Origin of the sequence: Polaribacter sp. WD7, assembly GCF_003335085.1 — a bacterium.
Classification (GTDB): domain Bacteria; phylum Bacteroidota; class Bacteroidia; order Flavobacteriales; family Flavobacteriaceae; genus Polaribacter.
The window spans coordinates 230686-346028 of record NZ_QPEJ01000017.1 but is presented as its reverse complement, the minus strand read 5'-3'; the positions used below and the strand labels follow the sequence as shown (position 1 = coordinate 346028).

Genomic DNA, 115343 nt, shown 5'->3' with positions numbered 1-115343 from the left:
GAAGCTGATGCCATTTGTGATGCAGACGGAAATGTATACATTATTGGAATCATGGAGCATATAGAACCTTGTGGAATTCACTCAGGAGATTCTAATGCAACCTTACCTGCTTTTAATTTAGGTGATTTGGTAATGCAACAAATTATAGACCATACCAATACCATCGCTAGAGAGTTAAAGACAGTAGGCTTAATTAACATTCAATTTGCTATTAAAGATGATGTTGTTTACATCATTGAGGCAAATCCTAGAGCCTCTAGAACAGTTCCTTTTATTGCAAAAGCTTACAAAGAACCGTACGTAAATTATGCAACTAAAGTGATGTTAGGTGCTAAAAAAGTTACAGATTTTGATTTTAAACCACATTTAGATGGGTACGCAATTAAACAACCTGTATTCTCATTTAATAAATTTCCAAATGTAGATAAGAAGTTAGGACCAGAAATGAAATCTACAGGAGAAAGTATCTTATTTATTGATAGTTTAAAAGATGATGAATTTTATGATTTATATGCTCGTAGAAAAATGTATTTAAGTAAATAATCCACATACATTTAAATAAATAAAAAAAGCAGCCTATTCGGTTGCTTTTTTTATTTATAATATATTAAGTAGAATTATTTTTTAAACGTAATTTTAGAATTGCTACCTTCTAATAAAGGTAAATATTCATCTAAATTAAACGTACTACTTCTAAAACGAGAAGTTCTATTTTTGCCTTCTTTCTGCCTTACAATACTTCTTGCAAAACGCCTTACTTCTTCTTCATTTGTTAAAATAATTCCTGGTACAGGAACACTTTTTCCATTTTCGTCTTTAGCTACCATGGTAAAATAAGAAGAATTACAATGTTTGGTTTCACCTGTTCTAATATTTTCTGATATTACGCGTAAACCAACCACCATAGATGTTCTTCCTGTATAGTTTACAGAGGCTTTCATGGTTACCAATTCGCCTACCTCAATAGGATTTAAAAAATCGACTTTATTTACAGATGCGGTTACACAATAATTTCCAGAATGCTTAGACGCACAAGCAAAGGCAATTTGATCCATCAAATTTAATATATGTCCGCCATGTATTTTTCCACTAAAATTAGAATGAGAGGGTAGCATTAACTCAGTTATAGTTAACTGAGAATCTTTAATATGTTTAACATTTTTACTCATAATTTATGCATCATTTTCAACTTAAATTTTTCCTTTTTAAGTATGATTTTTCCTTTTTAGAAAGTTTTAATTTACAAATTGTGAATTTATAACTTTATTTATATCGTGTTACACAAATTGATAAATTAAATTGTTGTTATTTTAACAATAATATATAAAATATAATAACAATTTTGATGTAATTTTAAAAAATTAATTACGACTGTTCTATTTTTATTCAACTATTTTAAATCTATTCTTATGAAAAAACATTACATTTTTAAATTTGCTTTGCTATTAATCCCAGCATCAGCATTTACTTTACTTTCTTTTTCTAGCGGTATTGGTGGCTCAAGATCTGGTTCTCCTGGAGACGGAGGAGCTTCTTGTGTATCTTGTCATCAACCAGGAGCAACTTTTAATACATCAGCTATAATTACAACAAATATTCCTGAAGATGGTTATGATACCAATACAGATTATCAAATAACAATAAATACAACCTCCACAGCACCAGGTTATGGGTTTCAAGTAACTTCTGAGAGATTAGACAATAACGGAAAAGTGGGTACATTTATTGCAACTAGCGGAACAGCTGTTCAAAATGGAGGTAGTGCTTTGTCACATTCTCAAAGGTCTTCTACAGGAGATTGGACTTTTACGTGGAGATCTCCTGCTACAGATGTAGGTGATGTAAAGTTTTATGCCGCAATTAATGCTGTAAACAATGCTAACGGTAATAGAGGAGACGAAGTAATCACCATTTCTTCAGAATCTGTTAATGTTTTAGGAATCTCTGAAGCACAAAGATTAGATTTTGATTTGTTTCCAAATCCTGCTTCAGACCAATTAACAATTCAATTGCCTTCTGGATTAGAACAAGCTACGGTTCAATTTTTTGATTACGTAGGTAGGTTAGCTCTTACAAAAGAAATCTCTTTTGGAAATGAAGAAATTAACGTATCTAATTTAAACTCTGGTGTATATCTTTTAAGAGTTTTATCTGATGATAAAATTGGAAGTCAAAAATTTGTAAAGAATTAACGCCTTATATCTAAATAAATTAAAACCGATTGTAAACTTTGCAATCGGTTTTTTTTATGCTCTTTTTAAGTTAAATTTGCGTAACCTGAAATAAGACCTAAAATGAACTATATTTTATTTGATGGTGCTGTTAGAAACGCATTGTTACCATTTACGTATACAAAACCAGTTGCTGATATTAGAATAGGAATTTTGACCATTAGAGAAAAGTGGGAAAAGTACTTAAGTTTAACAACGACAACAATTACTGAAGAATATTTAGAAGAAAAATATCCGATGGTTGAAATGGCAGAAAACATTATGATTAATGCTTCTTTTTGCCCAACTCAAAAGCTAGTTGAGAAAGTAAAAGAATTATCTGAAAATGAAGCTATCTTTAAAGGAGATAATGTTATTGCTTTCTTTTCTAAAGATACTCAAGAGGAAATAGACTTTAATGAATACAAACATATTGAGTTTGATGATGAATTGATTCAGGTAAAAAATACATGGGATATTTTTTCATTAAATGCTAAAGCGATACAGCAAGATTTTGATTTATTAACAAAAGACAGAAAATCTCAACCTATACCAGAAGGAGTGCAATGTATAAACAAAGAAAATATTTTTATTGAAGAGGGTGCATCATTAACGTTTGCGACTCTTAATGCATCTTCAGGACCAATATATATTGGTAAAGATACAGAAATTATGGAGGGTTGTGTTGTTAGAGGTCCCTTAGCTATGTGCGAGCATTCTGTATTAAAATTGGGTACAAAAATCTACGGTGCCACAACGCTTGGGCCCTATTGTAAAGTAGGAGGAGAGGTTAATAATTCTGTTTTAATGGGGTATTCTAATAAAGGACATGATGGTTTTTTAGGGAATTCAGTATTGGGTGAGTGGTGTAATTTAGGTGCAGATACTAACAATTCTAACCTCAAAAATAATTATGCAGAAGTAAGACTTTGGGATTATGAATCTAAGCGTTTTGCAAAAACAGGACTGCAATTTTGTGGTTTAATGATGGGAGATCATTCTAAATGTGGAATTAATACTATGTTTAATACAGGAACAGTAGTTGGTGTTAGCGCCAATATTTTTGGAAGCGGCTTTCCAAGAAATTTTGTACCCTCATTTAGTTGGGGAGGTGCATCTGGTTTTTCTGAATACAAATTAAATAAAGTATTTGAGGTTGCAGAGGTAGTCATGCAACGTAGAAATATGGTATTTGATGCGCAAGAACAACGGATTTTAGAACATGTTTTTGAAGAAAGTAAATCATTTAGAAATTACTAATAAGCATCAACATCTATAATAAACCGAATAGGTCTAAAATCTTTAACAGCTTCAAAGGTGTTTTTAATTTTTTGTAGCTGTTTTTTTATGTTTGCTAAAGATTGCTTTGGTGGAATTTTTATAACCACATTTTTTATATATTGATTTCGTATTCTAGAAACAGCCGGTGCTGTTGGTCCTAAAACATTTTCTCCAAAAGAATTGTAAAGCGCTTTAAATAACCAATTAATTCCAACATCTACCTTGTTGTAATCTCTGTGTTTTAAGGTTATTTTAATAAGTCTATAATAAGGCGGGTATTTGTATTGCCATCTTTCTTGCAATTGTTCTTTATACATTTCTGTATAATTACTTGTAGAAACTTGTTGTAAAATTTGATGATAAGGATTGTATGTTTGTATGGCTACATTTCCTTGTTTTTTGCTTCTTCCTGCCCTTCCAGATACTTGTACCATCATTTGATAAGCTCTCTCATGAGCTCTAAAATCTGGGTAGTTAAGCATAGTGTCTGCATTTAAAATACCAACTAAAGAGACATTATCAAAATCTAACCCTTTAGAAAGCATTTGAGTACCAACCAAAATATCAATCTCTCTAGCTTCAAAAGCTCCTATGATTTTTTGGTATCCAAATTTTCCTCGAGTCGTATCCAAATCCATCCGTCCAATCTTATGGTTTGGATATAGTTCTTTCAATTCCAATTCTATTTGTTCTGTACCAAAACCTTTAGTATCTAAGGTATTGTTACCGCAAGCGGAACAAGAGTTTGGCATTGCTCTTTGGTAACTACAATAATGACAACGTAATTCTTGTTTGTATTTATGATAAGTTAAACTTACATCACAATTAGGACATTGAGGAGAAACACCACAAGTTTTACATTCTATTACTGGAGAATAACCCCTTCTGTTTTGAAATAAAATAATTTGTTCTTTTTCTTCTAATGCATCAGTTATTAGGCATAACATCGTATCAGAAAAACGACCAGTCATTTCTCTTTTTCTGTGTTTTTCTTTAATATCAATCAATTCAATTTTAGGTAGTTGCACATTACCATAACGTCTGTTTAAGGCAACAAAACCGTATTTTTTTTGTTGTGTATTGAAATAACTTTCTAAAGACGGAGTAGCAGAACCTAGTACAATTTTAGCATGATGCATTTTAGCCAGAACAATTGCAGCATCGCGAGCATTATATCTTGGAGAAGGCTCAAACTGTTTGTACGACGTTTCATGTTCTTCATCAACAACAATTAAACCCAAATTAGAGAAGGGAAGAAAAATAGAAGAACGTGCCCCTAAAATAATTTGTGCTTTTAATTTATTTTCTAAAACATTATTCCAAACCTCTACACGCTCATTCATAGAATATTTAGAGTGAAAAACAGAAATTTGATTCCCGAAATAGGATTCTAAACGAGTAATAATTTGAGTGGTTAACGCAATTTCAGGTAATAAAAACAATACTTGTTTACCATTATCTAAAACTTGTTGAATCAATTTGGTATAAACTTCTGTTTTTCCAGAACTTGTAATTCCATGTAACAATACAATGTCTTTTTCTTCAAAACTTTTATTAATTTCTGATAAAGCTTGCTCTTGAAACTCATTTAATTTTTTTAGTGTATTGGTTTCTCCTGAATATTGAATTCTATCTGTTTGGATATAATAAAATTCAAAAATATTTTTATCTACCAAAGATTTTAAAATAGCATAAGAAACATTGGCTTTTTCTTCTAAATCCTTTGCTTTTATAGGTTTTTTAGAAGTTGATAGTTGAAAGAATACCAATACAGCCTCTCTTTGTTTTTTAGCTCTAGAGAGTTGTTTTAAAAGAGTATTTAATCCTTTGTCTGAGGTGTAATTGGTATGCAAACGAACATATTTTACCAATTTGGGTTTGTACTGTTCGTAGATTTCTTCTTTAATGTAAATAGCAGATTTTTGAATCAGTTTATTTACAATAGGCATTACTTTTTTCTTCCCTAAAATATCAGCAATTTGATGAATGGTTAATTGAGATTGGTGTTGTAATGCTTCAAAAATTAAAAACTCATCATTGTCTAAAAGAGTTTCATCTGTAAAGGTTTCATTCTTATAAATAACAGTTTCACTTTCTAGCAAAAAAGCAGAAGGTAAAGAAGCTCTATATACATCGCCTAGAGCACAGATATAGTAGTTAGCTATCCATTGCCAGTGTTGCAATTGCAATTTATTTACCAAAGGTTGTTCATCTAGAATTTGAAAAATATCTTTGGCTTCATATAGCGTAGGAGCGGTATTATGAATATCTAAAACCAATCCAGTATAGATTTTACTTTTTCCAAAAGGAACAGCAACTCGCATCCCTTTTTGTAGGAAATTTGCTTCTTCTTCAGTAACATTATAAGTAAATGTTTTTTGAATTGGAATGGGTAGTATGACGTCTATAAAATGAATGGTTATTTTATTTTTAAATACTATCAAAACTACATAAAATTAATTATAGTTTTTTTAGAAATGTATAATTTTAAAAGAAGAAAACTTAATAAAAAAAGCCTCCAAATTTGGAGGCTTTTATATTTAGTCTAATTTCTTAGCATGCTTTACTTTCTGTTTGGTGAGTGCTATATCTATAACTTCTTTCATGTCTGTTACATAATGAAAAGTAAGTCCTTTGAGATAACTTTCTTTTATTTCTACAATATCTTTTCGGTTATCTTCACACAACATAATTTCTTTAATATTGGCTCTTTTAGCAGCTAATATTTTTTCTTTAATTCCGCCAACAGGCAGTACTTTACCACGTAGTGTAATTTCACCAGTCATTGCTATTTTGTTTTTTACTTTACGCTGTGTAAAAGAAGACACTAAAGAGGTTAGCATCGTTATTCCTGCACTTGGGCCATCTTTAGGCGTAGCACCTTCAGGAACGTGAATATGCACATCATATTTCTCTATAATTTCAGGTTTAATACCAAATTCTTCTGCATTTGATTTTATGAATTTCATGGCAATTGTTGCAGATTCTTTCATTACATTTCCTAGATTACCTGTAATAGAAAGATTTCCTTTTCCTTTAGATAAAATAGATTCTATAAATAAAATATCGCCACCAACTCTTGTCCAAGCTAAACCAGTTACTACACCAGCAACGCCATTGTTTTCATACTTGTCTCTATTTCTTGGTGTACCAAGAATCTCTTCTACTTTTTCAGTAGATAGTGTAATTTCATACTCTTCTTCTAGGGCAATAGATTTTGCAGCAAAACGCACTACTTTGGCAACTTGTTTTTCTAAACCACGAACTCCAGATTCTCTAGTATACCCCTCTACAATTTGTTCTATTTGCTTTTTTCCTAATTTTAAATCCTTAGAAGTTAAGCCATGTTCTTTAAGTTGTTTAGGTAATAGATGTCTTTTGGCTATTTCTACTTTTTCTTCAATGGTGTATCCTGTAACATTTATAATTTCCATACGATCACGTAAAGCCCAAGGAATTTGCCCTAGATTGTTGGCGGTTGCTATAAACAATACTTTAGATAAATCATAACCTACTTCTAAGTAGTTGTCATAAAAGGCTGTATTTTGCTCTGGATCTAACACTTCTAACATAGCAGAAGACGGGTCTCCTTGATGACTTTGCCCTAGTTTGTCTATTTCATCTAAAACAAAAACAGGGTTTGAAGTTTCTGCTTTTTTCAAATTTTGTATTAAACGCCCTGGCATTGCGCCTATATAGGTTTTTCTATGCCCTCTAATTTCTGCTTCATCACGCAGGCCGCCTAAAGACATTCTTACATACTTACGACCTAAAGCTTCTGCAACAGATTTCCCTAAAGAAGTTTTACCTACTCCTGGAGGACCATACAAACAGATAATTGGCGATTTCATATCGTTTCTTAGCTTTAAAACAGCCAAGTGTTCTATAATACGTTCTTTTACTTTTTCTAATCCAAAATGGTCTCTATCTAAAACTTTTTGAGCATTTTTTAGATCGAATTTATCTTCAGAATAAATACCCCAAGGCAATTCTAACAACAACTCTAAATAGCTTCTTTGCACACCATATTCTGCCATTTGAGGATTCATTCGTTTTAAACGATTCAACTCTTTTTCAAAGGTGTCTGCTACTTCTTTATTCCATTTCTTAGTTTTTGCCTTTTTGCGCATTTCTTCTAACTCTTGATCGTTAGAAGCGCCTCCTAATTCTTCTTGAATGGTTTTTAATTGTTGATGCAAATAATATTCACGTTGTTGCTGATCTAAATCTTCACGTGTTTTTGATTGAATATCGTTACGTAATTTTAGTTTTTGAAGTTCTTTATTAAGGTTTCTTAGCGTTAATAAAGCACGTTCTTTTAGGTTATCGGTTTCTAAAACATCTTGTTTTAAGGCAACACTTAAATCCATGTTTGAGGAGATAAAATTTACCAAAAAAGAATTAGATTGAATATTTTTAATAGCAAAGGAAGCCTCAGAAGGTAGCATTGGGTTTTCTTTAATAACTTCTAATGCAAGTTCCTTAATAGAATCTATAATAACGTCAAACTCTTTTTCATCTTCAATAAATTTATCTTCAAAAGCTTCTTTAACTGTTGCTTTTATATATGGTTTGTCTTGTACAATAGTATCTATTTCAAATCGCTTTTTACCTTGAATGATAACTGTTGTATTGCCATCTGGCATTTTCAAAACCCGTAAAATTTGCGCAACTACCCCTGTGGTATGTATATCTTTAAGCCCAGGTATTTCTACTTCTTCGTTTTTTTGTGCTACAACACCTAAAATTTTATCGCCTTTATTAGCATCTTTAATTAACTGGATAGATTTATCTCTTCCTGCAGTAATAGGAATAACAACACCAGGAAATAATACGGTATTTCTTAATGGTAAAATAGGTAATATTTCTGGTACACTTTCTTTGTTGATGATTTCTTCATCTTCTGGCGTCATTAACGGAATCAATTCTGAATCTTCATTCAACATACTATGAAGCGACAAATTGTCTATATGCATCACTTTTGGTTTGCTCATGGTTTGTATATCTGTCATACTGACATTGATTTTTGATAAGAATAAAATCAACAACAGTTTTATGTTTTTAAAATATTGATAATAAATAAGTTATATTTTAACTTGTTTATATACTTTTATATTAAGACAACTGTTGTGCCAAAGGAGAAAAATGTTTTGAAAAAGTTTACAAAGCAATCTTGCATTACTTATTAAGTTATGTTTAATAATGGTACTAATTCGTAAAAACATGTACACTATAAAGTTTTTAAACCACGTAAAAGTAACTCACAATAAAAAAGTTTACTTTTATTTCTGTAAACTGTCACAAATTAAAAACAACTTTGTCTCTAGTATAGAAACGTTTTATTGAAACCTAATCAACCACATATAACTAACCTTATAGAACGCTGCAAAAAATCAGATAAAAATGCGCAGTTAGACTTATATAAAGCTTATTACAAAGGCATGTATAATACAGCATATCGTATTTTAAAAGATGGTTTTGAAGCAGAAGATATTATGCAAGAAGCGTTTTTAACTGTATTTACAAAAGTAGATAGTTATAAGGGAGAAGTTACCTTTGGAGCGTGGATGAAAAGAATAGTAATCAATAAAAGTTTAACACAGTTAAAAAAGAATAATAGGTATAATGAAGTTAAAATGCAAGTGATTCCTAATGAAGATGAAGAAGAAGAAACCATTGATTATTCTGGATTAAAAGCTAGTAAAGTTTTAGAATGTTTACAAAGTTTAAAAGATAATTACAGAGTAATTTTAAATTTACACTTATTAGAAGGGTATGATTATGAGGAAATTGCACAAATTTTAGAATATTCTAATGAAAATGTAAGAACTACAATATCTAGAGCAAAAAAGAAATTAAAACAAGTTATACTTGATAATAAAATAGAAACACAAGCGTATGGAAGATAAATTACATCAATTTTTTTCTGAAAACGAATTTGATTTGCAAGAACCTCATTCTGGTCATTTTGAACGTTTTGAGCGTAAATTAAACCTGCCAAAAAGAACTCAAAAAACGTCATGGAAATGGTTGTCTGTGGCTGCTTCTGTAGTTTTAATCTTAGGGTTTTGGTTGGGCAGTAATCATCAGAAAAAACAACTTGAGTTGGCAGACATATCTCCAAAAATGGAAGAAGTTCAAAATTATTTTGTGTCTAGCATTCGTCAAGAATTAAAAACTTTAGAGAAAAACAGAAGTTTAGATACAGAAACAATAATAGAAAATGCTTTAGATCAATTAGAAGAATTGGAAGAAGAATACCAAACCTTTTTAAAAGAATTGACTAAAAATGGAAATCAAAGAAAATTAATTAGCGCAATGATTAAAAACTATCAAGAACGTTTAAATATTTTAGAGAGTACCTTACAACAGATAGAACAAATTAAAAATCCTAATCTTTTAAATAATGAAGTTTATATATAAAATTACACTCTTATTGTTACTTGTACCTCTAGTAACAGCTGCCAAAGTAGTTAAAAAGAAACACGAAAAAAGTAAAGTAATTAAGAAAGAGTTTGTTGTAAATACAGATGCTAAAGTTGCTTTAAACAATAGGTATGGAAATTTAAATATTACAACTTGGAATCAAAACAGGGTAGAAATTGAAGTTACCATTACCGTAAAAGGAAATGATATAGAGGACATTGAAGATAGATTATCTACTATAGATGTAGCTTTTAACGCATCTTCTTCTTTGATTGAAGCCAAAACAATTTTTGAGAAAAAAAACAACAATTGGTCTTGGTGGAAAAAGAATGATAATATCAATTATAAAATAAATTATGTAGTGAAAATGCCAAAATCTAATTCTGTAGATTTAGATAATGATTATGGTAGTATTTATTTAGACAATTTAGAGGGTAATGCAGATATTAGTTGTGATTATGGTAAAATTGATATTGGCGAATTGTCTGCAGAAAACAATAGAATAAAATTAGAATATTGCTCTACATCTTCTATTCGGTTTATGAAAAGTGGTGACATTAATGTAGATTATTCTAAAATTACACTAGATAAAACTCAAAAAGTTAGAGTAAATGCAGATTATTCTGCAGTACGATTAGGAGAGGCTAATAACGTAGATTTTAACTCAGATTATGGACCTATTAGTATACAAGAAGCAGAACGCGTTCATGGAAACTCAGATTATGCAAGCATGCGTTTTGGTGAGATTAAAGAAGAATTGATAATAGAGACAGATTACGGTTCTATTTCTGTAGATAAGTTAGCAAAAGGCTTTAAAAATGTTGATATAGACGGACAGTATGCAGGTATTAAAATAGGCGTAGAAAATGGTGCTGCTTTTAATTTTGAAATAAATTTACAATATGCAGGACTTAATAGAGGTAATGATCAGATTGAGTTTTTTAAGAAAATTTCTAAAAATACGTCAAAATATTATCAAGGAAAATATGGTAAAGGAAGCAGTAGTGCTAGATTAAAGATACGCTCTCAATACGGAGGAGTAAGCCTTAAAGAATATTAGAAACACTAACTAAAAACAAAATTATGACTAAAAAAACACTTTTCACAACTTTATTAATCACTTTAACTTTAACAATAAATGCACAAGATTGGTGGAATAATAAAAAAATAAAAGGAAACGGAAATTTAATTACAGTAAATAGAACAACTTTAGACTACAACAATATTGAGGTTGCTGGTTCTTTTCATGTTTTTTTAGTGAAAGGTAAAGAAGGTAAAATTACTATAGAAGGTGAAGAAAATATTATTGAATATCTAGAAACAGAAGTTTCTGGAAGTACTTTACAAATTAGATTTGAAAAAGGCATAAATGCCCAAACAACTAAAAAGTTGATAATAACTGTTCCGTTTCAAAGTTTAGAAAAAGTATCTTTAGGAGGTTCTGGAAAAATTAAAAGTACTGCTGTAATTAAAGCAAGCTACTTTAAAACTAATTTAGCAGGTTCTGGAGATATTGCATTAAAAGTTGATGCAGAAGAAGTTGCAAGTTCTATAGCAGGTTCTGGTAATATAAGTTTAGAAGGCAATACTAAACATCTAGTGTGTGCTATAGCAGGCTCTGGAGATGTAAAAGCGTATGATTTAAAAACAAAAGAATTAAGTGTAAAAATTACAGGTTCAGGTAGTATAAAAACGCACGTTACTTCTATGATAAAAGCTAAAATTGTTGGTTCAGGTAGTGTTTATTATAAAGGAAATCCGTCTAAAATAGATAGTAAATCTGTAGGGTCTGGAGATATTATAGATAAAAATTAGCTATTACCACCAAACTAAAAACACTTTTATAATCTCACCATTTTGTTGTTTAATCCAACAAAGAGGAGCATATTTTTTTTGATAGTATTCTTGTAATAAAACGCTAAAAACTTCAAAATTAATCCAATCTACTTTTTGGTGAGGTATTACAATCCAGTCTTTTTTATTCGGAATAAAAAACTTACAATTTTTAAATATTTCTAATTCATTTTTTTTGATATAAAATCCGCAAACACAAGCATTATTAAGATTTGTTAATTGAATTTTTTCTTGTAAAGGAATGAACAATTGCGCTTTAAAATAAACTTGCTGCTCAAGGTTTGAAACTGATAAATTAATAGTATTTATATAATTTTTACATTCGGTAGAATAGAGTAGTGGTAATTGTTTTTCTTTTAGTTTGGTTAGTTTTTCTAGTAAAGAATCTTTTCTATTAGGGCCAATAAAATGCTCAATTTCAGTACCTCCAACAGAAGAATCGTATAAGTAAAATTTATACACAATTTCTAGATGAATAATTTTTGTTTCTTTTTGCAGGATACAATCTAATTCGCCCAAGGTTCTTTTTTCTTGTTGAATTTGAACATTTTCACAAAGAATTTTTATTGATTTTTCTTGGGCTAATTGAAATGAAACCAAACGTTCTATATATTTCCCCAAACGAAGTTTTTCATTGATTTCTACTTGTATTTTAGTTATTTTTGGTACAATAAAAAACTGTTTTAAATCAAATACAGTCTTATCTTTCCACAAACTATTGGTTTGTAAAAAGCCTTCATATCTTTTTTGAAGTACCTTGTTTTTTGAATACATTATAAGATCTAAGTTACAAATCTATTTTGTAATTTCACGTTCAAAATTTAGAATCATGCAGATTAATAAAACTACGTTTCAATTTTTAAAAGATTTACAGAAAAACAACAATAGAGATTGGTTTACAGACCATAAACCCGCTTATCAAAAAGCACAACAAAATGCTAAAGAAGTTTTTGCTGTAATTCACAATAAATTACAAATGCATGATGAAATTGAAAAGTCTAAAATGATGCGTATTTACAGAGATGTTCGGTTTTCTAAAGATAAAACACCTTATAAAGCTCATTTTGCAAATTCTTATTCTAGACTGGGAAAAGAACTTAGAGGAGGCTATTTTTTAAGAATCAGACCTGGAGAGTCTTTTGTTGCAGGTGGTTTTTGGGAACCCAATAAAGAAGATCTATTTCGTATTCGTAAAGAAATAGAAATGGATGCTTCAGAAATTAAAGATATTTTAAACGAGTCTAACTATAAAAGACATTTTGGAGGAAAATTTGAAAGTTTTGGCGAGTTAAAAACGGCTCCTAGAGGATTTGATAAAGAACACCCAGATGTAAATTTATTACGTAAAAAAGGATTTATAGCAGTAAAAAACTTTACAGATAAAGAAGTTTTATCAGCAGATTTTACAGAACAGGTAGATCAAAGTTTTAGAGCTTTACGTCCTTTCTTTAACTTATTTAGTGATATTTTAACGACCAACTTAAACGGAGAATCTATAATTTAATGGGCACAATCTTTACGCTAACCCTAAAAGTATCTTCTAAAGATATAGATACCTTAAACCATGTAAATAATTTAGTCTACGTAAAATGGATGGACAAAATAGCAACAGAACACTGGGCATATTTGACTAAAGATAACCCTTTACCACAATATGTTTGGGTGGTAATGAGACATGAAATAGATTATCTAAAACAAGCTTTTTTAGGTGATAAAATAAGGGTTAAAACTTGGGTTGGTGAAACAAGAGGAATTACTTCTGTACGATTTATGGAATTTTATAAAAATGAAGATATATTGGTAAAAGCAAAAACTACTTGGGTAATGTTAGATGCCAAAACTCATAAGCCAACAAGAATACGAGAAAACGTTTTAAAAGTATTGCAACCTCTTAAATAAAAGTATCTTTGCACAAAATTTAGATACAAATGGCTACTTTTTCTGCTTTAGGAATTCGTAAAGAATATATAAAATCAATTAAAGAAATCGGAATTTCTAACCCAACTGAAATTCAAGAAAAAACAATACCAACACTATTAAAATCTAGAACAGATTTTATTGGTTTAGCGCAAACAGGTACTGGAAAAACAGCTGCTTTTGGATTGCCTTTATTACATCAAATAGATGAGAGTAAACCAGATATTCAGGCCTTAATTTTATCACCAACAAGAGAGTTGGTACAACAGATAAAAAAACAGTTATTTAAATTTACAAAATACAATGATGACAAAATTTTTTTAGAAGCCGTTTTTGGTGGAGAAAAGATAGATCGTCAAATGAATAACCTTAAAAGAACTACTCATGTTGTTATTGCAACTCCAGGGCGACTTATAGATTTAATAGAAAGAGGAGCTGTAGATATCAGTCACGTAAAAACTGTTGTTTTAGATGAAGCTGATGAAATGTTGAGCATGGGTTTTAAACAAGATTTAAACAGAATTTTAAAGTTTACCACTAAGTCTGATAGAAAAACGTGGTTGTTTTCTGCAACAATGCCAGATGAAATTAAACGTATTGTAAAAACCTATATGGATGCAAATGCACCTAGAGTAGAAATTAATAAAAGTACTTTGGTAAATGCAAATATTAGGCATCAATTTACAAGAACAACATTAAAAGAAAAAACAGCCAATATTGTTACGTTCTTAGAAAAAAGAAACGAACAAAGAGGTATTATTTTTTGTAGAACTAAGGCGGGAGCTCAAAATTTAGCAGCACAGTTAATAGAAGAAGGTTTTTCTACAGCTGCTTTAGAAGGAGATATGCAGCAAAAGGAACGAGATAAAGTAATGCGTGCTTTTAAAAATGAAAGCTTACAATATTTAATTTCTACAGATGTTTCTGCTCGTGGAATAGATGTTAAAGGCCTAGAGTTTGTTATTCATCATCAATTACCAGAAAAAAATGAATATTATACCCACAGAAGTGGTAGAACAGCTAGAGCTGGAAAAACAGGAACATCTATAGCTTTTGTGCTACCATCAGAAATAGAGAAAATTCATCAACTTCAAAAAGAATTGAACATTACGTTTACAGAAGTTACTGTTTAAATGAATCTTATTTACATATTAGACATACTAGGTACGTTTGCATTTGCAATTAGTGGTGCTTTGGTTGCTGCTGATAAGAAACTAGATTTATTTGGTGTGGTTATTATTGCTTTTGTAACTGCAGTAGGAGGAGGGATGTTACGTGATATTTTAATTAACGCACACCCTATTAATTGGATTGGAGATTTAAATTATTTGTACACTATTTTTGCTGCCGTAGTTACCACTTTTTTGTTTAGAAGTAAGATATCTCCGTTAAGTAAAACTTTATTTTTGTTTGATACCGTTGGTTTAGGTGTTTTTACTCTATTAGGACTGCAAAAAGGATTGTCTTTTAATTTACACCCGATTGTTGCGTTAATTATGGGGATGATTTCAGCTGTTTTTGGTGGTGTTTTAAGAGATGTATTAACCAATAAAGTGCCACTAATTTTTCAAAAGGAAATATATGCTTCTGCGTGTTTATTAGGCGGAATTACATATTTGGTTTTACGTCAATTTTTATTTTCAGATAATTTAATTTTTGTTATTTCTGCTTCTGTAATTGTAATTATTAGGGTTGTTGCGGTTACATTTAACTTACAATTACCTAAAATTAAAGATGATTTGTTTGGTGATTCTCAATAATATAATTTAGCTTTTAACTAGAATTCATTAGTCTTAGTTATGGTTTTTCTTTACAAAAACCTATCTGATCAAAATAAATTTCTACACAAAACTTACACTATTTAAGAACCCCTTTTTCAATGTTATTGTTAGCAAACCAAACTAAAAAAACACTTATACTTACGGTAACTAAAGGTTGTATAATACTTGAAACTCCAAAAGCTTCTATAGCATTAGTCATAAAAATATTATAAATAAGCTGTACTAAAACGCCTAACAGTGAAATTAGAAACACCATTTTTGCTATTTTTTTTCTAAATAAAAGCAAAACAGCACCTAAAACACCAAACCAAACTGCAATTGCAAAAGCAGCTGTAGCCCAAATAGGTGTATTTTCTAGGATAGTCAATTGATCTTCTGGAATCATTTTTTTCATTTCATCTGTCATTAAGGCTTGTCCTAAATAAGCTCCAACACCCATTAAGTTCCATAATAATGCAATTACACTTATTACCCAAAAAGAAGTTGTAGTTTTAATTGATGTATTCATTGTAATAGTTTTTAAGGTTGATTTTTTAAATATATAAAATTATTTGCACAACTCTAAAATGTAAAGTATATTTGTCATTATATAAAATATATTTGTCAATTTGTAAAATTAAATACCATGTCAAAATCATCAATGTGCGAAAGAGAAAAAAGTTATATAGAAAAAATGAATAAGTTTCAATTGAAACATCAGTACAAAAAAGTAGGGTTTATTATTTCTTTTACTGCATTTGGATTAATGATTGTAAAGAAATTTTTTGATGAACCAGATTGGGTAAAACCACTTTTGTCTGGGGTGCTGTTAGTTGGTTTGTTATTTATTTCTCTTGCAAAGGAGAAAATTGAAGACGAATTTATTGATAGTTTGCGTTCTCAATCATACAGAATAGCTTTTGTTTTGGTTATACTGTACGCATTAATTCAACCATTTATTAATTATGGAGTAGGGCTTTTGTTTGATGAAAAAGAAACCTTAGAAAGTTTAAATTACTTTCAAATTTTATTTTATATGCTAATTGTACAATTAATGGTGTTTTGGCAGTTAAAAAAATTGAACAAATAACATGAAAAACACAATAAAAGTACAACGTGCCATTTTAGATTTAACACAAGACGATTTGGCAAAAAAAATAGGTGTTTCTAGACAAACCATAAACTCTATAGAAAAAAACAGGTATATACCTTCTACTGTACTAGCCTTAAAACTATCTAACATTTTTGGTATTTCTGTTAATGAGTTTTTTAACTTAGAAGATGATGATTAGAGCTATACTTTACATTGTTTTTATTATAAAACTGTTTGTTAATTTACTTATTCATTAATAGAAATTACAGCTGCTTTAAAAAGTTTTGCTTTTGTTTTAAAGAATGAGTTTTCTAGATCTATTGCTTTTATTTGAGATTCTATAAGTTTTACTTCTCTAGAATTTACTAAAAACAAAGAACTTTCGCCCAAGAAAAATTTACGTTCTTCTGCTCTTAATAGCGTGCCATAATCTACAACAATCTTAGATAAATAATCGTTTTGTATAGTAAAGGATTTTAGTTCTTGTTGTATGGCATCTATTTTATTAGAAATGCTAACTCTTGCTACTTCATTTTCAAATTTAGTATCGTTCAATTTAATTTTAGCCAGCTTTAAATCACCTCTTTCTTTTCTTAAAAATATGGGTAATTTAAATTTTATACCAGCTTTGTAACTATCTGTGTTAAAATTATTAATTTGATTGCCTTCTGGGGCTAAAAAATTGTATTGTACATCTAAAATTGGTAACAAGGTGTTTCGTTTTAACCTTCTTTCTACATCTAAATTTTCTATTTTATATTGTAGAGATCTAATTTTAGGATGATTGTTAATATCAAAATTTTGGTTATTAAATAAAGCGATATTAAATGTAGTATCAACAATATTAATAGTGTTTGTATCAGGAATAATATTGTCTTGTAGTTCTACAGGAGTATTGTCATTCAACCATAAAAAATTAGACAATTCAAGCGAAGATTTTACCAATTTAATTCTTGCTTTTTCAAGGTTTAATAGTCTGTCATTTAATGTAATGCCAGCTTCTGTTGTATCTATAGCAGGTTTGTCTCCTTCAAAAAAACCTCTTTTGGTAGCCTCAAAACGTATTTCTGCATTCTTTAAAAAGTTTTGAAAAAGCGTTTTTTCATTATAGGTTCTAAGCCACTTAAAATAAGCTAAAGAAGCATTGTATAAAATTTCATTTACTAAAATTTGTTGATCTTCTTTACGCTGATTTAAAAATAACTTAGCTTGCTTTAAAGCAGCCATTCTTTTATTTATAAGAAAGCCTCTTAATAATGAAGCAGACACGCCAGCACCATATAAACCATCTAAAGGAACGTTTGCTTCAGGATTTAAAAATACCCCACTATTTTGTTCAAAATTAGCTTTAAACTCTATTCCATAATAAGTAGGTATTTTAAAAGCAGCATTCAGTTTGCTAAAATATTCCAAATCTTTAAACTGCTTGTTGTCAAAATCTACCTGAATCTTAGGGTCAAATGCACCTCTAGCTTTTAAGAGTTTAGCTTCACCTTCATTAATTACTAAATTGGCTTGTTTTACAATAGGATGATATGCTTTTACGTAACCCAAATATTCAGACAAAGTCATTACAGAGGTTACTTTATCTTGTGCATAATATCCTTTAGTAAATAATAAAATTACTATTACAATATATTTTTTCATCTTAGAATTTCAAAAATTCGAATTGATATTATTTTTTCTTCTTGTCTTCTTTGGCTCCCTTTTTTGCTCCTTCTGGTTGATAGTATTTAGGAGGAAAGCTATTTAATTGTCTCCATAATTCATACCAAATAGGTACATCTTCTAAAAGAGCAATAGTTCTGGCACCTGAGCCTATTCTAATGGCATTTGGCCACTCATGATCGGTTTCATCTGGAGCTAATAAAATTCTGTATTTACCGTTGTCACTTATAAAATTTTCTATAGCTACTACCTTTGCCCCATATGTACCATAAGAAGCATTTGGCCACCCAGAAAATACGATTGCTGGCCAACCATCAAACTCAACCCTAACTTTTTCACCTATATGAATCAAAGGTAAATCTATGGGTCTTACAAAGGTTTCTACAGCCAAATCATAATTAGCAGGCATAATACCAACAATATCTTCACCTTCTTTAAAAGTACCACCAATGCCACCTTTTATGGCTTTATTAATGATTCCGTTTTGAGGAGCTGTAATGTACAATAAGCTACTTCTAACCCTGTAATTACTATTACTGTTTTCTAATTTAGAAACCTGTACTTCTGCATCAAACTGACTAGATTGTGCAGTAAACATATCACTCTGTGCTTTAGAAATTTTGTCTGCATAGGTAACTTCAATCCTATTTAAATCTATCTGTGCATTTAAAACGCTATTTCTACTTGCCAATAACTTATTTTGTTGAGAGATGTATTTGGCTTTCTTTTCTTGTAATTTTACTTTTTTCTCTTCAACATCTATAACAGCTTTAATTCCTTCTTTTTGAAGTGTTTGAGTCCTGTTAAATTGTCTTTCTGCAATATCTATATTGGTTTTTGCTGCTTCTAAATCTATACTATCACTCAAAACTTTTAATTTAGATTGTAACAACTTATTTTTTGCTTGCTCAGTTTTTAAATTTTGTTCTTTTTTTAGAGCAGCAATTTGTCTTTGTAAAGCACTTACTTTATCTTCATAAGATTTAACAGATGAGGCTTTTGCGTCTATTTGTTGGCTAGTTCTTTCTATTAAACGATCATCAAAATATTCACTTTTTACCTCAGAAATTCTAAGAATGGTATCACCTTTTCTTACATAATCTCCTTCTTGCACAAACCATTGTTCTATTCTACCTGGTATTTGAGATTGAATAGTTTGAGGTCTTTGGTTTGGGTATAAAGTAGTTACAAGTCCTTTACCAGAAACATTCTGAGTCCAAGGTAAAAACAAAATAATTAATCCTAACCCTGCAAATACTAACAAAAACTTATTTAAAGCTTTGTAATAATCTTTATTGAAAATTCTTTTACCCGCTTTATAACTGGCTAAATCTACATTTTCACTTGTTGGTTTACTAGATATATTTAACATAGCTAATTATTTTACAGATTTTATTTCTCCTTTATCTAAAACTATTGTTTGGCTGCATTGAGTTTGCCAACTTTTTTTACTACTCACAACAATTAAAGACCACGGTCTTTTTTCATCTGTTAAATAACGGATGATATTAACGGTTTCTTCCATATTAAATTGATCTAAAGGATCTTCTAAAATCATCACTTTAGGTTGTTTAATTATGGCTCTAGCTAAAATGATCTTTTTACCCACGGTATAAGACATTTGTTTACCTTCTGGATATAAAATGGTATTTAATCCATCAGGTTGTTCTTTGACAAATTGTCCAAGACCAACATTTTCTAAAGCTTTGTAAATGGTATCATCATGAACTTCTTTATTTCCGAAAACTAAATTGTCTCTAATAGAACCTTCAAAAGGAGTTTCATCAGATAAAGACAAACCTAGTTGAGATCTATAATGATTTAAATGTAAGCTGTTTAAAGAAAGATTATTTACATAAGCATTTCCAGCTGTAGGCTGTATAACACCAGATATTAATCTTAATAAGGTAGATTTTCCAGCACCACTTTCTCCTATGACTAAAATTCTATTCTTAGGCTTTAAAGTAAGTGATATGTTTTTAAGAATAGCTTCATTTCTATCTTTAACCGTATATGAAACATTGTCTAGTTCAAGTGTTAATCCATCTTTAAACATAGGTTTTTCTCCGTTTTGAGATTCTAAAGCTTTATCTACAACTTGGCCAATTTTTTCAATAGATGTTAATACATCATAAAAAGATTCTAAACTTACCAACAATTTTTCTACAGAGGCAATAACCAAAAGAATGATAATTTCTGCGGCAACAAACTGACCAATATTCATCTCTTGATTTAAAACTAAAGCTCCACCAATAAGTAATAAACTTGCAGTTACAACAACTTTAAAACCAATCATTTGTGTAAATTGAAGTATTAAAATTTTAAAGTGACTTTCTCTAGCTTCTAGATAATCGCTTACCAAAGAATCATTTTTACTTAAAGCCAAATTTGTGTTTCCAGAAAGTTTAAAACTTACTACAGTTCTTGCTACCTCTTGTATCCAATGTGCTACTTTGTATTTATATTTAGATTCTATCAAACTTGTTTCTAGACCTCTTTTGGCTGTAAACTTGAATACAATAAAAATTAATAGTAATAATAGAATACCAAATATTATAAAAAATGGATGATAAAAAGACAACAGAATTAAAGCAAAAATAATTTGTAATAATGCTGTAGGTACGTCAATTAAAATTTTTGATAATCCTTTTTGAATGGTTAAGGTATCAAAAAAACGATTTGCCAATTCTGGTGGATAGTAATTGCGCAGTTCATCCATTTTCATTTTTGGAAAACGATAACTCAATTCAAAAGCAGAACGCATAAATATACGTTGCTGAACGGTTTCTATAATTCTTAATTGCATTAACTGTAAAGCTCCAGAAAAAGTAACTCCAAGAGTTACTACAACCACCAAAATAATCCACGATGTAGATACTTGTGCACCTTGAATAAGGTTGATGATGGCTTGAATACCTAAAGGAAGCGTTAACGCAACAAACCCTCCAAATACAGCATAATATACGATTTGAAGAATGTCTTTTTTTTCCAATTTAACCAAACCAACAAAACGTTGCCAAGGTGTTAATGTTTTATTTTCCATATCTTATTTGAGTGAATTGTTTGTTAATTGAATAAAAAATTCTGTTGGTGTTTTTTCGGATTTACAATTGGTAATAGAAGGAAAATGATCTTTTAAATAATGCTGATGAAGACCACCTTCTAAAATAGTACTGGCCAAACTTAAAGGAAAAGGGTAATTATTATTTACAGCTTCAATCATTTCACTTACACGTGTAATAAGACGCTTGTAGACTTCAAAATAACCCTCTTTGTTTTCTAAGTCTACTTCTTTAGTCAAAAAAGATTTAGAACTCTCATTAACAATAATTTTATATAAAATAGTTTCATTAATATGAGAGTAGTTAGAATCTTCTTTAACTATCCTGGTAACTACAGTTATTGCTTTTTCTAATTTTTCTTGTGAATTAGAAATACTAAATGTTTCTATAACCAATTGATATTCTAACCAAGCCCAATACCATGAAGATAAGTATTGTAATAATTTGTGTTTACTTTCAAAGTATCGGTATATGGAGCTTTCGTTAGAACCAATTTTTTTTCCTAGTTTTTTAAAAGTAAAACCCTCAAAACCTATTTCATTAATCAAAATTATACTATTCTCTATAATGCGTTTTCCCAAATCTGAGGTTTCAGGATCTTTAATAAAAATTTTGTCAGGTACAGCTATTTTTAATACCGCTAATAAGTCTTTCATTAGTTTTTATTTGGTAACAAATATAATAGTAATACTATCGTTAAATAATAGTGTTACTAAAGTTTTGGTTTTTTTTAACATTCATTCAAAAAAAATACCTGTAGAAAATCTACAGGTATTTTAGAATCAAATCAATCAAATCACTACACTATTCTTTGTGAAGATATACAGCAGAGGCTTTTGCTAAAGATGCGTTATATACTGGAGTCAAATTTCCTCCAGAATTAATATTGTTAAATGCTAAAATTCTACCACCATTATTACCAGCTTCTGCAATAAATACAGTTCCTGTTTCACCATCAAATGCAACGTCTACTGGGTTTCCCATCATTGTGTTAGAACCAGAAACTCTTGTTTGTTCACTCACAGCTAAAGTAGCACCATTGGCAGTGTTTCTAAATTTACTAGAAAAATTGCTTATTACATGAAATCCACCGTCATCTTGCCCGTTGCTTGCGGCACCAATATCAGTTAAAATCATGGTGTCTGTCATAGCGTCATATGTTAATCCATGAGTTCTTACAATTCCTTCTGCTACAATAGTTTTAGAAGCCTCTAAAGTAGTAGTAGATGTATTGCTTAAAAAATTATTATAAACCGCCAATTTATTTGTAGCATCAGCTACGGCATACAAATCGTTTCCAACAAAAATAATTCCCCATAATTTAATATTTGTAGTTATGGTATTTCTTAAGTTAAAACGATTGCCTTCTTTAACATAAACAAATAATCTACCATCAGGCGTATCTGCATTTCCGTCTACGTCTGCATTATCTGCAACTACATAAAAGTCATTACTAACTGCAACTTCTCTAGGACTAGACATATCTGTTGTACCTACAACGCTTGCAGTTACATTTACAGATACTAGTGGTGCATCTAAAGATATTCCTGTGTAACCTTCTAAACCAAAAGTACTTCTAGAGGCTTGTACAACTAGATCATCATCGCTATCGTAATAAATACCATCAGCTGCAGTTACAGAGGTATTTAAGGTAGCTCTTGTAACACTGTTGATATCTCCTACATTAAAGGTATTTACATTTCCATCCTCATTATTTGAGGTAAATAAAATTTTTGTTGCCAAATCTAATTCCACTTCATTGTCGTTATTAGAACAAGAGGCAAAAGATAGTGCTGCAATACATGCAATTGATACTTTTTTGACTGTTTTCAAATTTAAACATGTTTTCATAATATGTTGTTTTAAGTTTTCAGGAATATTTACGGAGTCATCATTGATCGGGTTTTAGAAAACGCTTTGTTTAACATTATCTTAACAATTGAGCAATTCTAATCAATTGTATTTTGAAAACCTTTTTATTTGTAATACCTTTGTTATCAACAATCTTATTTATAAGCAATATCTATCTTGTATTTTATTCAAAAATACATTTTTGTGCGAACGAAGTCTTTAAGAATTGCTTTTAAATCTTTAAAATTAAACACAGTTATATATTAATGGCAAAATCGCAACAGACATTTAGCAAAAGTGAAAAAGAAAAAAAGCGTTTAAAAAAACGAGAAGATAAACGAAAAAAAATGGAAGCTAGAAAAGCTGCCAAAGAAGAAAACGGTACAGCAGGAATTCAGTTTGCTTATGTAGATCATAACGGTAACCTAACGGATACACCACCAGATCCAGAACTAAAAGTAGAATATGAATTGGATGACATACAAATTTCTACAACCAAAAAAGAAGATTTACCAGAAGAAGATCCTGTAAGAAAAGGAAAAGTAAACTTTTTTGATACTTCTAAAGGTTTTGGTTTTATTATAGATGCTGATAATGGAGAAAAATACTTTACACATGTTAGTGGTTTGATTGATCAAATAGCAGAAAATGATAAGGTTTCTTTTGAGTTAGAAAAAGGAATGCGTGGAATGAATGCTGTAAAAGTTAAAAAAATATAAGTATTTATATTCAATTAAGTACAAAATCTTTCTATTTAGAAAGATTTTTTTTGTTTAAAAACATATTACAAACTTGGTGTTTTTAATCAATTAAATTGAAATATTAGAGTATTTTTGTTTTATTAAAAATAACTATTTAGCCTATTAAATATGAAGTTTGCCAAAGTTGTAGTTCTTGTCATTTTTATTTTTTTCAATCAATATATTTCGGCACAAATTTCTGGACAGGTTATAGAAGCAGAGCAAAAAAATGTACTTGAATATGCAACAGTTGCTTTGTATGATGCTAATAAAAATAGTTTGATAACTGGAGTTGTCACAGATGTAAAAGGGATGTTTTACATTAACAATTTAAAACCAGGTCAGTATTTCTTAGAAATTTCATTTATAGGCTATAAATTAGAAAAAACATCAATCATCAATATTCAAAAGAGGGGTGAATCAAAGAATATTGGGGTAGTTAAGTTGAATATCAATGCCAACAATAAACTAAGTGAAGTAGTTATTAAAAGTGAAAAAAATACAGTTATTCATAAAATTGACAGACAAGTCTTTGACGCTAAAAAATATGAAAGTGCAGTTGGAGGTACTGCAGTAGATGTTGTGCGTAATTTACCATCAATCACAATAGATGGCTTGGGTGAAATTAGCGTTAGGGGAAGCACAGGTTTTGCGGTTTTAATTAATGGTAAACCTACGCAAGGAGATATGAGTGCAATTTTATCTCAAATACCAGCTAATGCCTTAGAAACTGTAGAATTAATAACAGCACCCTCTGCAAAATACGATCCTGAGGGCAAGGGAGGAATTTTAAATATAATCACAAAAAAAGGAGCTATAGACGGTACTTTTGCTCAAATTAATCTTAGAGGTGGTTTTCCTTCTATAGAAGATTATGATACACAAGTTCCAGCGCAAAGATTTGGACTAGACGCAACAGTAAACAAAAGAGCAGGAAATTGGAATTTTTCTTTTGGTGCAAGTTATCAGCGCAATGATAAAACTGGTAGAAGAGAAGGAGATGTTTTTATTATAAATACGCCAGCAAATAGAACTACTTTTTTACCTTCTGATGGAGAGCGTAGTTTTGATGATATTGCCTATAATGGACGTTTTAATATAGATTACACTCCTAACAATAAAAACTCATTTTCGTTAGGTTTTTTTGCAGGAAAACGCACAAAAGATAGGTTAGCAGACATTGTGTATAACAATACTGCTATTTCTCCTATTGAGAGTAATAATGTGTTATATGAGTTTACTTATTTTAATCATAATTTAAGAACAAGAAGAGGAGATTTTGCTTTAGGGAGTATAGATTATTCTCATACATTTAACAATGCTTCTAAATTATCTGCCTCTTTTTTATATGAATATACATTTTTAGGAGGACCTACTGAAAATGATAATTTAGGTTTTCCAGATACTAGTATCGTATTTCAAAGAGAGTTTAATACCAATGACAATCCTTTATACGGAGCTCGATTTAATTTAGATTATCAATGGAAACCTTTTGCTATCGGAACTTTAGAAACAGGATATCAATATAGAGATTTAGATCATAGAGGTAAATTTGTATACGAAAGAGACGGTATTTTGGTACCTGAATTTTCTAGTGATATTCGCCTAAAAAGAAGTATTCATTCTGCATATGCGCAACTTACAGGAAATAAAAATAAATGGAATTATAATGCAGGAATTCGTTTAGAGTTTATGGATAGAGTGTATAGAGAAACATTACGTACTGACGGAATAGAAAATGTTTTTAATTTTGATTTTGTAAAATTATTTCCTTCTGCATCATTACAATATAAACTAAATGAAAAAACGAATATTAAAACAGCCTATAGCAAAAGAGTAGAACGTACAACTACCTTTAAAATGAATAGTTTTGCAGAACGCGAACACTCTGAAGTTTTTGAGCAAGGTGATAACAGATTGCGACCAGAATTTATTGATTTGGTTGAATTAGGACTGAATACAAAACTGAAAAACGGAAATTCTTTATATGCGACGGCTTATTATAGGCATGTCACAAATGTAATTAATAGAGTTAATACCTTAGCATATCAACCCAATGGAGCCATTATAGACAGCATTATTAACAGAGTGTATTCTAATGTTGGCAAAAGCAATGCTATTGGATTAGAAATTGGTACAACTCTTAAGCCCTCTAAAAATTGGACCAATTTTATTGGTGTAAACATTTTTAATTATGATGTAGAAGGAGTCTTAAATTTTAGACATAGAGATGGTATAGAAAGAAATTATGATATAGATAATCAGTCTACAAATTATTCTATAAATATAAATTCAACTTATAAATTTTGGAAAAACGCTTCTTTGCAATTTACATTTAATTATTTGTCTAACAGAGCTACAGCTTTAGGAGAAGACTCTCGTTTTTATACTCCTAATTTAACCCTCGTAAAAAAGTTTATAGACAATAGACTCACAGCAACTTTGCAATGGCAAAATATAGATATGGGATTGCTCAGAAGTAATGAGCAACGTATTACCACGGCAAGACCAAATGAATTTTTTACCACAACAAATTATAGATATGAAGTAGATATGATTACGTTAAACCTATCTTATACCTTTAATGCCGCAAAAAATAAATCGAAATTTATAGACAGCGAGTTTGGAAAACGTGAGTTTTAAAATTTGATGATTTAATTGAAAGTTAAAAGACTGAAATTTAATTGTGTATACTTTAGTTATTGTGTTTTTCAAATTTTAAACACAGACTTTTAGTATTCAAATTGAAACTAAGTATTTCTAATTATAGTGATTGATTTACTATTTTAACAACTTTTCAATTTTATATTTCATGGCATTGTAAATTCTAGAATTATAAGCGGATTTATAGTACTCAATTTTTCCATCTTGATCTATAATAATATTTGTTGGATACGATTTAACACCAAACTTTTGAGCTATATATCTAGACTCTTCAATAATGTCATAATCAAAAGGATGTTTCTTTAAAAAATTAGCAATTTTATATTCTTCATCAAGTGCAAAAGCTAAAAATTCCACATTTTTTCCAGCAAATTCATGCTTCAAATTATTTAATTCAGGCATTTCTTTTATACAAGGATTACATTTTATAAACCAAAAATTAACTACAATAACTTTGCCTTTTAAATTTTTGCTTTTAAATTTTTTTCCATTAATGCTTCTCACACTAAAAGCAGGTGCTTCTAATCCAAGTTTTTCTGATTCTGAAATTTTTTGTGATGCTTTTCTTTCTTTTAAAGCTTTGTTGTAAGCCTTTTGTTCTTCTTTGCTTCTAATAGAATAGCCATCTAAACTAAATACATTTTCAGGTAATTTAACATGATCTATTTTAGTTGCAGTTACAGTATAAGAGCCTAAATATTTGTCTTTACCCATATATTGCAACAAAAAACCTTCGCAATTAAACTTCTTGCTGTATCTAATTCCAAAAGCTTTAGTAGTTAATATTTTTTTAGATGATGTTGGTTTCTCATACACATCACAAGAAGTATTTAAAAGATTTATTTTTTCATTAGGAATTAAATTAGTAACTGTTTTTCCTGCTTTTAAATTTTGATAAACTAAACTTTTTTTTCCTTTGTAATTTATTCCTGCATACATCCTGTTTTTTTTGTAATCTACATACAGAATTCTTTCTGATCCAAGCGTATTAGTAAAAGTTTTTTCTAACAAATAATCATTGTTAAATGCAACTACTATTGATTGCATAAATCTATTTGATGCTTTTTCTTTATCAGTTAAAACTCTATCATATTGCACAGCATAAGTAATTACAATATCATTAGGGATTTTTGGTGCAGAAGGGTATTTCCACTGAGACAAAAGGGTAGTACAAACCAATAAGAAATATAGGCTAACAATTTTTTTCATAATACAATTTTTGTAATAATAGATTACAAGAATAGAATTCTGAAACTATATAAACAAATTTAGTTCAAGAAATAAACGTGTTAGTTCTAAAGCTCATAAAATTTAATAGATAAATTTTTTATTATTGCTGTTGTTGTTGCTGTTGTTGATTGTCATTTTTAACAGGTCTAATGTCTACAGAAACACTCATGGTACTTTTACCAGACCCATATACCACACCTTTTAACGGAGGTACATCATAATAATCTCTACCATAAGCCGTAGTTATATGTTGATTTTTTGGAATTTGATCATTGGTAGGATCAAAATCTACCCAACCAAAATTAGGTATAAAAACAGAAAACCATGCATGAGATGCGTCTGTACCAACCAATTTTTCTTTTCCAGGAGGAGGTAGTGTTTCTATATAACCACTAACGTATCTTGCAGGTAACCCTACAGATCGTAAACAAGCTATAGCTACTTGCGCAAAATCTTGACAAACACCTTTTTTTTCCTCTAAAACTTCATCTACAGGTGTAGCAATGGTGCTAAAACCTGAATCGAATTTAAATTCTGAGAAAATTCTTTTCATCAACTCATTTGTTGCTTCAAAAACAGATCGGTTTTTTTGGAATGAAACAGCTGCATATTCGTGTACTTGTGAAGAAATATTTTTGATAAACATAGAATCTAACAAAAATTGTTTGGCATCTATAATTGTTGGGGTAATTATTTTTAATTTTGCATGAGCTTCTGCCAAAGTAGTTTCTTTACAAACTTTAGATTGTAAAACATCGTTTTGTTCTTCATAACATCGTTTTACTTTACTTGTGGCTATTACCGTTAGTTCTTTAAGTTGTTTTTCTATAGAAAAGTGAGCAACTGAATTCCCGAAAAAATCAATATTTTCTTTAAAAGTAGTTGGTTTGGGCTCTATTTCCAATTGGTAATCTAACAATTCTTGACCTTTAAAACTTCTAGGTTTAACAATAGCTAAATTATGGCAATAGCTAATAGCGTTATTATACTTATAACTGGTTTTATGAATTAAAGAAAAAATCATTTAATAAGTATGGTTTTGATTTATCAGTTGTTTTTGCTCTTTTGAATGATTGAAATACATATCAGTCAAAGACATAGAAGTTTCATGAATGGCATCACTAATACTAGCTAATAAACTGTCTAAGTCAGCTCTTTTTATTTTGTTTTCATCAACCTTAGCTAAGGCAGATGCACTAGTATTCTCTATAATCTCACAAGCTTTTAAAATATGTTTCTGAACATTGGTAAGTTCATTTGTTTCAGTTCTTTTAGGTAGTTTAAAAATATCTTTAGATATCCTATTTAACTGATATTTAAGAGATCTAGCATAAGATTTATCTAATAAAATCAATTGTATTACATTTTGAATATCTAGATATGACCTAAAACTATATCTGTAAATATTTAAACTTTCATGGCTATTTAATAATGACTCTAATATTTCATATTCGATATCTTCATGATGGCTGATAGATAAAAGTGCTCTGGTCTTATCTATAGTCATCGTCGCAAATTCCATCTGCAATCCTATAAAATAGAGTAGTAGTCCTTGTTCTACTAAAATACTTTCTTCTATAAGACCTATAAAGGCGATAAGTTTTGTAATTATAGAATCTAACAACTTGGTTACTTTTGGTATGTTTTCATGATCATCTTTATCAAAACATTCCCACTCTTTTTGAAGCATATCATAAACTCGCCACATATCTCTAGACCAAAGGTTACGCAAAGAGTAGTAAGAATTTTTGAATGAAAAAAGGGCGTGCGCTAGACTACCTATTTGGGTTTTATCAAAAAGGACAGTAGCAATTTCTTTGAGAGGATTTTTAAAAGCGTTTTCTTTATTTTTACCGGTAAAACCTGGGAAAATAGATGTTAAATGTGTTATAGATTGATACAATATATGTAAACTTTCTTGATCTGATTCTCTTTTATTAAACTCAGCATCAGACATTTGGTTTAGTACCATTCTAACATACCTAGCTGTTACGAGTGTTCTTGCCAAGTATCTACCTGACCAGAATAAATTTTCTGCTGTATTACTTGGTAAATTTTCTATTCCTGCAAAAGAATTTGATACAGAGTGATGCCAATGATATCTTTTTCTTTTCTTTAGAGAACTTTTTAAATCATTAGTTACCCAAAAATCTTTACTTGTACCTCCTTTTTGACTAGAAAGTTTTAATTCTTCTTTTTCAGCTGCTACTCTTACCAAACCACCAGGCATTATACTGTATGAATTTTCTTTAGCAACAGCAAAGGTTCTACACATTACTTTTCTAGGTTCTAAATGTTTTTTTGTAAGATTTGGAGCCGTAGAAAAAGATATTTTTTCTTGCGCTACATAACGAAAGGGTTTTGCTAAAATTTCCTTTTTTAAGGCTTCAATTTCATCATCAGTTAAAAATTCGCAAAAGTAAATGTGTTCCCTGTGTGTATTATCAATTGGCTTAACAACTAATTTTTTAATGTTTTCTAATACAAACTCCAATTCTTTTTCTTGGCCACACCACCATGATGCTATTTGTGGTAAAATTAATTCTTCTTCTAAAAAATACTTGCAAACAGAATTCATAAAAGGAATAAGGCCTGGGTTTTCTAAAACTCCGCTTCCAATAGGGTTCATTACCACCACATTTTTTTGCCTTACAACATTAAGCAAACCAGTAACTCCTAAATAAGAATCTCCTTTCAATTCTAAAGGATCTGTGTATGCATCGTCTACACGTCTGTATATAACATCTACTTGAATTAAACCTTTTAAAGTCTTAATCCAAACTTTATCTTCTCTTACTACTAAGTCATTTCCTTTTACCAAAGGATATCCTAAAAATGAAGATAAATACGCATGCTCAAAGTACGTTTCGTTATGTGGTCCTGGAGTTAAGATAACAATGGTAGGATTTTCTTTATTTTGTGTTGCAGAATTTACAAGTAAATCATTAAGGTCTTTAAAGAACCCAAAAGGTTGTTTTACATTAATTTCTTTAAAAAAATCTGGAACAACTTGCTGTATAGAAAATCTATTTTCTAACGCATAACCCATTCCAGAAGGTGCCTCAGCTCTATCATTAACAACCCACATTCTTCCATCAGGACCTCTAGCTAGATCTGCAGAATATATTAATAAGTGTTGTGCTATTTTGTATTGAATTTGATGACAAGGCCTTAAAAAACCACGATGTGCAAAAATAATTTCAGAAGGGACAATGCCGTTTTTTACCAATTCTTGCTTACCATAAATATCCTTTAAAACTAAATCTAAAAGTTTTGCTCGTTGTTGTAGGCCTTTTTCTACGGTTTTCCATTCATCAGCATTAATAACAAAAGGAATAAGGTTTAAATTCCAAGGTCTATTTAGACCTTTAGGGTCATTGTAAACGTTGTAGGTAACTCCATTCTCTGACAATAACCAATCTAAATCATCTTGTCTTTTGTTTAATTCATCAATCCCTAAATCAGAAAAATTGGTCAATAATTTTTCCCATTTAGGATTAATACTCATATCCGATTTTAAAACTTCATCATAATTTTTAAAATCCTTAAAGTAGTTTTTAAAAAAAGCGGTAACAGGTAATTTTGTCAAATCTAATTATTTTTTAAAACGCAAATCTAAGGTATTTGGATATTCTGGGTTCACAGGAATTTCTTTAAATCTAAATTTTTTAGAACTTCCTTGCTTTTCTACTGTTCTTTCAGTTTCTTTTTCAGAATTTTTCTCTTTTTTCTTTTCTTTTTCTGGTGATATTTCTCCTTGTGTATGTCCAAAGTTCCAAAAACGATTAATTCTTCGAGATTCTGCTTCAAAACTATTTACAGGGTATGTTTCGTAAGATCTACCTCCTGGGTGCGCAACAAAGTAAGTACAACCACCTATAGAACGTTTGTTCCAAGTATCTACAATATCAAAAACCAAAGGTGTATCTACACCAATTGTAGGGTGTAAAGCAGAGTAAGGATTCCAAGCTTTATAACGTATACCCGCTACGTACTCTCCATGAATTCCCGTATTTTTCAATTGAACTTTAACGCCATTACAAGTTAGTGTGTATCTTTCATTGGTAAAATTGGTAACTTTTACTTGCAATCTTTCTAAAGAAGAATCTACATATCTCGCAGTTCCTCCACCAGTCATTTCTTCTCCTAATACATTCCAAGGTTCTATACCTGCACGCAATTCTAAATGCATGTTATTAATATCTACCATACCATACAAAGGAAAACGAAATTCAAAAAACGGATCAAACCAATCTTCTTTAAATTTATAACCTGCTTTATTTAGTTGGCTAACAATGTCTTTAATGTCTTCTCTTACAAAATGCTCAATCAAAAATTTATCATGTAATTCTGTACCCCATCTTACTAAATTGTGTTCGTAAGGTTTTTTCCAAAACCAAGAAACTAAGGTTCTTACTAATAAATTTTGCATTAAACTCATTTGCGCATGAGGTGGCATATCAAAACCTCTCAGTTCTAAAATACCTAACCTCCCAGATGAAGAGTCTGGAGAGTATAATTTATCTATACAAAATTCAGCTCTATGCGTATTTCCTGTTAAATCGGTTAATAAATGTCTAAACAATCTATCTGTTAACCAAAAAGGAACTTCACCGTCTTTAGGTATTTGGCTAAAAGCAATTTCTAGTTCATACAAACTATCATGTCTGGCTTCATCAACCCTTGGGGCTTGACTTGTAGGTCCAATAAATGAACCAGAAAATAAATAAGATAATCCTGGGTGATGTTGCCAAAAAGTTAGTAAACTTCTTAACAAGCTAGGTTTACGCAATAGCGGACTGTCTTTTGGAGAAACCCCACCTAAAGTAACATGATTTCCTCCACCAGTTCCTGTATGCTTACCATCTAGCATAAATTTTTCGGTACCTAATCTCGATTTTTTTGCTTCCTCATAAATGGTAAACGTGGTGTTTTTTAAGTCGGTCCAGTTTTTTGAAGGGTGCACGTTTACTTCAATTACTCCAGGATCTGGAGTAATTTTCATCGATTCTAAACGATTGTCGTGAGGCGGACCGTAACCTTCTAAAACTACAGGTATTTCTAATTGTCTTGCAGTAGCTTCAATAGAAGCCAACAAATCTAAATAATAAGCAGCATCTTCTAAAGGAGGTAAAAACAAATGCAATTTACCATCTCTAACTTCTGAGCATAATGCCGTTCTTACAAAATAATTGGGCATATTTTTAGGAACGCCATTTTCTATAAAGTCTTTATAACGTTTAGATACCACTTGTCTAAAACTTGGCAAACGTTTCTTTTTAGAAAATAAATCGGGTTCGTAAATAGGAAAAAGTTCGTGTTCTGGTTTTTGTTGTAAAGAGTTTAGTGGCAAACGCAAACCTACAGGAGAATTTCCTGGAGTTAAATAGATATGATTTCTTCTAAACGTCCATTCGCTACTAAACCATTTTCCTTCTGTTTTATTTAAAGGAAGCACATAGCCTACTGGTTCTGAAACTCCGTTTTCTAAAATTTCTGTAATTTTTTCTTGTGCTAAAGACGCATCTTTGTCTTCTTTCGGGTTGTAATCAACAGGCATATTACCCTGTTCATACATCAGTAAAAAAGCATCTTCAAATGTTGGTTTTATATGATTTGATGTTACTCCTAAATATTGCGTTAGGGTTTCTAAAAATAAAACAGCAGCATTGTCAGAAAGTACTGTTTTAGGAGCTAAAGCAGCTAATAAGTTTGGGTTAAACCATATTTTTCTGCCATCTTTTCGCCAACATAATTCTATAGACCATCTTGGTAAAGGTTCTCCTGGATACCATTTTCCTTGTGCGTGATGTAAAAATCCACCTTCGGTAAAATTATCTAAAAAACGTTTGGATAAATCTGCTGCTAATTTTCGTTTGTGTGCTCCATCTGCAGCAGTATTCCATTGTTCGCTTTCCATGTCATCAATAGAAACAAAAGTAGGTTCGCCCCCCATTGTTAAACGAACATCATTTTTTTGCAATTCTTTTTCTACTTTATTACCTAGCTTATCAATAGCTTTCCATTGATCTTCAGTATATGGTTTTGTAACCCTTGGCGATTCTAAAATTCTTTTTACGGAGTTTTCAAATTCAAAAGTTGTTTCGCAAATGTCTGATAATCCGTAAACAGGAGCTGCACTTTCAAAAGAAGGTGTGCAAGCTAAAGGAATGTGTCCTTCGCCAGCTAATAAACCAGAGGTAGCATCAAAACCAATCCAACCAGCACCAGGTAAATATACCTCTGCCCAAGCATGTAAATCTGTAAAATCTTCGGCAGGACCAGAAGGACCGTCTAAAGATTGTTCGTCTGATTTTAATTGTACCAAATACCCAGATACAAAACGTGCTCCGAAACCTAGATGACGCAACGCTTGTACAAATAACCATGCATAATCTCTACAAGAACCATTTTTTTGACCGAGTGTTTCTTCACAACTCTGAACACCAGGTTCCATTCTAATATTGTAATTTAAATACTCATAAATTTTTCTGTTGATGTCTATTAGAAAGTAAATTGTTTTACGAGGTGTCATGTCTAAAGATTTTAAAAAATCTTTAAGTAACGGTCCGTTTTCAGTAACTTCTAAATAAGGTAAAAGCTCTTTTTTTATGGTATCATTATATTTAAACGGAAACTCTTCTGCTGCTTCTTCAACAAAAAAATCAAACGGATTTATTGTTTTTAAATCGGCAATAATTTCTACATCAATAGAAAGTTCTTCTGTTTTTTCAGGAAAAACAACCCTTGCTAAATAATTTCCAAAAGGGTCTTGTTGCCAATTAAAAAAATGATTTTCAGGTTTAATTTTTAATGAATAAGATTCTATTGGAGTTCTAGAGTGAGGTGCAGGACGTAATCTGAAAACATGAGGAGAAAGTTTAACAGATCGATCATATTTGTATTTTGTTTTATGAGAAATTACAATTTTTAATGCCATAAAGGAGCTTTATATGATTAAATTAAAAGACATCATCTTTGATGAAAGACAAATTCCACCTGCAAATATCTTAAAATAAAATCGACATCATTGTATATTATGATATTTTTAATAAAAAAAGATTTTCAATGCTTTAATTTAGTTTTTTTGTTGAAAAAAGTTAAATTATTTTCAAATTTTTGGTTAATTATATATTATTATTGTATTATCAATATTTGTACATCATAAAACATATTTAAATTGAAAGCACCTACTAACTTACCTATTTTTTCTTCTTATAAGTTTGATTCTAGATTTTATGATGAAATTTTCACAAACAATAATGAAGTAAGACAAGTTTACGAGACTTTATTTAATTTATTTAATGAGTATTCCGTTAATGATTTTGCAAATTTAAATGATAAAGCAAAAGATGCTTTTTTTAATCAAGGAATTACATTTCAGGTATATGGAGATAAAGAAGCCAAAGAGAAAATTTTCCCTTTTGATTTATTTCCTAGAATAATTGGTTATGAAGAGTGGTGTAAAATAGAAAAAGGAGCATTACAAAGAAGTAAAGCTTTAAATGAGTTTTTATGGGATTTATACCATGATCAAAAAATTATTAAAGAAGGTGTTGTTCCTATTGAGTTGATTAATTCTTCTGTAAATTTTCTAAAACAGATGAAAGGTTTCGACCCTCCAGGAGGTATTTATAACCACGTTTCTGGTACAGATTTAATAAAACATTCAGATGGAGAGTATTACGTTTTGGAAGATAACATTAGATGCCCTTCTGGGGTAAGTTATGTTGTGGGAAATAGAGATGCCCTAAAACGAACTTTATTCGGTGTTTTTGATCATTATCAATCTTATAATGTATCTGATTATGGTCAAAACTTGTTAGAAATAATTGAATCTGTAAAACCCAAAGGAGTAGATGTTCCTAAATGTGTTGTTTTGACTCCAGGAGTATACAATTCTGCTTATTATGAGCACTCTTTTTTAGCAAAACAAATGGGAGTAGAGTTGGTTGAAGGACGAGATTTATTTATAGAAAATGATTTTGTCTATATGAAAACTATAAAAGGCTTAGAAAGAGTTGATGTTATTTATAGACGAGTTGATGATTTATTTATTGATCCTCTTGAGTTTAAAAAAGACTCTTTATTAGGTGTTCCAGGATTGTTTAAATGTTACATGAAAGGAAAGGTTTGTTTGGTAAATGCACCAGGAACTGGTGTTGCAGATGATAAAGCTATTTATACTTATATGCCTCAAATTATAAAATATTATTTAGATGAAGAGCCTATTTTAAATAATGTTTACACTTACCATTGTAGCAGACCGTCTGAATTAAAATATGTTTTAGAAAACATAGATAAATTGGTAATAAAACCTGTTGATGAATCTGGTGGATACGGAATTTCAATTGGAAATAAACTGACTAAAGAAGAAATAGAAAAAGTAAAAATTACTATAAAAGAAGATCCTAGAAAATACATAGCACAACCTATAATGTCACTTTCTACACATGCAACTTATATAGAAGAAGAAAACTCATTTGAACCAAGGCATGTAGATTTAAGAACCTTTACTTTATTGGGTAAAGACAAAGATTTTGTTTTAAAAGGAGGTTTGACGAGAGTTGCTTTAAAAAGAGGAAATTTAGTGGTAAATTCTTCACAAGGAGGAGGGTCTAAAGATACTTGGGTATTAAAAAAATAAACAAATTTTATGTTAGCAAGAGTAGCCAATAATTTATTTTGGATGGGACGTTATTTAGAACGTTCAGAACACATCGCAAGATATATGAAAGTCAATTATTTTTCGTCTTTAGATTCACCAAATGAATTAGGTCAATCAAGACAATTTGTATTACGTTCTATGTTGTTTGTAGCAGATGAAGAAGAATTGAAAGAACATAAGGAATTAGATGAGAAAAAAGTATTGTTTGATATTGGTTTAAACCCAGAAAAACAATTTTCTATTTTATCTTCTATAAGAAATGCACAACAAAATGCAAATGGGGCAAGAGATTTAATTTCATCTGAATTGTATGAATCTATAAATACACTAAATAGAGTTGTAAGAAATTATGATAAAGATAGATTTGTAAAAAACGGATTATTCGATTTTACAACGATGATTACTGCTAATGTAGCTTCTTTAAGAACTAAAATTCGTAGTACCCTTTTGCATGACGAAGTGTATGCTATAATTATGCTAGGTATTTATATTGAAAGAGCCAATCAGTTAATTCGAATTATAAATTCGAAATATAACGATGCTTTGGTAGAAAAAACAAATTCTGGAGCTTCTGTTACAAAAAGTTATGAATGGACTACATTGCTTAAATGTGTAGAAACATATGACATGATGAGAAGATATTATAGGAAAATTCCTACCAGTCATACAGTTTTAGATTTTTTAATTTTAAATCCTGTTTGCCCTCGTTCTATTATGAACTCTTTAAATAACATTCAATATTACATTGGTTTCTTATCAAAAGAAGAAATACCAAATAAAGATTCTGCAGCGTTTCTAATAGGTAAATTAAAGTACGATCATCAATATAAAACTATTGAAGATGTGCAAGAGAATTTAAAAGGGTTTATAGAAAAACTAGTAAAAGATTTATTTTCAGTTGGCGAAAAAATGGATAAAGATTATTTTAGCTTGTATTAATTAATTTTAGCTTGTTTTATAAATTATAAAACTCCATGCTTTCTATAATCAAATCTTCAGGAACTTTACAGTCTATTTTATAATCTTCAAAATCATTTAATAATACAAAATTTACTTGTCCGTTTACATTTTTTTTATCGTGTTTTAACAAATCTATAATAGCAGAAAAATCACCTTTCATCAAATTTGTTTTATCATAAATACCTAAAATAACTTCTTTTATTTCCTCAACTTTTTGTAGTGGAAAACTCAATAATTTAGACGAAATATAACTTTCACAAATCATTCCTATAGCTATGGCTTCACCATGAGTAAGATTTTCTTTGTCTTCAGATTCTAAATAAAAAGACTCAATGGCATGCCCCAAAGTATGACCAAAATTTAATATTTTTCTTAACTGTTGCTCTTTAGGATCTTCTAAAACAACTTCGTTTTTTATTTCAATAGAACGAAAAATTAAATCACTAATTTTTAGTGACTTATTGTTCTTTATTTCATTAAAAAGTTCAATGTCATAAGTTAATCCATACTTTATAATCTCTGCGGTACCAGATTTAATTTCTCGTTTTTCTACTGTAGATAAGTATGTGTCATCTACAATAACCATTCTTGGATTAGCAAATAAACCTATTTGATTTTTAAGTACACCTAAGTCAACACCAGTTTTTCCACCAACAGAAGCATCAACCATAGACAAAAGAGTTGTAGGAATATTTACAAAATCTATTCCTCGTTTAAAACATGAAGCCACAAAACCTCCAAGATCTGTAATTACACCACCGCCTAAGGTAATCATCAAACTTTTTCGATCACCACCCAATTCAGTTATTGCATTCCAAACTCCAATACAAGTTTCAAGATTTTTGTTTATTTCTCCCGCCTCAATTTCAATAACCTCAATTTTCTTGTCTGTTTCTATATGCTTTATAAATTTAGGATAACAATGTTCAAAAGTATTTTCATCTACCAAAATAAAAAGAGTAGAGTAGTGTTGTGCTTTTATTAATTTAGATAATTCTTGGTACCCTTTCTGTTGAAAATGTACAGGATAGGATGCTGCTTGTATGGTTTGCATTACTTATAAATATTGAATTTGCAAATTAAATAGAAATAATTCAAATATTACCATGCTTGTACTATATTTGTTTTAACTAAATCGATATAGTATGAAGCTTTTTGATAATACAGAAGTAGCATTCTCTTTAAAATCAGATTCTGAGTTAGAACGTGCCTATTTTTTATTTAAAATGATTCAGAATGAACCTATGGTTCGAATAGGAACAGCAGTAACTAATTTTGCATTAAAAGCACACCTACCTGTAGAAGGTTTAATACGATCTACAGTTTTCGATCATTTTTGCGGAGGAGTAACCGAAGAAGATTGTCTGCCAAACATTGAAAAAATGTATAACAAAGGTGTTTCTTCTGTTTTAGATTATTCTGTAGAAGGCAAAGAAGATGAAGCAGAGTTTGATGCTACCGTAAAAAAGATTTTAAAAATCATCAACTTTGGAGAAGAAAAACAGTCTATTCCTTTTGCAGTTTTTAAACCCACAGGTTTTGGAAGGTTTAGTTTGTATCAAAAAATAACAGAAAAAAAGACGTTAACTAATAATGAGAAATCAGAATGGTTACGTGTTATAGAGCGTTATCACACAGTTTGTAAAGCAGCGGTTAAACAAGATGTACCTATACTAATTGATGCAGAAGAAAGCTGGATGCAAGATGCAGCAGATCATTTAATTGAAGATTTAATGGAAATCTACAATACAGAAAAAGCTATTATTTTTAATACACTACAGATGTATCGTCATGACAGGTTAGATTACCTTACACAACTTCATCAAAAAGCTAAAGAAAAAGGGTTTTACATTGGTATGAAAGTGGTTAGAGGCGCTTATATGGAAAAAGAACGCAAAAGAGCTGAAGAGAACGGATATTTATCGCCCATTTGTAAAGATAAACAAGCGACAGATGACAATTATAATAACGCCATACGTTATATGATGCAACACCCTAAAATGGCACTTTTTGCAGGTACACATAATGAGAAAAGTTCTTATTTAGTAAAACAATTAGCAGAAGAAAAAGAAATTTCTCCTAAAGATATGAGGTTATGGTTTGGGCAATTATATGGTATGAGCGATCATATTAGTTTTAATCTAGCAAATTATGGCTACAATGTTGCAAAGTATGTACCCTTTGGTCCTGTAAGAGATGTAATGCCTTATTTAATTAGAAGAGCAGAAGAAAACACTTCTGTATCAGGACAAACCAGTAGAGAACTAAACTTATTAAAAACGGAGCGTAAACGCAGAAAATTATAATGGCTACTGTAGAAGAGATAAAACTTTTATTGCGTAAAAATAAATTAAGACTTCAAGAAGAACTTTCTCAAAGTAAAGAAGCAATGCAATTAATTAGAAAATCTACAAGAACCGGTTTAACAATTGAAGAAAAAGTAAAAATTAAAGAACAACTATTAGATATTTGTAAAGCTATACCTGCACTTGCTGTATTTTTATTACCAGGAGGGGCGTTGTTGTTACCGCTACTCATAAAATTAATTCCAGATATTTTACCATCTGCCTTTAAAGAAGATCCTATCAAAAAAAAGAATAATTAATATTTGGGCGTTCCTTTCAGGGCGCGCTTTACGTTGCAAGTCCTCGTTCGTTACCTCACTGTGGGCTTTCCACTGCAATCGCTAACGCACACTTTTGCCAACATTAAGATAATTTTAAAAGCACTAATTTGTATAAATTATAAATAAGTGGAAAACAAGTTTTTTTATCAGACTAATTTAAAAACACTTATATTTGTAAAGTAAACTTTAGGAGTAGCTAGTTATATCTAGTTTGAGAAATATCCTTAGAACCTGATTTTGGTTAACACCAACGTAGGAAAAAGTTATTCTTCAAAAAATAGTAGATTACTATTTCTAGTTTACAGTAAATTTTAAAGTATGATTACTGTACAAGTAAACCAAAAAGAACATCAAGTTGCTTCAGCAACCACGGTAGTAAATTTAATAAATCAATTAAAAATACAAACTAATGGTATTGCTATAGCCATCAATAATCGGGTTGTAAAAAAAACAGATTGGAATGTGCAACAATTGCAGCAAAACGATGTTGTTTTAATCATCAAATCTACTCAAGGAGGGTAAAAAATTATAACACAAATTATATATCAGCATAATAAAATTTCTAGGATTAAAATTGCTACTAAATTTATAAATTAAAAAGCTCATAGCTATAACAACATGAAAAGTAAAGACACCGCACCAAAAAAGGGACAAATTACAAGAAAGCCTTTTCCAAACTCTAAAAAAGTTTATGTACAAGGAAAAATTCACCCACAAATTAAAGTAGCAATGCGCGAAATAAGTTTGAGTGATACCAAAGATTCTTTAACAGGAAAACTGACTCCAAATGAACCTGTAACCGTTTACGATACGTCTGGACCATATACAGATCCTAACAAAGAAATTAACGTACATAACGGTATAGAAAGAATTAGAGAGCAGTGGATTTTAGATCGTGGTGATGTAGAAGAACTAGATAGCTTTTCATCAAAATATTGTAACGAGCGTTTAAACGATAAAAGTTTAGACCATATGCGTTTCGATTTAAAGCACAAACCAAAACGTGCTAAAAAAGGACAAAACGTTACCCAATTACACTACGCTAAAAAAGGAATCATTACGCCAGAAATGGAATACATTGCTATTCGTGAAAACCAACGAATTGACGAGATGACAGAAATTAGAAAGCAACATCCAGGAGAACATTTTGGAGCTTCAATTCCTGCAAAAATTACGCCTGAGTTTGTACGCGAAGAAGTAGCAAGAGGACGTGCTGTAATTCCATCAAACATCAATCACCCAGAAGCAGAACCTATGATTTTGGGTAGAAACTTCTTGGTAAAAATAAATGCCAATATTGGTAACTCTGCAACTACTTCATCTATAGAAGAAGAAGTAGAAAAAGCTGTTTGGGCATGCCGTTGGGGAGCTGATAATATTATGGATTTATCTACAGGACAAAATATTCACGAAACACGTGAGTGGATTGTACGTAACTCTCCAGTGCCAATTGGTACCGTACCTATTTACCAAGCTTTAGAAAAAGTAAACGGTGTTGCCGAAGATCTTACTTGGGAAATTTTTAGAGATACTTTAATTGAACAAGCAGAGCAAGGGGTAGATTACTTTACTATTCACGCAGGGGTTTTATTACGTTACGTACCAATGACGGCAAACCGTGTTACGGGTATTGTATCTCGTGGAGGTTCTATTATGGCAAAGTGGTGTTTAGCACATCACAAAGAAAGTTTCTTATACACGCATTTTGAGGAGATCTGTGAAATCTTAAAGTCATACGATGTTGCCTTTTCTTTAGGAGATGGTTTACGTCCAGGATCGGTTGCCGATGCCAATGATGAAGCTCAGTTTGCAGAATTAGAAACTTTAGGAGAACTTACACAAATTGCACGTAAGCATGAAGTACAATGCTTTATAGAAGGGCCAGGTCACGTGCCAATGCACATGATTAAAGAAAACATGGAAAAGCAAATTGAAGTTTGCGACGAAGCTCCTTTCTATACGTTAGGGCCTTTAACAACAGATATTGCACCAGGTTACGACCACATTACCTCAGGTATTGGTGCTGCCATGATTGGTTGGTACGGTTGTGCCATGTTATGTTACGTAACACCAAAAGAACACTTAGGTTTACCTAATAAAGAAGATGTACGTGTTGGTGTGGTAACTTATAAATTAGCCGCTCATGCTGCCGATTTAGCCAAAGGACATCCAGGGTCTCAACACCGCGATAACGCCTTAAGTATGGCACGTTTCGAGTTCCGTTGGGAAGATCAATTTAACTTAGGTTTAGATCCAGAACGCGCTAGAGAATATCACGATGAAACGTTACCAGCAGCAGGGGCAAAAGTAGCACACTTCTGTTCTATGTGTGGACCAAAATTCTGTTCTATGAAAATTTCTCAAGAGGTACGTGATTTTGCTGCCGAAAACGAAATTTCAGACGAAAACGAAGTTCTTCAAAAAGGAATGGACGAAAAATCAAAAGAATTCAAAGAAAAAGGTAGTAAAGTGTATATCTAAAATATATTTTAGGAAGTTCCCACGCTAAAAAAAGCGTGGGCGGGCTTTCCGTTGCAATCTTTTGCAAAAAAGCAAAAGGATTTACACTGCAATCCCTAACTCAAAAAAAACAACTCTAATTATTATAACAGTTGTAGCTACAAACACAGTAAAACAATGATTGTTTTAATAGCACCAGAAAATGATGTTCCTAATGAAATAGACATACTAATACGTCTATTTGAAGAAGGATTGGAATACTATCATTTTAGAAAACCAAATAAAGATTACGCAGCACATTGCGAGTATTTACATCAAATAGATAAAAAATACCACAACCGTATTGTAGTGCACTACCATCACGAATTGGTAAATGAGTTTGATTTAAAAGGCATTCATTTTCAAGAACAAAAACGCAAAGATCATATAGATAATCCTAGTGAATATTTTACAGGTTTAAACATGTTTGGTAAAACCATTAGTTCTTCGTTTCATGAACCCGAAGATTTAGAATCTTGTTATTTTGAGTTTGATTATCATTTGTTGAGTCCGGTATTTTCATCAATCTCTAAAAAAGGGTACGAGGGTAGAGGTTTTGATGTAAATCATATCGATAAAACTATAATTGGTATGGGAGGAGTAACACCAGATAATTTATCAAAATTTACCAAACTAGGTTTTAAAGGTGTTGGTGTATTAGGTGGCATTTGGAATGTAGAAAACCCTGTTGAGGTTTTTAAAAAAATGAAAGTTTTTTTCAGTTAGCAATTATCAGTGAACAATAAACAATACATATTAACTATTGCAGGTCATGACCCTAGTGGAGGTGCCGGAATAACATCCGATATTAAAACATTTGAGGCGCATGGGTTGTATGGTTTGTCTGTATGTACAGCAATTACAGTTCAGAATGATGTTGAGTTTAATCAATGTATTTGGACAGATACAAAGGTTATTACCAATCAAGTAGAAATACTTTTTAAACGGTTTAAAATATCGGTAGTAAAAATAGGACTTGTAGCATCTTGGGAGGTTCTTGAAAAAATAGTAGTCTGTTTAAAAAAGATAGACAAAGCAATTAAAATAATTGTAGACCCGATTATAAAAGCTTCTGCAGGTTTCGATTTTCATAGTACCGAAAATCAAAATCGTTTAGATAAGATATTACAAGATTGTTATTTAATAACACCCAATTATAATGAGATACAACAATTGTATCCAAAATTAAATATACAAGATACAATCACACATATTTCTAGTCTTACAAATATGTACCTTAAAGGAGGACATAGAATAGATAAAAAAGGAGTTGATGAGCTGTATTACAATAAACTAATACAATTAAATATTTTACCATTAGCCACTTCAATATCCGAAAAGCATGGTAGTGGTTGCGTATTATCTTCTGCTTTAGCAAGTGCTATTGCTTTAGAAAATAATATAGAAGACGCTTGTAAAAGCGCAAAATATTATACAGAAGCATTTTTAAATTCTAATACTAGTTTATTAGGAACACATAACTATTGCAAAAACTGATAAAAATGATACCAAAACTACACTATATTTCTCAGGGACAAACTCATAACGAGCATCTAGAAAATATTCAGAAAGCATGTACTTCTGGAGCAGAATTGGTGCAGTTACGATTAAAAAATGTTTCAGAAAATAAAGTTTTAAAACTAGCGCAACAAGCTAGAGAAATAACGAGTCATTTTCAAACACGATTAATTATAAACGATTACTATAAAGTAGCTAAAGAAATTAAAGCAGATGGTGTGCATTTAGGTAAAACAGATACCTGCCCTTTAATCGCTAGAAAAGAATTATATACATGGCAAATTATTGGAGGTACAGCAAATACCTTGCAAGACTGTCAAGCTTTAATCAATAAAGAAGTAGATTATATAGGTTTAGGTCCTTTTAAATTTACAGAAACTAAAGCAAATTTAAGTCCTATTTTAGGTTTAGAAGGTTACGCAGCAATAATTGATGCGTTACAAACAGAAACACCAATATTAGGAATAGGAGGCGTTACGTTAGATGATGTTACTGCTATCTTAGAAACAGGAATTTCAGGTATTGCAGTATCAGGAGAAGTAACTCAAGATTTTGATCGGATAAAAAAGTTTAACCAATTATTAAATGCATCTTCTACCAAAGAACTTAAATATACTTTTAATAAAAAATAGTTGCTTAAAAGTTTTTAGTAAATAGCTAAGAACAAATTATCAAAAGAAACAAAATGAACGATATTTTAAAAATAGCAGATAAAACATTTACTTCTAGATTATTTACCGGAACAGGTAAATTTAGTACGTCTGCATTAATGAAAGAAGCACTTTTAGAAAGTGAAAGTGAGTTGGTTACCGTAGCGTTAAAACGTGTTGAGGTAGAAAACGAACAAGATGATATTTTAACACATTTGTCTCATGAAAGAATTCATCTTTTGCCAAATACATCAGGAGTACGTACGGCAAAAGAAGCTGTTTTTGCAGCAGAATTATCTAGAGAAGCCTTAGAAACCAATTGGGTAAAGTTAGAAATTCATCCAGATCCAAAATATTTATTACCAGACCCAATAGAAACTTTAAAAGCAGCTGAAGAATTAGTAAAATTAGGTTTTGTGGTGATGCCATATATTCATGCAGATCCTGTATTATGTAAGCGTTTAGAAGAGGTGGGAGCACAGTGTGTTATGCCATTAGGCGCACCAATTGGGAGTAATAAAGGATTAAAAACACAAGAATTTTTAGAAATTATTATAGATCAAACCAATGTGCCTGTAGTGGTAGATGCTGGTATTGGAGCTCCTTCTCATGCAGCATATGCTATGGAGCTAGGTGCAGATGCTGTTTTGGTAAATACGGCAATTGCGGTGTCTAAAAATCCTGTAGCTATGGCAAAAGCTTTTAAAATGGCGGTTGAAGCAGGTCGTATGGCTTACGAAGCAAAATTAGCACCTGTGAAACAACACGCAGAAGCAAGTAGTCCACTAACTAGTTTTTTAAGTTAAGAAATGAATACTTTTCAAAATTTATTCGACACCTATAATTGGGATGAAACTTTACAAAGCATTTTTAATAAAACTGAAAATGATGTATTAAGTGCTCTGGCAGCTACAAAAAGAGATTTAGAAGATTTTAAAGCATTATTATCTCCTGCAGCAAAACCTTTTATAGAGCAAATGGCGCAACAAAGTAGGATGCTTACTAAAAAACGTTTTGGAAATACAATACAAATGTATGCGCCAATGTATTTAAGCAATGAGTGTCAAAATATTTGTACGTATTGTGGTTTTAGTATGACCAATAAAATACCAAGAAGAACACTTACTGATGCTGAAATTTTAAAAGAGGTTGCTTTTTTAAAAGAAAAAGGATATGACCATATTTTATTAGTAACAGGAGAAGCTAATAAAACAGTAGGAGTACCCTATATTAAAAATGCAATTCAGTTAATACGTTCTCATTTTTCTAATATTACCATAGAAGTACAACCTTTAGATCAAGATGAATACGAATTGTTGGTAGAAAATGGTTTGTATGCAGTTTTAGTGTATCAGGAAACGTATCATAGAAACGAATATAAAAAACATCACCCGAAGGGTAGAAAATCTAATTTTGATTACCGTTTAGATACTCCAGATAGATTAGGGAAAGCAGGGATTCATAAAATTGGTTTAGGAGCACTTTTTGGTTTAGAAGATTGGAGGGCTGATAGTTTTTTTACGGCATTGCACTTAAAGTATTTGCAGAAAAATTATTGGAAAACAAAATATTCTATTTCATTTCCTAGGTTGCGTCCGCATAGTGGTGGATTAGAACCAAAAGTAGAAATGACAGATGCTGATTTAGTGCAAACTATTTGTGCTTTTCGTTTGTTAGATGAAGATGTAGAACTGTCTATGTCTACTAGAGAAAGTGAAATTTTTAGAAATAATATTGTTAATTTAGGAATTACTTCTATTAGCGCAGAATCTAAAACAAACCCAGGAGGTTACGCGGTGGAGCCACAAAGTTTAGAACAATTTGAAATTTCTGATGAGCGTAGTACAGAAGATGTAGTTGCGATGTTAAAAACGCAAGGTTTAGAAGTGGTTTGGAAAGACTGGGAACAATTTAGTCATTAAAATTATGCTAAGTAAAGCGGAAAGAAAACAATACAATCGTCATTTAATTTTAGATAAAATAGGCGAAACGGGTCAGCAAAAATTAAAAGCAGCAAAAGTTTTAGTAATTGGTGCAGGTGGTTTGGGTTGCCCAATATTACAATATCTTACCGCTGCTGGTGTTGGTACTATTGGTATTATTGATAATGATACGGTAGATCAAAGCAATTTACAACGTCAAATTTTATATACTTATGATGATATTGGAAAGTCTAAAGCAACAACTGCAGCAGAAAGACTTAGTAAGTTAAATCCGTTTGTAAAATTTAATGTTTACAAAGAGTACTTATCTAAAGATAATTCGATAACACTATTTAAAGAATACGATATTATTGTAGATGGAAGCGATAATTTTGCAACGAGATACTTAACCAACGATACCGCAGTTTTAACTAATAAACCATTAGTTTATGGTGCTATTTTTAAGTTTGAAGGGCAAGTAAGTGTTTTTAATTATAAAAATAGTGGAACGTATAGGTGCTTGTATCCAACAGCACCAAAACCAGACAGTTCTCCTAATTGCTCAGAAATTGGAGTTTTGGGAGTTTTACCTGGGATTATAGGTAGTTTACAAGCGAACGAAACCATTAAAATTATTTGTGAAATAGGGGAGGTATTAGCAAATAAGTTGTTGATTTATGATACGCTAACTATGAATCAAATGGTATTAAAGTTTGATAAATCTGATGCGTCTAACATAAAAAAGCTAGAAGACGATTACGAATTTTTCTGCGGGATAGAAAAAGTAAAACATGAAATTACATTAAAAGAATTGCTTCAAGATAAAGAAAAATACAATTTATTAGATGTCAGAGAAAATTCTGAAAGAGAGGAGTTTAACATAGGAGGAATACATATTCCGTTAAAAGAATTGCCTCTTAAAATAAAAGAATTGCCAACAGATAAACCTTTGGTTGTTTATTGTAAAATTGGAGATAGAAGTAAAAGAGCTATTAAATTTTTAGAGAATACTAATTTTAAATCCTCATTAATTAACTTAAAAGGCGGGTGTTTTTCTAGATAAAGCTAATGTCATATATATAGAAAAATAAAAGCATAAAAAATCTAACTATATTTTTTATGCTTTTATAGAATTAAATATCATCTATTTAATTCATTATTGATAGTTTATTAGAAACCACCAGAAACACCTATTTTTTGTCCTGTAATAAATGAAGCTTTGTCAGAAGCTAAAAAAACGGCAAGTGCTGCTATGTCTGTTTTTTTTCCCATTTTACCTAAAGGAGTGTTGGCTGTAACATAAGATTTAACATCTCCAGTAATTTTATTGCCTTCAGTTTCTGTTGGACCTGGTAAAATGGAATTCACTCTAATATTTCTATTACCAAGTTCTTGTGCTAATACATTAGTTAAAGCATCTACAGCAGCTTTACTAGCAGTGTACAGCGAAGTCATAGGAGTCGGTTTCACAGTTGCAATAGAGCTAATATTAATAATACTTCCACCATTTTCATTAAAATGGTTTATTGCTTTTTGAGTTAATAAAAAAGTACTCAAAACATTTGTGTTAAAGTGATTGTGAAACTCCTTTTCAGTAACAGTTTCTATAGGTTCAAACTTATAAACCCCTGCATTATGTACTAATGTGGTAATTTTTCCAAATGTTTTATTAACAGTTTTAAAAAGAATTTCAATGTCTTTTTGCTGACTTACATCAGCTTTAATAAGTATTGCTATGCCTCCTTGACTTGTAATTTCTGAGACCACTTTTTCTGCTTCAATTGCATCACTATTGTAATTAACAATAATTTTGGCACCTTCTTTTGCCATGTTTTTTGCAATTTGGGCACCAATACCTTTTGAAGCTCCTGTAACCAAAATAACCTTATTTTCTAATGTTTTCATAAGTTTTAAAATTGATGTTTAATAATAAAACAAATGTAGATTGCTTAACAAAAGAAAAAGTTGCTAAATGGCAAAAAATTGTTTTTTAGCTCTAATTCGACTTAAAGTATACTCAGAGATACCAAGATGTAATGCTATATATTTCTGAGAAATACTTTGTGCTAATTTCGGGTATCGTTTTATAAATTTAGTATATTTAGTTAAAGCATCATCAACTAACATTTCATTTTTTACTGAAAATTTTTCTAAAAGTGCTCTTTGTTTTAATTCATTTATGATATTTGAAAAATTAACTACTTCGTTTTCTAATATCTTAAATGATGAATGAGACAAAGTATAAACTATACTATTTGTTAAACCTGTAATACTCTCTGTAGAAGGTGTATTGTAAAAAAAACTATTTAAATCTATTAAAAAATGTCCTTTAGTAACAAAATATTTAATGTACTCATCTCCGTTATCTTTAAAACTAGACACTTTAAAAACTCCATTTTCAACAAAACCTAGTTGATTACATATTTTACCTAGTTCTAGATAACAATGCTTTTTAGAGAAATTATCTAAACAGAAATGTTCCTTTATAAGATTTTCTTCTTTTTTTGATAAGGGTAATATAGTGTTGAATAAAGTTATTAAATTATCCATTTTTATATTAAAAAATTAAATTCTAACTTATTAGTTTAAAGCTTGCAATATAATTTTTTTAAATTAAGTGAAAAATAAACAGTAAAATTCTTTATTTAATAAAAAAACTGTGATAGTTCGTATATAAACAATTACTTTTGCACGAAATTTAAGAAGGCACCTTATGCAATCCATTAGAAATATCGCAATTATTGCGCACGTTGACCACGGAAAAACAACGTTAGTAGATAAAATTATAGATCAAGCTAAAATTTTAGATGATCGTAAAGAGCGTACAGATTTATTATTAGATAATAACGATTTAGAACGTGAAAGAGGAATTACCATTCTTTCTAAAAACGTTTCTGTAAACTATAAAAACGTAAAGATTAATGTAATTGACACCCCTGGTCACGCGGATTTTGGTGGTGAGGTAGAGCGTGTATTAAAAATGGCAGATGGGGTTTTATTATTAGTAGATGCTTTTGAAGGACCAATGCCACAAACACGTTTTGTATTAGGTAAAGCAATAGAATTAGGATTAACCCCAATTGTTGTTGTAAATAAGGTAGATAAAGAAAACTGTACTCCAGATTTAGTACACGAAAAAGTTTTTGATTTGATGTTTGCTTTAGAAGCTTCTGAAGAACAATTAGATTTTACTACAATTTATGGTTCTGCAAAAAACGGATGGATGGCAGATGATTGGCAAGAACCAACAGACAATATTATTCCTTTGTTAGATGCTGTTATAGCCTCTATTCCAGAAGCTCCTTACAGAGAAGGAACCCCACAAATGCAAATTACTTCTTTAGATTTTTCTGCATTTACAGGGCGAATAGCCATTGGTCGTGTATATAGAGGAGATCTAGAAGAAAATAAAGACTACATGTTGTGTAAAGCAGATGGTTCTACCAAAAAGGTTAGAATTAAAGAATTACACGTTTTTGAAGGAATGGGTAAAGCCAAAGTGAGTAAAGTAAGAAGTGGAGATATTTGTGCAATTACAGGTATTGAAGGTTTTGAAATTGGTGATACTATTGCAGATTTAGAAAATCCTGAAGCATTGCCTAGAATTGAAGTAGACCAACCTACAATGAGTATGTTGTTTACCATAAACAATTCACCATTCTTTGGTAAAGAAGGTAAGTTTGTAACATCTCGTCATTTGCGTGACAGATTGTTTAAAGAAATGGAAAAAAACTTAGCGTTACGTGTAGACGAAACTGATACAGAAGATAAATTCAATGTTTTTGGACGTGGAGTGTTACATTTATCTGTATTGATAGAAACCATGCGTAGAGAAGGGTACGAGTTACAAGTGGGAAGGCCACAGGTAATTTTTAAAGATATAGATGGTGTAAAGTCAGAGCCTTATGAAACACTTTCTATAGACGTACCAGAAGATGTAGCTTCTAAAGCAATTAATTTAGTTTCATTACGTAAAGGAGATTTATTAGTGATGGAACCTAAAGGAGATTTACAACACTTAGAATTTACTATTCCTTCTCGTGGATTAATTGGTTTACGTAATAAAATTTTAACGGCAACAGCAGGTCAAGCAATCATCAATCACCGTTTTTCTGAATACGGTCCTTACAAAGGAGATTTTTCTGAGGAAGTAAAAGGTGCCATTGTATCTTCTGCAGCAGGAAAAGCAACTGCGTATGCTATTGATAGATTGCAAGATAGAGGTCGTTTCTTTATAGATCCTAATGATGAGATTTATATTGGTCAAGTTGTCGGAGAAAATGCAAAGTCTGATGATATGGGAGTTAATTTAATTAAAGGGAAAAAATTATCTAACGTACGTTCTTCAGGAACGGATGATAGCGTAAAGATTGCTCCAAAAATTGATTTTTCTTTAGAAGAATGTATGGAATATATTAAAGAAGATGAGTATTTAGAGGTAACTCCAGAAAGTTTACGTATGCGTAAAATTAATTACAGACCGTAAACTACCAATTTGCTAGTTAAATTAGTAAAAGAATATATAAAAAGCTCAGAAAATTAACTTTCTGAGCTTTTGTATTTTTAGCTAATATTCATTTTTTTCTGAGAATGAAAAAATAATAAGCTACAATTTTCACTTTTTAAAATACAGATTTTAATGCATTAAAATCTTGAATTACCAGGTCTGCATTTTTCAAGGTTTGGTCTGTTACTAAAGGGTTTTTATAACCCACAACAAAAATGCGAGCAGCATTAGCTGCTTTAATACCATTGTCAGAATCTTCAATAATAATACAGTTTTCTTTTGAAGTTTTACCCAACAATGCTGCTTTTTCAAAAATTTCAGGATGAGGTTTGGAGGCTGTTAAATCTGCACCACTAATTTTTGCTGTAAAATAATGATTTAAGTTAAATCGATTAAAAACCCGATCAATATTAATCATGGCAGACGATGAAGCTAAAATCAAAGTTACCCCTTTTTTATAGAAATATGTAATAATGTCTTCAACACCATTTACAAGTTGTAATGTTGGGTCATTTTCAAAGAAATTAACATACCGCTTTCTTTTATTGAGTACTAAGTCTTCAGGAATTAAATTTAAATTAAAATGGGCTATTAATTTTTGAAAAGCATTAATGGTAGATGAGCCTGTAAATGTTTTGTATAAATCTTCAGACACATCAACACCAATATCTTTAAAAGTTTCATAATAGGCTTTTTTATGAATTTCTTCGGAATCTATTATTACACCATCCATATCAAAAATCACACAATTTAACTTTTTAGGAATTTTCATTTAGTCTAAAAATTTAGCTTTAAGTTCAGGTGTTGGAATCATACAACTTTCTTTTTTTCCAAACCATTTGTAACGGTTTTTAGCTACAAAATCATAAATGATATTTCTAAAACCTTCAGGAAAAACCCAGAAAATTTTACTAAGGCTCCAAAAAGAGCCAAAATCTTCCATTATTTTAAGTGCTGCATTAGATTTTACCTCATAAGAAATACCAGGTTCATATAAAATTATAGAATCCAATTTAGCAGTATCAATTTTTAAATAATCAATAATCTTTTGTCCTATTTCAGATTGAATTGCCGTAAAAACAAATACATTTTTTTTATCATTTTTAATAACTTTTAGTACAGCAGTATTACAGAGGTTACACACCCCATCAAATAAGATAATTTTTTTATTTTTTGGCAGTTCTATCACGTGTCAAATAATTCTATTTTAATTTATTACAAAGATAATTCATCTTTTTTTAAAATTCTTGTAACATTTTTTTTATTCCCTCGTCTTATAGTTGATGATATCTAATAAAGGGTTTTTTTGATTTAACAAAAAATTAATAAGACCACTGAGAAGCTTTAGGTATTTTCGTTTAAAACTAACCAACCAATGATAAAAATTGAAAAACTTCACAAATCTTATCCTATAGGAAAAGATTCGCTTCACGTTTTAAAAGGTATCGATTTACATATAAAAGAAGGAGAATTTGTATCTATTATGGGGTCTTCTGGTTCAGGTAAATCTACATTATTAAATATTGTTGGTTTATTAGATATTCATGATGAAGGAAATTATTATTTAAATGGTCAACTTATTAAAGATTTAAATGAAAAGAAAGCTGCTATTTTACGAAATAAATTTTTAGGTTTTGTTTTTCAATCATTTAATTTAATATCTTACAAAACTGCAGTAGAAAATGTTGCATTACCTCTGTATTACAAAGGGATGAACAGAAAAGAGCGCTTACAAATTGCATTAGAATATTTAGAAAAAGTGGGGCTAAAAGATTGGGCTAATCACTTGCCAAATGAACTCTCTGGAGGGCAAAAACAACGTGTTGCTATAGCAAGAGCGTTGGTAACCAAACCAAAGGTAGTTTTGGCTGATGAGCCAACAGGAGCCTTAGATTCTACTACAACAGATTCTGTAATGGATTTATTAAAAGCCATTAACGATGAAGGAATGACTGTTTTTGTAATTACTCATGAAGAGGAAGTTGCAGAACAAACAAAACGTGTGGTAAGGTTAAAAGATGGTGTTATTATAAGTGACGAATTTACTAAAGCAGCAAAAGCAGTATAATTATGTTTGACTTAGATCGTTGGAGAGAAATATTTCAAAGCATTAATAAAAACAGACTTCGTTCTGTACTTTCTGGGTTTACTGTGGCTTTTGCAATCTTATTATTTACCTTACTTTTTGGTATTGTTAGCGGGTTAAGCAATTCTTTTAAAGATGCATTTGCTGATGACGCTATGAACGCTATGACAATTCGTGTTTGGAAAACGTCTAAACCCTACAAAGGATTGCAAACAGGAAGAAGAGTTCAGCTAAGAAATGCAGACTATGATTACGTAAAAGAAGAGTACGACAATAAAATACAATACCAAACTGCTAGAATATTTAAAAGTGTAAACATTCGCTATAAAAGTAAAGCAGATACTTATAGGTTAAGAGCTGTTCATCCAGATCATCAATTTTTAGAAAAAACGATTATTGATGAAGGACGCTACTTGAACGAAAGAGATTTAAAAGAAAAAGCAAAAGTTCTTGTAATTGGAAGACTTATAAAAGAAGATTTATTTGGTGAAAAACCTGCACTAAATAAAAGAGTAAATCTAAACGGAAGTTCTTTTTTAGTTATTGGTGTTTTTTCTGATGATGGTGGAGATAACGAAGAAAGGCAAGTATATATGCCTGTTACAACCGCGCAAATGATGTATGGTAATAATGATTATATCAGTCAAATCAATTTAGGTTACAATCCAGATTTGAGTTTAGATGCAGCAATAGCTTTTGGTAATAAAATGGAACGTGATTTGAGAAAGCGTATGAATATTCATCCAGATGACCAAAGTGCTCTTTCTGTAAGAAATATGGCAGAGGCCAACAAAGGTGTAGGGCAATTTATGTTTATCCTTTATTTAATCGTTATCATAGTTGGCTCAGGAACTTTAGTTGCAGGTATCATAGGAATTAGCAACATTATGATTTTTGTGATAAAAGAACGTACTAAAGAATTCGGAATCAGAAAAGCATTAGGTGCTAAACCCGCCTCTATAGTAGGTATGGTAGTACAAGAATCTGTTTTAATTACTACCATAGCAGGGTATTTAGGATTAAGTTTAGGAACATTTATACTTGCACAAATTGGAGATACTTTAGAAGATTATTTTATTAAAGACCCAAGTGTAAGTCCAGGAATAGTAATAGGAGCAACAATTACGCTAATATTAGCAGGTTTAATTGCAGGATATGTTCCAGCAAAACGTGCAGCAAATATAAAACCAATAGAAGCCTTAAGAGCAGATTAATTATGAAGTTTTTATTCGATTCAGATTCGTGGCAAGAAATTTACGGTAGTATTCGTAAAAACAAAATAAGAACTGTAATTACCATTATTGGGGTATTGTGGGGTATTTTTTTATTGGTAGTTTTATTGGGCGCTGCTAGAGGAATGGAAAATGGATTCAAAAAGATTTTTGGCGACTTTGCAACCAATAGTGTTTTTGTATGGACACAAAGAACAGACACCCCATTTAAAGGTTTTCAAAAAGGAAGAAGATTTAGTTTAAATTCTAATGATATAGAAGCTTTAAAATCTGAATATGGCGATAAAATTAAATTTTTAGCTCCTAGAAATCAAACTAGTAATTTACTTGTACATAATTTTAAATCGGGTACTTTTCAAGTAAGCGGAGATTATCCTGTTTTAGACATGATTCAAAAAAAGAAACTAATCTATGGGAGATTTATCAATCAAAATGACATGTCATCGTATGCTAAAGTAACAGTTATATCAGAAGATATGTACAAACAATTGTTTGATAAAGGTGTGGTACCCATTGGAGAATATATCAAAATAAATAGTATCAATTATAAAGTTATAGGTGTTTATGGACCATCACAAGGAATAGATTTAGATGGAGATACAGCATACATTCCGTTTTCTACCTTTAAAAAAGTATACAATACAGCAGACGATATTGACTGGATGGTTATTACAGCAGACCAAAATACAGATATCAAACAATTAGAAAGCGACATTAAATTAACTCTAAAAAGTTTACACAAAGTACATCCTGAAGATAAAAGAGCTTTTGGGTCTTTTAATTTGGGTACAGAGTTCGCAAAATTTACCGACTTTTTAACAGGTATGCAATTTTTAACTTGGTTTGTAGGTATAGCTACCTTAATTGCCGGAGTTTTTGCGATTGGTAATATTCTATTAATTACCGTAAAAGAAAGAACCAAAGAAATAGGAATAAGAAGAGCTTTAGGTGCAACACCTAAAAGTATTAGACAACAAATAATACTAGAATCTGTGTTTTTAACTACAGTGGCAGGCATGTTGGGTATTGTTTTTGGAGGCCTTATTTTGTTTGTAATAGATTCACTTTTTGGCCAAGGAGAAGACGCAGCTTTAGTAAACCCAACAGTAAATATTCCAATTATATTTATCGCATTTATAACCCTAATTGTGTTAGGTACCCTAATAGGTCTAATACCTGCGCATATGGCAACAGTAGTAAAACCAATTGAAGCATTAAGAGAAGAATAAACCAATCAACAAATCATGAGCAAAAGAGCAAAAATTATTTTAATTATCATTGCAGTTTTATTTATAGCTGCATTAATTTGGTTCGGAAAGAAAAATCAGAAAAGTATTGTAGAATACGAGACTGAAACAGCATTTAGAACAACAATTGTTAAGAAAACAGTGGCTACAGGTAAAGTTACGCCTTTAGAAGAAATAGAAATTAAGCCTCAAATAACAGGTATTATAGATAAAATTTTATTATTAGAAGGGTCTAAGGTAAAAAAAGGAGATTTAATAGCTACTGTTAGAGTGGTACCAAATGAACAATCATTAATTAGTGCTAAAGGTAGAGTAGATAATACTAAAATTAGACTAAGTAACGCTAAAATTCAGTACAATAGAAATAAGAAATTGTACGATAAAGGTGTTATTTCTAGACAAGAGTTTGAACAAATAGAACTTACGTACAACCAAGCGAAACAAGACCTTAAAAATGCTGAAAATGATTATCTTATTATTAAAAAAGGTTCAGCAGGTTCTGGAGGTGCTGCAAATACAAATATTATAGCTCAAATTTCTGGAACTATTTTAGAAATACCCGTAAAAGAAGGAGATCAAGTAATTCAGTCTAACAACTTTAATGCGGGTACTACTATTGCTTCAATTGCAGATATGAATAAGATGATTTTTGAAGGAAAAGTAGACGAGTCTGAAGTAGGTAAATTGATAAAAGGGACAGATATAGATGTTTCTATAGGAGCAATTGAAGGCACAAAGTTTCCTGCTAAATTAAATTTTATTGCTCCTAAAGGAACAGAAGATAATGGGGCTGTACAATTTACAATTAAGGCAGATGTAACTTTAGATGATAAGTTTTTTATTAGAGCAGGTTATAGTGCTAATGCAGATATTGTTTTAGAGAAAAAAGATAGTGTTTTATCTATTAAAGAAGCTTTATTAAAATTTGATAAAAAAACAGAAGAACCTTATGTAGAAGTTAAACAAGAAGATGGATCTTTTGAAAAGAAAACCTTAAAATTAGGAACATCAGACGGAATTAATGTTGAAGTCGTAGAAGGAATAGCTGAAGAAGATGAAATAAAAATTTGGAACAAAGCATCTAAAGACGATAAGAAAAAGGAAAACTAAGAATTGTTTAGTAATTAAAAATTTAAAAAAGAGGAACTCAATATTGAGTTCCTCTTTTTTTTAAAAACTACTTAAGTTTTTAGAGAAAAAATACTATTGTTTTTATAAAAAGAGCTTTTTTTTATTTTCTAGACAACCTTTTCTTAACTTGTGTAGTCTATATATTTGTAAGGCAATAAAAACCAAATCAAGAGGCTTGAAAATTATCACATTGCATAACCAAAAATCGCTCATTAAAAAAGCAGTTGCAAACAATAGAGAGGCGCAACAGCAATTGTTTGAGCAACATTCTCCTAAAATGTTGGGGGTATGTAGGCAATATGTAAAAGATTTACATCATGCAGAAGATTTAATGTTACAAGGGTTTTTAAAGGTTTTTACCAATTTACATACATTTAAAAACGAAGGTAGTTTTGAAGGTTGGATTCGTAGAATTATGGTAAACACCTGTATTTCATACCTCCGTAAAAAAAATGTGATTGATTTGTCTGATGATGATTATGTATTTAATGATGCCGCTACAGAAAGTTTAGAAAATACAACTGTAGAAGATATTCAAAGATTGATAGACCAATTACCAGAAGGATACAAAGTAGTGTTCAATTTATTTGCTATAGAAGGTTACAAACATTCTGAAATTGCTGTAAAACTAGAAATTTCAGAAAGTACGTCAAAATCGCAATTGCATAAAGCACGAAAAGTATTGCAAGAAAAGTATTACAAAATGAATAAAACAGTTCATGAAACAAAATAAGCTAGACAATAACATTAGAGAAAAATTAAAAGACAGAACTTTTAAGCCATCAAACTCTGCTTGGGAACGTTTATCTGTACAATTAGATGAACAACCAATTCAGAAAAGAAAAGGTTGGTTTTTTTATATGGGTATCGCAGCAAGTATTTTATTGTTGGTTTCTTTAGGAGTTCAAATCTTTTCTAAAACATCAGAAAAAGTGATTTTAAAAGATAAGGTAGTTACATCTCCTATAGATACACAAGAAATTGATAAAAAAATTGATAGACTAATTCATGAAATTCCCGTTCAAGAAGTTATTGTTAAAAATACCCAAATAGAAACAAAACAAGAAACTATTAATGGTATTGATACAGAAAAAGTAGTATCAAAAAAAATAGATGTGGTTTTGTTAAAAAACAGAAAACAACCAATAGCACTCGTAAAAAAAGAAAGTACAAATATTATTTCTTCTAACTCATCAGAAAAATCAGAAGGTAAGAATTTTATAAAAAAAGAACTATTAAAAAGAGATCCTAATAGTAATATAAAAATTAATGGTGAAGATTTATTATATGCGGTAACGCATACCTCAAAAGAAGTAAAACAATATTATGCAAAATACAATTTTAGTAGAGATGATGTTTTAAAAACGATTAAAAGTGAGTTGAAAAAATCAGATTTAAAAATCAATCCAAATACAATTCTTGCAGAAGTAGAACGTACCATTGAAGAAGAAGATTTTCAAAATAATTTTATGAAATCTTTAAAAACAAAAATTTCAGATATAGCCACGGTTATAGCCAGTAGAAACAATTAAAAACCTTTTACTGCCTTACAAAACAGAATATTATTTAATAATCAAAAATTTAAAATTTAAAAACATGAAAAGAATACTACTAATACTAGTGTTGTTTAGTACAACTATTGCCTTATCTCAAGAAAAAATCTTTGAGAAAGAAGTCTCAAAAATTTCTAAAAGAATCGATAAAATAACTAAAACCCAAAAAGATTCTTTAAAAATGAAAGTAATTGGCATAGACAAACAATTAGAAAAAGGAGAAATTACAGAAGTAACTGCTGAAAAATTAAAAAAAGAAGTAGCGTCATACCATGCTAGAAGAATTGAAAAACTTGTAGGAGAACAAGAACGTTTATTGCAATTGTTAGTGCAGGATAAGACAAATGGAAAAATAGCGAGTTCTGAGGAAGATGAACTTTCTACAAGCCAAGAAAATGATGATGAAAATTCTTTTACCATAGGGAATAAAACATTTCATTTTAACATATCAGGAAGAGATAAAGAAGAAAATGAAGAACGAAAAAAAAGAAAATGGCGTTCAAAAAACAAACAACAAAGAGCAACTACAACTCAGTTTGTTTTTGCAATGGGAGTTAATAATGTATTAAATAACAATGATTTAAACTCTTTAAATAACTCTGAATATCAATTTTGGCGCTCTCGTTTTTATGAATTAGGTTGGACATGGAAAACACGTTTTTCTAAAAATGCATCGCAGTTTTATCTTAAATATGGAGTGTCATTTTTATGGAATAATTTACGTTTAGAAGGAAACAGAATTCACGTAAAAAATAACAATGTAACAGAAATTCAAACCTTTCAAAATCAATTATCAGACAGTAGGTTACGTCATGTACAAATGAATTTTCCTGTACATTTAGAGTGGGATTTTTCTAAAAACAAAAAGTACAATAATGGCTTTGTTAGAGATAGAACGCATAAATCGGTACGATTAGGTATAGGAGGATTTGTAGGCTTTAAATTAGGAACAAGACAATATTTGGAATACGTAAACGCCAGTGGATCTAGAATTGAAGAAGTTCAATTTGACAATTTCAATATGAATACTGTAAATTATGGTATTAGTACCTACTTAGGTTACAAGTCTACTAGTTTTTATGTAAAATATGATTTAAATCCTTTATTCAAAGACACAGAAACTAGAAATATTTCTATGGGAATTCGCTTAGATTTAAACTAATATTTTTCAATTTTATGAATTCTATATCTAAAAATCGTAGATAGTGTAAGAAATTAGTTAATTATTTATATGATTTGTAAAAATAACAATTGCTTGTATTTTTGTTGAAAATTAAACACAAACTAACTACATTTACGTGCTTAAAATACTCAATTTAAGCATTATGATAATTGGAATTCCAAAAGAAATTAAAAACAACGAAAGTAGAGTAGGAATGACACCTGCTGGCGTTTTTGAATTAACAAAAAACAATCACACTGTTTATATACAATCCACTGCTGGTGAAGGTAGTGGATTTTTTGATGCTCAATATATTCAAGTTGGAGCAAAAATTTTAGAAACTATAGAAGAAGTCTATGCTATAAGTGATATGATTGTTAAAGTTAAAGAACCTATAGCAGAAGAATATCCGCTTATAAAAGAAAATCAAATTGTGTTTACTTATTTCCATTTTGCATCGAGCGAAACTCTAACAAAAGCAATGATTACATCTAAAGCAATTTGTATTGCTTATGAAACTGTAGAAGATAAGGATGGTACTTTACCATTACTAACGCCAATGTCTGAAGTTGCAGGTAGAATGTCTATACAACAAGGAGCTAAATATTTAGAAAAACCCATTAGAGGAAGAGGCATTTTGTTAGGTGGTGTTCCTGGTGTAAAACCTGGTAAAGTCTTAATTTTAGGAGCAGGTGTAGTTGGTGTTCAAGCAGCAAAAATGGCTGCAGGTTTAGGTGCACATGTAACCATAATGGATATTAACATGAAACGTTTACGCTATGTAAACGATGTTTTGCCTAACCACGTTGTTACAGAGTTTTCTAGTGAATTTAGTATTAGACAGCATATTAAAACACACGATTTGATAATAGGAGGTGTACTAGTAAAAGGAGGTAAAGCACCAAAACTTATTACCAAAGACATGTTAAAAGATATGAGACCAGGTACTGTAATTGTAGATGTTGCGGTAGATCAAGGGGGCTGTTTTGAAACAACCAAAGCCACAACTCACCAAGATCCAACCTATATTATAGATGATGTAGTGCATTATTGTGTAGCCAATATGCCAGGGGCAGTTCCATATACATCTACCATTGCACTAACAAACGTAACATTGCCATATATTTTAAATTTGGCTAAAAATGGTTGGGAAAAAGCATGTAGCTTAGATAGTACCTTAGAAAAAGGATTAAACATTGTAAAAGGAGAAGTGGTTTATAAAGAAATAACTGAGGCCTTTAACCTAAACTAAATATCATTAAAATACTTACGTTATTATCTTTAAAATAATATAAAAGTTTGTATATTTGCAGCCTTAAAATAAATTATAAATATTTAATTATGAATCATTACGAAACTGTTTTCATTTTGAATCCCGTTTTATCTGATACTCAGATAAAGGAAACAGTACAAAAGTTTCAGGACTATTTGGTTTCTAAAGGTGCCGAAATGATCCACAAAGAAGATTGGGGCTTAAAAAAGTTAGCATACCCAATTCAAAAGAAAAAAAGTGGTTTTTATCACTTATTTGAGTACAAAGTAGCAGGAGAAGAAATATCTGCGTTTGAATTAGAATTTAGAAGAGATGACAGCATTATGCGTTATTTAACTGTAAAACTAGACAAACATGCTGCAGCTTGGGCTGAAAAAAGAAGAGAACGTAAAACTGCAAAAAACTAAGAAATGGCATCTATAGAACAACAAGCAAAAGGTGGTAAATCTGCTGACGTTAGATACTTAACGCCATTGGATATAGAAACTAAAAAAGAAGCAAAATACTGTAGATTTAAGAAGAAAGGTATCAAGTATATTGATTATAAAGATGCAGACTTCTTAATGTATTTAGTAAATGAGCAAGGTAAAATTTTACCAAGACGTTTAACAGGAACATCATTAAAATATCAACGTAAAGTTGCGCAAGCAATTAAAAGAGCGCGTCATTTAGCGTTAATGCCTTACGTTGGAGATATGTTAAAATAATAAAGAGGTAGACCATGGAATTGATATTAAAACAAGACATAGAAAATTTAGGATTTAAAGATGATGTTGTATCTGTAAAAAACGGTTACGGTAGAAACTTTTTAATTCCTACAGGGCAAGCAGTTTTAGCTACTTCATCTGCAAAAAAAGTTTTAGCAGAGAATTTAAAACAACGTGCTTACAAAGAAGCTAAATTAATTGAAGATGCTAACAAAATAGCAGAAACAATTAAAGGATACGAAATCAAAATTTCAGCTAAAACAGGTTCAGGAGACAAATTATTTGGTTCTGTTAACAACATAGATTTAGCTGCTGCATTAGCAAAAGCAGGTACAGAATTAGACAAGAAGTTTATTAAAGTTGTTGGTGGTTCTGTTAAAAGATTAGGTAAATATGATGCATCTGTAAGATTACACAGAGAGGTAGTAGTAGATATTACTTTTGATGTAGTTGCAGAATAACATTACATTTATAAAATAAAAAAGCTCGTTAGAAATAACGAGCTTTTTTATTTTTGTCAACTCAAAAAAACAATAAATTTTAAGCGTTTAAAAACCTATGAAATATAGACAGCTTACCAAAGAACAATTTGAAAGTTTACACCAAGAATTTGCACGTTTCTTAGCATCTCAAAGCATAGATGTTAATGAGTGGAATCAAATAAAAAAAGAAAAACCACATGTAGCAGAAGAAGAAATGAACGTGTTTTCTGATGTTGTTTGGGATGATGTGTTACAAAAAACCAACTATGTAGAGCATTTTTCTAAAACTTCTGCAAATCTTTTTAAATGTGACAAAGACGAAATTCATAGAATTGCCATTAAAGTTACTTGGGATATAAATTTGTTAGAGCAAAAAGGATTTGAGTGGTTAATGCAAAATCCTATGGACAATTCCGTAGAAATTTTTAGAGGTTCTAAACCCTACAACACAGAAAGAAATATAGAAATTTTTGATTTGATAGAAAAAGGGAGTAGTATTTCTAAAGGAGAAATTTTTGAATATTTTAATCAGTTGATTTCTTAATTTTTTTAGAAGCCATTTCCTGCTTTACGCACTCGCTTTTTTGTAAAAACAAAAAGAGCTCAAACAAATGCTTCAATCAGGGCTAAACCAGTTTGTTAGCATTTAGGTGTCAACAAACTCTTAGCTATTTAAAAAATGCACATACTATACATCATATTACATTAACATTATTTAAAAGGTCAATCAATTTATCCGTTCCTGCACTCGCAACATCTTCTATAATTGTTAAATTTTCAAATTGACTTTTATTTACAGCAGGTTTTGGATCTATAAAATAAATAGGTGTATTCTCAGGAACATAATCTATTAAACTTGCTGCAGGATAAACTTGCATAGATGTTCCTATAATTACTAAAATATCCGCTTGTGCAACAATGTCAACTGCATTTTCTAACATGGGCACCATTTCGCCAAACCAAACAATATCAGGTCGTAATTGATTTCCTTCTGGGCAAACATCACCCAAAACCAAATCTTCTTTCCAGTCTAAAACCAAGTTGTCATCAACGGTGCTTTTTACTTTTAGCAATTCTCCGTGTAAATGCAACACTTGTTTACTTCCTGCTCTTTCATGTAAATCATCTACATTTTGAGTAATAATCTGTACATCAAAATCCTGTTCTAACTCAACCAAATTAACATGTGCTTTATTAGGCGAAACCGTTAAAAGTTGTCTGCGTCTTTGGTTGTAAAAATCGAGTACCAATTCAGGATTGTTTGCAAAACCTTCTAGAGAAGCTACTTCCATCACATCATGTCCTTCCCACAAACCATCAGCATCTCTAAATGTTTTAATTCCGCTTTCAGCAGAAATTCCTGCACCAGTTAAAATCACAATTTTTTTCATAATTGTAAAAATACTATATTTTGTACTTTAATAGAATACTTGTATTCGATTGTGTTGTGTGGTGGAAATACAAAAAGTAAGTAGCTAGAATAAGAGTTGTTGCTATTAACTCTGATTTCACCTAAATATACGCTAAGTAAAATTAATAATTTTTTATGTTTGTACAATGATAGATAAAGATTTACTCAAATATTTGGAGGGGTATTTAACAGACAAAAGAAAAGAAACCTTTACAAACGTTTTAAGTCAAAGAACAAGACATTTTACAGTGGTTTTAGAAGATATTTATCAAGCACATAATGCAAGTGCAGTAGTAAGAACTTGTGATATTTTTGGTGTACAAGACTTGCACGCAATAGAAAATAAATATACCAATAAAGTATCTAGACATGTGGCAAAGGGTTCTCAAAAATGGTTAAACATAAAACGCTATCAAGAGGATGCTAATAATACTGTAGAATGTTTAGACCATTTGAAGAATAGCGGATATCAAATCATAGCGACAACCCCGCACAACAATTCGTGTTTGTTACAAGATTTTGATATCACTAAAAAATCTGCTTTTGTATTTGGAGTAGAAGCAGAGGGTGTTTCTGATTATGTTATTCAAAACGCAGATGGTTTTTTAAAAATACCTATGGTAGGTTTTACAGAGAGCTTAAATATATCTGTAGCAGCAGCCATTATTTTGCAGGACGTTACTACCAAGTTAAGAAATTCTAATATTGAATGGCAATTATCAGAAAAAGAAAAAGAAGTATTGTATTTTAATTGGGTTAAAAAAACCATTAAAAATGTAGATAAGATAGAGGAGCATTATCATCAAAATAAAAAAAATGAACGCTAAAGTAACTGATTATATTGCATCTAAAAAAGAATGGGAAGAGCTTCTTACGCTTCTTCGCAATGTTTTGTTAACATTGCCCTTGGTAGAAGATGTCAAGTGGGGTATGCCAGCATATATCTATAAAAATAAAAATATTTTAGGGTTGTCTGCTTTTAAAACTTATTGCGGATTGTGGTTTCATCATGGTTGTTTTTTAAAGGATGAAGCCAATATTTTAATCAATGCGCAAAAAGATAAAACAAAAGGAATGCGTCAAATGCGTTTTACGTCTATAAATGATGTAGATATAGAATTGGTGAAACAGTACATTTTAGAAGCTATAGAAAATGCGGTTGCTGGTAAAGAAATAAAAGCTGTAAGAAATACCAAACCAATAGTTATTCCTGAAGAATTACATTCTGAATTTTGTAAAAACGAACAGTTACAATCAAACTTTAATGATTTTAGTTTGTCTAAACAAAGAGAGTTTTGCAATTACATTTCATCTGCTAAAAGGTTAGCTACAAAACAATCTAGACTAGAAAAAATTGTTCCTCTAATTTTAAATAAAATAGGACTGAATGATAAGTATAAAAATGGTTAATTAAGAGTTGTTTATCTAAGTTAATCGACAATAATTTTTTCTACAGTGGCAGTAGAGTCACAACGTTTTACCAATAAACTAACATTTTTTAACTCCTTTTTTCCAGTAACATAATACTCTGCACAAGGTTTTTGTCTAGGATTACCTTTACTAAAATCAACATCACCATTATATAAAATAGTAGAAATTTTTAGCGTATCTATGTGAAATTGCTGCATAGATTTTTTAGCTGTTTCAGAAAATAAACGCTTTCTAACCCTTATGGTTTTAAGTGTTCTGGCATCCATACCATAATCAAAAGTTGCCTCTTTTTTTTGCCAAAAGAAAAACACAGCTATAGAACCTATAGATAAGCCTACTAAATAGTAACCAACTCGTTTAATTAACATCGTAAAATTTTGAAATGCAAATTTACAATTTAAAAAAGCGAAATTTAAATTATTTAAGTAATAAGTTGCTTACTAGGTTAGAAGAAATTATCCTATAAAATCAATAAATTGATATCTCTAAAGGGCAAATCAAACCAATCTGCAACAGTTCTGTTGGTTAAGATTCCATGATAAAAATACATTCCGTTTCGTAAGCTTTTATCAAATCTAGCAGCGTTTTCAAATCCACCTTCTTCTGCAATATTTAATAAATAAGGTGTAAATATATTACTTATAGACAAAGAAGCAGTTCTTGCATAACGGGCTGGTATATTTGGCACGCAATAGTGTACTACACCATGTTTGATAAAAGTTGGTGTTGTGTGTGTGGTTATATTAGAAGTTTCAAAACAACCACCTCTATCAATACTCACATCTATAATTACAGCACCTTCTTTCATTTTTTCTACCATTTGTTCTGTACCACAAATTGGCGATCTGTTTTTACCTCTAATAGCTCCAATAGCAACATCGCATCTCATCAAAGCTTTAGCAACTGATTTAGGTTGTAATGTAGATGTGTAAATTGGTGCAGACAAAGCATCTTGTAATTTTCTTAATTTAGTTATAGAGTTGTCAAACACCTTTACTCTAGAACCTAATCCTATAGCTGTTTTTGCAGCATATTCTCCAACTGTACCAGCGCCAAAAATAACAACGCTAGAAGGAGGTACGCCACCAATATTACCTAGTAATAAACCATTACCTTTATTAGTACCACTCATTAATTCTGCTGCGATTAATACAGATGCTGTACCTGCAATTTCGCTTAGAGATTTTACAACGGGGTAGGTGTCATGTTCATCTTTTATATAATCAAAAGCAACAGCCGTTATGCGCTTTTTTGCAAGACTTTCAAAATATTTTTTGTCTTGGGTTTTTAATTGAAGAGAAGAAATTAATATTGCCTGCGGATTTATGTATCCTATTTCTTGTTCTGTAGGAGGAGCTACTTTTAGCACGATGTTGCACTTAAAAGCTTCTTCTACGTCGTAAGATATTTTTGCGCCAGCTTCAGAATATTCGTTGTCAGAAAAATTAGCATTCTCTCCTGCACCTGTTTCAATAACAATTCTGTGTCCGTGAGTACACAATGCAGATACTGCATCTGGTGTTAAACAAACACGTTTTTCGCCTAAATAAGTTTCTTTAGGCAAGCCTATAAATAACTCTCCTCTTTGTCTTTTAACTTCTAATTTTTCTGGTTTCGGAATTAATTCTTCTTTACTAAAAGGAGAAAATGAACTCATAGTTTATGGTTTATAGTTGAATGTAACGCTGTCCGTTTTCTAACACCTTCAATTCAATTTTAACAGCATCTAAAGGTAGTAAATTTTCAATATTTTCTGGCCATTCCACCAAACACCAAGTATTTTGATAAAAATATTCTTCAATCCCCATATCCAAAGCTTCATTTTCATCTTCAATCCTATAAAAGTCAAAATGAAAAACTTTAGCTTCAGTAGTTGTTTGATATTCATTCACCAAAGAAAAAGTAGGTGAGGAGATATTATCTAAAACTCCTAGTTGTTTGCAAATTTCTTTGATTAAAGTCGTTTTACCCACACCCATTTCACCATAAAATAAAAGGGTTTTATTTTTCGTTGAAGTAATTACTTCTTTTGAAATTAAATCTAAATCCTCTAAAGAATATGTTTTATTCATAAGTTAAAAGTAATAAAATACAATTCTATTTTTTTGTAAAAGTATATTTTTTAAATAAAATTAATTGAAATTACAAATTACCCATTTATAGGTATGTATATCCGAAGTCAACTTTTAATATTTGTAATATTCAAAAAAACCTTAACTTTTAGATATGAAAATTGAGTTTTAGTTAACTTATTTTGTGTGAGAATATAGAATTAGCATAATATTTAATGATGTAATATGAAAATCTCATAAAATAAAAGTTTTCATGAAGTTGTTTTTTACTCAATTCATAATTCTTATTTAAAACAAAGGCTTTTTTGAAAATAGGGGGAAAACCCCTACTAATTATTTTAACAAATTTTTAAACCTTTGTAACAAGAAAAAAACTAACCTAAAAACTTTAAGTATGAGAAAAAACATTTACTTATTTCTTTGTTGTCTATTTTGTATTTCGATAGCAACAGCGCAAGAGAGTACAGAAATACCAGAAAAAGAAGAAATCAAAAAAACACGAAAAAATGCATTAGCTGTTTCTGGAGGTATTCCAGGATATGGTTTTGAATATGCTAGAGTTTTAAACCAACACTTTTCCCTTAGAATAGGATACAATACTTTAAGTGTAGAAAATTACGAAATTCAAGATTTTGAAATTGATGGGCAAAACACAGATATTATTGCTAATGTAGATTATTCTGGTATAGATTTCTTTATTGAATATCTTCCTTTCAAAAAATCGTCATTTAAATTGGTTTTTGGAGCTGGATATATTACAGACTTACTGGTTACAGGAAACATCACTTTTGACGAAGAGCAACAAATTGGAGACATTACTTTAACTAAAGAAGATTTTGGAGATTTAACTTTAAACGCAGATTGGTCAGGAACCTTTGCACCTTATGTTGGCTTTGGATTTGGAAGAGCAGTTCCTAAAAGAAGATTAGGTTTGGCTTTAGAAATAGGAACATACTATGCAAACACACCAGATGTAACCTTAACTGCTACTCGTTTGTTAACACCTACAGAAGAAGAAAATAGAGATACAATTCAAGATGGATTTGAAAGTTTTAAATTCATTCCTAATATAAAACTAAGACTTGCTTACAGCTTTTAAAAATAACTTTTATGAAAAAAAATAATACATACAAAAAATGGCTCTCAGTAATTGCAATATGTACAATAACATTTATTGCAGTAATTTCTTGCGAGAATCCTTTAAAAGACTTTACAGTAGCAATTGATACTGCTGTATTTCAGAAAAATGCGACAATAACTATTTTTGACCCTACAAACCCTACAAATTTAGATGGTACTGGCAAAGTAGAAATAGAATTACTAGGAGATGATGCTGGTAAAATAGTTTCAGATGGAGGTTCTAAAACCAATTTTCCAGTAGTAGATGGAGTACTTCAATTGGCAGTAAATCCTGCAAATGCAGGTGAAAACATAAACTTTGTAGTAAAAGTAAGTGGTGATGATTATTTGACAACTACAATTCCTGTAAATATTAATGAAAATGACACTTTAGTTACTATAGCTGCAAATATGGTTAATATTAATGACACTGCAGATGGCATTAATTTAATGGAAGATGATAAATCTTTAAATAACGGAACATTAGAAGAAGACTTTGTTGTAGCAACTGATAATTCAGGAGATAATGAAGCTACAGAAGTTACTATTGCTAGTGGAACAGAATTTAAAGATGCTAATGGTAACCTAATAAAAGGAGCTGGAGATTTAAAAGTTAGAGTAGTAAACTTTGGAAGTCAAGATGATGAGAGTTTAAACTCTTTTCCTGGTGGTTTTTCTCCTGCAGCTATAGAGTTAGAAAATGGTGAAATTGATACAGAAGGATCATTTTCTACTGCTGGTTTCACTTCTATAGACATGTTTGTTGGTAATACAGAGGTTAAAGAATTTTCAGAACCAATAACTATAAAAATGGATGTTGATAGTGAAGTTGTAAATCCAAATACAGGTGAGAAAATCAAAAAAGGAGATATATTACCTGTTTGGTCTTATAGTAAAGACGATGGTAAATGGAAATATCATTGTGACACTACCGTAGAGGAAGAAGATGGTCAGTTATTTACAGTTTGTACAACAACGCATTTATCTTGGTATAATTTAGATTATTGGGCAAGAGGTTGTACTAGTAGAAGACGATTTGATGTTAATGTAGTTGCTCCAGGAGTTAGTTCTTCTTCAGGTTATAGACTAGTTACAGCATTAGTTTTTGCAGGAACTAACCAAAGTGTAAGTTATAAATCTAATAGAGTACAGAACTTTTTTAATGGTAGAAGTTTTGGGTATTACAGAACACCTAATGCAAATTTACAATTTGTTGTATATGATGGAACATCTAGATATAATAAAGGAAACGAAATTTACAGATCAAATACATTTAATGGATGTGACTCTAATCAAATTACTATAAATTTAGAAGAGTTTAGAAGTAGTTTACCACCTCAGCCAGTTAATGTTAATATTAATTTTTCTGGAAATTGTGATGGTAACATTATAAAGCCATCTTCATACCTATATATGAAAACAGACTATACATATAGAGGTAGAACATACACTTATTGGCGTTATGCAGGCTATATTCGTAGTGGTAGAGTAACTATATATAACGTGTTCTTAAACAGAGAGTATGAATTTAAAACATATTATAAAGGTGTAGAATATAAACACAATTATACATTTACATCTAACACTATTAATATTGAAAATTTTGATATTCCTGCAGAACTATGTAATAGTTTATAATTTTAAAAAATGTTTTTTTATTTTTTGTTCTAAAAATCTTTAATATTCATTATTAGAGTTTGAATTTAATCTTAGGCGAATTATGTTTACATAATTCGCCTTTTTTATCTCTATTTTAACTGACAATTACTTAACGCGAGTTCGGTATAAAAAACATTGTTTATTAGGTAATTACTATTTTTATTGTACAAAACGGATGTAATTTCGACTGAAATGGAGAAATCTTACTATAGATATGAGATTTCTCAACTACACTTTTACTTCTTAAGTTACTTTCAATTTAAATATATTTAAATTTTAGCAATGTTTGAAATTACAATCATCTAATTTTCAGACAAATAATATAAGTATAATAGAAAAGATATATCTAACTCACGTTACTTAGGACTATATACAACACAAGGTATTATCATTTCTTCTAAAGAAACACCTCCATGTTGATAGGTGTTTTTGTAATACTTTACAAAATGGTTAAAGTTATTAGGGTAGGCAAAAAATAAATCTTCTTTAGCAAATATAAAAGGAGCATTCATAGCTACAGTGGGTAAAAAGATATCTTTAGGGTTTCTTACTGCATAGACATCTTTCTCCTCGTAAGACAAACTTCTACCTGTTTTATAACGTAAATTTGCACTAATATTTTTATCGCCAATTACTTTAGTTGGGTGTTTGCTATTAATGGTTCCGTGATCTGTTGTAATAATTAATTTTTGACCCATTTGTTGTGCTTTTTGAATAATTTCAAACAATGGCGAATTTTTAAACCAACTTAATGTTAAACTTCTGTAAGCTTTGTCATCACCAGCCAATTCTTTAATCACTTCCATTTCCGTTTTAGAATGAGAAAGAATGTCAACAAAATTATACACAACAGCAGTTAAATCGTTTTGTTTGGTGCCATTAAAATTGTCTGCTAATTCTTTACCGCTTTTTAAAGATGATATTTTATAGTATTCGTGCTTTATATCTAATCCTAAACGCTTTATTTGAGCAGATAAAAACTCGTTTTCAAATAAATTTTTACCCCCTTCATCTATATCATTCTTCCAAAAATTAGGATGACGTTTTTCCATTTCAGAAGGCATCAATCCAGAAAAAATAGCATTTCTAGCATATTGTGTTGCTGTAGGAAGAATTGAAAAATAAGAATACTCTTCTTCTTTTTTGTAATGATTATTAATTAGTGGTTCTAAAATTCGATATTGATCGTATCTTAAATTATCAATTACAACCCATAAAACACCTTGATTTTCATTTAATTCTGATACTATATAATCTTTAAACAAAGTATGAGAAAATGTAGGCTTGTCATGTGCTGTTAAATAATCTTCGTAATTTTTTTTTATAAACTTAAAAAACTGACTATTTGCTTCTTGTTTCTGACTTTCTAAAATTCCTAACATTCCAGGATCGCTAATGTTTTCTAATTCTAACTCCCAATGAATTAGTTTTTTGTACAGCTCTATCCAATCTTCATAAGAATTTACCATAGCCAAATCCATAGAAATTTTTCGAAACTCTTGCTGATAGTTAGAAGTTGTTTTTTCAGAAACCAAACGCGAATGATCTAAGTTCTTTTTTAAACTCAGCAAAATTTGACTAGGATTTACAGGTTTTATTAAGTAATCAGCAATTTTAGAGCCAATTGCTTCTTCCATAATATATTCCTCTTCACTTTTAGTAATCATTACCACAGGTAAATTAGCTTGTTTCTGTTTTATTTCAGAAAGAGTATCTAAACCGGTTAGACCTGGCATGTTTTCATCTAAAAAAACAATATCAAAATTCTGTTCATCTACCAAATCAATTGCATCTGCACCGTTAGTACAGGTTGTTACCTCATAATTTTTACGTTTTAAAAATAAAATGTGTGGTTTTAACAATTCAATCTCATCATCAACCCAAAGAATGTGAATTTTGCTCATATTTATACGTTATAAAATTTAAATCTTTAACGCTAAAAATACATATTTGTTATAGTTTTAAAAGTTTTATATTGATAAAATATTGCCAATTTTATCAAGGATATCGTATTTTGCATTAGATTGATAAAACACCTCTTTTGAAGAAAAAAAAACCGAATAAACTCAAAATCTTAAATGATCCTATATACGGATTTATTCAAATTCCGAATTCTTTAATCTTTGACATTATAGAACATCCTTATTTTCAACGATTAAGAAGAATTACTCAAATGGGGTTTTCTAATTTAGTATATCCTGGGGCAAATCACACCCGTTTTCATCACGCTATTGGTTGTATTCATTTAATGCAAAAAGCCGTTCAGGTATTGCGTTTTAAAGGGGTTGCTATTTCAAAAGATGAAGAAAATGCGTTATATATTGCCATTTTACTACATGATATTGGTCATGGAGCATTTTCACATGCTTTAGAGCATAGTATTGTTGATGGAATATCTCATGAAGAAATTTCTTTACAATTTATGAAAAAATTAAACGACGAATTTAAAGGCAAATTATCGCTTGCTATACAAATTTTTGAAGGCAAAAATGAGCGTAAGTTTTTATGTCAACTTATTTCAAGTCAGTTAGATATTGATCGTTTAGATTATTTAAGAAGAGATAGTTTTTATACTGGTGTTTATGAAGGAAACATCTCATCAGAGCGTTTAATAACTATGATGAATGTAATTAATGACGAACTTGTTATAGAGCAAAAAGGAATATATTCTGTAGAAAAGTTTTTAATAGCCAGAAGGTTAATGTATTGGCAAGTTTATCTGCACAAGACAGGTTTAGTTGCAGAAAATATGTTGGTTAATGTTTTAAGAAGAGCTAAAGAATTGACAGAAAAAGGTGAACAACTATTTGCAAGTAAAGCGTTAACCTATTTTTTATCTCACAAAATATCAAAATCTAATTTTAACGAAAATACATTAGAAATGTTTTCTAAATTAGATGATTATGACATTCTCTTATCTATAAAAGAATGGACAAATCATAACGACAAAGTATTGTCTTTACTTTCTAAAATGATAGTAGACAGAAAGCTTTTACGGGTAGAAATTCAAAAAAAAACATTTCTGGTTAAAGATTTAAAAAAGAAAATTTTAAAAGCTAGTAAACGTTTAAATCTTACGCCTACAGAGAGCAAATATTTTGTATTTACAGATACAATTATAAATCAAGCATATAATTTAAACAAACCCATATTAATTTTAAATAAGAAAGGAAAACTAAAAGATATTGCAGAAGCATCAGACCAACTGAATTTACAAGCATTAACAAATCCTGTTTTAAAGTATTTTATTTGTTACCCAAAATAAGCTGAGATTAGTCAAATCACTTTTAATTTTATACTTTTGCTTTTAATGAAATTTACAGCGCAACAAATAGCGGATATTTTAGAGGGCAATGTTGTAGGAAATCCTGATGAAGAAGTTTCTAAACTATCCAAAATAGAAGAAGGAGAGAAGGGTTCTTTAACCTTTTTATCTAATCCTAAATACAATCCGTATTTATATACCACAAATGCTTCTATAGCTATTGTTAATCAATCTTTTGAGCCAGAAAAAGAAGTCAGCACTACACTTATAAAGGTAGAAAATGCTTACAAGGCATTTTCTAAATTACTGGAGTTTTACAATCAAGTAAAGAATAACAAAGTAGGTAAAGAACAACCTAATTTTATTTCTGAATCAGCTAAAATAGGTGATAATATCTACCTTGGTGCATTTTCATATATAGGCAATAATGTAGTGGTAGGCGATAATGTAAAAATTTATCCCAATTCATACATTGGTGATAATGTAACTATTGGTGATGATTGTATAATTTTTTCTGGTGTAAAAATTTATTCAGAAACTCAAATTGGTAATCATTGTAAGATTCATTCAGGAGCTATTATAGGTTCTGACGGATTTGGTTTTGCTCCTAATGATAAAGGAGAATATAAAGCTATTCCTCAAATAGGAAATGTAATTATTGAAGACTTTGTAGATATAGGATCTTCATCAACCATTGATAGAGCAACATTGGGTTCAACCATTATAAGGCAGGGAGTTAAGTTAGATAATCAAATACAAATAGCTCATAACGTAGAAGTAGGTAAAAATACTGTTATTGCTGCCCAAACAGGAATTGCTGGTTCTACAAAAATTGGAGAAAATTGTATGATTGGCGGTCAAGTAGGTATCGTTGGTCATATTGTTATTGGTAATAATGTAAAAATACAAGCACAATCTGGTATTTCTAAAAATTTGAAAGATGGTGATGTTGTTCAAGGCACACCTGCTTTTGGATATTCAGATTTTAATAAAAGTTATGTTCATTTTAGAAACTTACCTAAGATAGCTGCAACACTAAACAATATAGAAAAGGAAGTAAAAGCTCAAAAATCAACCATAAATGAGTAAAAAACAGAAAACAATACAAAAAGAAATTACGTTATCTGGTGTAGGCATACATACAGGTAACACTGTAAATATGACGTTAAAACCAGCTCCAATTAATCATGGTTTTGCGTTTAGTAGAGTAGATTTAGAAGGGGCACCCACAATTGAAGCCAAAGCAGAATACGTAGTAAATACACAAAGAGGAACTAATTTAGAGAAAAACGGAGTTCAAATACAGACTTCAGAACACGTTTTAGCAGCAGCAGTTGGTTTAGATATTGATAATTTATTAATAGAAATAGATGCTTCTGAACCTCCAATTATGGACGGCTCTTCAAAGTACTTTGTAGAAGCATTAGAAAAAGCAGGCATTCAAGAACAAGATGCTGATATTAATGAATATGTTGTAAAAGAAATTATCTCTTATAAAGATGAAGCTACAGGTAGTGAAATTATTTTAATGCCGTCTGATGAATATCAGGTTACTGCTATGGTAGATTTTGGAACAAAAATTTTAGGAACTCAAAATGCCAATTTAGAGACCATTTCTGATTTTAAGAAAGAAATTGCAGCAGCCAGAACATTCAGTTTCTTACACGAAATTGAAATGCTTTTAGAAAATGATTTGATTAAAGGAGGAGATTTAAATAATGCCATAGTATATGTAGACAAAGAATTGTCTGAAAGTACTATGGAAAAGTTAAAAGTAGCCTTTAAAAGAGATGACATTACAGTGCAGCCAAACGGAATTTTAGATAACTTAAATCTTCATTGGGCTAATGAAGCTGCAAGACATAAATTATTAGATGTAGTTGGAGATTTAGCCTTGGTAGGTACAAGAATTAGAGGAAAGGTAATAGCAAATAAACCTGGACATTTAATAAACACTAATTTTGCTAAAAAACTAGCCAAAATTATAAAACAAGAAAAGAGAAATAATGTTCCGCAATATGATTTAAATGAAACTCCGTTAATGGATATTCATCAAATTATGGACATTTTACCTCACAGACCCCCATTTTTATTAATTGACCGTATATTAGAACTTTCTGATAGGCATGTGGTTGGTATGAAAAACGTAACCATGAATGAGGGTTTTTTTGTAGGGCACTTTCCAGGATCTCCAGTAATGCCAGGAGTTCTACAAGTAGAAGCTATGGCGCAATGTGGTGGTGTTTTGGTGTTAAGTACCGTTCCAGATCCAGAAAACTATTTGACATATTTCATGAAGATGGACAATGTTAAATTCAAACAAAAAGTTTTACCAGGAGATACCATAATTTTTAAAGCAGAATTAATTACTCCAATACGTAGAGGAATATGCCATATGCAAGCTTATGCTTATGCAAATGGTAAATTGGTTGCTGAAGCAGAACTAATGGCACAAATATCTAAAATTAAGTAGTTATGAATCAACCATTAGCCTACGTGCACCCCCAAGCTAAAATTGCAAGAAACGTAGTTATAGAGCCCTTTACAACTATTCATAATAATGTAACAATTGGTTCTGGAACTTGGATAGGGTCTAACGTAACTATTATGGAAGGTGCTACTATCGGAAAAAATTGTAGAATTTTTCCAGGATCGGTAATTTCAGCAATTCCTCAAGATTTAAAATTTAATGACGAAGAAACTACCGTAGAAATTGGAGACAACGTTACCATAAGAGAATGTGTTACCATCAATAGAGGAACATCAGATAGAATGATTACCAAAATTGGAGACAATTGTTTAATTATGGCATATTGTCATGTAGCGCACGATTGTATTATAGGTAACAATTGTATTTTTTCTAACAATACTACATTAGCGGGTCATGTTACTATTGGAGACAATGTGGTGTTGGCAGGTATGGTTGCTGTACATCAATTTGCATCTGTAGGTAATCATGCTTTTGTAACTGGAGGATCTTTAGTTAGAAAAGATGTACCCCCATATGTAAAAGCAGCAAGAGAACCTTTGTCTTACGTAGGTATCAACTCTGTAGGATTGAGAAGAAGAGGATTTACAACTGAAAAAATAAGAGAAATACAAAATATATTTAGAATACTATTTCAAAAAAATTATAATAATTCGCAAGCAATAGAGATTATAGAAGCTGAAATGGAAGCAACTCCAGAACGTGATGAAATCATTCAGTTTATCAAAGATTCGCATAGAGGAATTATGAAAGGATATTATAAAGCAAACTAAAACAGACCATGGCAACAACATCAGATATTAGAAACGGATTGTGTCTTAGATACAACAATGACATATACAAAATTGTAGAATTTTTACACGTAAAACCAGGTAAAGGTCCTGCTTTTGTGAGAACAAAATTAAAGAGTGTTACCAACGGTAAAGTGGTAGACAATACTTTTCCGGCAGGAAGAAAAATTGACGATGTAAGAGTAGAAACCCATAAGTTTCAATATTTGTATAATGATGGAGATACCTATCATTTTATGAATCAGCAAGACTATTCTCAAATTCAATTGCAAAAAGCGGCACTAGACACGCCAGAACTTATGAAAGAAGGAGAGATTGTAACGATAATCATCAACTCAGAAGATGATATGCCGCTTTCAGTAGAAATGCCAGCAAGTGTTATTTTAGAAGTTACACATACAGAACCAGGAGTAAAAGGAAATACAGCAACCAATGCTACAAAGCCTGCAACTGTAGAAACAGGAGCAACAGTAAATGTACCTTTATTTATAAATGAAGGAGACAAAATAAAAATAGAAACTACCAAAGGAAGCTATCAAGAACGTATCAAAGAATAATTTCTAATGACAACTAAAACTAGAGAAGAAATTAATCAGACAGAAAAAGATTACTGGAACGAAGGTAAACTTGATAGAACTAAGATTAAAAAACTTAGAAGACATGCTTTTTTTTATTCATACAAAAGAGAAAAAAAGATTTTAAGTAAACTTCTCAAAGATTTTAATGGCAAAGATGTTTTAGAAATTGGTTCGTACACTTGGGCAGCTTGGTTTACAGAAGAAACAAAACCAAAGAGTTTAACTTGTATCAATATTTCAGAAGTAGAATTAGAAAACGGAAAAAAACATGCAGAAAAGCAATCTTTTCCTGTTCATCATCATTTGATGGATGCCAATGCATTAACGTTTAAAGACAATTCTTTTGATGTGGTATTTGGAGGAGCTATTTTACATCATTTAGATATTGAAAAATCTGTTGGACACATTCATAGGGTATTAAAACCTGGAGGGACTGTTGTATTTTTAGAACCTTTAAATATGAATCCATTATACAAGATTTATCGAAAAATGAATCCTCAAGAGAGAACTCCAGATGAGCATGCTTTGATAAGTGAAGACTTTAAAATTATACGTCAAAAATTTACTTTTGACCATTATTTTTTCGATTTCTTTACGGTAGCATTCGGTTTTATATCACTAAAAATTTTTGGGGATAAAAATTATGACAATTGGATTAATAAGTTAGGGTATAAACTTGATGTTTTTTTCTCTAAAATACCTTTTCTTTATGTTTTGTTTGCTAGAGTTATCATATACGGAAGCAATAAAAAATAATATGAAATTTAAGGTACCTCAAACTTTAGCACAAATAGCCACACTTATTGATACTGATTTTATAGGTGATAAAAACTTTACTATTTCAGGTATTAATGAAATTCATGTTGTAGAAGAAGGAGATATTGTTTTTGTAGATCATCCAAAATATTATGATAAAGCTTTAAATTCTGCAGCAACTACTATCTTAATAAATAAAAAAGTGCTTTGTCCAAAAGGAAAATCGTTATTAATTTCTGATGATCCTTTTAGAGATTTTAATAAAATCACACAACATTTCAATCCATTTATTGCTTCTAAAGTAAGTATTTCCGAATCTGCTGTTATCGGAATGAACACTATAATTCAACCAAATGTATTTATAGGTAATAATGTAAAAATTGGTAAAAACTGTATTATTCATCCTAATGTTACTATTTATGACAACACTGTCATAGGAGATTATGTAACTATACATGCGAATACTGTTTTAGGTGCAGATGCTTTCTATTACAAAAACAGACTAACAGGATTTGATAAACTGATTTCTGGAGGAAGAGTTGTTATAAAAAACAATGTAGACTTGGGGGCTTCATGTACTATTGATAAAGGAGTTACAGGAGATACTACCATAGAAGAAGGTACTAAAATAGACAACCAAGTTCATGTAGGGCATGATACTGTTATTGGTAAAAAATGTCTAATTGCTTCTCAAACAGGAATTGCAGGTTGTGTTGTGATTGAAGATGAAGTTACTATTTGGGGACAAGTAGGAACAAATAGTGGTATCACTATAGGAAAAGGGGCTATAATTTTAGGGCAAACAGGGGTTACAAAATCTGTTGTTGGAGGCAAAAGTTATTTTGGTACGCCCATATCAGAATCTAGAGAAAAATTAAAAGAACTTGCAGAAATAAAACGCTTTTTAAAAGAAAGAAAAAATCAAGCCTAAATTTTAACTTTTTATAAACTTTTTAAGCATATAATTATCAGTTTTTCTTTTCAGAAAAGCGAACAAAAAACTATTTTTGCACAACAAATTAAATACCATACCAAATGAGCGTTTTAGTAAATAAAGATTCAAAAATAATAGTACAAGGTTTTACAGGTAGTGAAGGAACTTTTCATGCAGGTCAAATGATTGATTATGGAACCAATGTTGTAGGAGGTGTTACACCAGGTAAAGGAGGTCAAGAACATTTAGGAAAACCTGTTTTTAATACTGTAGTTGAAGCCGTAGAAAAAGTAGGAGCAGACACTTCTATTATTTTTGTACCACCAGCATTTGCTGCAGACGCTGTTATGGAATCTGCTGATGCAGGCATTAAAGTAATCATCTGTATAACAGAAGGTATTCCTACAGCAGATATGGTTAAAGTAAAAGCATATATAGACGATAAAGACTGTACTTTAGTAGGACCTAACTGTCCAGGAGTAATTACTCCAGATGAAGCTAAGGTTGGTATTATGCCAGGTTTTATCTTCAAGAAAGGAAAAGTAGGTATCGTTTCTAAGTCAGGAACATTAACTTATGAAGCAGCAGACCAAGTTGTAAAACAAGGTTTTGGAATTACAACAGCTATTGGTATTGGTGGTGATCCAATTATTGGAACAACTACAAAAGAAGCTGTAGAGTTGCTAATGAATGATGATGAAACAGAAGCCATTGTTATGATTGGTGAAATTGGAGGTAATTTAGAAGCAGAAGCTGCACAATGGATTAAAGCAGACGGAAACAGAAAGCCAGTTGTTGGTTTTATTGCAGGACAAACTGCACCAGCAGGAAGAACAATGGGACACGCAGGTGCTATTGTTGGAGGTGCTGATGATACAGCACAAGCAAAAATGAAAATTTTGGCAGAAAATGGAGTACACGTAGTAAGTTCTCCTGCTAAGATTGGAGAAATGGTTGCTTCTGTTTTAAATTAAACATATATAATAAATTAAAGTTAAATTTTAACAATTTATACTACAAAAATCCGTTGAATTTGTAAATTCAACGGATTTTTTATATCAACCCAAATTTTAAAATATGAAAAAAATTAAATTGTTGTTGTATAGCTTTATTTTAGTTAGCATAGTAAGTTGTAAAACAGACCAAAAAAAGAGTTATGAGACAATCTCTCAGAAAGACACTAATGGGCTAACTTATGAGATCGTAAAAAATGATCCTACAGGATTACGTTTATATACCTTAGAAAATGGTCTTAAGGTGTATTTAAGTCAAAATGCAGACGAACCAAAAATACAAACCTACATTGCTGTTAGAGCAGGGTCTAATTATGATCCTGTAGAGTCTACAGGTCTAGCTCATTATTTAGAGCACATGGTATTTAAAGGAACTCATAAAGTAGGTACCATAAATTGGGAAAAAGAAAAAGAATATTTAGACCAAATTACGAAATTATATGAAGATCATAGGGCAGAAAAAGATCCTGCAAAGAAATTAGCGATTTATAAAGAAATAGATAAAATTTCTTTAGAAGCTTCTAATTATTCTGTAGCTAATGAATATGATAAAATGACGGCTTCTTTAGGAGCTACAGGTACAAATGCGTATACATGGTTTGAGCAAACAGTATACACCAATAAAATTCCTGCTAATGAGTTGGGCAAGTGGATCAATTTGGAATCAGAACGTTTCGGAACTTTGGTGTTACGTTTATTTCACACAGAATTGGAAGCTGTTTTTGAGGAATTCAATAGAGGTCAAGATAATGATTTTAGAAAACGTTACGCTGCAATGTTAGACGGTTTGTTTCCAAATCATCCTTATGGGCAACAAACAACTATAGGTACTGCAGCACATTTAAAAAACCCATCAATGGTAGACATTCATAATTATTTTAACAAATATTATGTACCTAACAATATGGCTGTCATTTTAGTTGGTGATTTTGAATTTGAACCTACCATCAAAAAAGTAAACGAAACTTTTGGAAAGTTTAAAAAGAAGGCTTTAACACACCCTATTTTACCAAAAGAAAAACCTATAACGTCTCCTGTTGTTAAAGAAGTTTTTGGCCCTACATCAGAATCAATTTCTATAGCTTTTAGATCTGAAGGTGTAAACACAAATGATGAAAAAATGGTAAGTTTGGCAGATATGATTATGGCAAATGGTAACGCAGGTATCATCGACTTAAATTTAAATCAAAAACAGCTGGTTCAAAATGCAGGCTGTTCTCCAACTTTTTTAAATGATTATGGATATCATTCTTTTACAGGAAGTCCAAAATCAGGGCAAACTTTAGATGAAGTTAAAGACTTGTTACTAGAACAAATAGAAAAATTAAAAAAGGGAGAATTTGAAGAGTGGATGATTGAAGCTGTTGTAAACGACTTAAAATTGAGTCAAACAAGACAGTATGAAAACAATTCTGCACTAGCAGATACGTATGTAAATGCGTTTATTTATCAGCAAGATTGGTCAGAAAGAGTACAATTTTTAGACAATTTAAAGAAAGTAACCAAAGAGGAGTTAGTAGCTTTTGCCAATGATTTTTACAAAGACAATTATGTTGTAACTTATAAGAGAAAAGGAGAAGATAAAACAATTGTTAAAGTTGCCAACCCTGGTATTACACCCGTAAATTTAAATAGAGATAAGAGTTCTGATTATTTGAAAGAATTTAACAACACAGAATCTAAACCTTTACAACCTAAATTTGTAGATTATAAAACTGCAATTAAAGAAACTACCACAGCTAACGGAATTAAGGTTTCTTATGTATTGAATGAGAAAAATGACTTGTTTGATATGAATATTATTTTTGATATGGGTAGTGATAACGACAAGAAATTGTCTTTAGCAGCAGGTTATTTAGAATATATTGGTACAGATACATATACTAATGAAGAGCTGAAAAAAGAATTTTACAAATTAGGTATTTCTTATTATGTAAGTGCTGCAAGAGACAAGACCTACGTGGGCATAAACGGTTTAAAAGAAAATTTACCAAAAGGACTACAATTGTTAGAGCATTTATGGGACAATGCCAAAGCAGATAAAGAGGCATATGATAACTATGAAGAAAAAATTTACAAAGGTCGTCAAAACGGAAAGACCCAAAAAGGTAATATTCTTTGGAATGGATTGATGAGTTATGGAAAGTATGGAGAAGATTCTCCCTTAAGAGATATCATGCAAGTAGATGAATTAAAAGCTATTAATCCAGAAGAATTAGTGGCTTTAATCAAAGACATGAAAAACTACAAACAACGCGTTTTTTATTACGGAAAAGATATAGATAATGCAGTTGCATCATTAAATACACATCATACATTATATGGAGAGTTAAAAGATTACCCTGTAGCAAAAGAATATAAAGAATCTGAAACTGGTGGCAATGTTTTCTTTACCAATTATGACATGGTACAAACAGAAATGCTGTTTTTAGCAAAAGGTGCTCCTTTTAAAGCAGAAAATATAGCAGCATCAACCTTATTTAATACTTATTTTGGTAGTGGATTGTCTTCTATTGTATTTCAAGAAATTAGAGAATCTAAATCGCTAGCATATTCTGCATTTGCCTCTTATAGCAATGCTTCAAAAAAAGATTCTCCTAACTATGTAATGGCATATGTTGGTACTCAAGCTAATAAATTAGAGCAAGCTGTAGACGCTATGATGGAGTTGATGAATGATATGCCAGAAGCAGAAAAACAATTTATTGCTGCTAAAGAAGCAACTTTAAAAAAATTAGCGGCACAAAGAATTACAAAATCTAATATTTTTTGGACTTATGAGAGATTGAAAAAATTAGGAATTGACAATGACAATAGAGAGGCAATGTACAATACCATTAAAGAAATGACTATAGAAGATTTAAAAGACTTTTTTAATAAAAATATTAAAGGAGAAAGTTATAATGTAATGGTTATTGGTAACAAAAAAGATTTAGATGTAAAATCTCTACAAAAACTAGGTAATATAAAAGAGTTAGAAATAGATTATCTTTTTAATTATATAGATAAAAAAGAAGTTAAATTATAAAACTACACCCCAATAAAAAATTACAAACTCGTAAGGCAAATTCATGTTTTACGAGTTTTTTATTTTAGTATATTTGACAGCGTAAAAACAACTAAAGAACATGAAATTATTAGAAAATAAATCAGCTATTGTTACAGGTGCCACAAGAGGTATAGGGCGTGGTATTGCGTTAGAATTTGCAAAACAAGGTGCTAGTGTAGCTTTTACATATAGTTCTTCTGTAGATGCAGCAAAAGCGTTAGAAACAGAGTTGCAAGCATTAGGTGTTGCTGCAAAAGGATACCAATCTAATGCAGCAGATTTTGAAGCTGCTCAAGAACTGGCTAAAGAAGTTTTAAAAGAATTTGGCAGTATAGATATTTTAGTAAATAATGCAGGTATTACTAAAGACAATTTATTAATGCGTATTACAGAAGATGATTTTGATAAAGTAATAGAAGTAAACTTAAAATCTGTATTCAACTTAACCAAAGCAGTAATTCGTCCAATGATGAAACAAAGAGCTGGGTCTATTATTAATATGAGTTCTGTAGTAGGTTTAAAAGGTAATGCAGGTCAAACCAATTATGCAGCTTCAAAAGCAGGTATTGTTGGGTTTTCTAAATCTGTCGCTTTAGAACTTGGCTCTAGAAACATAAGAAGTAACGTAGTTGCTCCTGGTTTTATAGAAACAGAAATGACAGAAAAATTAGACGAAAAAGTAGTACAAGGATGGCGAGATGGAATTCCTTTAAAAAGGGGAGGGCAACCTATAGATATTGCAAATGCCTGTGTATTTTTAGCCTCAGATATGAGTGCTTATATAACAGGACAAACTTTATCTGTGGATGGAGGAATGTTAACCTAAACTTTTACTTTTTAAGATATAAAAAAACTTGTAACAATATGTTACAAGTTTTTTTTTGAAATAAATATATTAAACGTGAATTCGACCAAAGAAAATATATATCAGCCAGATTTATTTTTGATAAAAAATTGTATTAAAAACACATCAATTTTTAGACAAAAGGGAAATTTCTATATAATTTTCATCTGTTTTGCTTCTAAAAAAATCACTCAATCTGACAGCATTCTTAGCATTCTATTTTAAATCGAAATCATGTTATTTAAGACTTCAATTAAACTTTTTGTATTTTAAAAGGTCTAAGTTATGTTGGTTTTATAAAAACAATACAAATAACAATCATTATTCATGAAATACATTCTTTTTTTTACGCTATGGTTATTATTTCATGGCAACAATGTTGCAAAATTTACCATTCATAAAAAAGATAAAATTGTAACTATTGTAGTAGACTTAGAAGCTTCAGATTTGTCATCAGCCTTAAAATTATCGCCAAAAAACATCACCGAAAAACAGATTGAAACCTATTTGTTAGAACACGTAAATTATACCGTTAATCAAAAAAAGGTGCCCTTTACAGTAAGCGATGTTACTTTTAGTTTAGATCATTTTACCATTCAAACTATTTTATCCAAACAAATAGACACCATAACTTCTCTAAAGATTAAAAATACCACTCTTTTTGAGGTAAATTCAAAACAGTCTAATATTATAGAACTTAGGTTTAATAATATGTATAGAGATTTTTTAATAGACAAACATCAACCTACTTTAAACATCAACTTGTAAAAATCTATTTATGAACGTTCAACATTCAGTATTTACAAAAATTAGTATACTCGTATTTTTTAGTTTTATGAGTTTACAAGATTTTTGGGCTCAAAACCAAACCACACCCAATATTTTATTTATTGTGGCTGATGATTTAGGTATAGATGCACTACACGCATCTGATTACGGTATTTCCGTCCAAAATCAACCAGTTACACCAAATATAACCAGTTTAAAAAACACAGGAATTTCTTATCTCAATACTTGGGCAACACCACAATGTACAACAACAAGAGCTTCTGTAATGAGTGGCAAGTATGGTATAAATACAGGTGTTAGAAACGTACCAGACAATTTAGATTTAACACATGAGTCTATTTTCAACTATATCAACAACAAGGTAACTACTAATTATGCCAAAGCTTTAATTGGCAAATGGCATATTTCTAATCCGCAAGATGCCAATCATCCTGCTGCTCATGGGGTAGATTATTTTGAAGGAACTATTGCCGGAATTGTAGATGATTACTACAATTGGACAAAAATAAATAACGATGGTAGCTCTACACAAATTACAGAATATGTAACGGCTCACTTAACAAATTCTGCAATAAATTGGATAGATCAGCAAAACACGCCGTGGGTTTTATGGTTATCTCATATTGCGCCACACAATCCTTTTCATATTCCGCCTTCAGGCACATTTTCACAAACCAATACAGCTGGTAATCAAAATAAATATTTAGCAGCTATAGAGTCTTTAGATTATGAAATTGGACGATTATTAGCCAGTATGGATGCAGCAACTAGAGCCAACACCACTATTGTTTTTATTGGTGATAATGGAACTCCAGGACGTGTTGCACAGTTTTTTCCAACAGGGCATGCCAAATCTTCTTTATATGAAGGTGGTGTTAGAGTACCTATGATAGTAAGCGGAAAAGGAGTGACAAGACAAGGCGAATTGGAAAACGGATTGGTACAGGTAAATGACATTTATGCTACAATTGCAGAACTTTTAGGAAACGATTTAGAAGGAGGAATTTATAATAGTTATAGTATTACACCTTCATTTACGAGCCAAAACGCAATAGAAAGACCTTATATATATTCAGATTTTGCAGACAACGGAATAGAGGAGTGGGCTATTAGAAATGAAACTTATAAGTTGATAGAAGATGCAAACGGAACAATTCAGTTTTTTAACTTGCAAAATGATTTAGAAGAAACTAACAATTTGGTTGATTTTTTAACCAATGAAGAGGCAAACATTTTAAGTCAGCTACAAAAAGAAGCTGCAACCATACGTAATGGTTGGTCTTGTAATGATGGTATTTTAAATGGTACAGAAACTACCGTGGACGATTGTAGCAAATCTTGCCCAACAGACAAATTAAGTTTTACCAATATTGGTTGTTGTGATACCCCAACAGCACCCAATGTATTTTATGAATATGTAGAAAACGGAGCGCGAAAAATTTACTCAAATAACTATCCAAATCATGATTTTTGTTACAATCCAAGAAACATTCCTACAGAAAGTTATCATGATTTAGAAATGGATATAAATCCGCAAATTACAAATACCATTACAAGTGTGATTAACCAGCGTACAGGAAGACCTGCTACAACATTTGGTATTGCTTTAAACGGAGTTGTATTTGCCCCAGGACCAGCATTACCTTTTGTGTATGCCAATCCAGAAACCAACGAATACAATTGGGATTGGGTGTTTGAAGCAACTAACAATCAAGGAGATGGGGCTGACCAAGTAAAATTAGATTGCTCATCTGCGCATACCAACACCAAACATGGATATCATTATCATGGAGAAATGTTTTCATATTTAGAACAAGAATATGAAGGTATTACTACTGCCGAAACTGTTACAGACATTGTACAAATTGGTTGGGCTGCAGATGGTTTTCCTATTCTTTACAAATTTGGTCCCGATGCAGAAGGTAATATCAAAAATTTACAACCTAGTTATCAATTAAAAGCAGGTGAACGTCCTGGAGATGGCACAGATGCTCCTTGCGGACCATATACAGGAAAATATACGAATGATTATGAGTATGTAGCAGATTTAGGAGATTTAGACGAGTGTAATGGTATAGCAACAAGTATTACTTTAGAAACAGCTAATGGTACACAAACTTTTGATTATTTTTATGTAATCACGTCTACTTTTCCTCAAATTCCTAGATGTTTTGTTGGTACTGTAAATGCTTCTTTTGCCGCTGGTAAAATTGCAGGTGTAGATAATGATGGTGATGGATTTATAGAAGCTTTTGATTGTGATGATACAGACCCAAATATCAATCCATTAGCTACAGAAATACCTGGAAATGATATTGATGAAAATTGTGACGGACAAGACACTTTAAGTCTTACAGACCATACAACTCCTTTTATAACTTTAATGCCAAATCCTACAGCAAAAGACATACGTTTAATTCATAATTTTAATATTGATTTTACAGTACAAGTATATGACCTTAGAGGTAAAGAACTACTGTTGCAAAAAAATAGTCCAGATTTTATTTCTCTAGAAAACTTTGGTGCAGGAGTTTACTTGCTAAAAGTAACCCATACCAATTCTGGCAACCACCAAATGTATAAGGTTGTTAAAGAATAAGAATTTATTTTTTAACAGTGGTAAGTATTCTTTAAATAATTGTAATTGTCTGAATGTAAATATATAATTGCAGTTCCAACGATATAAACCTTAAGGTGTTATTCTGATACTATGTGTAAAATAATCTGAAAAATGGCTGTAATTTTAAGGAAGCTTTTATTTATGAATCATCCACTTGATAATCTATAAATAAAAATGTACTATAATTTATATTATGTAAAATATAATATTTCAAAACACATTCCTACATATCTTGGGTGTAATAATTATAATCTTTTAAAACGGTATCTAAAAACTCGGTATCACTTTTGTGTACAGATTTAATTTCTGTTACATCTTGTATTTTAGAGCGTAATTTAATGAGTGTTTTATAATCATTGAATTTTTTAGCAGATGTAAATGTATCTTTAATAATGCGCACATCATTATCAGATAAACGAATCACATTTGGATATGTAGGTATATATTTTGCAGAAATAGTTTCTAAAATAGTTTCAGAAAATTTGACATCATCTTTTAAATTAATTACCACAGTGTTGGCAATAAGATCTCCAAAACGCTGATTTTTATGGGTAAATAAAATTAAAAAGAAACCAATCATTTTTCCGAAAACAAACAAGACAACAAACCATACCTCTTGGTTTTTTATTCCTAAAGAACTAATATACACGTACAATAGTATAAATAAATTAAAATCTACCATGCGCAAAAACCACCTAATTGTATAATCGGTTATGGTAGGTTTAAATCCATCTTCATTAATAACCTTTATTTTTAAAATACGTTTTCCTAAAGTTTGTCCTTCTAAAAGAATTTCTGTGTACAAAGAATAAAACGTAATTGGTAAAAAAAGAATAACGTCTAACGCTCGTATAGACCAATTATCTAAGCCAGAAACCCCTTCAAACATTCTAAAATTAAAAAGCTCTACGGCCAAATACAAATACCCAAACTTTATAACATTGTCTATGACAAACGCTAACAATCTGTGCCCAATATTGGCTAGTGTAAAGTTGATATTTACATTTTGTGCGGTTTTTATTTGCAGTCTTTTCATACAATATGTACATTCGCTCTGAATGAGAGAAGTCGCTTTTATAAAGCAAAATAAAGAAAAATGGCTTGAATTTGAACAAGTAATTTCAAATAAAACAAAAAAAAGTCCTGATATTGTAGCCAATTTGCATATCAAAATCATGAACGATTTGGTGTATGCACAAACCTATTACCCTAAAAGCAAGGTTACTACCTACTTAAATAAGTTGGCAAAATCTAGTTTTGACAAAGTATACCACACCAAAAGAAGCGATAAAAATGCAATTGCCTACTTTTTTTTAGACAAGGTACCCCTACTCGCTTATCAGTACCGAAAATATATCTATCTTTCTTTTATTGTTTTCTTCGCTTTTTTTTTAATAGGCTTATTATCAACCTTTAATGATGCAGGTTTTGCACGACAAATTTTGGGTGATTCTTATGTAAACACAACTTTAGAAAATATAGAAAGCGGAGACGCTATGGCTATTTATAAAAGTGGTAGCAACTGGGGTACTTTTATTGGTATATATGATAACAACCAACGTGTAGGCTTAAATATGTTTCTATCTGGTTTATTTTTAGGTATTGGTACCGGATTTTACGTTGTTTACAATGCAATTATGGTAGCTGTTTTTCAAGCTTTCTTTTACCAACAAAATACGTTGTTTGATAGCGTAAAAGGCATTTGGATTCATGGTACTTATGAGATTTTTGCTATGATAATAGAAGCTGCTGCAGGTTATATAGTTGGCGCAAGTATTTTATTTCCGGGTGCTTATAAACGAATAGAATCTTTTACCATAGGAATGAAAAACGCATTTTATATTTTTATAAGTACAATTCCGTTTACTTTAGTAGCTGCATTTTTAGAAGGTTATATTACAAGATATGCCAACACCTTACCTGTTGTTATTTGCTTTACTATTATTGGTTTATGTTTGTTTAGCATTAGCTATTATTACTGTGTGCTTCCTTATAAAGTAGCAAAAAAACACCATCTGCGATGATAAGAATATTCCTTTTTTTGTGTCTACTTTCATCCTTCTGTTGTCACAGTCAATTTATGCAAGAATACGATAGTGTTCCTGTTCAAAAAGATACGGCTAGCTATACCAAGAATGTAAATTATACAGAAAAAAGAAGTTTTACAGAAAATATTCGAGAAAAATATAGTGGAAAAGACTTTGAATATATTGAGGAAGAAGAAGAATCGATTGAAGAAAAATCAGCATTAAGCGGTTCTTCTTTTTTTACATCACTAGTGTTTTTTATCAGTCAAATTTTTCCTTTTATATTAGGTCTGGTTGTCGTCGTTATCATTTTAAAGTCTTTTTTAGAGATAGATCTTAATTTTTGGAAAACGAAACATAAGAACACCAAACTTGCGGCAACCTTAATTCAAGAAGATGAAGATATTCATCAAACAGATTTAGAAAGTCTACTTCAAAAAGCAATAACACAAAAAGAATATAGGCATGCTGTTAGATATTATTATCTTATTGTTTTAAAGCAGTTGTCAATAGATAATCATATAAATTATCATAAAGAAAAAACCAATTCTGAATATCTTTTAGAGATAGAAAATGAAGAAATTCGTCAGCAGTTTTCTTATTTATCGTACGTGTTTACATACGTTTGGTACGGAGAATTTTCAATTAACGAGGCCGACTTTAAAAGTGTACAAGCTAAATACAAATCATTTAAAACCAATATTAAATGATGATACTACGCTTTGTAAAATACACTCCTCTCCTACTGTTATTTCTTTTGATAAGTAGTTGTGATAAAACAGATTGGAGCGAAAATTTTAAAGAAAAACAGAAAAGTCCGTTTGGTAATTATATTGTGTATAACGAAGCTTCATCGCTTTTTAAAACCAATTCGGTAACACTTTTAGAAAAAAATATTTACGATTATTTACTGTTAGGTACTTTTGATGATTTTTCTGAAAGGAAAAGCTATGTCTGTATCAAACACAGTACTAACAAACTTGATGCTAAAGGATTAGACGAGTTATTGAATTTTGTTGCTAAAGGGAATCAAGCTCTACTGTCATTACATCACTTTAAAGATTCATTAAAAACAAAATTAGAGTTTACTACAAATAATTTAGACAAGATGGTTTATAATACCTCTAAATTAAAAAAGTTAAACGGTAATTTATATTTAAACGATAGCTCTTTTAACAAAACATCGTATACGTACAATAGAAATTTAAGAAGACATTATTTTTTACAATATAATGAACAGCGTACAGATGTTTTAGGGACCATTGAAATTGATGGAGAAAAAGCGCCAAATTTTATAAGAATAGCACATGGTAAAGGTGCTTTTTATTTGCATGCACACCCTATTGCGTTTACTAATTATTATCTGTTAAACAATAACGAAGATTACGTAGCCAATGTTTTTTCATACTTGCCCAACGCTCCTATTCTGTGGGATCCGCATATTAAATCTAGCAAATATCAGAATGATGAAGATAAAAAATCTTCTATTTTTAAATTCTTTTTAGAGCACGATAGTTTAACATGGTTTTTATATACTTCGTTTATAGGTTTGTTGTTATTTATGTTATTTAATGCAAGACGAAAGCAAAGAGCTATACCCGTTATAGAACCGCTAAAAAACTCAACCGTAGCATTTGCGCAAACTATTGCCAATTTGTATTTAAAAGAAGAAAATCATAAAAATATAGTCGACAAAAAAATTACATATTTTTTAGAAAAAATAAGAAGTAAATATTTGTTAGATACTTCTAATTTAAATACTGATTTTATAGAAAAACTAGCCGCAAAGTCAGGTAACAATTTGCAACCTACAAAATACTTAATCAATACAATAATCATGTTACATAAAAAAGATGAATGTTCTGAAGAAGAGTTGATTGTATTGCACAAAATGATTAAAAATTTCTTTAACAAAAAGTAGATATGGAAACATCAAATACCGAAGAAAATCAAGAACACAAAGAAGTAAATGACAATTTAGCGTTTGAAAATAGATTGAATTTGTCTGAACTACAACAAAACATCGTAAACGTTAAAAAAGAGTTGAAAAAAGTAATTGTTGGGCAAAAAGAAATGATGGATTTATTAATTGTTGCACTACTTTCTAACGGACATGTTTTAATAGAAGGTGTACCAGGTGTTGCCAAAACAATTACGGCAAAATTACTTTCTAAAACCATTGCTGTAGATTTTAGTAGAATTCAATTTACACCAGATTTAATGCCTTCAGATATTTTAGGTACTTCTGTGTTTAATGTAAAAACTTCTGAATTTGAATTTAAAAAAGGTCCAATATTTTCTAATATGGTTTTAATTGATGAAATTAATAGAGCGCCTGCAAAAACACAAGCAGCCTTGTTTGAAGTTATGGAAGAGCAACAAATAACTATGGATAGAACTACCTATACTCTAGAGGCTCCTTTTATGGTTTTGGCAACTCAAAACCCTATAGAACAAGAAGGTACGTATAGATTACCAGAAGCACAATTAGACCGTTTTCTCTTTAAAATTAATGTGGGTTATCCAAATGCTGATGAAGAATTAGACATTATTATAAAAGAACAAGCGCTAGAAAATACCACTAAAATTGGCAAAATAGAAACCATTATTTCGGGAGAAAAAATTATAGAGTTCAGAAACTTGGTTAAACAAATTAGCATAGAAGAAAACTTATTAAAATACATTGCCAATATTGTAGTAAATACACGTTCTAATTCATTTTTATATTTAGGGGCATCACCAAGAGCAAGTATTGCTATTTTATCAGCCTCTAAAGCTTTTGCAGCCATAGAAGGTAGAGATTTTGTAACACCAGAAGATATTAAAAAAGCTACAATTCCTGTTTTAGAACATCGCGTAATTGTAACCCCAGAAAGAGAAATGGAAGGTTTAACTAGTAAACAAATTATAGCGCAAATTATAGAAGCTGTAGAAATACCAAGATAACCTTAACCAATAGCATCAATACAACAAGCATTTGTAGTGAAACAATTTTACAATACTTTATTTATCAATAATCGATTTTTTTACAATTTAGGCTTTATAGCCTTGTTGTTTATTGTTGGTTTTTTTATTCCTGTTTTGTTTGTTATATCTAAAGCATTGTTATTGGTTTTAGTGATTTTAACATTAGCTGATATTATTATTTTATATAATACCCAAAATGCTATAACCCTAAAACGCTTATTACCAAAACGTTTGTCTAATGGAGATGCCAATAAAATTACCTTAGACGTTCAAAATTTATATCAATTTCCTGCTCATATTACAATTATTGAAGAACTACCTTATCAATTTCAAAAAAGAGATTTTAATTTTCAATGTATTGTAAAAACCAAGAGTAATAAAGAACTAAAATATACATTAACACCCACAGAAAGAGGTGTTTATTTATTTGGTAATGTTAATGTTTACGCAAGCAGTCCTTTACATTTGGCGACTAAAAAATATGTTCTTGGTGAAGAAAAGAAAATTAAGTGTTATCCTTCGTTTTTACGATTAAGAGAATTCGATTTTAAAGCATTCACAAGCGAAACAGTTGCTTATGGTACAAAAAAAATACGAAGAATAGGGCATTCCTTAGAATTTGAACAAATTAAAGAATATGTTTCTGGTGATGATATTAGAACTTTAAATTGGAAAGCAACTGCTAAACGAAACCAATTGATGGTTAATCAATACGTAGAAGAAAAAGCACAACCCGTATATGCTATAATAGATAAAGGAAGAGCAATGCAATTGCATTTTAATAATATAAGTTTATTAGACTATGCTATAAATGCAACCTTGGCTATTAGTAATATTATTTTAAGGAAGCAAGACAAATCAGGTATGCTAACCTTTTCTAAAACATTAGAAGATTGGGTAGTTGCAGAAAGTAGAAACTCTCAAATGACATTAATTTCTGAAGCATTACACAATATTTCTACAGATTTCTCTGAATCAGATTTTAGCACCTTATATGCTGTTATAAAAAGAAAAATTACACATAGAAGTTTACTTATTTTATTTACTAATTTTGAAACTATAGACGGTTTAAACAGACAACTCCCCTATTTAAGAGCCTTAGCAAAAAATCATTTAGTTTTAATAGTTTTCTTTAAAAACACACAGTTAGAAACTTTAATTGCAAACCATAAAAACACTATAGAAGGTGTATATGATAGTATTATTGCAGAAAAATTTATGTATGAAAAAAAGAAGATTGTTAAAGAATTGAAAAAGTACGGAATACAAAGTGTACTTACATCACCAGAAAACTTAACTAGTGACACCATAACTAAGTATTTAGAATTAAAATCTAGAGGTCTTTTTTAAAGAATAACTTATTTTTGAAAAAAATAAAAATGGATTGGTATTTAGAAGTATTAAGAAAATATGTTGAATTTTCTGGAAGAGCAAGACGCAAAGAGTATTGGATGTTTGTGTTATTTCATTTTATTTTTATAAGTCTATTAGTTATTATTCTCATATCTTCTACTGGTAGTTTTGATACAAATGCAGAACCTAATTCAATTGTGGCCCTTATTTTATCAGTTTATATCTTTGGTACTCTTTTACCTTCTATAGCTGTTACTGTTAGAAGGTTGCATGATATAGGTAAAAGTGGTTGGTGGTATTTTATTTCTCTAGTACCTTACATTGGAAGTTTTATACTGCTGATTTTTATGTGTATGGAAGGTGAAAAACGAACAAATAAATGGGGTAAAAACCCTAAAGGAATTGGTAATGACGATGTAATAAATCAAATTGGTAGAGAATAAATTTTAAACAAGTTATTTTTCTTCTTTAGTTATGATTTGCCAACTACCATCATAGTTGATATTTGTTCTATTGGTTGAGTTTACATACAAGTAAGAAACATTACTAGGAAAAAGCTCTACAACAAAAACGTAACTATCTTCTTTAGATCTTGCCCAAAATTTTAAAGTATATTGTTGTTTGTCTTTATTATAAAAGATTTCTTTCTTTTCTGGTTTACCAGTAAAAGTAATGCCATTTTCTCTATTACCATATCCATTAGGCAATTGTTGTTGTCCAAAATAAGGAAGTTCTATAGCAAGACTATCTTTATAAATTCTAAAATAGTTAGGATTTCCTATTAAGTTGATGTTTCCTACACTACTGCCATTAGGCAAAAGATTTTGAATTCCTTGTACATTAGTTAATAATGCTGTAGGTTTAGCCCATTCAAATTCTAATTCAATATTTTCATTTGAAACTATATTTTTAAATCGCTCTATTTCTGCATCATTTATTGCCTTTTTAGTTGTAGCACAACTATAAAAAATACATAAAAAACCGATGATAAGTAGTCTCATAACACTATATTTTACAGATTATAAACACTTTAAAATTACAAATTTTGTTGTAAATTTCTTTTAAAGTTATCACAAATTAAATACTATCTTCGGTTTTTAAAAAGTTATAATGAGTGTTCGTGTTATTTATGAAGATGAATATATATTGTGCGTTAGTAAACCCAATAATATGCTAGTTCATCATGCATTTCATTCTAGAAATGTTTCTGATGAATTGTCTCTTTTACAGGTAATTGAAGCTGAAAAAGGATTTAAAACATACCCAATACACAGGTTAGATAGAAAAACATCCGGAATAATACTTTTAGCAAAACAAAAAGAGGTTGTAGCTTCATTTCAAGAATTGTTTACAAAAAACGAAATTGAAAAAGTTTATTTCGGAATTGTAAGGGGGTTTTCTCCAGATCAAAAAAGTATAGATTCTCCAGTAAAAGGTAGAGATGCCAAAGTACATAAAGATGCTTTAACCCATTTAAAAACACTAGAAAATATCACCTTAGACATCGCTGTAAAACCTTATGATTCTTCTCGTTATAGTTTGGTGGCATTAACCCCAAAAACAGGAAGAATGCACCAATTAAGAGTTCATGCTAACAAAATAAGTCACCCGTTATTAGGAGACCCTAAATACGGAGATAAGAATCACAACATAATGTTTGAGGAAAATTTTAACTGTAAAAATCTTTTTTTGCATGCAGGTAAACTAACCTTTGTACACCCTTACACAAAAGAAAATCTGAATTTAATTGCTGAATTTCCTGAAGATTGGAGTCGTCTGTTTGTGCAATTCAATTGGAAAAATCCGTTACTATGATTATTGTTCAATAGATTTCGAATAAAATGCGACAAGTTCACCTTCTTCAAAAGTTGGTGAAACTTCTATAGGATTACAACAAACTTCACAATCTTCTATATAGCTTTGTTTATAAACAGAAGCATCAAAAATCATAGAAATTTCTTCCCAACAGTATGGGCATTGAAAAAAATGTTCTTGTTCCATATTAATAATTTATCAAATCTATAAGTGCTTTTACTAATCTATTTTTACCTAAATATTGATTTTCAAGATTTTTATCAAAAGGTATAGGAGTTTCTAAACTAGCTACACGCTTAATGGGTGCATCTAAATATTCAAAACAATTTTCTGTAATTAATGCTGAAATGTCACTAGAAATTCCTCCAAACATAGAGTCTTCATGAACTATAAGTACTTTACCTGTTTTTTGTACAGATGCATATACGGTTTCAGTATCTAAAGGTTGTAGTGTTCTTAAATCTATAACATCTGCTTTAAAACTATGCGCATTCAATTCTTCTAAAACCCAATGTATTGCGGCTCCGTAACTAATGATGGTAATTTGATTACCTTCTTTTAATAAAGATGCTTTACCAATTTCAGTCGTAAAGTAATTTTCTGAAACATCTTGATAAATGCTTCTATACAAAGCCTTATGTTCAAAAAACAAAACAGGATTTGGATCATTAATTGCGGCAATAAGCAAACCTTTTGCATCTTGAGGAAATGCAGGGTAAACCACTTTTAAGCCTGGAGTTTTAGTAAACCAAGCTTCGTTTGTTTGACTATGAAAAGGACCTGCACCAACACCTGCGCCACAGGGCATTCTAATAACAACATCGGCATTTTGACCCCATCTATAATGAGATTTAGCCAACAAATTTACAATAGGATTAAAACCTGATGAAACAAAATCTGCAAATTGCATTTCTACAATTGCTTTTATTCCTTGTAGAGATAAACCATAAGCAGCAGAAACTATGGCAGATTCACAAATAGGTGTATTTCTTACACGTTCTTTACCAAATTTATTTACAAAATCTTCAGTAATTTTAAACACACCTCCATATTCAGCAATATCTTGCCCCATAATTACAAGGTTTTTGTATTGCTGCATACTTTGGTATAATCCTTCAGAAATGGCATCTACAAAACGAATTTTCTTTTTTTTATCAGAAGTTTTACTTTCTATAAAGTCATAAACTTTATAAACATCTTTTAATTCTACATCTAAATTTGGTGTAATGTTTTCTTCATCAAAAGCTATTTGTAATTCATGGTTAATTGTTTGTGTTATTTTTTCTTTCAAGTCTTTATCTATTGTTTCAGATAAAATTCCTTTTTGCAATAAATAGTTTTTAAAATTTTCTATAGGATCTTTAGCAGCCCAATATTCTAATTGTTCTTCAGGTACATATTTTGTGCCACTAGCCTCTTCATGCCCTCTTATTCTAAATGTTTTAAATTCTAATAAAATGGGTCTTGGTTTTTTTCTGATACTTTTAGCCAATTCATCTATCTTGGTATATACTTCTATAATATTGTTTCCATCAATACTATAACTTTCTATACCATAACCAATGCCCTTATCTGCTATATGTTGGCAATTATACTGTTCTGAAGTTGGTGTAGATAAACCATAACCATTATTTTCAACACAAAACAAAACGGGTAAATTCCAAATAGAAGCAACATTTAAGGCTTCATGAAAATCGCCTTCACTTGTACCTCCTTCTCCAGAAAAGACGGCGCAAGTTTTATTATTACTTTTTAATAGATTTGCTAATGCAATACCATCAGCAATACCTAATTGTGGACCTAAATGAGAGATCATTCCTATAATATGGTGTTCTTGAGAACCAAAATGAAAACTTCTATCTCTACCTTTGGTAAAACCATTTAATTTACCTTGCCACTGCGAAAATAGTCTATGAAGAGGAATGTTTCTTGTTGTAAAAACACCTAAATTACGATGCATAGGCAAAATGTATTCATCATGTTCTAATGCACTTGTTACTCCTACAGCAATAGCTTCTTGCCCAATACCAGAAAACCATTTTGAAATTTTTCCTTGACGCAAAAGCACAAGCATTTTTTCTTCAATAAAACGAGGCAATAACATGTTTTTATAAAGTTGTAGCAATACTTTATTTGAGAGCTTCATTTTATCAAAATAGATACTGTTTTTCATGATTAAATCCGTTTAGACTACAAACAAACTTAAGTATAAATGAATAAATTATCAATAAAAAAAATCCTTATCGTTTGTAGATAAGGATTTTTTTATTTGTAATTTTTTAAGAATTACAATTCTTTAAAAATTGCATGCATCATTCTTTTTTTATCGTTAATGCTTTCTTCTAAAGCAATCATAGTCTCAGTTCTATTTACACCAGGAATATCATCAATCTTGTAAATAATATCTTTAGCATCATTAGTACCTTTTGCTCTTACTTTACAGAAAATATTGTATTTACCTGCAGTAACGTAAGCTACAGTAACATTAGGAATTTTACGTAGATCTTGTATTACATTTTGTGTCATAGATGTTTTTTCTAAAAACACACCTACATGTGCTATAAAAGAATAGCCCATTTTCTCATAATTTAAAGTTAATGTAGAACCTTGAATAATACCCTCATCTTCCATTTTTTTAACACGAACATGAATTGTTCCTGCAGAAACTAAAAGTTGTTTTGCGATATCTGTAAAAGGTGTTCTTGCATTTTCGATTAAAATGTCTAAGATCTGATGATCAATTTCGTCTAAAATAAATTTTTTCATATTTTACGCATTATTCAATTTACTTGACAAATTTATGAATTAAATTTATTTAAACAAGTAATAAATTGATAAATACTTAAACTATTTTATCGTTAAAGGTGATTTCTTTGTGCCCTAACTTAGATTCTAAACTATTTTCGTCTACTTTGTTTAATTTTGATACAAACTTGCCTTCTATAATTTTATCTTCATATTGATAAGCTACATCTTTTTTACAGTCTGAGTACCTATGAATAACATCAAAAAATAATTTATCATTATTAGGAATATCAAAATAAGGCTCATAATTTCTAAAACTAGAAGAGTTGGCAATATGATGTAATCCTTGAAGTATAGCGTAAAAAGTATATTTTCTAGTTTCTTCTCGGTCATAATCATCTGGGTAATGGCCAGATTCAATTAAAATAGTATTGTGTCCTAATTTCTGAAAGTTATCTCCTGTAGCAGTCGGATAAAACTCGTCTGTATAACGACCTACAAAATTAGGTATGCAATTTTGAAGCAATACATTCATAGATACAATAACATCCATAGTTTCAATTCTACCTTTGGTTAACGCTCTAGTTACCTCTTCAGATGGTGCTAAAAAAGAAATGGTTGCAGGATTTTTTGTACCTTCTACATTAAAAATAGTTCTTTGGTCATGTAAATTGAAACCGAATTGAGGGTTAACGTCATCTAAAATAGCTCTTAGAAGTTTACTTTCTTTAGCAATTTTAGCTACTGCATCTCTATTTAAATCTACATTATGTGCATTAACTCTTGTATAAACCTCTGCTCCGTCAGGATTTAACATTGGTATAAATATTAAAGTACATTCTTCTAAGATTTTACCAAATACAAGATTGTCATCATTTAAAAAACAATTAAATAGGTCAAATAATGCTCTAGTACCTGTACTTTCATTTCCGTGCATTTGAGACCACAATAGTATTTTTTTTGAACCTCTTCCAATTTTTAGTTGATGTATAGGTCTTTCTTCTTCAGAGGTGCCTATTTGAGAAACTTCAAATTTAGCGTTGTATTTAGGTAAAATAGGAGCTATATCATGGTATCTAATCCATTTACCATAAAGTGTATTCTCTTTATAATGTTTATAAAGTTCTTTTAAAAAATCTATTTCTAAAGTATTCATTGTTTATAAAAATATTTTTCAAAATTAGGGTATTTACAATTGTCATCAAACTAAAATAGTGTAATTGTCTTTTGTAAACTAGTTACAAATGTAAATTTCTAAAACAATTAAGTTTTATACTTTTGTAAACACCTTAAAAATCTACTATTTACAAACGTCAAACGTGTTGTTTTGTTATAAGTTTAATCTATGTAAAATAATTAAATTACTGTATTTTATGTATTTATAGTAAATTATATAAAGTTTTAATTTAATTTAAAATTTATATTTTTAAAATATTATTAGATTGTGTTTTGATGTAAAATTCAGTTTGATTACATTTGTATAAAGTTTAAAAGTTACAATGGTAAACATACCTGAATTTACAATACGTCTTAAAAAAGTAATGGAAATCCATCAATTATCAGCTTCTATGTTTGCAGATAAAATTGGGGTACAGCGTTCTAGTATTTCTCATGTGCTTTCTGGACGAAATAAACCAAGTTTAGATTTTGTATTAAAGGTAACTGAGGCGTTTCAAGATGTAGATATGTATTGGCTGTTGAATGGGAAAGGAAACTACCCTAAAAAACTAAATGCACAAATAAAACCAACTTCTACTCCATCCTTATTTAAAAATGATAGCAACAATACTACAGTTGCTAAGAAAATACAACGAATTGTAGTTTTTTATGATGATGGTACTTTTGATGAGTATATGAAATAGATTAAGATATAAACTTTGGGTTTTAAATCCCTATATAAACAAGTTTAAAACGTTATAATTAAATCTTTTTACAAAATTTTGCAAACGAGATGAGTTTTTTACGAATGATGATGGTAAAATTTGTATTTAACTTCAAAAAAGTTAGGCTTTAAAAGTAGTTTTCGATACATTTTTCAGGAATCAAATAAGAAAAATTGATATTTTAATACTATTTTAATGTGTTGTGCATTGATAAAATTCTGTCGATTAGAGTAAATTATTGAAAGAAAGAAATAAAATATGTAACGACAAAAAGAATTTTTACTTTTAAGATAGTTCTCTATGCAACTTTTCGTACCTCAAAATCACTCGAACTAAAAATTGCATTTAATTTTTTTCGAAGATGCACAAGTCATTTTAAATTAGAACTAACAAAAGGTTCGTTCTTATAACAACTTAGCCATACCTTCTTTTATTATAGCTATATTTCTAATATTAATCGGCTTGTTCTTTTTTTCCTGAGTTTTTATCATTGAACGCATCAGGTTAATCATTACTTTATCAAAATTAAAACCTTTAAACTGTTTTCCTTTTTCAACCATATCATCTACTATGTTTTGTATGGCTTCAGTATTATCACTTTTAGCAATTAAATTGTAAGCTTTTTGATAAATCGCTTTTGTATTATCGTCTCCAATTAAATACATGCCCGATAATACGCTTTTTGCTATAAAAGGTAACTCTTCTATATTGTTTTCTTCAATAAAAATTCGAGTTAATGGAGTAGCTAAGATTTGACGTACCTCATCTGGCAATTCTTTAGATTTTTGAATAGCCCGTTGCTTGTCTACATAATACATTGCAACCAATGCTTTACCTAAGACAGAGTACGATTTACTTTCTAATGCTTTTGCAAAAATGGGTGCTAACTCAGGGTCTGTTAATTTTCCTAAAGTTTCAATAGCTGCAGCTTGAACCATGGTTTTACTGTCATTATTTGCAATTTGCATAATTTTTTGAATAGTAGATTTTTTAGAAAATTTATTTATCAAATCTATATTTTGTAATGCTAAAATTCTAATTTTATAAGAGGTATCTTGCAAAGCACTTGCAACAGCATTAAAGGCATTTTTGTCATCTTGTTTTTTTACAATTTCTAGTAAAGCCTCTCTTCTATGCTTGTATGCTACAGCATTTTTTAATTGAAAAATATAATCACTTAAAACTTTATTGGTGTTAATATTGGCCAATAAAACAGCATCTGCGTTAACTTGGATAAAATCTGGAAGTTTTGAATATGGAAATGTAAAAGAAGCATCTCTACCCTCTACAAAAACTTGATGTCTTGTACGTTTTCCTTCTTCAAAAATATCAAGCGTAAACGGAAATTGAAATTCGTTAGCTTGTATTTGTAAGATATTAACCGTTACTTTTTTCTGAATAGTATTGTAATCATAAGAAATAGTAATATCTGGATGTCCGGCATTGTAAAACCATTGGTTAAAAAACCAGTTTAGATCTTTACCTGTAATTTCTTCAAAAATTAATCGTAATTGATGTACTTCTGCAGTTTTGTATTGATATCTTGTAAGATATGTTTTTAATCCTTCAAAAAAAGCTTTGTCTCCCAAATAATTCCTTAACATGTGTAATATGGCTCCACCTTTATTGTAGCTCACCAAATCAAACATATCTTCTTTATCGGCATAATCAAAACGAACCAAACTTTTATCTGCGCTTTGTCCGTTTTTATAATTTTCAATATTCTCATACATGTGCATGTTAGCTTCTAGCTTACCATGCTTGTGTTCTTGCCATAAATACTCACTATAATTGGCAAAAGATTCATTTAACGTTAAGTTAGCCCAACTTTCTGTGGTCACTAAATTACCAAACCAATGATGAAACAACTCATGAGCAATGGTGTTTTCTTGCACGTTTTCATCAATCAATTGCCCTGGATTTTGGTATGCTTTTTCAGAATGAATTACAGCAGTTGTGTTTTCCATAGCTCCAGAAACATAATCTCTAACTACCATTTGACTGTATTTACTCCAAGGATACTCTACTCCTAAAAGATTAGAAAAGAAATCCATCATTTCTGGTGTATCTCCAAAAATATTTTTAGCATATTGGGCATATTTTGGTTCTACATAATATTCTATAGGAATATTTTTGTAATTGTCTTTTATAATTTGAAACTCTCCAACTCCCATAAAAACTAAGTATGGAGCATGTTTTTGATCCATTTTCCAATAATCTGTTCTATTTAGTCCTTTTTTAGTTTGACTAACTAATGTTCCGTTAGAAAGCGTCACAAATTTATCTGGAACTGTAATGTAGATTTCTTGAGTTGTTTTTTGATTGGGTGCATCTAATGTAGGAAACCAAGCGCTATTGGCTTGGGTTTCTCCTTGTGTCCATATTTGGGTTGGCTTATTTTTATCTATTCCTTTAGGATTGATAAAGTACAAACCCTTAGCATCTGTAATGGCTAAACTTCCATTGTCTTTTACTTTATTTGGTCTTGCTGTATATTTTATATAAATGGTAAACTCTTCTCCTCGTTTGTATTCTTTTGGTAAATTTATGGTGAGTACAAAATCGTCGTAATTATAATCTAATTTATTTTGATTCATTGTAACTTCATGAATCAACATCGATTTGGCATCTAATTCTAATATTTTTGTAGCATAAAAATGAGGTGTAACAGTTACCCAAGCTTCACCATTCATGGTTTCTTCTGCAAAGTTAAAATCGACTTTTAATTTTGTATGTAGTAAATTGTGTATTTTTTCTCTTTCTGCTCTGTATGTATTTGAATTTTGAGAAAAAACAGAAAAACTGATACTAAAAATTAAAAAAAAGAATAATTGTAAGAATCTCATATATCGTTTTTATCGAGCATCAAAAATAACAAAATTACATGATGATGCTGTTAATGAGCAGTTAAATCCAAAAAACATACCAAAAATAAAAAAGCTGCAATTTCAATAAAAATTACAGCTTTTACTAACTACTAAAAATAAATATTATTTTTCTTTAAAAATGGCGCTAAATTGCGATAAGTTTAGTTGATCACCATCTACTTTTATATTATTCATCATTTCCATGATTTTTGCAGGATTCATATTGTCTCCCAACAATCTTGCAACTCCTACACCTGCTTGTTTACCATAACCAAAAGCTATAATTTCATCAATAGCCTCTGTATCTCCTGTATAGTACAAATTCACATTCACCCCTTTAGCTCTCATAGTCATTAAACTTTTGTAATCTTTATTGTCTTTAAAGATAGTTTTCAATTGACTTTTTTCAGCTAAGTAGGCCTCTTCATTTCCTTTTATAGGTAAAGCAACAACGTTTATCTTTCTAATGCTTTCTAAGGTTTCTTTTATTTCATTAGAAACATCATCAGATTTTAACTGTAAAAAACTGGTGGGTATATCTAGAGAGATAAATCCTTTCTTTTCTTGACTTTCTACTAAATAGCTTTGTAATGATTTTTTGTTTTTACACGAAGTTATCGTTACGGTTAATAGTAGTAAAGCAACTATTTTTATAGTGTTTTTCATCTGTTATTTTTCTTTAGTGAATGTGTCTGCAATCTTAGACATTTTATTAATATCTATATTACCTGTTAAAGAGACAATTACGGAGTCTACATTTTCTTTAGTTTTTTTATTAATACCTTTTACAAACATTAAAACCTCACTAACATAATCTTTGTTACTTGTAGATTTTACGTAGATTTTAACTCGAGAATCATCGTCTTTTACACGCATTAATTCTGTTAAATTTTTCTGTTTGATTAAATTTTTAACCATACCATCCATTTTGTCTGCGATTGTACTATTATCAGTAGAAAAAACTTTTAATTCATTTAAATCTTGAATCATCTGAAAAACTTCCATAGTTTCATTTCCTTCTACCTTTATGTTTTTAAATTTAGACAACATCTCAAAGGCATCTTTGGTAACAACTACCACATCTACCCCATCCATATCTTCTAAATCATCAAAAAAAGACTGTGCGTTGGTTATCATCGGGACAACCACTAACGCTATTAAAATTGCTATTTTTTTCATAATTTCTGTGTTTACTTGGTTTTACTAATTTTACTTGGTTTATTTTAATATCTTATTTACCGTGTTTTCGTAAGTATACAATTGTGCTACTGCATTTTCTCCTTTTCTAAGGTTTGAAGACAATAACCCTAAGCCTTTACTTACTTGAGCATAAATTCTTTCTGCTTCTTTTCTTTCTTGTTGTTTATTATATTGTTGTTTTCCAACAAATACACTAAATAGAAGTACTAAAGACGCTGCTACAGATAACCATTTAAAGTTTCTACGATTAGATTTCTTAGGTGCTAACCTAATGGTTTTTGTATATGTTTCTTGTTTTGTACTTTTAAAATATGTAAACATATACTTGTATTCTTGCAAGTGTGGTGCCACATTACCTCCTGTAAAATAGTTTTTTAAGGTTGCTTCTTCTTGCAAAGAAGTTTCTGCGTTTAAATATTTTTCTACTAATTTTTCTATGTTAGCTAACTCCATAGTTATGTTTTTTTATAAGTTCTTCTCGTATTGTCTTTCTTGCTCTAGATAATGCTACTCTTACTGCAGTCGGTTTCATATCTACCATTTTACAAATTTCATCCAAATCATACTGTTCAATATCTCTTAATTGAATAATTATTTTTTGGCTTTCTGGTAAGTTTTCTATCAATTGGTGTACTTGGTTTACACTATCTCTATGTTCTACTTTTTTATCTAAAGAGGTTTCTTTTTCTTTATAATTGCTATGAACCAATGTTAAATTACTTGCTTGTTTACTTTTTAAACGATCGTAGCAATAGTTTTTTGTCATAGTCATTGCAAATGCCTCTACATTTTTATAATCAGCTATTTTTTCTTTGCTTCTCCATAATTTAAAGTACAACTCTTGTGTGGCATCTTCTGCTTCTTCTGTAGAAACTAAGAGTCTTTTTGCTAAACGAAAGACTTTATCTTTAAATGGTAAAACAACTTTTAAAAAGTCTGATTGATTCATTGTTTTGGCTTAATTATTGATGTAAAGATTAAATAAATTTAGTTAAATTTTATCGGGTTTACATCTTTACGACGAGCAACAATTTAATTTGTTACAAGAAACTTAAAATTTAATACTAATTCTATTTATATTGCGTTTGAATTGGCGTATTATTAGACAAAATACAATGAAAAAAAACTTTTATATCCTTTATTGTGTAACAACTATATTCATTTTTAATAGTTGTGAAAAAGCTTTTGAAATTCCTGATGATGTAATAGTAAAAGATTTTGTTTGGAAAGGTATGAATGCTTATTATTTGTATCAAAATCAAATAGAAGATTTATCTGATAGACGCTTTAGTTCTGATCAGGAGTTAAATAGTTACCTAAGGACATTCTCTAATCCATTTGATTTATTTGACAATTTGCTAATCTCTGATGATAATAAATCTAGATTAATTGAAGATTACACCATCTTAGGCGAACCTGAGTTATTAATGGAAAAAGGCTTTCAATTTGGAGCTATAATAGAACCAGGTACAACAGATAATGTAATTTGTTATGTACTTTATACCTTACCTGGTTCTGATGCTGAAGCAAGTGGTTTACAAAGAGGTGATTTTTTTAATGCTGTTAATGGGACTCAATTAATGAGAACCAATTTTGAAGAATTGTTAATTACTAATACAGACTCTGAATTTGAACTGACAATGGTAGATTTTGATGGTACTTTAGTTAGGCCTACAGGTAGCTCTCTTACAATTGCAAACCAAACTTTGATTGCACCATCTATATTCATGGAAAAAATTATTACTCAAGGTTCAGAAGATATTGGATATTTGATGTTTAATAACGAATTTTCAAAGGTATACCTTAATGATATCAATCAAACTATTTTAAATTTTGATAATCAAGCAATCACCAAATTAGTTTTAGATCTAAGATATAGCGCTAGTGGTGGAACTTTTGCTAGAAATATTGCAAAATTAGGAACGATGTTTACAGGTAAATCTTCAGAAGAGACCTTTATTAAAGAACAGTGGAATACCAAAGCACAACCTTGGTTTGAAATAAATCAACCTGACTCTTTAGTAACTAAATTTCCTGAAAATTTAAATGTTACAACTCCTTTAAATAGCGTTGCATTAACAGATATTTATATTGTTTTAAATAATACTAATTTTTCAGGCTCTTCTGCTATTGAATTGCTCATTAATAGTCTAAATCCTCATCTTAATGTTCATATTATAGGGAATCAAACAGAGGGAAATAATACAGGATCTATAACATTATACAACTCTGTAGATTATGATTTTGCATTCAGAAATGACACCCATACATTTGCTTTACAACCCGTAGTGTTAACTTTTTTGAACACAAACGACCTAGGTTATAGTAGGGGATTTGCACCTACATTAGATTTATGTAATAATGAAGATATTTTAAATTTAGGAGATTTGGGAGAATCGTCAGATCCAATTTTAAATCGTATTTTAGAATTTATTTCTATTGGAAATACAACAAATTCAAATTGTAATTCTGATGATTATGAGCATATTTTTAACTCTAGGTCTTTAGGAGCAAACTCAGTGATGTTTATAGAACAAAATTTACCTAATACATTATAATATATTAATAAATTATGAAACATTTTTTTAAAACAACGTTACTATTATTTTTAGCTGTAGCAACTTTTTACTCTTGTGGTAGCAAAGAAACTGAAGATATTATTGAAGAAGTTGAAGAGGGCTTTGTAGCTACTATAGATGATGAAATAAACTTCTTTATTTGGAGAGGTTTAAATACATTTTATTTATGGCAAGAGGATGTACCAGATTTATCTGATGATAAATTTAGAGTTGATGAAAATACTATCAATTTAACAGATTTATATAGATTTTTTAGAAAATATAATAGCCCAGAACAAACATTTGATGGTTTGTTATACAGGAAAGGAGATATAGACCGTTTCTCATGGATTGTAGACGATTTTGTTGCCTTAGAAAATTCGTTTCAAGGAATCTCCACAAGCAATGGTATGGAATTTGGTTTGGTGCAAAATAGAGATGGAAGTAATAATGTTTTTGGATATGTACGCTATGTAGTAGCAAATTCTAGTGCAGCAGAAAACGGAGTTAGTAGAGGTATGTATTTTAATACCGTTAATGGTACAAACATTACAACTACAAATTTTAGAGACTTATTGTTTGGTTCTGCAACTTCTTATACTATTGGTTTGGCAGATTACAATCGAGGTAACCCTACTAGTAACGGTAATTCTATAAATTTAACAAAAACAGAATTACAAGAAAATCCGGTAGCTGTAGCAGAAACATTAAATGAAGGTGGTAAAAAAATTGGATATTTAATGTACAATCAATTTTCAGCTAGTTTTGATAGTCAAATGAACGCAGCATTTGCAAAATTTAAAGCAGATAATGTAAATGAATTAATTGTAGATTTAAGGTACAATGGTGGTGGTTCTGTAAGATCTGCAGTTTATTTGGGTAGTATGATTACAGGTCAATTTAACGGTCAAGTATATTCTAGACAAAGATGGAATTCTAAGGTAACTGCAGAATTTAGTGCAGAGTCATTTATTGATAATTTTACAGATAGAATTAGAAATACCGACGGTGATGGAAATGTAATTGTAGATGAAAGTATAAACAGTTTAAATTTAGAAAAAGTATATTTTATTGTTTCAGATAATACTGCATCTGCATCTGAACTAGTTATAAATGCTCTAAACGCATATATAGATGTTAGTATTGTAGGTACAACTACCGTAGGTAAACAAGTTGGATCTATTACGTTATATGATTCTGAAGATTTACAAAGAAACGGTAACAGGTTAAATACAAAACATGCCTATGCAATGCAACCTCTTGTTTTAGAAATCGTAAATAAAAACAATGAAAATGATATTGATGGATATACACCTGTTGTAGATATTCCGGGCGTAGAAATTACCGAAGATTTTGGAAATTTAGGGCAATTGGGTAGTACATCTGATCCCCTACTGAATGCTACAGTTAATTTGATAACAAATAGTGCAAAAGGAAATATTGAAACTAAAAATAACATTCGTTTAAAAGAACTGTACAATTCTGCCATAGCTAAACCTATGAAAGACAATATGTACATAGACCTTGGAGACTTACAATTAAAATAAATCTATTTGATTAGATTGCAAAGAAGAATCACTGTTATTGGGTAACGTTAAGTCTAGATTAAACTCAGAATTTAATTTTTTGATAAAATGTGTTGCTAATAATGGTGATTCTTTTTCTATGTTTTGATGTATAAAAAAATGTACATTTTGTAAACCCGCATCAATCCATTCTTTTAGTTTGTGTATCCAGTTTTCTAATCTATTATAATCTGTAGGATGATTAGCTCCTACATATCTAACAAACGCTTCGTTATTGGTTAGTCTCATATGCATCATATCTCTTCTACCTGCAGTATCTACTAAAACATTAGCAATATTATTTTCTTCAAGTAATTGACAAAAATCTTCTGTAATAGCTGCATCTGCAAACCAATCTTTATGTCTAACTTCTACAGCAAGTGGTGTTTCTTTTGGCCAACTTTCTACAAAATTTTGTAGTTTTTCAAAATTTTTAGGACCAAAATTGGCATGCAATTGTAAAAATATAGTTCCTAATTTTTGTTGAAGATTGCTAAAGTTGTACAAATAAGAATTTACAACATCCTCTACTCCGTTTAGTCTTTTCCAATGACTAATTTCTTGCCCTAGTTTTGGAAAAAACTTAAAGTTTTCTGGTGTTTTTAAACGCCATTTTTCAAATTGTTCTGCCGGAAAATTTCTGTAAAAAGTTGCATTAAGTTCTATACTGTTAAATTGTTTTGCATAATAGGCCAATTCATCTTTTGTACCTCTAGGATAAAACCCCTTTAAATCTGCTCTATTCCATTTTGCACATCCTACATAAATAGATGGTTTTTTTGTTGCCTTAAAATTGTTCAACAACGTAAGAGTATCTTTATGTGTTTTAGGTAATGTAAAGTCAATTTGTTCTGGGTTGTCTACTTTTCCGAATTTCATATATAAAAATTGAAAGTTATTTTTTATGATGTAATACTGCAGGCAAACAAGTTTAGCCCTGATTGGAATGGCATCCTTTTTTTGTAAAAAAAAAGATATAATGGAAAGCAGGAAATAGCTTCATTAAGATTTTAATTTTAAGTCCTCTATATCTTCTACACCATTTTCTATCTCTTGGTCCGTTAATACATCTGGTCTAAATTCACTCATCAATTGTTCTTGCTTAGATTTGGCATATTTGTAGCCAGATTTCCACCATTTTCTCATAAGATGTTTGTCAAACACCAAAGAATTTGTGGTTAAAACAGTAGGTGTATAATATAAGTTTAGTTTGATGTCTTTGTTAGATGCAGCCAGTTTACCAATAGTTATATTGTGTCTTTCTACATGAGTTAACATAAAGTTAAAGACGTCAAATAGTAACGAAAACGGATTTTTAGCAGGCAATCTGTTAAACTGTGTAACTTCTGTTTCTAGAATAATTGCGTCAATCTCTGTAGCCCCTCTAAGTATGGCTTCTCTAATGGGTACCAAAGACCCAAAACCACCATCTGCATATTGTTGTTTGTTTTTTTCTAACAAACTCATAAAAGGTACGTAGTTGCATGAGCCCCAAATCCAGTCACAAAAATCTTCATAATTATTTTCTTTATTAGATTTGTATTCTATTTGGTTAGAAGTTAAGTTAGAAACTGTTACCACAATTTCTTTATCATTTGCACAAATTTCTTTGTACATTTCTTTGGTAATTTTTCGTTTTATTAAACTTTGTAGGTTTTTACTTTCCCCAAAAGTTTTTCGTCCGTTTAAAAAATTCCAAAGTGTATTTAAGTGTCTTATACTAACTACTTTTTCTCCTGCAACGTGTCTTATTTTAAAGGGATTATTGCTGAAAATTGTTTTTTGATTTACATTGGTATATAAATCTTTCAATTCATCTAGCATATCTAATGCTAAATGAGATACCATTAAACTTCCGGTAGAAGTTCCTAAAAACAAATCGTATTTTTTTTGTTCTTTTTTCATTAAGTATTCTGCAACTCCACCAGCAAATGCCCCTTTGCTTCCTCCACCAGAAATTACCAACGCTTTTTTCATAATCTACAAATGATTTGTTTACTTTAGTCGTATAAAAATATCAAAAATGAAAAGAATAATCACCTTTATTTTTGTTTTCCTGTCTTTTATTACTTGTAAAAGAAAAAATCTACCAAGAAAAATTGATAAGGTTACTATTCAAAAGTTTCAATTAGACAGTGTTAGCATTCGTGCTATTCATGTGGTTGACAAAGATAAAGTTATCTATGCAGGGTCTAATGGAGTTCTTGGTTTTTTAAATACTAAAAAATCACCAAAGTTTTCTGAAATACCTATTAAATTTCAAGATAGTATAGTACCAAATTTTAGAAGTATAGCCTCTAATGGTAAGGCTATTTTTGCAATGAGTATTGCAAATCCTGCCTTATTATACAAGATAACTAATGGTAAGTATACATTGGTTTATAAAGAAGAAAATAAGAAAGTTTTTTATGATGCCATACAATTTTATGATGATAATATTCATGGTATTGCAGTTGGAGACCCCACAGAAGACTGTCCTTCCATTATAGTAACCAATAATGGTGGTACTTCATGGAAAAAGCTTTCTTGTAAAAATTTACCAAAATTTGAAGAAGGTGAAGCTTTTTTTGCTGCAAGTAATACCAACATCAAAATTATAGACAATACTGTTTGGATTGCTTCTGGCGGAAACAAAGCACGTATTTTAAAATCTACAGATTACGGAAACACATGGCAAGTTTTTACAACACCTATTATTCAAGGTAATGGCCCCCAAGGTATTTATTCTATAGACTTTGCTAATATAAATAACGGAATTGCAATTGGTGGAGATTATTCAAAACCTCTAGAAAATAAAGCAAATAAAGCCATTACTAATGATGGAGGAAAAACATGGTTATTAGTTGCTAACCAACAAGAGCCTAATTATAAGAGTTGTGTACAATATGTACCTAATACAGATGGACAAGAAATTTTTGCTGTTGGTAAAACAGGGGTTTCATTTTCTAATGATGCAGGAAAAACTTGGAAAGAAGTGGCTACAGATGACTATTATACAATTCAATTTGTAGATAAAAATACAGCTTGGTTAGCAGGAAATGAGAAAATTGGTAAAATGGTTTTAAAATAATGCGTAAAATTTACCTACTATCTAGCATATTATTGTTTTTATCTTGTGTTAAACAGTCTGAATTAAGTAAAGAATTTAACTGTAAACCATCTATAATTAATGATTTAGAGACTATTTATGATGTAAGAAATGTTTTTTCTATTACTTTACCTAATACTTGGAAAACAAACTTATATGAAGACGTTTACCAATCTTCAATATTTTCTGCAGATACTACAAAACAACTTACAGAAACCTACCTGATTGATGTTAGCTATATTAAAAATAACATCCAATTTAATGATTTGTTTAAACTAAAAATAGAACAAGAAAATTTGAGCAAGAAACTGGTGCAAATAAAATCTAAAGAACTTAAATTGATTGATAAGCCTTCGTATTTGTCATTATATAAAGGAAAAAAATCTAATGTAATGTATCAAAAAATGCTAGTATATATAAAACTTAATAACACAAATTTTATATTAGCAAAAGCAGAAGTCTACGGAGATTCTTTAGTTGAAGAAAGACTTTGTAAAGCATTACAAATTATAGAAAACATAAAAACACATCAGTAATGATTGATAAACAACATATTACAAACAGATTTATAAAATACGTAACTATAGATACAGAATCAGACCCTAATAACCCTGCATTTCCAAGTACAGAAAAACAATGGAATTTAGCTAAGATTTTAGTTAAAGAGTTACAAGAAATAGGTATGCAAGATATAGATTTAGATGATAACTGTTACATCATGGCAACTTTACCTAGTAATGTAGCCTATGAGGTACCAATTATTGGTTTTGTGGCGCATATAGATACCAGTCCTGATTTTACAGGTAAAGATGTAAAACCTCAAATTATAGAAAATTATCAAGGAAATGATATTATTTTAAATAAAGAAAAAAATATTATTTTATCTCCAGATTATTTTGAAGACTTAGTGCAATACAAAGGTCAAACATTAATAACAACAGATGGCACCACTCTTTTAGGTGCTGATGATAAAGCAGGAATAACAGAAATTGTAACTGCAATGGAGCATCTTATAAAACACCCTGAAATTAAACACGGAAAAATAAGAATTTGTTTTACTCCTGATGAAGAAGTTGGTAAAGGTGCACATTTATTTGATGTAGAAAAGTTTGGTGCAGCTTGGGCTTATACTATGGATGGTAGCCAAATAGGGGAATTAGAATATGAAAACTTTAATGCTGCAAGTGCTAAAGTTACCATTAAAGGTAAAATTGTACACCCTGGTTATGCTAAAGGAAAAATGATTAATGCTATGTTAATTGCCAACGATTATATAGCTGCTCTTCCTGCTGAGGAAACACCAGAAAAAACAGAAGGTTATGAAGGTTTTTTTCATTTACATAATATCTCAGGGAATGTAGAAGAAACAGTATTAGATTATATTATTAGAGATCATGATTTTGACATATTTGAAAAACGCAAATATCTAATGCAAAAAATAGCGTTTGATTTTAATAAATCTATAGAAAATGAAATTATTAGTGTAGAAATTAAGGATCAATACTTTAATATGAAAGAGAAAATTACACCAGTAATGCATATTGTAGATCTTGTAGAAGAAGTTATGAATGAGAAAGGAATTACCCCGTTAATAAAACCTATTAGAGGAGGAACAGATGGTTCTCAATTATCATTTAAAGGATTACCTTGTCCTAATATATTTGCAGGAGGTCATAATTTTCATGGTCGTTTTGAGTACGTACCTGTAGAGTCTATGATAAAAGCAACGGAAGTAATTATAGGGATAGCAGAAAAAGTGTCTAAAAACTACGCATAAAAAAAGTCTCCAGTAAACTGGAGACTGACTATCATAGCTTATGCTATTTTAATAAACTCATTAATAATAAAGCCCCTAATCTTCATTAAAAAATAATGTTTACATTACAAACGTAATAAAATTTATTTTATTATTACTATAAAATGTTAAAATAATTCAGGATTTTTACCTTTTATACCTTTAAAAAAATCTTGAAATACTCTAAAATCATTCTCTTTATTAGAAGTAATATAGTATGGTTCAGAAATACTAACTTTCTTGTTTTCAAAATCTAAAGAAACCATCAATATGGGTACATTTGCGCCTTTTGCTATATAATAAAATCCAGTTTTCCACTGTGCTACTTTTTTTCGAGTTCCTTCTGGTGAAAGTGCTAATCTAAACTCCTCTCTAGTTTCAAAGAGTTTTATAATTACTTCAACTACATTATTGCTTTGAGATCTATCTACAGGGGTTCCTCCTAATTTTCTAAAAATAAAACCAAAAGGGCTTTTAAATAAACTTGCCTTTCCTATAAAATGAATCATAGTTTCTAAACTCAACCTGACTAAAATTGCTATAGGAAAATCCATCCAACTTGTATGTGGAGCAGCAATAACAACATATTTTTTAAGGTGTTTAGGAAAATTATTTTCAATTTTCCAACCTAAAATGGTGTGCAATATGAATTTTGAGATACGTTTCATTTTTAAATTGATAATTGTTCACAAAATCCATGTAATAAGGTTTTATGTTGTATTTTAAAGTGATAAATTTAAACACTTAAAATGATATAATGACAGAATTGATTACATACTTTATAATTGCTATAATTTTTGGTGCTATAGGATTGTTTGTTGGTAAATTAGTAAGCAAACTTTCTGCAGAAAAAGAAAAAGCTACTTTAGAAGAGCGTACAGTATTATTGCAACAATCTAAAGCAGTTTTAGAGAATAATGCAATTGAATTGCAAAAAGAACTCAAAAACAATCAGCAACAGAAAGAACAACTGATAACTATAAACACAAGGCAAGAAGCTGAACTTAAAAATTTACAACAAAAATTAAATGATAATAAAGAGGAAGTAGAAAAACTTCAAGATAAATTTACAAAAGAGTTTGAAAATCTAGCCAATAAGATTTTAGATGAAAAATCGACAAAATTTACCCAACAAAATAAAGAAAATTTAAAAACTATTTTAAATCCGCTACAAGAAAAAATAAAGGTTTTTGAAGATAAAGTAGATAAAACACACAAAGAAAGTATTGATTATCATGCCGCTTTACGTCAGCAAATTTTAGGATTAAAAGAACTCAACCAACAAATGAGTAAAGAAACCCTAAACCTTACCAAAGCGTTGAAGGGTGATAATAAACTACAGGGTAACTGGGGTGAATTAGTTTTAGAAAGAGTTTTAGAAAAATCTGGTTTAGAGAAAGATAGAGAGTATTATGTACAGCAAAGCTTTACTAATGATGAAGGTAAACGTATACTACCAGACGTTGTCATTCATTTGCCAGATAATAAAAAAATGATTGTAGATTCTAAAGTTTCACTAACTGCATACGAACAGTATATCAATGAAGAAGACGAAACTTTACAAACACAATTTTTAAAAGAACATGTAGCTTCTTTAAACAGGCATGTAATACAATTGTCAGAAAAGAAATATGAAGATATTTATAAAATAGAATCTCCAGATTTTGTGCTTTTATTTATTCCTATAGAACCTGCCTTTGCAGTGGCATTAAATTTTGATAATAATCTTTACAACAAAGCTTTTGAAAAAAATATTGTTATTGTAACTCCTTCTACCCTATTAGCAACTTTACGTACCATAGATTCTATGTGGAATAACGAAAAGCAACAACGTAATGCTTTAGAAATAGCTAGACAAGCTGGTGCATTATATGATAAGTTTGATGGTCTTTTAAAAGATTTAATTGGTGTTGGTAAAAAAATTGATGCCTCTAAAGCAGATTATAATGCTGCTATGAATAAATTATTTGAAGGTAGAGGAAACTTAATTACGAGTGTAGAAAAACTAAAAAAAATGGGGGCAAAAGCTAAAAAAGCCCTTCCTGAAAAAATCTTAGAAAGAGCAAAAGATCAAGATTGACATATCTTTTGAGTTAATATTTACTTTGATATTGCTAAAGACAACTCTGTCTTACGCATACCTTTGTCGTAGAACAAGTTATATATATTTATAGAAAATCTTTTCTATCTGCCATACTATTATTATAAATGAATGTATGCGTAGCTATATATAACATAATAAAAAACAAACATGGCTAAGAATACACAGAGAGACAGTGCAGAAAATGTGACCAAAGGAAATGCTGAAGATAAGCAAGATTGGAATTTACATCCTTTAAAAGGAACCGTAAAGGAAGGTTACAAAGACAACGATGCTAACAAAAATAGAATGAATGGTGTAGATAAAGAAGAACTGCAAAAGCAAGTTCATTCTGCTACTGATAATTCAAATAAAAAAATTGCAGATAAAATTCAGAATGAGGAAAAATAAATAAAGATATATTAATTAAAAAAACGAAAATTATGAATACAGACACTAAAGAAGGAATTTGGAAACAGATTAAAGGAGAATTCAAAGAACGATATGGAGATGCTACTAATGACGACTCTATAGAACAAAGAGGAAAAGTAGATCAGTTTATAGGAGAAATGCAAGAAAAATATGGTAAAACCAAAGATGAA

At 30.2% G+C, this 115343-nt stretch carries 110 protein-coding genes and 1 riboswitch (2 of these 111 only partly in view); of the genes, 72 read left to right on the top strand and 38 right to left on the bottom strand.

All coding sequences use genetic code 11. The annotated features are described in order from the left end of the window. On the top strand, positions 1-543 hold the final stretch of the coding sequence (carB, locus tag DUT90_RS07885; RefSeq protein ID WP_114426616.1) for a carbamoyl-phosphate synthase large subunit. The gene continues 2313 nt to the left of window position 1, outside the view; 543 of the gene's 2856 nt are visible here — the last part of the coding sequence; the start codon falls outside the window, past its left edge; its stop codon occupies positions 541-543. Between the two features lie 74 nt (positions 544-617). On the opposite strand, the gene DUT90_RS07880 is transcribed toward carB, so the two are convergent. Continuing rightward, positions 618-1169 (bottom strand): acyl-CoA thioesterase, encoded by a 552-nt coding sequence (locus tag DUT90_RS07880; RefSeq protein ID WP_114426615.1) that lies wholly within the window; start codon positions 1167-1169, stop codon positions 618-620. A gap of 240 nt (positions 1170-1409) precedes the next feature. Here DUT90_RS07880 and DUT90_RS07875 point away from each other — a divergent pair, with 240 nt between their 5' ends. Continuing rightward, positions 1410-2192, top strand: a complete 783-nt coding sequence (locus DUT90_RS07875; RefSeq protein ID WP_114426614.1) for a choice-of-anchor V domain-containing protein — start codon at positions 1410-1412, stop codon at positions 2190-2192. Between the two features lie 102 nt (positions 2193-2294). After that, positions 2295-3470, top strand: coding sequence for a GlmU family protein (locus DUT90_RS07870; RefSeq protein WP_114426613.1), 1176 nt, complete (start codon positions 2295-2297; stop codon positions 3468-3470). On the opposite strand, the gene priA is transcribed toward DUT90_RS07870, so the two are convergent. Then, complete coding sequence (priA, locus tag DUT90_RS07865) at positions 3467-5935, bottom strand: primosomal protein N' (RefSeq protein WP_258848524.1); 2469 nt, start codon at positions 5933-5935, stop codon at positions 3467-3469. The genes DUT90_RS07870 and priA overlap by 4 nt on opposite strands. 96 nt (positions 5936-6031) lie before the next feature. After that, positions 6032-8503, bottom strand: coding sequence for an endopeptidase La (gene lon / locus DUT90_RS07860; protein WP_114426612.1), 2472 nt, complete (start codon positions 8501-8503; stop codon positions 6032-6034). A 330-nt stretch (positions 8504-8833) separates the two neighbouring features. On the opposite strand from lon, the gene DUT90_RS07855 reads away from it, so the two are divergent. Genes DUT90_RS07855 through DUT90_RS07840 form a run of 4 tightly spaced genes read left to right on the top strand, consistent with a single transcriptional unit; the run spans position 8834 to position 11732 of the window. After that, positions 8834-9400, top strand: a complete 567-nt coding sequence (locus DUT90_RS07855) for an RNA polymerase sigma factor (protein WP_114426611.1) — start codon at positions 8834-8836, stop codon at positions 9398-9400. Continuing rightward, positions 9390-9914 carry a hypothetical protein gene (locus tag DUT90_RS07850; RefSeq protein WP_114426610.1) on the top strand — a complete coding sequence of 175 codons (525 nt, stop codon included), beginning with the start codon at positions 9390-9392 and terminating at the stop codon, positions 9912-9914. The genes DUT90_RS07855 and DUT90_RS07850 overlap by 11 nt, the downstream gene beginning before the upstream one ends. Beyond that, positions 9898-10977: a hypothetical protein gene (locus tag DUT90_RS07845; RefSeq protein ID WP_114426609.1), complete on the top strand. Its 1080-nt coding sequence runs from the start codon at positions 9898-9900 to the stop codon at positions 10975-10977. Before DUT90_RS07850 ends, DUT90_RS07845 begins: the two co-directional genes overlap by 17 nt. Before the next feature lie 23 nt (positions 10978-11000). Beyond that, positions 11001-11732 carry a head GIN domain-containing protein gene (locus DUT90_RS07840; RefSeq protein WP_114426608.1) on the top strand — a complete coding sequence of 244 codons (732 nt, stop codon included), beginning with the start codon at positions 11001-11003 and terminating at the stop codon, positions 11730-11732. 3 nt (positions 11733-11735) lie between these two features. On the opposite strand, the gene DUT90_RS07835 is transcribed toward DUT90_RS07840, so the two are convergent. Beyond that, positions 11736-12545 (bottom strand): DUF1853 family protein, encoded by an 810-nt coding sequence (locus DUT90_RS07835; RefSeq protein ID WP_114426607.1) that lies wholly within the window; start codon positions 12543-12545, stop codon positions 11736-11738. A 55-nt stretch (positions 12546-12600) separates the two neighbouring features. Here DUT90_RS07835 and DUT90_RS07830 point away from each other — a divergent pair, with 55 nt between their 5' ends. From DUT90_RS07830 to DUT90_RS07815, 4 genes are read left to right on the top strand one after another with little or no spacing between them, the layout of a single operon-like run. Continuing rightward, on the top strand, positions 12601-13275 hold the full coding sequence (locus DUT90_RS07830) for a DUF2461 domain-containing protein (protein ID WP_114426872.1): 675 nt from the start codon (positions 12601-12603) through the stop codon (positions 13273-13275). Next, positions 13275-13670, top strand: a complete 396-nt coding sequence (locus DUT90_RS07825) for a thioesterase family protein (protein WP_114426606.1) — start codon at positions 13275-13277, stop codon at positions 13668-13670. The genes DUT90_RS07830 and DUT90_RS07825 overlap by 1 nt, the downstream gene beginning before the upstream one ends. 29 nt (positions 13671-13699) lie before the next feature. Further along, the gene (locus DUT90_RS07820) at positions 13700-14821 is read left to right on the top strand and encodes a DEAD/DEAH box helicase (protein ID WP_114426605.1); all 1122 of its coding nucleotides are present in this window, start codon (positions 13700-13702) and stop codon (positions 14819-14821) included. Next, on the top strand, positions 14822-15448 hold the full coding sequence (locus tag DUT90_RS07815; RefSeq protein WP_114426604.1) for a trimeric intracellular cation channel family protein: 627 nt from the start codon (positions 14822-14824) through the stop codon (positions 15446-15448). It begins immediately after the preceding gene. Positions 15449-15545: 97 nt separating this feature from the next. Here DUT90_RS07815 and DUT90_RS07810 read toward each other — a convergent pair whose 3' ends face one another. Next, positions 15546-15977: a hypothetical protein gene (locus tag DUT90_RS07810; protein WP_114426603.1), complete on the bottom strand. Its 432-nt coding sequence runs from the start codon at positions 15975-15977 to the stop codon at positions 15546-15548. 117 nt (positions 15978-16094) lie between these two features. Between DUT90_RS07810 and DUT90_RS07805 the strand changes: the two genes are divergently transcribed. Both DUT90_RS07805 and DUT90_RS07800 read left to right on the top strand, forming a co-directional pair. Beyond that, complete coding sequence (locus DUT90_RS07805; protein WP_147266200.1) at positions 16095-16538, top strand: hypothetical protein; 444 nt, start codon at positions 16095-16097, stop codon at positions 16536-16538. A gap of 1 nt (position 16539) precedes the next feature. Next, on the top strand, positions 16540-16740 hold the full coding sequence (locus DUT90_RS07800) for a helix-turn-helix transcriptional regulator (protein ID WP_114426601.1): 201 nt from the start codon (positions 16540-16542) through the stop codon (positions 16738-16740). A gap of 47 nt (positions 16741-16787) precedes the next feature. On the opposite strand, the gene DUT90_RS07795 is transcribed toward DUT90_RS07800, so the two are convergent. The 5 genes from DUT90_RS07795 to DUT90_RS07775 form a co-directional block, all read right to left on the bottom strand. Beyond that, the gene (locus DUT90_RS07795) at positions 16788-18188 is read right to left on the bottom strand and encodes a TolC family protein (protein WP_114426600.1); all 1401 of its coding nucleotides are present in this window, start codon (positions 18186-18188) and stop codon (positions 16788-16790) included. Positions 18189-18216: 28 nt separating this feature from the next. After that, complete coding sequence (locus DUT90_RS07790) at positions 18217-19581, bottom strand: HlyD family secretion protein (protein WP_114426599.1); 1365 nt, start codon at positions 19579-19581, stop codon at positions 18217-18219. Between the two features lie 6 nt (positions 19582-19587). Beyond that, positions 19588-21252, bottom strand: coding sequence for a peptidase domain-containing ABC transporter (locus DUT90_RS07785; RefSeq protein ID WP_114426598.1), 1665 nt, complete (start codon positions 21250-21252; stop codon positions 19588-19590). Between the two features lie 3 nt (positions 21253-21255). Then, entirely contained in the window at positions 21256-21927 is a 672-nt protein-coding gene (locus DUT90_RS07780) for a TetR/AcrR family transcriptional regulator (protein ID WP_114426597.1), read from the bottom strand. Between the two features lie 148 nt (positions 21928-22075). Beyond that, positions 22076-23122 (bottom strand): hypothetical protein, encoded by a 1047-nt coding sequence (locus DUT90_RS07775; protein ID WP_258848523.1) that lies wholly within the window; start codon positions 23120-23122, stop codon positions 22076-22078. A gap of 266 nt (positions 23123-23388) precedes the next feature. On the opposite strand from DUT90_RS07775, the gene DUT90_RS07770 reads away from it, so the two are divergent. Both DUT90_RS07770 and DUT90_RS07765 read left to right on the top strand, forming a co-directional pair. Further along, entirely contained in the window at positions 23389-23841 is a 453-nt protein-coding gene (locus DUT90_RS07770) for a cold-shock protein (RefSeq protein ID WP_114426596.1), read from the top strand. Positions 23842-23991: 150 nt separating this feature from the next. Continuing rightward, a complete protein-coding gene (locus tag DUT90_RS07765) occupies positions 23992-26505 on the top strand; it encodes an outer membrane beta-barrel family protein (protein WP_114426595.1) in 2514 nt (837 codons plus the stop codon). A gap of 138 nt (positions 26506-26643) precedes the next feature. On the opposite strand, the gene DUT90_RS07760 is transcribed toward DUT90_RS07765, so the two are convergent. From DUT90_RS07760 to DUT90_RS07745, 4 genes are all read right to left on the bottom strand, one after another. Continuing rightward, positions 26644-27735 (bottom strand): peroxiredoxin, encoded by a 1092-nt coding sequence (locus DUT90_RS07760; RefSeq protein ID WP_114426594.1) that lies wholly within the window; start codon positions 27733-27735, stop codon positions 26644-26646. Between the two features lie 121 nt (positions 27736-27856). After that, positions 27857-28780, bottom strand: a complete 924-nt coding sequence (locus tag DUT90_RS07755; RefSeq protein WP_114426593.1) for a transglutaminase family protein — start codon at positions 28778-28780, stop codon at positions 27857-27859. After that, positions 28781-31345, bottom strand: coding sequence for a circularly permuted type 2 ATP-grasp protein (locus DUT90_RS07750; protein WP_258848522.1), 2565 nt, complete (start codon positions 31343-31345; stop codon positions 28781-28783). Between the two features lie 6 nt (positions 31346-31351). Next, positions 31352-34696: a DUF2126 domain-containing protein gene (locus tag DUT90_RS07745; protein WP_114426592.1), complete on the bottom strand. Its 3345-nt coding sequence runs from the start codon at positions 34694-34696 to the stop codon at positions 31352-31354. A gap of 240 nt (positions 34697-34936) precedes the next feature. On the opposite strand from DUT90_RS07745, the gene DUT90_RS07740 reads away from it, so the two are divergent. Together DUT90_RS07740 and DUT90_RS07735 are read left to right on the top strand one after the other, a co-directional pair. Then, positions 34937-36403: a circularly permuted type 2 ATP-grasp protein gene (locus tag DUT90_RS07740; protein ID WP_114426591.1), complete on the top strand. Its 1467-nt coding sequence runs from the start codon at positions 34937-34939 to the stop codon at positions 36401-36403. A gap of 9 nt (positions 36404-36412) precedes the next feature. After that, entirely contained in the window at positions 36413-37363 is a 951-nt protein-coding gene (locus tag DUT90_RS07735) for an alpha-E domain-containing protein (RefSeq protein WP_114426590.1), read from the top strand. A 16-nt stretch (positions 37364-37379) separates the two neighbouring features. Here DUT90_RS07735 and aroB read toward each other — a convergent pair whose 3' ends face one another. Then, positions 37380-38438, bottom strand: a complete 1059-nt coding sequence (aroB, locus tag DUT90_RS07730; RefSeq protein ID WP_114426589.1) for a 3-dehydroquinate synthase — start codon at positions 38436-38438, stop codon at positions 37380-37382. A 91-nt stretch (positions 38439-38529) separates the two neighbouring features. On the opposite strand from aroB, the gene DUT90_RS07725 reads away from it, so the two are divergent. The 10 genes from DUT90_RS07725 (at position 38530) to moeB (ending at position 47662) form a co-directional block, all read left to right on the top strand. Continuing rightward, positions 38530-39690, top strand: a complete 1161-nt coding sequence (locus tag DUT90_RS07725; RefSeq protein ID WP_114426588.1) for a proline dehydrogenase family protein — start codon at positions 38530-38532, stop codon at positions 39688-39690. Next, positions 39690-39989 (top strand): LETM1 domain-containing protein, encoded by a 300-nt coding sequence (locus DUT90_RS07720; RefSeq protein WP_114426587.1) that lies wholly within the window; start codon positions 39690-39692, stop codon positions 39987-39989. Before DUT90_RS07725 ends, DUT90_RS07720 begins: the two co-directional genes overlap by 1 nt. 199 nt (positions 39990-40188) lie before the next feature. Next, positions 40189-40286, top strand: a riboswitch (TPP riboswitch). 42 nt (positions 40287-40328) lie between these two features. Next, positions 40329-40532 (top strand): sulfur carrier protein ThiS, encoded by a 204-nt coding sequence (thiS, locus tag DUT90_RS07715; RefSeq protein WP_114426586.1) that lies wholly within the window; start codon positions 40329-40331, stop codon positions 40530-40532. Between the two features lie 96 nt (positions 40533-40628). Next, the gene (gene thiC, locus DUT90_RS07710) at positions 40629-42491 is read left to right on the top strand and encodes a phosphomethylpyrimidine synthase ThiC (protein WP_114426585.1); all 1863 of its coding nucleotides are present in this window, start codon (positions 40629-40631) and stop codon (positions 42489-42491) included. A gap of 156 nt (positions 42492-42647) precedes the next feature. After that, complete coding sequence (locus tag DUT90_RS07705; RefSeq protein WP_114426584.1) at positions 42648-43235, top strand: thiamine phosphate synthase; 588 nt, start codon at positions 42648-42650, stop codon at positions 43233-43235. A gap of 9 nt (positions 43236-43244) precedes the next feature. Further along, positions 43245-44006, top strand: a complete 762-nt coding sequence (locus DUT90_RS07700) for a hydroxymethylpyrimidine/phosphomethylpyrimidine kinase (protein WP_114426583.1) — start codon at positions 43245-43247, stop codon at positions 44004-44006. 5 nt (positions 44007-44011) lie between these two features. Beyond that, positions 44012-44659, top strand: coding sequence for a thiamine phosphate synthase (gene thiE / locus DUT90_RS07695; RefSeq protein WP_114426582.1), 648 nt, complete (start codon positions 44012-44014; stop codon positions 44657-44659). 53 nt (positions 44660-44712) lie between these two features. After that, positions 44713-45483, top strand: a complete 771-nt coding sequence (locus DUT90_RS07690; RefSeq protein ID WP_114426581.1) for a thiazole synthase — start codon at positions 44713-44715, stop codon at positions 45481-45483. A 3-nt stretch (positions 45484-45486) separates the two neighbouring features. Continuing rightward, on the top strand, positions 45487-46599 hold the full coding sequence (gene thiH, locus DUT90_RS07685) for a 2-iminoacetate synthase ThiH (protein ID WP_114426580.1): 1113 nt from the start codon (positions 45487-45489) through the stop codon (positions 46597-46599). A 1-nt stretch (position 46600) separates the two neighbouring features. Beyond that, the gene (moeB, locus tag DUT90_RS07680; protein WP_114426579.1) at positions 46601-47662 is read left to right on the top strand and encodes a molybdopterin-synthase adenylyltransferase MoeB; all 1062 of its coding nucleotides are present in this window, start codon (positions 46601-46603) and stop codon (positions 47660-47662) included. A 107-nt stretch (positions 47663-47769) separates the two neighbouring features. Here the strand turns inward: moeB and DUT90_RS07675 are convergent, their stop codons facing one another. Together DUT90_RS07675 and DUT90_RS07670 are read right to left on the bottom strand one after the other, a co-directional pair. Then, positions 47770-48504: an SDR family NAD(P)-dependent oxidoreductase gene (locus DUT90_RS07675; protein ID WP_114426578.1), complete on the bottom strand. Its 735-nt coding sequence runs from the start codon at positions 48502-48504 to the stop codon at positions 47770-47772. 63 nt (positions 48505-48567) lie between these two features. After that, positions 48568-49149 carry a Crp/Fnr family transcriptional regulator gene (locus DUT90_RS07670; RefSeq protein ID WP_114426577.1) on the bottom strand — a complete coding sequence of 194 codons (582 nt, stop codon included), beginning with the start codon at positions 49147-49149 and terminating at the stop codon, positions 48568-48570. A gap of 163 nt (positions 49150-49312) precedes the next feature. Between DUT90_RS07670 and typA the strand changes: the two genes are divergently transcribed. After that, positions 49313-51085: a translational GTPase TypA gene (typA, locus tag DUT90_RS07665; protein WP_114426576.1), complete on the top strand. Its 1773-nt coding sequence runs from the start codon at positions 49313-49315 to the stop codon at positions 51083-51085. Between the two features lie 136 nt (positions 51086-51221). Here the strand turns inward: typA and DUT90_RS07660 are convergent, their stop codons facing one another. Further along, positions 51222-51878: an HAD family phosphatase gene (locus DUT90_RS07660; RefSeq protein ID WP_114426575.1), complete on the bottom strand. Its 657-nt coding sequence runs from the start codon at positions 51876-51878 to the stop codon at positions 51222-51224. Further along, on the bottom strand, positions 51879-52295 hold the full coding sequence (locus DUT90_RS07655; protein ID WP_114426574.1) for a thiol-disulfide oxidoreductase DCC family protein: 417 nt from the start codon (positions 52293-52295) through the stop codon (positions 51879-51881). A 186-nt stretch (positions 52296-52481) separates the two neighbouring features. Here DUT90_RS07655 and DUT90_RS07650 point away from each other — a divergent pair, with 186 nt between their 5' ends. From DUT90_RS07650 to DUT90_RS07595, 12 genes are all read left to right on the top strand, one after another. Beyond that, on the top strand, positions 52482-53174 hold the full coding sequence (locus DUT90_RS07650; protein WP_114426573.1) for an ABC transporter ATP-binding protein: 693 nt from the start codon (positions 52482-52484) through the stop codon (positions 53172-53174). 2 nt (positions 53175-53176) lie between these two features. Beyond that, complete coding sequence (locus DUT90_RS07645; protein WP_114426572.1) at positions 53177-54406, top strand: ABC transporter permease; 1230 nt, start codon at positions 53177-53179, stop codon at positions 54404-54406. Positions 54407-54408: 2 nt separating this feature from the next. Beyond that, entirely contained in the window at positions 54409-55653 is a 1245-nt protein-coding gene (locus DUT90_RS07640) for an ABC transporter permease (RefSeq protein WP_114426571.1), read from the top strand. Between the two features lie 15 nt (positions 55654-55668). Continuing rightward, positions 55669-56781, top strand: coding sequence for an efflux RND transporter periplasmic adaptor subunit (locus DUT90_RS07635; protein WP_114426570.1), 1113 nt, complete (start codon positions 55669-55671; stop codon positions 56779-56781). A 196-nt stretch (positions 56782-56977) separates the two neighbouring features. Then, on the top strand, positions 56978-57535 hold the full coding sequence (locus DUT90_RS07630; RefSeq protein WP_114426569.1) for an RNA polymerase sigma factor: 558 nt from the start codon (positions 56978-56980) through the stop codon (positions 57533-57535). Beyond that, positions 57522-58334: a hypothetical protein gene (locus DUT90_RS07625; RefSeq protein WP_114426568.1), complete on the top strand. Its 813-nt coding sequence runs from the start codon at positions 57522-57524 to the stop codon at positions 58332-58334. Before DUT90_RS07630 ends, DUT90_RS07625 begins: the two co-directional genes overlap by 14 nt. Before the next feature lie 64 nt (positions 58335-58398). Next, complete coding sequence (locus tag DUT90_RS07620; RefSeq protein WP_114426567.1) at positions 58399-59517, top strand: hypothetical protein; 1119 nt, start codon at positions 58399-58401, stop codon at positions 59515-59517. A 163-nt stretch (positions 59518-59680) separates the two neighbouring features. Next, on the top strand, positions 59681-60769 hold the full coding sequence (gene ald, locus DUT90_RS07615; RefSeq protein ID WP_114426566.1) for an alanine dehydrogenase: 1089 nt from the start codon (positions 59681-59683) through the stop codon (positions 60767-60769). Between the two features lie 89 nt (positions 60770-60858). After that, entirely contained in the window at positions 60859-61197 is a 339-nt protein-coding gene (rpsF, locus tag DUT90_RS07610; RefSeq protein ID WP_114426565.1) for a 30S ribosomal protein S6, read from the top strand. 3 nt (positions 61198-61200) lie between these two features. Beyond that, a complete protein-coding gene (gene rpsR, locus DUT90_RS07605) occupies positions 61201-61497 on the top strand; it encodes a 30S ribosomal protein S18 (RefSeq protein ID WP_015480245.1) in 297 nt (98 codons plus the stop codon). A gap of 14 nt (positions 61498-61511) precedes the next feature. Beyond that, positions 61512-61958, top strand: coding sequence for a 50S ribosomal protein L9 (rplI, locus tag DUT90_RS07600; protein ID WP_114426564.1), 447 nt, complete (start codon positions 61512-61514; stop codon positions 61956-61958). 97 nt (positions 61959-62055) lie between these two features. Further along, the gene (locus tag DUT90_RS07595; RefSeq protein WP_114426563.1) at positions 62056-62523 is read left to right on the top strand and encodes a DUF6495 family protein; all 468 of its coding nucleotides are present in this window, start codon (positions 62056-62058) and stop codon (positions 62521-62523) included. 151 nt (positions 62524-62674) lie between these two features. Here the strand turns inward: DUT90_RS07595 and DUT90_RS07590 are convergent, their stop codons facing one another. Further along, complete coding sequence (locus DUT90_RS07590) at positions 62675-63370, bottom strand: NAD-dependent deacylase (RefSeq protein WP_114426562.1); 696 nt, start codon at positions 63368-63370, stop codon at positions 62675-62677. A gap of 166 nt (positions 63371-63536) precedes the next feature. Between DUT90_RS07590 and DUT90_RS07585 the strand changes: the two genes are divergently transcribed. Together DUT90_RS07585 and DUT90_RS07580 are read left to right on the top strand one after the other, a co-directional pair. Further along, the gene (locus tag DUT90_RS07585) at positions 63537-64217 is read left to right on the top strand and encodes an RNA methyltransferase (protein WP_114426561.1); all 681 of its coding nucleotides are present in this window, start codon (positions 63537-63539) and stop codon (positions 64215-64217) included. After that, the gene (locus DUT90_RS07580; RefSeq protein ID WP_114426560.1) at positions 64207-64800 is read left to right on the top strand and encodes a YdeI family protein; all 594 of its coding nucleotides are present in this window, start codon (positions 64207-64209) and stop codon (positions 64798-64800) included. The genes DUT90_RS07585 and DUT90_RS07580 overlap by 11 nt, the downstream gene beginning before the upstream one ends. A gap of 20 nt (positions 64801-64820) precedes the next feature. On the opposite strand, the gene DUT90_RS07575 is transcribed toward DUT90_RS07580, so the two are convergent. From DUT90_RS07575 to tsaE, 3 genes are all read right to left on the bottom strand, one after another. Next, positions 64821-65189, bottom strand: coding sequence for a DUF4258 domain-containing protein (locus DUT90_RS07575; RefSeq protein WP_114426559.1), 369 nt, complete (start codon positions 65187-65189; stop codon positions 64821-64823). A 92-nt stretch (positions 65190-65281) separates the two neighbouring features. Further along, the gene (locus tag DUT90_RS07570) at positions 65282-66478 is read right to left on the bottom strand and encodes an alanine dehydrogenase (RefSeq protein WP_114426558.1); all 1197 of its coding nucleotides are present in this window, start codon (positions 66476-66478) and stop codon (positions 65282-65284) included. A gap of 10 nt (positions 66479-66488) precedes the next feature. Further along, on the bottom strand, positions 66489-66893 hold the full coding sequence (tsaE, locus tag DUT90_RS07565) for a tRNA (adenosine(37)-N6)-threonylcarbamoyltransferase complex ATPase subunit type 1 TsaE (protein ID WP_114426557.1): 405 nt from the start codon (positions 66891-66893) through the stop codon (positions 66489-66491). 394 nt (positions 66894-67287) lie between these two features. Here tsaE and DUT90_RS07560 point away from each other — a divergent pair, with 394 nt between their 5' ends. Beyond that, positions 67288-67992, top strand: coding sequence for a hypothetical protein (locus DUT90_RS07560; RefSeq protein WP_114426556.1), 705 nt, complete (start codon positions 67288-67290; stop codon positions 67990-67992). 11 nt (positions 67993-68003) lie between these two features. Then, positions 68004-69650 (top strand): hypothetical protein, encoded by a 1647-nt coding sequence (locus DUT90_RS07555; protein ID WP_114426555.1) that lies wholly within the window; start codon positions 68004-68006, stop codon positions 69648-69650. Positions 69651-70027: 377 nt separating this feature from the next. Here DUT90_RS07555 and DUT90_RS07550 read toward each other — a convergent pair whose 3' ends face one another. Next, complete coding sequence (locus tag DUT90_RS07550) at positions 70028-71575, bottom strand: response regulator (RefSeq protein WP_114426554.1); 1548 nt, start codon at positions 71573-71575, stop codon at positions 70028-70030. A gap of 137 nt (positions 71576-71712) precedes the next feature. On the opposite strand from DUT90_RS07550, the gene DUT90_RS07545 reads away from it, so the two are divergent. The 12 genes from DUT90_RS07545 (at position 71713) to DUT90_RS07490 (ending at position 86777) form a co-directional block, all read left to right on the top strand. Beyond that, the gene (locus DUT90_RS07545) at positions 71713-72936 is read left to right on the top strand and encodes an HD domain-containing protein (protein ID WP_181858159.1); all 1224 of its coding nucleotides are present in this window, start codon (positions 71713-71715) and stop codon (positions 72934-72936) included. Between the two features lie 45 nt (positions 72937-72981). Next, positions 72982-74025: a UDP-3-O-(3-hydroxymyristoyl)glucosamine N-acyltransferase gene (lpxD, locus tag DUT90_RS07540; RefSeq protein WP_114426552.1), complete on the top strand. Its 1044-nt coding sequence runs from the start codon at positions 72982-72984 to the stop codon at positions 74023-74025. Beyond that, entirely contained in the window at positions 74018-75409 is a 1392-nt protein-coding gene (locus tag DUT90_RS07535; protein ID WP_114426551.1) for a bifunctional UDP-3-O-[3-hydroxymyristoyl] N-acetylglucosamine deacetylase/3-hydroxyacyl-ACP dehydratase, read from the top strand. Before lpxD ends, DUT90_RS07535 begins: the two co-directional genes overlap by 8 nt. A gap of 2 nt (positions 75410-75411) precedes the next feature. Further along, entirely contained in the window at positions 75412-76197 is a 786-nt protein-coding gene (lpxA, locus tag DUT90_RS07530) for an acyl-ACP--UDP-N-acetylglucosamine O-acyltransferase (RefSeq protein ID WP_114426550.1), read from the top strand. An 8-nt stretch (positions 76198-76205) separates the two neighbouring features. Then, positions 76206-76772 carry an elongation factor P gene (gene efp, locus DUT90_RS07525; RefSeq protein ID WP_114426549.1) on the top strand — a complete coding sequence of 189 codons (567 nt, stop codon included), beginning with the start codon at positions 76206-76208 and terminating at the stop codon, positions 76770-76772. Between the two features lie 6 nt (positions 76773-76778). Beyond that, complete coding sequence (locus DUT90_RS07520; RefSeq protein ID WP_114426548.1) at positions 76779-77549, top strand: class I SAM-dependent methyltransferase; 771 nt, start codon at positions 76779-76781, stop codon at positions 77547-77549. 1 nt (position 77550) lies between these two features. Then, positions 77551-78480, top strand: coding sequence for a UDP-3-O-(3-hydroxymyristoyl)glucosamine N-acyltransferase (locus DUT90_RS07515; RefSeq protein WP_114426547.1), 930 nt, complete (start codon positions 77551-77553; stop codon positions 78478-78480). Between the two features lie 104 nt (positions 78481-78584). Then, positions 78585-79457, top strand: coding sequence for a succinate--CoA ligase subunit alpha (gene sucD, locus DUT90_RS07510; protein WP_114426546.1), 873 nt, complete (start codon positions 78585-78587; stop codon positions 79455-79457). 103 nt (positions 79458-79560) lie between these two features. Further along, positions 79561-82524 carry a pitrilysin family protein gene (locus DUT90_RS07505; RefSeq protein ID WP_114426545.1) on the top strand — a complete coding sequence of 988 codons (2964 nt, stop codon included), beginning with the start codon at positions 79561-79563 and terminating at the stop codon, positions 82522-82524. A 100-nt stretch (positions 82525-82624) separates the two neighbouring features. Continuing rightward, the gene (fabG, locus tag DUT90_RS07500; protein WP_114426544.1) at positions 82625-83371 is read left to right on the top strand and encodes a 3-oxoacyl-[acyl-carrier-protein] reductase; all 747 of its coding nucleotides are present in this window, start codon (positions 82625-82627) and stop codon (positions 83369-83371) included. 345 nt (positions 83372-83716) lie between these two features. Beyond that, positions 83717-84157, top strand: coding sequence for a DUF6702 family protein (locus tag DUT90_RS07495; protein ID WP_114426543.1), 441 nt, complete (start codon positions 83717-83719; stop codon positions 84155-84157). 10 nt (positions 84158-84167) lie between these two features. Beyond that, complete coding sequence (locus DUT90_RS07490) at positions 84168-86777, top strand: sulfatase-like hydrolase/transferase (protein ID WP_114426542.1); 2610 nt, start codon at positions 84168-84170, stop codon at positions 86775-86777. A 244-nt stretch (positions 86778-87021) separates the two neighbouring features. On the opposite strand, the gene DUT90_RS07485 is transcribed toward DUT90_RS07490, so the two are convergent. Next, entirely contained in the window at positions 87022-87834 is an 813-nt protein-coding gene (locus tag DUT90_RS07485) for an RDD family protein (RefSeq protein WP_114426541.1), read from the bottom strand. Between the two features lie 22 nt (positions 87835-87856). Here DUT90_RS07485 and DUT90_RS07480 point away from each other — a divergent pair, with 22 nt between their 5' ends. Genes DUT90_RS07480 through DUT90_RS07455 form a run of 6 tightly spaced genes read left to right on the top strand, consistent with a single transcriptional unit; the run spans position 87857 to position 93588 of the window. After that, positions 87857-88822: a stage II sporulation protein M gene (locus DUT90_RS07480; RefSeq protein WP_114426540.1), complete on the top strand. Its 966-nt coding sequence runs from the start codon at positions 87857-87859 to the stop codon at positions 88820-88822. Between the two features lie 56 nt (positions 88823-88878). Continuing rightward, positions 88879-89535: a hypothetical protein gene (locus tag DUT90_RS07475; protein WP_114426539.1), complete on the top strand. Its 657-nt coding sequence runs from the start codon at positions 88879-88881 to the stop codon at positions 89533-89535. Continuing rightward, positions 89532-90746, top strand: coding sequence for a hypothetical protein (locus DUT90_RS07470; protein WP_114426538.1), 1215 nt, complete (start codon positions 89532-89534; stop codon positions 90744-90746). The genes DUT90_RS07475 and DUT90_RS07470 overlap by 4 nt, the downstream gene beginning before the upstream one ends. A 2-nt stretch (positions 90747-90748) precedes the next feature. Further along, on the top strand, positions 90749-91771 hold the full coding sequence (locus DUT90_RS07465) for a MoxR family ATPase (protein ID WP_114426537.1): 1023 nt from the start codon (positions 90749-90751) through the stop codon (positions 91769-91771). 36 nt (positions 91772-91807) lie between these two features. Further along, positions 91808-93142, top strand: a complete 1335-nt coding sequence (locus DUT90_RS07460) for a DUF58 domain-containing protein (RefSeq protein ID WP_258848521.1) — start codon at positions 91808-91810, stop codon at positions 93140-93142. Between the two features lie 29 nt (positions 93143-93171). Then, complete coding sequence (locus DUT90_RS07455) at positions 93172-93588, top strand: DUF805 domain-containing protein (protein WP_114426536.1); 417 nt, start codon at positions 93172-93174, stop codon at positions 93586-93588. A 12-nt stretch (positions 93589-93600) separates the two neighbouring features. Here DUT90_RS07455 and DUT90_RS07450 read toward each other — a convergent pair whose 3' ends face one another. Beyond that, positions 93601-94146: a DUF4251 domain-containing protein gene (locus tag DUT90_RS07450; RefSeq protein ID WP_114426535.1), complete on the bottom strand. Its 546-nt coding sequence runs from the start codon at positions 94144-94146 to the stop codon at positions 93601-93603. Between the two features lie 109 nt (positions 94147-94255). On the opposite strand from DUT90_RS07450, the gene DUT90_RS07445 reads away from it, so the two are divergent. Then, positions 94256-94960 (top strand): pseudouridine synthase, encoded by a 705-nt coding sequence (locus tag DUT90_RS07445; protein ID WP_114426534.1) that lies wholly within the window; start codon positions 94256-94258, stop codon positions 94958-94960. On the opposite strand, the gene DUT90_RS07440 is transcribed toward DUT90_RS07445, so the two are convergent. From DUT90_RS07440 to DUT90_RS07425, 4 genes are all read right to left on the bottom strand, one after another. Then, positions 94961-95146: a CPXCG motif-containing cysteine-rich protein gene (locus DUT90_RS07440; RefSeq protein ID WP_114426533.1), complete on the bottom strand. Its 186-nt coding sequence runs from the start codon at positions 95144-95146 to the stop codon at positions 94961-94963. Between the two features lies 1 nt (position 95147). Continuing rightward, positions 95148-97133 (bottom strand): dehydrogenase E1 component subunit alpha/beta, encoded by a 1986-nt coding sequence (locus DUT90_RS07435; RefSeq protein ID WP_258848520.1) that lies wholly within the window; start codon positions 97131-97133, stop codon positions 95148-95150. A gap of 113 nt (positions 97134-97246) precedes the next feature. Then, entirely contained in the window at positions 97247-97726 is a 480-nt protein-coding gene (locus DUT90_RS07430) for an Lrp/AsnC family transcriptional regulator (protein ID WP_114426532.1), read from the bottom strand. Between the two features lie 76 nt (positions 97727-97802). Continuing rightward, the gene (locus DUT90_RS07425) at positions 97803-98861 is read right to left on the bottom strand and encodes a M14 family zinc carboxypeptidase (protein WP_114426531.1); all 1059 of its coding nucleotides are present in this window, start codon (positions 98859-98861) and stop codon (positions 97803-97805) included. Between the two features lie 343 nt (positions 98862-99204). Between DUT90_RS07425 and DUT90_RS07420 the strand changes: the two genes are divergently transcribed. Then, positions 99205-99567, top strand: a complete 363-nt coding sequence (locus DUT90_RS07420) for a helix-turn-helix domain-containing protein (RefSeq protein ID WP_114426530.1) — start codon at positions 99205-99207, stop codon at positions 99565-99567. A gap of 425 nt (positions 99568-99992) precedes the next feature. On the opposite strand, the gene DUT90_RS07415 is transcribed toward DUT90_RS07420, so the two are convergent. The 5 genes from DUT90_RS07415 to DUT90_RS07395 all read right to left on the bottom strand — a co-directional run bounded on the left by DUT90_RS07415 (position 99993) and on the right by DUT90_RS07395 (position 104604). Continuing rightward, on the bottom strand, positions 99993-102434 hold the full coding sequence (locus DUT90_RS07415) for a M1 family metallopeptidase (protein ID WP_114426529.1): 2442 nt from the start codon (positions 102432-102434) through the stop codon (positions 99993-99995). 144 nt (positions 102435-102578) lie between these two features. Next, positions 102579-103121 (bottom strand): DUF4252 domain-containing protein, encoded by a 543-nt coding sequence (locus tag DUT90_RS07410; RefSeq protein ID WP_114426528.1) that lies wholly within the window; start codon positions 103119-103121, stop codon positions 102579-102581. Positions 103122-103124: 3 nt separating this feature from the next. Next, positions 103125-103634 (bottom strand): DUF4252 domain-containing protein, encoded by a 510-nt coding sequence (locus DUT90_RS07405; RefSeq protein ID WP_114426527.1) that lies wholly within the window; start codon positions 103632-103634, stop codon positions 103125-103127. Between the two features lie 39 nt (positions 103635-103673). Further along, positions 103674-104108: a hypothetical protein gene (locus tag DUT90_RS07400; RefSeq protein WP_114426526.1), complete on the bottom strand. Its 435-nt coding sequence runs from the start codon at positions 104106-104108 to the stop codon at positions 103674-103676. Beyond that, on the bottom strand, positions 104095-104604 hold the full coding sequence (locus DUT90_RS07395) for an RNA polymerase sigma factor (protein ID WP_114426525.1): 510 nt from the start codon (positions 104602-104604) through the stop codon (positions 104095-104097). Before DUT90_RS07395 ends, DUT90_RS07400 begins: the two co-directional genes overlap by 14 nt. A gap of 166 nt (positions 104605-104770) precedes the next feature. Here DUT90_RS07395 and DUT90_RS07390 point away from each other — a divergent pair, with 166 nt between their 5' ends. Together DUT90_RS07390 and DUT90_RS07385 are read left to right on the top strand one after the other, a co-directional pair. Then, positions 104771-106213 carry a hypothetical protein gene (locus tag DUT90_RS07390; RefSeq protein WP_114426524.1) on the top strand — a complete coding sequence of 481 codons (1443 nt, stop codon included), beginning with the start codon at positions 104771-104773 and terminating at the stop codon, positions 106211-106213. A 14-nt stretch (positions 106214-106227) separates the two neighbouring features. Then, positions 106228-107760, top strand: a complete 1533-nt coding sequence (locus DUT90_RS07385; protein ID WP_114426523.1) for a S41 family peptidase — start codon at positions 106228-106230, stop codon at positions 107758-107760. Here the strand turns inward: DUT90_RS07385 and DUT90_RS07380 are convergent. Both DUT90_RS07380 and DUT90_RS07375 read right to left on the bottom strand, forming a co-directional pair. Further along, entirely contained in the window at positions 107752-108657 is a 906-nt protein-coding gene (locus DUT90_RS07380) for a DUF72 domain-containing protein (protein WP_114426522.1), read from the bottom strand. The two genes, DUT90_RS07385 and DUT90_RS07380, sit on opposite strands and share 9 nt — an antisense overlap. A 123-nt stretch (positions 108658-108780) precedes the next feature. After that, complete coding sequence (locus DUT90_RS07375) at positions 108781-109755, bottom strand: patatin family protein (RefSeq protein ID WP_114426521.1); 975 nt, start codon at positions 109753-109755, stop codon at positions 108781-108783. Positions 109756-109801: 46 nt separating this feature from the next. Between DUT90_RS07375 and DUT90_RS07370 the strand changes: the two genes are divergently transcribed. Genes DUT90_RS07370 through pepT form a run of 3 tightly spaced genes read left to right on the top strand, consistent with a single transcriptional unit; the run spans position 109802 to position 112643 of the window. Then, on the top strand, positions 109802-110848 hold the full coding sequence (locus DUT90_RS07370) for an oxidoreductase (RefSeq protein ID WP_114426520.1): 1047 nt from the start codon (positions 109802-109804) through the stop codon (positions 110846-110848). Beyond that, complete coding sequence (locus DUT90_RS07365; RefSeq protein WP_114426519.1) at positions 110848-111402, top strand: hypothetical protein; 555 nt, start codon at positions 110848-110850, stop codon at positions 111400-111402. Before DUT90_RS07370 ends, DUT90_RS07365 begins: the two co-directional genes overlap by 1 nt. After that, complete coding sequence (gene pepT / locus DUT90_RS07360) at positions 111402-112643, top strand: peptidase T (RefSeq protein WP_114426518.1); 1242 nt, start codon at positions 111402-111404, stop codon at positions 112641-112643. Before DUT90_RS07365 ends, pepT begins: the two co-directional genes overlap by 1 nt. A 146-nt stretch (positions 112644-112789) precedes the next feature. Here the strand turns inward: pepT and DUT90_RS07355 are convergent, their stop codons facing one another. Then, positions 112790-113329 carry a 1-acyl-sn-glycerol-3-phosphate acyltransferase gene (locus DUT90_RS07355; protein ID WP_114426517.1) on the bottom strand — a complete coding sequence of 180 codons (540 nt, stop codon included), beginning with the start codon at positions 113327-113329 and terminating at the stop codon, positions 112790-112792. A gap of 89 nt (positions 113330-113418) precedes the next feature. Between DUT90_RS07355 and rmuC the strand changes: the two genes are divergently transcribed. The 3 genes from rmuC to DUT90_RS07340 all read left to right on the top strand — a co-directional run. Beyond that, a complete protein-coding gene (gene rmuC / locus DUT90_RS07350; RefSeq protein WP_114426516.1) occupies positions 113419-114741 on the top strand; it encodes a DNA recombination protein RmuC in 1323 nt (440 codons plus the stop codon). Between the two features lie 171 nt (positions 114742-114912). Beyond that, entirely contained in the window at positions 114913-115152 is a 240-nt protein-coding gene (locus DUT90_RS07345) for a hypothetical protein (protein WP_114426515.1), read from the top strand. A 32-nt stretch (positions 115153-115184) separates the two neighbouring features. Beyond that, positions 115185-115343: the 5' portion of a CsbD family protein gene (locus DUT90_RS07340; RefSeq protein WP_114426514.1), read on the top strand. It continues 27 nt past the right edge of the window; the window shows 159 of its 186 coding nt (coding positions 1-159); it begins with the start codon at positions 115185-115187; its stop codon lies beyond the right edge, outside the window.

What these genes read in the sequence shown, in the direction of transcription:
- DUT90_RS07745 (WP_114426592.1), bottom strand. Translation starts at nt 34,696, where the DNA reads ATGGCATTAAAAATTGTAATTTCTCATAAAACAAAATACAAATATGAT.
- DUT90_RS07480 (WP_114426540.1), top strand. Translation starts at nt 87,857, where the DNA reads ATGAGAGAAGTCGCTTTTATAAAGCAAAATAAAGAAAAATGGCTTGAA.
- DUT90_RS07445 (WP_114426534.1), top strand. Translation starts at nt 94,256, where the DNA reads ATGAGTGTTCGTGTTATTTATGAAGATGAATATATATTGTGCGTTAGT.
- DUT90_RS07430 (WP_114426532.1), bottom strand. Translation starts at nt 97,726, where the DNA reads ATGAAAAAATTTATTTTAGACGAAATTGATCATCAGATCTTAGACATT.
- aroB (WP_114426589.1), bottom strand. Translation starts at nt 38,438, where the DNA reads ATGCAAACCATACAAGCAGCATCCTATCCTGTACATTTTCAACAGAAA.
- DUT90_RS07490 (WP_114426542.1), top strand. Translation starts at nt 84,168, where the DNA reads ATGAACGTTCAACATTCAGTATTTACAAAAATTAGTATACTCGTATTT.
- DUT90_RS07635 (WP_114426570.1), top strand. Translation starts at nt 55,669, where the DNA reads ATGAGCAAAAGAGCAAAAATTATTTTAATTATCATTGCAGTTTTATTT.
- DUT90_RS07415 (WP_114426529.1), bottom strand. Translation starts at nt 102,434, where the DNA reads ATGAGATTCTTACAATTATTCTTTTTTTTAATTTTTAGTATCAGTTTT.
- DUT90_RS07390 (WP_114426524.1), top strand. Translation starts at nt 104,771, where the DNA reads ATGAAAAAAAACTTTTATATCCTTTATTGTGTAACAACTATATTCATT.
- DUT90_RS07425 (WP_114426531.1), bottom strand. Translation starts at nt 98,861, where the DNA reads ATGAATACTTTAGAAATAGATTTTTTAAAAGAACTTTATAAACATTAT.
- rpsF (WP_114426565.1), top strand. Translation starts at nt 60,859, where the DNA reads ATGAATCATTACGAAACTGTTTTCATTTTGAATCCCGTTTTATCTGAT.
- DUT90_RS07520 (WP_114426548.1), top strand. Translation starts at nt 76,779, where the DNA reads ATGACAACTAAAACTAGAGAAGAAATTAATCAGACAGAAAAAGATTAC.
- DUT90_RS07495 (WP_114426543.1), top strand. Translation starts at nt 83,717, where the DNA reads ATGAAATACATTCTTTTTTTTACGCTATGGTTATTATTTCATGGCAAC.
- DUT90_RS07760 (WP_114426594.1), bottom strand. Translation starts at nt 27,735, where the DNA reads ATGAAAAAAATTGTTAGCCTATATTTCTTATTGGTTTGTACTACCCTT.
- DUT90_RS07785 (WP_114426598.1), bottom strand. Translation starts at nt 21,252, where the DNA reads ATGGAAAATAAAACATTAACACCTTGGCAACGTTTTGTTGGTTTGGTT.
- DUT90_RS07845 (WP_114426609.1), top strand. Translation starts at nt 9,898, where the DNA reads ATGAAGTTTATATATAAAATTACACTCTTATTGTTACTTGTACCTCTA.
- DUT90_RS07795 (WP_114426600.1), bottom strand. Translation starts at nt 18,188, where the DNA reads ATGAAAAAATATATTGTAATAGTAATTTTATTATTTACTAAAGGATAT.
- DUT90_RS07650 (WP_114426573.1), top strand. Translation starts at nt 52,482, where the DNA reads ATGATAAAAATTGAAAAACTTCACAAATCTTATCCTATAGGAAAAGAT.
- DUT90_RS07645 (WP_114426572.1), top strand. Translation starts at nt 53,177, where the DNA reads ATGTTTGACTTAGATCGTTGGAGAGAAATATTTCAAAGCATTAATAAA.
- sucD (WP_114426546.1), top strand. Translation starts at nt 78,585, where the DNA reads ATGAGCGTTTTAGTAAATAAAGATTCAAAAATAATAGTACAAGGTTTT.
- DUT90_RS07850 (WP_114426610.1), top strand. Translation starts at nt 9,390, where the DNA reads ATGGAAGATAAATTACATCAATTTTTTTCTGAAAACGAATTTGATTTG.
- DUT90_RS07640 (WP_114426571.1), top strand. Translation starts at nt 54,409, where the DNA reads ATGAAGTTTTTATTCGATTCAGATTCGTGGCAAGAAATTTACGGTAGT.
- DUT90_RS07660 (WP_114426575.1), bottom strand. Translation starts at nt 51,878, where the DNA reads ATGAAAATTCCTAAAAAGTTAAATTGTGTGATTTTTGATATGGATGGT.
- DUT90_RS07870 (WP_114426613.1), top strand. Translation starts at nt 2,295, where the DNA reads ATGAACTATATTTTATTTGATGGTGCTGTTAGAAACGCATTGTTACCA.
- DUT90_RS07400 (WP_114426526.1), bottom strand. Translation starts at nt 104,108, where the DNA reads ATGGAGTTAGCTAACATAGAAAAATTAGTAGAAAAATATTTAAACGCA.
- DUT90_RS07475 (WP_114426539.1), top strand. Translation starts at nt 88,879, where the DNA reads ATGCAAGAATACGATAGTGTTCCTGTTCAAAAAGATACGGCTAGCTAT.
- DUT90_RS07835 (WP_114426607.1), bottom strand. Translation starts at nt 12,545, where the DNA reads ATGTATTCAAAAAACAAGGTACTTCAAAAAAGATATGAAGGCTTTTTA.
- DUT90_RS07670 (WP_114426577.1), bottom strand. Translation starts at nt 49,149, where the DNA reads ATGGATAATTTAATAACTTTATTCAACACTATATTACCCTTATCAAAA.
- DUT90_RS07625 (WP_114426568.1), top strand. Translation starts at nt 57,522, where the DNA reads ATGAAACAAAATAAGCTAGACAATAACATTAGAGAAAAATTAAAAGAC.
- DUT90_RS07800 (WP_114426601.1), top strand. Translation starts at nt 16,540, where the DNA reads ATGAAAAACACAATAAAAGTACAACGTGCCATTTTAGATTTAACACAA.
- DUT90_RS07370 (WP_114426520.1), top strand. Translation starts at nt 109,802, where the DNA reads ATGAAAAGAATAATCACCTTTATTTTTGTTTTCCTGTCTTTTATTACT.
- lpxD (WP_114426552.1), top strand. Translation starts at nt 72,982, where the DNA reads ATGAAATTTACAGCGCAACAAATAGCGGATATTTTAGAGGGCAATGTT.
- typA (WP_114426576.1), top strand. Translation starts at nt 49,313, where the DNA reads ATGCAATCCATTAGAAATATCGCAATTATTGCGCACGTTGACCACGGA.
- DUT90_RS07440 (WP_114426533.1), bottom strand. Translation starts at nt 95,146, where the DNA reads ATGGAACAAGAACATTTTTTTCAATGCCCATACTGTTGGGAAGAAATT.
- DUT90_RS07620 (WP_114426567.1), top strand. Translation starts at nt 58,399, where the DNA reads ATGAAAAGAATACTACTAATACTAGTGTTGTTTAGTACAACTATTGCC.
- DUT90_RS07775 (WP_258848523.1), bottom strand. Translation starts at nt 23,122, where the DNA reads ATGAAAACATGTTTAAATTTGAAAACAGTCAAAAAAGTATCAATTGCA.
- DUT90_RS07705 (WP_114426584.1), top strand. Translation starts at nt 42,648, where the DNA reads ATGATTGTTTTAATAGCACCAGAAAATGATGTTCCTAATGAAATAGAC.
- DUT90_RS07765 (WP_114426595.1), top strand. Translation starts at nt 23,992, where the DNA reads ATGAAGTTTGCCAAAGTTGTAGTTCTTGTCATTTTTATTTTTTTCAAT.
- efp (WP_114426549.1), top strand. Translation starts at nt 76,206, where the DNA reads ATGGCAACAACATCAGATATTAGAAACGGATTGTGTCTTAGATACAAC.
- fabG (WP_114426544.1), top strand. Translation starts at nt 82,625, where the DNA reads ATGAAATTATTAGAAAATAAATCAGCTATTGTTACAGGTGCCACAAGA.
- DUT90_RS07570 (WP_114426558.1), bottom strand. Translation starts at nt 66,478, where the DNA reads ATGAGTTCATTTTCTCCTTTTAGTAAAGAAGAATTAATTCCGAAACCA.
- DUT90_RS07485 (WP_114426541.1), bottom strand. Translation starts at nt 87,834, where the DNA reads ATGAAAAGACTGCAAATAAAAACCGCACAAAATGTAAATATCAACTTT.
- DUT90_RS07810 (WP_114426603.1), bottom strand. Translation starts at nt 15,977, where the DNA reads ATGAATACATCAATTAAAACTACAACTTCTTTTTGGGTAATAAGTGTA.
- DUT90_RS07805 (WP_147266200.1), top strand. Translation starts at nt 16,095, where the DNA reads ATGTCAAAATCATCAATGTGCGAAAGAGAAAAAAGTTATATAGAAAAA.
- DUT90_RS07365 (WP_114426519.1), top strand. Translation starts at nt 110,848, where the DNA reads ATGCGTAAAATTTACCTACTATCTAGCATATTATTGTTTTTATCTTGT.
- DUT90_RS07515 (WP_114426547.1), top strand. Translation starts at nt 77,551, where the DNA reads ATGAAATTTAAGGTACCTCAAACTTTAGCACAAATAGCCACACTTATT.
- DUT90_RS07380 (WP_114426522.1), bottom strand. Translation starts at nt 108,657, where the DNA reads ATGAAATTCGGAAAAGTAGACAACCCAGAACAAATTGACTTTACATTA.
- thiE (WP_114426582.1), top strand. Translation starts at nt 44,012, where the DNA reads ATGATACCAAAACTACACTATATTTCTCAGGGACAAACTCATAACGAG.
- DUT90_RS07355 (WP_114426517.1), bottom strand. Translation starts at nt 113,329, where the DNA reads ATGAAACGTATCTCAAAATTCATATTGCACACCATTTTAGGTTGGAAA.
- DUT90_RS07555 (WP_114426555.1), top strand. Translation starts at nt 68,004, where the DNA reads ATGAAAAAAAATAATACATACAAAAAATGGCTCTCAGTAATTGCAATA.
- thiC (WP_114426585.1), top strand. Translation starts at nt 40,629, where the DNA reads ATGAAAAGTAAAGACACCGCACCAAAAAAGGGACAAATTACAAGAAAG.
- DUT90_RS07395 (WP_114426525.1), bottom strand. Translation starts at nt 104,604, where the DNA reads ATGAATCAATCAGACTTTTTAAAAGTTGTTTTACCATTTAAAGATAAA.
- rplI (WP_114426564.1), top strand. Translation starts at nt 61,512, where the DNA reads ATGGAATTGATATTAAAACAAGACATAGAAAATTTAGGATTTAAAGAT.
- thiH (WP_114426580.1), top strand. Translation starts at nt 45,487, where the DNA reads ATGAATACTTTTCAAAATTTATTCGACACCTATAATTGGGATGAAACT.
- pepT (WP_114426518.1), top strand. Translation starts at nt 111,402, where the DNA reads ATGATTGATAAACAACATATTACAAACAGATTTATAAAATACGTAACT.
- DUT90_RS07455 (WP_114426536.1), top strand. Translation starts at nt 93,172, where the DNA reads ATGGATTGGTATTTAGAAGTATTAAGAAAATATGTTGAATTTTCTGGA.
- DUT90_RS07585 (WP_114426561.1), top strand. Translation starts at nt 63,537, where the DNA reads ATGATAGATAAAGATTTACTCAAATATTTGGAGGGGTATTTAACAGAC.
- DUT90_RS07790 (WP_114426599.1), bottom strand. Translation starts at nt 19,581, where the DNA reads ATGTTAAATATATCTAGTAAACCAACAAGTGAAAATGTAGATTTAGCC.
- DUT90_RS07875 (WP_114426614.1), top strand. Translation starts at nt 1,410, where the DNA reads ATGAAAAAACATTACATTTTTAAATTTGCTTTGCTATTAATCCCAGCA.
- ald (WP_114426566.1), top strand. Translation starts at nt 59,681, where the DNA reads ATGATAATTGGAATTCCAAAAGAAATTAAAAACAACGAAAGTAGAGTA.
- DUT90_RS07405 (WP_114426527.1), bottom strand. Translation starts at nt 103,634, where the DNA reads ATGAAAAAAATAGCAATTTTAATAGCGTTAGTGGTTGTCCCGATGATA.
- DUT90_RS07770 (WP_114426596.1), top strand. Translation starts at nt 23,389, where the DNA reads ATGGCAAAATCGCAACAGACATTTAGCAAAAGTGAAAAAGAAAAAAAG.
- lon (WP_114426612.1), bottom strand. Translation starts at nt 8,503, where the DNA reads ATGACAGATATACAAACCATGAGCAAACCAAAAGTGATGCATATAGAC.
- rmuC (WP_114426516.1), top strand. Translation starts at nt 113,419, where the DNA reads ATGACAGAATTGATTACATACTTTATAATTGCTATAATTTTTGGTGCT.
- DUT90_RS07470 (WP_114426538.1), top strand. Translation starts at nt 89,532, where the DNA reads ATGATGATACTACGCTTTGTAAAATACACTCCTCTCCTACTGTTATTT.
- DUT90_RS07720 (WP_114426587.1), top strand. Translation starts at nt 39,690, where the DNA reads ATGGCTACTGTAGAAGAGATAAAACTTTTATTGCGTAAAAATAAATTA.
- tsaE (WP_114426557.1), bottom strand. Translation starts at nt 66,893, where the DNA reads ATGAATAAAACATATTCTTTAGAGGATTTAGATTTAATTTCAAAAGAA.
- rpsR (WP_015480245.1), top strand. Translation starts at nt 61,201, where the DNA reads ATGGCATCTATAGAACAACAAGCAAAAGGTGGTAAATCTGCTGACGTT.
- thiS (WP_114426586.1), top strand. Translation starts at nt 40,329, where the DNA reads ATGATTACTGTACAAGTAAACCAAAAAGAACATCAAGTTGCTTCAGCA.
- DUT90_RS07535 (WP_114426551.1), top strand. Translation starts at nt 74,018, where the DNA reads ATGAGTAAAAAACAGAAAACAATACAAAAAGAAATTACGTTATCTGGT.
- DUT90_RS07690 (WP_114426581.1), top strand. Translation starts at nt 44,713, where the DNA reads ATGAACGATATTTTAAAAATAGCAGATAAAACATTTACTTCTAGATTA.
- DUT90_RS07375 (WP_114426521.1), bottom strand. Translation starts at nt 109,755, where the DNA reads ATGAAAAAAGCGTTGGTAATTTCTGGTGGAGGAAGCAAAGGGGCATTT.
- DUT90_RS07505 (WP_114426545.1), top strand. Translation starts at nt 79,561, where the DNA reads ATGAAAAAAATTAAATTGTTGTTGTATAGCTTTATTTTAGTTAGCATA.
- DUT90_RS07820 (WP_114426605.1), top strand. Translation starts at nt 13,700, where the DNA reads ATGGCTACTTTTTCTGCTTTAGGAATTCGTAAAGAATATATAAAATCA.
- DUT90_RS07385 (WP_114426523.1), top strand. Translation starts at nt 106,228, where the DNA reads ATGAAACATTTTTTTAAAACAACGTTACTATTATTTTTAGCTGTAGCA.
- DUT90_RS07840 (WP_114426608.1), top strand. Translation starts at nt 11,001, where the DNA reads ATGACTAAAAAAACACTTTTCACAACTTTATTAATCACTTTAACTTTA.
- DUT90_RS07575 (WP_114426559.1), bottom strand. Translation starts at nt 65,189, where the DNA reads ATGTTAATTAAACGAGTTGGTTACTATTTAGTAGGCTTATCTATAGGT.
- DUT90_RS07880 (WP_114426615.1), bottom strand. Translation starts at nt 1,169, where the DNA reads ATGAGTAAAAATGTTAAACATATTAAAGATTCTCAGTTAACTATAACT.
- DUT90_RS07780 (WP_114426597.1), bottom strand. Translation starts at nt 21,927, where the DNA reads ATGAAAGACTTATTAGCGGTATTAAAAATAGCTGTACCTGACAAAATT.
- DUT90_RS07725 (WP_114426588.1), top strand. Translation starts at nt 38,530, where the DNA reads ATGAAGCTTTTTGATAATACAGAAGTAGCATTCTCTTTAAAATCAGAT.
- DUT90_RS07595 (WP_114426563.1), top strand. Translation starts at nt 62,056, where the DNA reads ATGAAATATAGACAGCTTACCAAAGAACAATTTGAAAGTTTACACCAA.
- DUT90_RS07675 (WP_114426578.1), bottom strand. Translation starts at nt 48,504, where the DNA reads ATGAAAACATTAGAAAATAAGGTTATTTTGGTTACAGGAGCTTCAAAA.
- DUT90_RS07550 (WP_114426554.1), bottom strand. Translation starts at nt 71,575, where the DNA reads ATGAGCAAAATTCACATTCTTTGGGTTGATGATGAGATTGAATTGTTA.
- lpxA (WP_114426550.1), top strand. Translation starts at nt 75,412, where the DNA reads ATGAATCAACCATTAGCCTACGTGCACCCCCAAGCTAAAATTGCAAGA.
- DUT90_RS07410 (WP_114426528.1), bottom strand. Translation starts at nt 103,121, where the DNA reads ATGAAAAACACTATAAAAATAGTTGCTTTACTACTATTAACCGTAACG.
- DUT90_RS07450 (WP_114426535.1), bottom strand. Translation starts at nt 94,146, where the DNA reads ATGAGACTACTTATCATCGGTTTTTTATGTATTTTTTATAGTTGTGCT.
- DUT90_RS07590 (WP_114426562.1), bottom strand. Translation starts at nt 63,370, where the DNA reads ATGAAAAAAATTGTGATTTTAACTGGTGCAGGAATTTCTGCTGAAAGC.
- DUT90_RS07580 (WP_114426560.1), top strand. Translation starts at nt 64,207, where the DNA reads ATGAACGCTAAAGTAACTGATTATATTGCATCTAAAAAAGAATGGGAA.
- DUT90_RS07815 (WP_114426604.1), top strand. Translation starts at nt 14,822, where the DNA reads ATGAATCTTATTTACATATTAGACATACTAGGTACGTTTGCATTTGCA.
- DUT90_RS07735 (WP_114426590.1), top strand. Translation starts at nt 36,413, where the DNA reads ATGTTAGCAAGAGTAGCCAATAATTTATTTTGGATGGGACGTTATTTA.
- DUT90_RS07345 (WP_114426515.1), top strand. Translation starts at nt 114,913, where the DNA reads ATGGCTAAGAATACACAGAGAGACAGTGCAGAAAATGTGACCAAAGGA.
- DUT90_RS07435 (WP_258848520.1), bottom strand. Translation starts at nt 97,133, where the DNA reads ATGAAAAACAGTATCTATTTTGATAAAATGAAGCTCTCAAATAAAGTA.
- DUT90_RS07560 (WP_114426556.1), top strand. Translation starts at nt 67,288, where the DNA reads ATGAGAAAAAACATTTACTTATTTCTTTGTTGTCTATTTTGTATTTCG.
- DUT90_RS07755 (WP_114426593.1), bottom strand. Translation starts at nt 28,780, where the DNA reads ATGATTTTTTCTTTAATTCATAAAACCAGTTATAAGTATAATAACGCT.
- DUT90_RS07465 (WP_114426537.1), top strand. Translation starts at nt 90,749, where the DNA reads ATGGAAACATCAAATACCGAAGAAAATCAAGAACACAAAGAAGTAAAT.
- DUT90_RS07825 (WP_114426606.1), top strand. Translation starts at nt 13,275, where the DNA reads ATGGGCACAATCTTTACGCTAACCCTAAAAGTATCTTCTAAAGATATA.
- DUT90_RS07420 (WP_114426530.1), top strand. Translation starts at nt 99,205, where the DNA reads ATGGTAAACATACCTGAATTTACAATACGTCTTAAAAAAGTAATGGAA.
- DUT90_RS07830 (WP_114426872.1), top strand. Translation starts at nt 12,601, where the DNA reads ATGCAGATTAATAAAACTACGTTTCAATTTTTAAAAGATTTACAGAAA.